This window comes from Nocardia yamanashiensis NBRC 100130 (genome assembly GCF_001613325.1).
Lineage (GTDB): Bacteria > Actinomycetota > Actinomycetes > Mycobacteriales > Mycobacteriaceae > Nocardia > Nocardia yamanashiensis.
The window spans coordinates 57418-158374 of record NZ_BDCD01000026.1 but is presented as its reverse complement, the minus strand read 5'-3'; the positions used below and the strand labels follow the sequence as shown (position 1 = coordinate 158374).

At 67.6% G+C, this 100957-nt stretch carries 96 protein-coding genes, 1 pseudogene and 1 riboswitch (1 of these 98 cut by a window edge); of the genes and pseudogenes, 42 read left to right on the top strand and 55 right to left on the bottom strand.

Translation table 11 applies throughout. The annotated features are described in order from the left end of the window. From NY1_RS43195 to NY1_RS30325, 3 genes and pseudogenes are all read right to left on the bottom strand, one after another. A pseudogene (locus tag NY1_RS43195) lies at positions 1–486 on the bottom strand (hypothetical protein); the annotation flags it as partial. Next, entirely contained in the window at positions 483–3023 is a 2541-nt protein-coding gene (locus tag NY1_RS30330) for a DUF6049 family protein (RefSeq protein ID WP_233434559.1), read from the bottom strand. The gene NY1_RS30330 and the pseudogene NY1_RS43195, both read right to left, overlap by 4 nt. Beyond that, positions 3020–3574: an NUDIX hydrolase gene (locus tag NY1_RS30325; protein WP_067720548.1), complete on the bottom strand. Its 555-nt coding sequence runs from the start codon at positions 3572–3574 to the stop codon at positions 3020–3022. The genes NY1_RS30330 and NY1_RS30325 overlap by 4 nt, the downstream gene beginning before the upstream one ends. 122 nt (positions 3575–3696) lie before the next feature. On the opposite strand from NY1_RS30325, the gene NY1_RS30320 reads away from it, so the two are divergent. Beyond that, positions 3697–5142 carry a CCA tRNA nucleotidyltransferase gene (locus NY1_RS30320; RefSeq protein ID WP_233434558.1) on the top strand — a complete coding sequence of 482 codons (1446 nt, stop codon included), beginning with the start codon at positions 3697–3699 and terminating at the stop codon, positions 5140–5142. A gap of 23 nt (positions 5143–5165) precedes the next feature. Here NY1_RS30320 and NY1_RS30315 read toward each other — a convergent pair whose 3' ends face one another. Both NY1_RS30315 and NY1_RS30310 read right to left on the bottom strand, forming a co-directional pair. Continuing rightward, entirely contained in the window at positions 5166–5993 is an 828-nt protein-coding gene (locus NY1_RS30315; protein WP_067720546.1) for a hypothetical protein, read from the bottom strand. A gap of 87 nt (positions 5994–6080) precedes the next feature. Further along, complete coding sequence (locus tag NY1_RS30310; RefSeq protein WP_218028471.1) at positions 6081–6983, bottom strand: NAD-dependent epimerase/dehydratase family protein; 903 nt, start codon at positions 6981–6983, stop codon at positions 6081–6083. A gap of 152 nt (positions 6984–7135) precedes the next feature. On the opposite strand from NY1_RS30310, the gene NY1_RS30305 reads away from it, so the two are divergent. The 3 genes from NY1_RS30305 (at position 7136) to NY1_RS30295 (ending at position 9712) form a co-directional block, all read left to right on the top strand. Next, on the top strand, positions 7136–7888 hold the full coding sequence (locus NY1_RS30305; protein WP_067720544.1) for a LamB/YcsF family protein: 753 nt from the start codon (positions 7136–7138) through the stop codon (positions 7886–7888). Positions 7889–8120: 232 nt separating this feature from the next. Next, positions 8121–8852, top strand: coding sequence for a 5-oxoprolinase subunit B family protein (locus tag NY1_RS30300; protein ID WP_067720543.1), 732 nt, complete (start codon positions 8121–8123; stop codon positions 8850–8852). Then, the gene (locus tag NY1_RS30295) at positions 8849–9712 is read left to right on the top strand and encodes a 5-oxoprolinase subunit C family protein (protein WP_067720542.1); all 864 of its coding nucleotides are present in this window, start codon (positions 8849–8851) and stop codon (positions 9710–9712) included. The genes NY1_RS30300 and NY1_RS30295 overlap by 4 nt, the downstream gene beginning before the upstream one ends. A gap of 7 nt (positions 9713–9719) precedes the next feature. Here NY1_RS30295 and NY1_RS30290 read toward each other — a convergent pair whose 3' ends face one another. From NY1_RS30290 to NY1_RS30280, 3 genes are all read right to left on the bottom strand, one after another. Then, positions 9720–11357, bottom strand: a complete 1638-nt coding sequence (locus tag NY1_RS30290) for a glycoside hydrolase family 183 protein (protein ID WP_067720541.1) — start codon at positions 11355–11357, stop codon at positions 9720–9722. A gap of 108 nt (positions 11358–11465) precedes the next feature. Then, complete coding sequence (locus NY1_RS30285; RefSeq protein ID WP_084535605.1) at positions 11466–13007, bottom strand: MFS transporter; 1542 nt, start codon at positions 13005–13007, stop codon at positions 11466–11468. Continuing rightward, the gene (locus NY1_RS30280) at positions 12914–13384 is read right to left on the bottom strand and encodes an NUDIX hydrolase (protein WP_067720539.1); all 471 of its coding nucleotides are present in this window, start codon (positions 13382–13384) and stop codon (positions 12914–12916) included. The genes NY1_RS30285 and NY1_RS30280 overlap by 94 nt, the downstream gene beginning before the upstream one ends. Before the next feature lie 258 nt (positions 13385–13642). On the opposite strand from NY1_RS30280, the gene NY1_RS30275 reads away from it, so the two are divergent. Further along, positions 13643–14422 carry a pirin family protein gene (locus NY1_RS30275; protein ID WP_157762558.1) on the top strand — a complete coding sequence of 260 codons (780 nt, stop codon included), beginning with the start codon at positions 13643–13645 and terminating at the stop codon, positions 14420–14422. Positions 14423–14431: 9 nt separating this feature from the next. Further along, positions 14432–14923, top strand: a complete 492-nt coding sequence (locus NY1_RS30270; RefSeq protein ID WP_067720537.1) for a DUF4190 domain-containing protein — start codon at positions 14432–14434, stop codon at positions 14921–14923. A 51-nt stretch (positions 14924–14974) separates the two neighbouring features. On the opposite strand, the gene NY1_RS30265 is transcribed toward NY1_RS30270, so the two are convergent. Beyond that, positions 14975–15448: a hypothetical protein gene (locus NY1_RS30265; protein ID WP_067720570.1), complete on the bottom strand. Its 474-nt coding sequence runs from the start codon at positions 15446–15448 to the stop codon at positions 14975–14977. Positions 15449–15537: 89 nt separating this feature from the next. On the opposite strand from NY1_RS30265, the gene NY1_RS30260 reads away from it, so the two are divergent. From NY1_RS30260 to NY1_RS30245, 4 genes are read left to right on the top strand one after another with little or no spacing between them, the layout of a single operon-like run. Beyond that, the gene (locus NY1_RS30260) at positions 15538–16455 is read left to right on the top strand and encodes a Scr1 family TA system antitoxin-like transcriptional regulator (RefSeq protein ID WP_084535603.1); all 918 of its coding nucleotides are present in this window, start codon (positions 15538–15540) and stop codon (positions 16453–16455) included. Positions 16456–16486: 31 nt separating this feature from the next. Further along, positions 16487–16867, top strand: a complete 381-nt coding sequence (locus NY1_RS30255) for a DUF397 domain-containing protein (RefSeq protein WP_067720536.1) — start codon at positions 16487–16489, stop codon at positions 16865–16867. 47 nt (positions 16868–16914) lie between these two features. Then, on the top strand, positions 16915–18897 hold the full coding sequence (locus NY1_RS30250; protein ID WP_233434557.1) for a M13 family metallopeptidase: 1983 nt from the start codon (positions 16915–16917) through the stop codon (positions 18895–18897). After that, positions 18891–19418 (top strand): AAA family ATPase, encoded by a 528-nt coding sequence (locus NY1_RS30245; RefSeq protein WP_084535618.1) that lies wholly within the window; start codon positions 18891–18893, stop codon positions 19416–19418. The genes NY1_RS30250 and NY1_RS30245 overlap by 7 nt, the downstream gene beginning before the upstream one ends. 8 nt (positions 19419–19426) lie before the next feature. Here the strand turns inward: NY1_RS30245 and NY1_RS30240 are convergent, their stop codons facing one another. The 6 genes from NY1_RS30240 to NY1_RS30215 all read right to left on the bottom strand — a co-directional run bounded on the left by NY1_RS30240 (position 19427) and on the right by NY1_RS30215 (position 26555). Further along, complete coding sequence (locus NY1_RS30240) at positions 19427–20506, bottom strand: ABC transporter ATP-binding protein (RefSeq protein WP_067720534.1); 1080 nt, start codon at positions 20504–20506, stop codon at positions 19427–19429. A 31-nt stretch (positions 20507–20537) separates the two neighbouring features. Then, complete coding sequence (locus NY1_RS30235; RefSeq protein WP_067720533.1) at positions 20538–21869, bottom strand: ABC transporter substrate-binding protein; 1332 nt, start codon at positions 21867–21869, stop codon at positions 20538–20540. A 19-nt stretch (positions 21870–21888) separates the two neighbouring features. Beyond that, on the bottom strand, positions 21889–22746 hold the full coding sequence (locus NY1_RS30230; RefSeq protein ID WP_067720532.1) for a carbohydrate ABC transporter permease: 858 nt from the start codon (positions 22744–22746) through the stop codon (positions 21889–21891). Then, entirely contained in the window at positions 22743–23717 is a 975-nt protein-coding gene (locus tag NY1_RS30225; RefSeq protein WP_439956052.1) for a carbohydrate ABC transporter permease, read from the bottom strand. Before NY1_RS30225 ends, NY1_RS30230 begins: the two co-directional genes overlap by 4 nt. Positions 23718–23972: 255 nt before the next feature. Continuing rightward, the gene (locus tag NY1_RS30220; protein ID WP_084535597.1) at positions 23973–24899 is read right to left on the bottom strand and encodes a L,D-transpeptidase; all 927 of its coding nucleotides are present in this window, start codon (positions 24897–24899) and stop codon (positions 23973–23975) included. Between the two features lie 276 nt (positions 24900–25175). After that, a complete protein-coding gene (locus tag NY1_RS30215; protein ID WP_084535595.1) occupies positions 25176–26555 on the bottom strand; it encodes a cytochrome P450 in 1380 nt (459 codons plus the stop codon). A 97-nt stretch (positions 26556–26652) separates the two neighbouring features. Between NY1_RS30215 and lppU the strand changes: the two genes are divergently transcribed. Continuing rightward, positions 26653–27282, top strand: coding sequence for an LppU family putative lipoprotein (gene lppU, locus NY1_RS30210; protein WP_067720529.1), 630 nt, complete (start codon positions 26653–26655; stop codon positions 27280–27282). Positions 27283–27349: 67 nt separating this feature from the next. On the opposite strand, the gene NY1_RS30205 is transcribed toward lppU, so the two are convergent. Next, entirely contained in the window at positions 27350–28015 is a 666-nt protein-coding gene (locus NY1_RS30205) for a chymotrypsin family serine protease (protein WP_067720528.1), read from the bottom strand. A gap of 529 nt (positions 28016–28544) precedes the next feature. On the opposite strand from NY1_RS30205, the gene NY1_RS30200 reads away from it, so the two are divergent. The 9 genes from NY1_RS30200 (at position 28545) to NY1_RS30160 (ending at position 38041) form a co-directional block, all read left to right on the top strand. After that, a complete protein-coding gene (locus NY1_RS30200; RefSeq protein WP_067720527.1) occupies positions 28545–29363 on the top strand; it encodes an MlaE family ABC transporter permease in 819 nt (272 codons plus the stop codon). Positions 29364–29367: 4 nt separating this feature from the next. Next, complete coding sequence (locus tag NY1_RS30195) at positions 29368–30231, top strand: ABC transporter permease (protein WP_067720526.1); 864 nt, start codon at positions 29368–29370, stop codon at positions 30229–30231. A gap of 12 nt (positions 30232–30243) precedes the next feature. Then, on the top strand, positions 30244–31716 hold the full coding sequence (locus NY1_RS30190; protein ID WP_067720525.1) for an MlaD family protein: 1473 nt from the start codon (positions 30244–30246) through the stop codon (positions 31714–31716). Then, positions 31713–32744: an MCE family protein gene (locus NY1_RS30185; RefSeq protein WP_067720524.1), complete on the top strand. Its 1032-nt coding sequence runs from the start codon at positions 31713–31715 to the stop codon at positions 32742–32744. Before NY1_RS30190 ends, NY1_RS30185 begins: the two co-directional genes overlap by 4 nt. Continuing rightward, positions 32741–33736: an MCE family protein gene (locus tag NY1_RS30180; protein ID WP_067720523.1), complete on the top strand. Its 996-nt coding sequence runs from the start codon at positions 32741–32743 to the stop codon at positions 33734–33736. Before NY1_RS30185 ends, NY1_RS30180 begins: the two co-directional genes overlap by 4 nt. Next, positions 33736–34857 (top strand): MCE family protein, encoded by a 1122-nt coding sequence (locus tag NY1_RS30175; protein WP_067720522.1) that lies wholly within the window; start codon positions 33736–33738, stop codon positions 34855–34857. Before NY1_RS30180 ends, NY1_RS30175 begins: the two co-directional genes overlap by 1 nt. Beyond that, entirely contained in the window at positions 34854–35972 is a 1119-nt protein-coding gene (locus tag NY1_RS30170) for an MCE family protein (protein ID WP_067720521.1), read from the top strand. Before NY1_RS30175 ends, NY1_RS30170 begins: the two co-directional genes overlap by 4 nt. Continuing rightward, positions 35969–37141 (top strand): MlaD family protein, encoded by a 1173-nt coding sequence (locus NY1_RS30165; RefSeq protein WP_067720520.1) that lies wholly within the window; start codon positions 35969–35971, stop codon positions 37139–37141. The genes NY1_RS30170 and NY1_RS30165 overlap by 4 nt, the downstream gene beginning before the upstream one ends. A 75-nt stretch (positions 37142–37216) precedes the next feature. Next, complete coding sequence (locus NY1_RS30160) at positions 37217–38041, top strand: hypothetical protein (RefSeq protein ID WP_067720519.1); 825 nt, start codon at positions 37217–37219, stop codon at positions 38039–38041. 59 nt (positions 38042–38100) lie between these two features. On the opposite strand, the gene NY1_RS30155 is transcribed toward NY1_RS30160, so the two are convergent. From NY1_RS30155 to NY1_RS30130, 6 genes are all read right to left on the bottom strand, one after another. Next, the gene (locus NY1_RS30155) at positions 38101–38727 is read right to left on the bottom strand and encodes a ribonuclease H family protein (RefSeq protein ID WP_067720518.1); all 627 of its coding nucleotides are present in this window, start codon (positions 38725–38727) and stop codon (positions 38101–38103) included. 10 nt (positions 38728–38737) lie between these two features. Further along, on the bottom strand, positions 38738–39238 hold the full coding sequence (locus NY1_RS30150) for an SRPBCC family protein (protein ID WP_067720517.1): 501 nt from the start codon (positions 39236–39238) through the stop codon (positions 38738–38740). A 142-nt stretch (positions 39239–39380) separates the two neighbouring features. Next, the gene (gene lhgD / locus NY1_RS30145; protein WP_067720516.1) at positions 39381–40565 is read right to left on the bottom strand and encodes an L-2-hydroxyglutarate dehydrogenase; all 1185 of its coding nucleotides are present in this window, start codon (positions 40563–40565) and stop codon (positions 39381–39383) included. An 11-nt stretch (positions 40566–40576) separates the two neighbouring features. Then, positions 40577–41248, bottom strand: a complete 672-nt coding sequence (locus NY1_RS30140; protein ID WP_067720515.1) for a hypothetical protein — start codon at positions 41246–41248, stop codon at positions 40577–40579. Between the two features lie 344 nt (positions 41249–41592). Next, positions 41593–42384: a TIGR03084 family metal-binding protein gene (locus NY1_RS30135; RefSeq protein WP_067720566.1), complete on the bottom strand. Its 792-nt coding sequence runs from the start codon at positions 42382–42384 to the stop codon at positions 41593–41595. A gap of 194 nt (positions 42385–42578) precedes the next feature. After that, positions 42579–43934: a DUF445 domain-containing protein gene (locus NY1_RS30130; protein WP_067720514.1), complete on the bottom strand. Its 1356-nt coding sequence runs from the start codon at positions 43932–43934 to the stop codon at positions 42579–42581. Positions 43935–44158: 224 nt separating this feature from the next. On the opposite strand from NY1_RS30130, the gene NY1_RS30125 reads away from it, so the two are divergent. Next, positions 44159–45229, top strand: a complete 1071-nt coding sequence (locus tag NY1_RS30125) for a metallophosphoesterase (RefSeq protein ID WP_067720513.1) — start codon at positions 44159–44161, stop codon at positions 45227–45229. On the opposite strand, the gene NY1_RS30120 is transcribed toward NY1_RS30125, so the two are convergent. Together NY1_RS30120 and NY1_RS30115 are read right to left on the bottom strand one after the other, a co-directional pair. Further along, entirely contained in the window at positions 45226–46227 is a 1002-nt protein-coding gene (locus tag NY1_RS30120; RefSeq protein ID WP_233434556.1) for a zinc-binding dehydrogenase, read from the bottom strand. The two genes, NY1_RS30125 and NY1_RS30120, sit on opposite strands and share 4 nt — an antisense overlap. A gap of 80 nt (positions 46228–46307) precedes the next feature. Further along, a complete protein-coding gene (locus NY1_RS30115) occupies positions 46308–47261 on the bottom strand; it encodes a GlxA family transcriptional regulator (protein ID WP_067720511.1) in 954 nt (317 codons plus the stop codon). 100 nt (positions 47262–47361) lie between these two features. Here NY1_RS30115 and NY1_RS30110 point away from each other — a divergent pair, with 100 nt between their 5' ends. Continuing rightward, positions 47362–48000: an HD domain-containing protein gene (locus tag NY1_RS30110; protein WP_067720510.1), complete on the top strand. Its 639-nt coding sequence runs from the start codon at positions 47362–47364 to the stop codon at positions 47998–48000. Here NY1_RS30110 and NY1_RS30105 read toward each other — a convergent pair. The 6 genes from NY1_RS30105 to NY1_RS30080 all read right to left on the bottom strand — a co-directional run bounded on the left by NY1_RS30105 (position 47967) and on the right by NY1_RS30080 (position 53555). Then, positions 47967–49040 carry a PrsW family intramembrane metalloprotease gene (locus NY1_RS30105; protein ID WP_067720509.1) on the bottom strand — a complete coding sequence of 358 codons (1074 nt, stop codon included), beginning with the start codon at positions 49038–49040 and terminating at the stop codon, positions 47967–47969. The two genes, NY1_RS30110 and NY1_RS30105, sit on opposite strands and share 34 nt — an antisense overlap. After that, complete coding sequence (locus NY1_RS30100; protein ID WP_157762557.1) at positions 49040–49576, bottom strand: hypothetical protein; 537 nt, start codon at positions 49574–49576, stop codon at positions 49040–49042. The genes NY1_RS30105 and NY1_RS30100 overlap by 1 nt, the downstream gene beginning before the upstream one ends. 96 nt (positions 49577–49672) lie before the next feature. Further along, a complete protein-coding gene (locus tag NY1_RS30095; RefSeq protein WP_067720507.1) occupies positions 49673–51007 on the bottom strand; it encodes a lipase family protein in 1335 nt (444 codons plus the stop codon). Positions 51008–51173: 166 nt separating this feature from the next. Then, positions 51174–51746 (bottom strand): TetR/AcrR family transcriptional regulator, encoded by a 573-nt coding sequence (locus NY1_RS30090; RefSeq protein WP_218028469.1) that lies wholly within the window; start codon positions 51744–51746, stop codon positions 51174–51176. Beyond that, a complete protein-coding gene (locus tag NY1_RS30085; RefSeq protein ID WP_067720505.1) occupies positions 51739–52590 on the bottom strand; it encodes an alpha/beta fold hydrolase in 852 nt (283 codons plus the stop codon). The genes NY1_RS30090 and NY1_RS30085 overlap by 8 nt, the downstream gene beginning before the upstream one ends. A 65-nt stretch (positions 52591–52655) precedes the next feature. Continuing rightward, positions 52656–53555, bottom strand: coding sequence for an SDR family oxidoreductase (locus tag NY1_RS30080; protein WP_067720565.1), 900 nt, complete (start codon positions 53553–53555; stop codon positions 52656–52658). Positions 53556–53740: 185 nt separating this feature from the next. On the opposite strand from NY1_RS30080, the gene NY1_RS30075 reads away from it, so the two are divergent. Continuing rightward, complete coding sequence (locus tag NY1_RS30075) at positions 53741–54652, top strand: LysR family transcriptional regulator (RefSeq protein WP_067720504.1); 912 nt, start codon at positions 53741–53743, stop codon at positions 54650–54652. Between the two features lie 332 nt (positions 54653–54984). Here the strand turns inward: NY1_RS30075 and NY1_RS30070 are convergent, their stop codons facing one another. Beyond that, on the bottom strand, positions 54985–55635 hold the full coding sequence (locus NY1_RS30070) for a response regulator (RefSeq protein WP_067720503.1): 651 nt from the start codon (positions 55633–55635) through the stop codon (positions 54985–54987). Then, entirely contained in the window at positions 55632–56780 is a 1149-nt protein-coding gene (locus NY1_RS30065; RefSeq protein ID WP_067720502.1) for a sensor histidine kinase, read from the bottom strand. The genes NY1_RS30070 and NY1_RS30065 overlap by 4 nt, the downstream gene beginning before the upstream one ends. Positions 56781–56928: 148 nt before the next feature. On the opposite strand from NY1_RS30065, the gene NY1_RS30060 reads away from it, so the two are divergent. Together NY1_RS30060 and lon are read left to right on the top strand one after the other, a co-directional pair. Then, complete coding sequence (locus NY1_RS30060; protein WP_067720564.1) at positions 56929–57912, top strand: SDR family NAD(P)-dependent oxidoreductase; 984 nt, start codon at positions 56929–56931, stop codon at positions 57910–57912. A 145-nt stretch (positions 57913–58057) separates the two neighbouring features. Further along, positions 58058–60508: an endopeptidase La gene (gene lon / locus NY1_RS30055; RefSeq protein WP_067720501.1), complete on the top strand. Its 2451-nt coding sequence runs from the start codon at positions 58058–58060 to the stop codon at positions 60506–60508. 73 nt (positions 60509–60581) lie between these two features. Here lon and NY1_RS30050 read toward each other — a convergent pair whose 3' ends face one another. Beyond that, complete coding sequence (locus NY1_RS30050; protein ID WP_157762556.1) at positions 60582–61298, bottom strand: hypothetical protein; 717 nt, start codon at positions 61296–61298, stop codon at positions 60582–60584. Positions 61299–61446: 148 nt separating this feature from the next. Between NY1_RS30050 and NY1_RS30045 the strand changes: the two genes are divergently transcribed. Beyond that, entirely contained in the window at positions 61447–62160 is a 714-nt protein-coding gene (locus NY1_RS30045) for an endonuclease/exonuclease/phosphatase family protein (protein WP_067720499.1), read from the top strand. Here NY1_RS30045 and NY1_RS30040 read toward each other — a convergent pair. Further along, positions 62150–63310 (bottom strand): epoxide hydrolase family protein, encoded by a 1161-nt coding sequence (locus NY1_RS30040; protein WP_067720498.1) that lies wholly within the window; start codon positions 63308–63310, stop codon positions 62150–62152. The two genes, NY1_RS30045 and NY1_RS30040, sit on opposite strands and share 11 nt — an antisense overlap. An 81-nt stretch (positions 63311–63391) precedes the next feature. Beyond that, a complete protein-coding gene (locus tag NY1_RS30035) occupies positions 63392–64384 on the bottom strand; it encodes an acrylyl-CoA reductase family protein (protein ID WP_067720497.1) in 993 nt (330 codons plus the stop codon). Positions 64385–64535: 151 nt separating this feature from the next. On the opposite strand from NY1_RS30035, the gene NY1_RS30030 reads away from it, so the two are divergent. Next, complete coding sequence (locus NY1_RS30030) at positions 64536–65354, top strand: alpha/beta fold hydrolase (protein WP_067720496.1); 819 nt, start codon at positions 64536–64538, stop codon at positions 65352–65354. A gap of 30 nt (positions 65355–65384) precedes the next feature. On the opposite strand, the gene NY1_RS30025 is transcribed toward NY1_RS30030, so the two are convergent. Next, positions 65385–66167 (bottom strand): enoyl-CoA hydratase/isomerase family protein, encoded by a 783-nt coding sequence (locus tag NY1_RS30025; protein ID WP_067720563.1) that lies wholly within the window; start codon positions 66165–66167, stop codon positions 65385–65387. A 29-nt stretch (positions 66168–66196) separates the two neighbouring features. Continuing rightward, positions 66197–67267 carry a DNA polymerase IV gene (locus tag NY1_RS30020; protein ID WP_067720495.1) on the bottom strand — a complete coding sequence of 357 codons (1071 nt, stop codon included), beginning with the start codon at positions 67265–67267 and terminating at the stop codon, positions 66197–66199. A gap of 185 nt (positions 67268–67452) precedes the next feature. Here NY1_RS30020 and NY1_RS30015 point away from each other — a divergent pair, with 185 nt between their 5' ends. Both NY1_RS30015 and NY1_RS30010 read left to right on the top strand, forming a co-directional pair. Beyond that, positions 67453–68031: a TetR/AcrR family transcriptional regulator gene (locus NY1_RS30015; RefSeq protein ID WP_067720494.1), complete on the top strand. Its 579-nt coding sequence runs from the start codon at positions 67453–67455 to the stop codon at positions 68029–68031. After that, positions 68028–68504, top strand: coding sequence for a PaaI family thioesterase (locus NY1_RS30010; protein WP_067720493.1), 477 nt, complete (start codon positions 68028–68030; stop codon positions 68502–68504). The genes NY1_RS30015 and NY1_RS30010 overlap by 4 nt, the downstream gene beginning before the upstream one ends. Here NY1_RS30010 and NY1_RS30005 read toward each other — a convergent pair. The 3 genes from NY1_RS30005 to NY1_RS29995 all read right to left on the bottom strand — a co-directional run bounded on the left by NY1_RS30005 (position 68449) and on the right by NY1_RS29995 (position 72066). Beyond that, on the bottom strand, positions 68449–68919 hold the full coding sequence (locus NY1_RS30005; RefSeq protein ID WP_157762555.1) for a hypothetical protein: 471 nt from the start codon (positions 68917–68919) through the stop codon (positions 68449–68451). The genes NY1_RS30010 and NY1_RS30005 overlap by 56 nt on opposite strands. A 237-nt stretch (positions 68920–69156) precedes the next feature. Beyond that, complete coding sequence (locus tag NY1_RS30000) at positions 69157–70104, bottom strand: class I SAM-dependent methyltransferase (RefSeq protein ID WP_084535591.1); 948 nt, start codon at positions 70102–70104, stop codon at positions 69157–69159. A gap of 81 nt (positions 70105–70185) precedes the next feature. Then, a complete protein-coding gene (locus NY1_RS29995) occupies positions 70186–72066 on the bottom strand; it encodes an ABC transporter ATP-binding protein (RefSeq protein ID WP_174567236.1) in 1881 nt (626 codons plus the stop codon). Between the two features lie 349 nt (positions 72067–72415). Here NY1_RS29995 and NY1_RS29990 point away from each other — a divergent pair, with 349 nt between their 5' ends. Both NY1_RS29990 and NY1_RS29985 read left to right on the top strand, forming a co-directional pair. Then, positions 72416–75193: an FAD-binding and (Fe-S)-binding domain-containing protein gene (locus tag NY1_RS29990; protein WP_067720490.1), complete on the top strand. Its 2778-nt coding sequence runs from the start codon at positions 72416–72418 to the stop codon at positions 75191–75193. An 89-nt stretch (positions 75194–75282) separates the two neighbouring features. After that, positions 75283–76215, top strand: a complete 933-nt coding sequence (locus NY1_RS29985; protein WP_174567235.1) for a DNA-3-methyladenine glycosylase family protein — start codon at positions 75283–75285, stop codon at positions 76213–76215. Positions 76216–76223: 8 nt separating this feature from the next. On the opposite strand, the gene NY1_RS29980 is transcribed toward NY1_RS29985, so the two are convergent. Genes NY1_RS29980 through NY1_RS29970 form a run of 3 tightly spaced genes read right to left on the bottom strand, consistent with a single transcriptional unit; the run spans position 76224 to position 79187 of the window. Continuing rightward, complete coding sequence (locus NY1_RS29980; RefSeq protein WP_067720488.1) at positions 76224–77504, bottom strand: ABC transporter substrate-binding protein; 1281 nt, start codon at positions 77502–77504, stop codon at positions 76224–76226. Beyond that, positions 77501–78331, bottom strand: coding sequence for a carbohydrate ABC transporter permease (locus NY1_RS29975; protein WP_067720487.1), 831 nt, complete (start codon positions 78329–78331; stop codon positions 77501–77503). Before NY1_RS29975 ends, NY1_RS29980 begins: the two co-directional genes overlap by 4 nt. Next, the gene (locus NY1_RS29970) at positions 78321–79187 is read right to left on the bottom strand and encodes a carbohydrate ABC transporter permease (RefSeq protein WP_067720561.1); all 867 of its coding nucleotides are present in this window, start codon (positions 79185–79187) and stop codon (positions 78321–78323) included. The genes NY1_RS29975 and NY1_RS29970 overlap by 11 nt, the downstream gene beginning before the upstream one ends. 100 nt (positions 79188–79287) lie before the next feature. Here NY1_RS29970 and NY1_RS29965 point away from each other — a divergent pair, with 100 nt between their 5' ends. From NY1_RS29965 to NY1_RS29950, 4 genes are read left to right on the top strand one after another with little or no spacing between them, the layout of a single operon-like run. Next, a complete protein-coding gene (locus NY1_RS29965) occupies positions 79288–81171 on the top strand; it encodes an SCO2524 family protein (RefSeq protein WP_067720486.1) in 1884 nt (627 codons plus the stop codon). 4 nt (positions 81172–81175) lie between these two features. Then, positions 81176–82093 carry an SCO2523 family variant P-loop protein gene (locus tag NY1_RS29960; protein ID WP_067720485.1) on the top strand — a complete coding sequence of 306 codons (918 nt, stop codon included), beginning with the start codon at positions 81176–81178 and terminating at the stop codon, positions 82091–82093. 3 nt (positions 82094–82096) lie between these two features. Next, positions 82097–83122 carry an SCO2522 family protein gene (locus NY1_RS29955; protein WP_067720484.1) on the top strand — a complete coding sequence of 342 codons (1026 nt, stop codon included), beginning with the start codon at positions 82097–82099 and terminating at the stop codon, positions 83120–83122. A gap of 12 nt (positions 83123–83134) precedes the next feature. Continuing rightward, positions 83135–84127 (top strand): SCO2521 family protein, encoded by a 993-nt coding sequence (locus tag NY1_RS29950; RefSeq protein WP_067720483.1) that lies wholly within the window; start codon positions 83135–83137, stop codon positions 84125–84127. A gap of 19 nt (positions 84128–84146) precedes the next feature. Here the strand turns inward: NY1_RS29950 and NY1_RS29945 are convergent, their stop codons facing one another. From NY1_RS29945 to NY1_RS29935, 3 genes are all read right to left on the bottom strand, one after another. After that, entirely contained in the window at positions 84147–84959 is an 813-nt protein-coding gene (locus NY1_RS29945) for a hypothetical protein (protein WP_067720482.1), read from the bottom strand. Between the two features lie 44 nt (positions 84960–85003). Then, a complete protein-coding gene (locus NY1_RS29940; RefSeq protein ID WP_169815422.1) occupies positions 85004–85423 on the bottom strand; it encodes a GNAT family N-acetyltransferase in 420 nt (139 codons plus the stop codon). 277 nt (positions 85424–85700) lie between these two features. Next, positions 85701–85904, bottom strand: a complete 204-nt coding sequence (locus tag NY1_RS29935; RefSeq protein WP_233035428.1) for a hypothetical protein — start codon at positions 85902–85904, stop codon at positions 85701–85703. A gap of 358 nt (positions 85905–86262) precedes the next feature. Here NY1_RS29935 and NY1_RS29930 point away from each other — a divergent pair, with 358 nt between their 5' ends. The 3 genes from NY1_RS29930 to NY1_RS29920 all read left to right on the top strand — a co-directional run bounded on the left by NY1_RS29930 (position 86263) and on the right by NY1_RS29920 (position 87594). Beyond that, positions 86263–87156: a helix-turn-helix domain-containing protein gene (locus NY1_RS29930; RefSeq protein ID WP_084535587.1), complete on the top strand. Its 894-nt coding sequence runs from the start codon at positions 86263–86265 to the stop codon at positions 87154–87156. Further along, positions 87153–87338, top strand: coding sequence for a DUF397 domain-containing protein (locus NY1_RS29925; RefSeq protein WP_067720479.1), 186 nt, complete (start codon positions 87153–87155; stop codon positions 87336–87338). Before NY1_RS29930 ends, NY1_RS29925 begins: the two co-directional genes overlap by 4 nt. A 118-nt stretch (positions 87339–87456) precedes the next feature. Then, the gene (locus NY1_RS29920; RefSeq protein WP_233035429.1) at positions 87457–87594 is read left to right on the top strand and encodes a hypothetical protein; all 138 of its coding nucleotides are present in this window, start codon (positions 87457–87459) and stop codon (positions 87592–87594) included. Between the two features lie 93 nt (positions 87595–87687). Here NY1_RS29920 and NY1_RS29915 read toward each other — a convergent pair whose 3' ends face one another. Genes NY1_RS29915 through sdhC form a run of 3 tightly spaced genes read right to left on the bottom strand, consistent with a single transcriptional unit; the run spans position 87688 to position 91238 of the window. Then, positions 87688–88434 carry a succinate dehydrogenase/fumarate reductase iron-sulfur subunit gene (locus tag NY1_RS29915; RefSeq protein ID WP_067720478.1) on the bottom strand — a complete coding sequence of 249 codons (747 nt, stop codon included), beginning with the start codon at positions 88432–88434 and terminating at the stop codon, positions 87688–87690. Positions 88435–88436: 2 nt separating this feature from the next. After that, complete coding sequence (locus tag NY1_RS29910; protein ID WP_067720477.1) at positions 88437–90368, bottom strand: fumarate reductase/succinate dehydrogenase flavoprotein subunit; 1932 nt, start codon at positions 90366–90368, stop codon at positions 88437–88439. Positions 90369–90404: 36 nt separating this feature from the next. Further along, on the bottom strand, positions 90405–91238 hold the full coding sequence (sdhC, locus tag NY1_RS29905; protein ID WP_067720476.1) for a succinate dehydrogenase subunit SdhC: 834 nt from the start codon (positions 91236–91238) through the stop codon (positions 90405–90407). A gap of 367 nt (positions 91239–91605) precedes the next feature. Here sdhC and NY1_RS29900 point away from each other — a divergent pair, with 367 nt between their 5' ends. Then, positions 91606–92787: a thiolase family protein gene (locus NY1_RS29900; RefSeq protein ID WP_157762553.1), complete on the top strand. Its 1182-nt coding sequence runs from the start codon at positions 91606–91608 to the stop codon at positions 92785–92787. Positions 92788–92813: 26 nt separating this feature from the next. On the opposite strand, the gene NY1_RS29895 is transcribed toward NY1_RS29900, so the two are convergent. The 4 genes from NY1_RS29895 to NY1_RS29880 form a co-directional block, all read right to left on the bottom strand. Then, complete coding sequence (locus tag NY1_RS29895; RefSeq protein WP_067720475.1) at positions 92814–93101, bottom strand: Rv0250c family protein; 288 nt, start codon at positions 93099–93101, stop codon at positions 92814–92816. A 232-nt stretch (positions 93102–93333) separates the two neighbouring features. Further along, positions 93334–94302, bottom strand: coding sequence for an alpha/beta fold hydrolase (locus NY1_RS29890; RefSeq protein ID WP_067720474.1), 969 nt, complete (start codon positions 94300–94302; stop codon positions 93334–93336). Positions 94303–94544: 242 nt separating this feature from the next. Beyond that, a complete protein-coding gene (locus NY1_RS29885) occupies positions 94545–96500 on the bottom strand; it encodes an acyl-CoA dehydrogenase family protein (protein WP_067720473.1) in 1956 nt (651 codons plus the stop codon). Positions 96501–96626: 126 nt separating this feature from the next. Next, positions 96627–97811, bottom strand: a complete 1185-nt coding sequence (locus NY1_RS29880) for a DUF8462 domain-containing protein (protein WP_067720472.1) — start codon at positions 97809–97811, stop codon at positions 96627–96629. Between the two features lie 189 nt (positions 97812–98000). Here NY1_RS29880 and NY1_RS29875 point away from each other — a divergent pair, with 189 nt between their 5' ends. From NY1_RS29875 to NY1_RS29865, 3 genes are all read left to right on the top strand, one after another. Continuing rightward, positions 98001–98261: a hypothetical protein gene (locus tag NY1_RS29875; protein WP_067720471.1), complete on the top strand. Its 261-nt coding sequence runs from the start codon at positions 98001–98003 to the stop codon at positions 98259–98261. 209 nt (positions 98262–98470) lie between these two features. After that, positions 98471–98632, top strand: a riboswitch (cyclic di-AMP (ydaO/yuaA leader). A 79-nt stretch (positions 98633–98711) separates the two neighbouring features. Next, on the top strand, positions 98712–99305 hold the full coding sequence (locus NY1_RS29870; RefSeq protein ID WP_084535615.1) for a C40 family peptidase: 594 nt from the start codon (positions 98712–98714) through the stop codon (positions 99303–99305). 3 nt (positions 99306–99308) lie between these two features. Continuing rightward, on the top strand, positions 99309–99704 hold the full coding sequence (locus tag NY1_RS29865) for an RNA-binding S4 domain-containing protein (RefSeq protein WP_067720470.1): 396 nt from the start codon (positions 99309–99311) through the stop codon (positions 99702–99704). A 14-nt stretch (positions 99705–99718) separates the two neighbouring features. Here NY1_RS29865 and NY1_RS29860 read toward each other — a convergent pair whose 3' ends face one another. Further along, positions 99719–100849 (bottom strand): cation:proton antiporter, encoded by a 1131-nt coding sequence (locus NY1_RS29860; protein WP_067720469.1) that lies wholly within the window; start codon positions 100847–100849, stop codon positions 99719–99721. Further along, positions 100846–100957, bottom strand: partial view of a hypothetical protein gene (locus NY1_RS29855; RefSeq protein WP_067720556.1) — the final stretch only. 278 nt of this gene lie beyond the right edge of the window; 112 of the gene's 390 nt are visible here — the last part of the coding sequence; its start codon lies off the right edge, out of view; its stop codon occupies positions 100846–100848. Before NY1_RS29855 ends, NY1_RS29860 begins: the two co-directional genes overlap by 4 nt.

Genomic DNA, 100957 nt, shown 5'->3' with positions numbered 1-100957 from the left:
GCGCGGCGGTACCGGCTGCTGCCCGGTGGGCCGGCGCAGGATCGGCCCGGATTCGGGTTCACGCGCCGGATTCAAACGCGGACCGGACGGTTGACCGGGTTGTTGACGCCCCGGTGCTCCCGGCGGATTTCCGGTCGGCACGTTCCCTCCTCCTGCTCCGGGCCGGCGGCCGGGTTGCCGCGCGCCACGCTCCCACGGTGCCGACGGCGCGCGCCGCGGCGGCGGTCCGTCCGGTCCTTCCCGCCGCCCCGGCACCTCGGGACGGCCACCCACCGAGAACCGCGGCGGCACATTGCCGGGCCCGCCGAAGAGCTCGGGATCGTCGTAATGGCCGGGTGCGTCGTAGTCGTCGGGCCCGTCGTAGCCCGGATCGGCGTCCCCGGACCACCCGGAGCCGCGACCGGAGTCCTCGGGACGACCGGGACGGCCCGGTTGCCCCGGACCTTCCGGTCGGCCGGATGAGCGCGGCCCGCCGTACTCGCTCACCGTGTCTCCTGTCGTTTCAACTCCTGCTTCCGCGCGCGCCGGTACCGGTTGACCCTGCGACGTGTTCCCGGGTCCAGCCCTTCGTCGGCCGGATCGGACTGCCCGCGGAAGCGGTGCCAGAGCCGGCGACCGGCCAGCAGGAGCAGCAGTACGAAGGCGCTCGCGGTAATTATCGCCAACACCTGACCGTAGGCGTTGGACCGCACCGATACCGAAACCTGATTGCCGAGCGGGACCCCGTCGGGGGTGCTCAAGGCAATGGGAATCACCAGGTTCCGGCTGTCGGACACCTCGGTCGGGACCTGGAACGAGCGGGTTCCCTTGGCGGGCAGCACCTGTTCGCCGATATCGGTGATGTTGGTCTCGGCGGGCGCGTCGATCCGGAACTCGACCCGGATGGCGACCGGCAGATCATTGCGCGCCACCAATAGCAAGGGGCTCTGTTCGGAGGCCAGGGTGTACACGCCGCCGGGCGGCAGCACCGTCACCGACCCGAAGAGCTTGTCCAGCGTCCGCCCGGTCTGATCCAGCCGCCGCTGCGCCGAGGTATCGGCCTGCGCGCCGGAGGCCCGCCGATCGGACAGGCTCAGCACCCGGATCAGGTCGTCGCGCAACGGATTCAGGAACGCGCGCGGGCTCAGCTCCTGCTGCGGCACCTCGACCAGCGCGTTCATCATCTCGGTAATGCGTTGCGCCTGTTGCCGCACCGGTTCGACGAAATGCGCCGGCACCGCCTCGCTCGCCGCCTGGGACAGGTAATCGAGTTCGTACGGCTGCGGATCCGGCGCCTGCGCCAGCAGATCGGTGAGCGCGCGGGGCGCCGCGAGATTGGTCCGGAACAGCAATTGCAGCTGCCCCAGCAGCGCCGTCGCCTCCTCTTTGTTGGCGCCCCACTGCTGCGGCGGCATGAGCAGCGCCGAACGCGGCCGTCCCGGTTGCGGATTCAGGGCCGTCCAGGTGATGGCGCCCAGCGCGTCCTGCAGGCGCGCGGCCCGCGAATCGTTGGTCAGGTCGTAGCGCACCTTCTCCGGCGTGAAGGGCGGCGTCGGCGGATGTGAGCCGACCGCGGCGAGCGCGGTGGCCGCCCAGATATCGAAGGTGGCGGCCCTGAGTTCCGGTGCGCCCGGCGCGGTATCGCCGATTCCGGCCAGCCGCACCATATCCGGGCTCACCGGCTCCGGCGTCGCGGCCGCGGGGGCGCCCGGCGTCTTCGTGCTGACCAGATTGGCGCGGCCCTCGCCGGTGGTCACCGCATTGTCGGCCAGCACCGCCGTCGTGTACCCGTGATGGGCCAGCAGCGCCCCGGCCTCGTTGTCGATGCTGCCCGCGTCCGGTATCGCCACCCCGCGTACCGATTTCACCGCCAGCAGCGAATCCACCAGTTCCGCGGGCGCGTTCAGCGCCCGGTCGGCGAGTGTGACATCGCCGGTCGCGGCCAGCGCGCTCGGGTCCACCTGCGCGAACGGCAAGGCCACCACGCACATGCCGGAGGCCAGCGTGCGCAGTCGTTCCAGCCAGGTCTTGGCGGCGTGCGCGCCGGTGCCGGAGCGCGTCGGCCCTTCCGGATCGGACGGACTGGCCAGCACCCGGTAGCCGTCGATCATGGACGACACGGTGATCAGCAGATCCGGATCGACGGCCAGGCAGAGCGCGCTGTTGAGCACCTTGTCGCGCTGGCCCTCGGTCTTGAGCGAGCTCTCCAGCGCCGCCACCAGCTGATCGAGCCGTCCGCCGGAGGCGAGCGAACCGGCCAGGTCGTCGTCGGTGAGCAGCGCCTGCCCGTCCGGCGCACCGGGAATCCCGGCGACCAGGCGCGGCCGGTCGGCCAGCGGCCACAGCATGGTGGTGGCGACCGGCGCGTCGGCGGGCGGGGTAACCGGCGGGGCGGCAGGGGTTTTGGCGTCGGCCGCGGCGGGCACGCCGAGCACCGGCAGCAGGAACCGCGCGTCGTCCAGGCGGGCCTGTCCGCCGTAGGCCGGTTCGCCGTTCACATTGAGCAGCAGCGGGTAGATGCCCGGCGCGGTGATGTCCAAAGCCGAGACGCCGCCGGGCAGTTCGCCGCCGGCCTGCAGAGCGACGGTGAGGCTGAACTGTTTCCGCTGGCCGGGCGTCAATCGTTCGGCCACGTCCTGGAATTCGCCGGTGACGTCGTAGTTGATCTGATCGAGCCGCAGCGTGGAGCGCAGCCCGCTGGGGGTGCCGACCGCCGCGGCGCGCTGGATGCGCACCGCCACATCGTCCACTGGCCGGTCGCCGATATTGGTGATGGTCCCCGACACAACGAAGTACGGATCGCTGGTGGCGGTGATGGCATTGGGCGTCACCGAATCCAGCGACAGCTTCAGGAATTTCGGCGTGCTCGGCGCCCCGGCGCCATTGCTGCCGCTGGGTTGCGCGGACGCGGGCAGCCCGCCGGTCAGCACCGTCAGCAGCACCGCGATCAGCGACAGCACCCAGCGGTGCAGCTTCCGCTGCGTTCGATTCGGTGTAACCGCCGCGGTGTCTCGCCCAGCACGCTCGGACCCCGCACGCGTCATTGTCTGCCGTTCTCCATCCGGTCGATCAGCCGGTTGGCGACCTCGGCCAGCCTGCGCTCGTCGGCGTAGGCGAGCCGGGAATCGAGTTCGCTCAACGGAACCCACGCCACCTTGGTGACTTCCACGTCGGCGTCGGATAATTCCCCGCCGAGCGATCGCATCAGATAATGGTGCACCGTCTTGTGTACCCGCCGGCCCTCGGTCACGAACCAGTAGTCGATGCTGCCCAGTTCGGCGACCACCGTGCCGTGGATCCCGGTCTCCTCCTGGACCTCACGAATGGCGGTCTGCTCGGCGGTCTCGCCCTCTTCGATATGGCCCTTGGGCAGCGACCACAGCAACCGTCCGCGCCGGTCGGTACGCCCGATGAGCGCGGCGCACCGCTGCTCGCTGGGCCCGTCGAGACCGTCCACCACGAGCCCGCCCGCGGAGGTTTCGCGGACCGTGCGCATGCGTGGTTTCGGGGCACCGGCGGGTTTCGCCGCACTACCGGCCGAACCGCGGCGCCGGGGCTGGCGGCGGCGATTGTTCGCGCGATCGGCCGGGGACACCGCGCCAGTCTATAGGGGAGACCCGGCGCTCCCGCTCATCCTCCGCACCGGCCGCCGCAATGGATTTGCCCGCTCGACTAAGCTGCGTATTCGTGGTTTCGCCGAAGTCCGAGGAAGCAAGCGTGGATCGCCGTACCCGATTGCTCGCCGCGGCGGCGATAACTCTGGGACGGCTCTCCGACGTGTTGACCCCATTGGGTGAGCTTTTCGCCGCCCATGGCCATCAGCTGTATCTGGTGGGCGGGAGCGTGCGCGACGCGGTGCTCGGCCGGCTCGGCACCGATCTCGACTTCACCACCGATGCCCGGCCCGAGGTCGTGCAGGAGTTGATGCGCGGCTGGGCCGACAATCTGTGGGACACCGGCGGGCTCGCCTTCGGCACGGTCAGCGCCTCGAAGGACGGCCAGCAGCTGGAGATCACCACCTTCCGCGCCGACGCCTACGACCGGGTCTCCCGCAATCCCGAGGTGACCTTCGGCGACACCCTCGAGGGCGATCTGGTGCGGCGTGACTTCCGGGTCAATGCCATGGCCGTGCGCATCGGTGAGCTGGGCGAACTCGAATTCGTCGATCTGCTGGGCGGTGTCGAGGATCTGCTGGAGGGCGTGCTCGACACGCCCGCCGCGCCGGAGGACTCGTTCCAGGACGATCCGCTGCGCATGCTGCGTGCCGCGCGGTTCGTATCGCAGCTGGGGTTCACCCTCGCGCCGCGCGTGCGGGCAGCCATCACCGCCATGGCCGGCGAGATCGACCGGATCACCGCGGAACGCATTCACACCGAACTCGACAAGCTGATCGGCGGCGAGTACCCGACCGACGGCATCGACATCATGGTGGAGACCGGGCTGGCCGAACGGGTGCTGCCCGAGGTGCCCGCCATGATGCTGGAGATCGACGAGCACCATCAGCACAAGGACGTCTACCAGCATTCGCTGACCGTGCTGCGGCAGGCCATCGACCAGGAAGAGGGCGATCCGGACCTGGTGCTGCGCTGGGCGGCGCTGCTGCACGACATCGGCAAGCCGCCGACCAAGCGCAACGAGCCCGGCGGCGGGGTGAGCTTCCACCATCACGAGGTGGTGGGCGCGAAGATGGTGCGAAAGCGCATGCGCGCCTTGAAGTATCCGAAGCAGTTCACCGAGGATGTGGCGCGGCTGGTGTATCTGCACCTGCGGTTCCACGGCTACGGCAAGGGGCAGTGGACGGATTCGGCGGTGCGGCGCTACGTGACCGACGGCGGCGACCTGCTGCCCCGGCTGCACAAGCTGGTGCGCGCGGATTGCACGACCCGCAACAAGCGGCGGGCGGCGCTGCTGCGTTCCACCTACGACGATCTGGAAGTTCGCATCGAGCGGCTGAAGGAGCAGGAGGATCTGGATCGGGTGCGTCCGGAACTGGACGGTAACGCGATCATGGAATTGCTTGGCCTGCAACCGGGTCCGGAGGTCGGCAAGGCGTGGCGGTTCCTGAAGGAATTGCGCCTGGACCGCGGCCCGATGGAGCCGGAAGAGGCGAAGGCAGAGCTGCTGAGTTGGTGGAACGGGGGTTCGGGGGGCGAAGCCCCCTGAGAGTTACGAGAGTTGTCTCCGCACTAGAAGACGATGAGCGTGGTTCCGGCGACGATGGCCGACCGGATCTGCGCCAGATCGAACGACCCGGTCAATCCCGGTAGGTCGGCCGCGAATTCGATCACGTCGCCCTTGCGCTCGGCGCGACTGATACGGGCTTGATTCGGCAACTGCGTCAACGGAATCGGCTTCAGCATCGTCATCCGCTTGGGCGCCCGCACCTTCCGCCAGTGCGCACTGTGCACCTTGACGACCAGCACATTGTCGACGATCTCGGCCTCGGCGAGCGCCCGGATCCGCCGCTGCCGGTGCTTGGCCAGCACCATCCCGTTCGCCGCCGGCTCCAGCTCCCAGTCCGGCTGCCAGGTATTGATCCAATCCAGCAGCGCGGCAACGGAGATGACGCCGCTCAGCTCGAGCTGCTGACTGCGCAGTTTGGTCGGCACGCCCGGGATCAACCGCACCCCGTGCGCGATCACCGTCAATTCCTGAATCGGATGCGTATTCCAGAACAGTTCGGTGAGCACGGTTTTCGATTGGAAGTGCGCCCCGCGCCTGCGCACCTTCAAGGTGTGCAACGTGGCCCGCAGATCATGTCCCAGGAAGGTCGCGCTGACCTCCTGCCCGCCGAACTGACTGAGAATCCCCTCCGACAGCAGGGTCATGAGCACGTCGGGCATGAGCGCGGTGACAGTCCCGGCCCCGAAATCCGCCACCGGATCCAGCCAGGCGGTGGTGAAGCTGGTCCACTGGTCGACCCAGGTCTGGTCGAACAGCCGTTTGCCCAGGTCCATCCCCAGGTCCACCGCCCGCAGTGGAGACCAGGACTTCGGATCGAAATACGTGGCCATGATTGGTTCGAGCGTAGCGGTCGCAGATGACATCTCCAGGCTTCGCCCTGCGATCCAGGTCACATCCCGGGGACCGGTGCGCTCGGGTCAGGCGGCGGCCAGCGCGCGCAGGCCGTCGGCGCAGGAGGGATATTGCGGTTTCCAACCGAGTTCGGCTTTGGCCGCGGCATTGGCGACGCGCATATTCACCTTGGTCATGGTGTGCAGGTAGGACATGGGCAGCAGCGCCCAGTTCGGCACGGTGATGGGCTTGGGGGTGCGGAAGATATCGGCGACCAGCCGCAGGTGCTCTCCGAAGCCGACCGGTTGGTCATCGACGATGTTGTAAGCCGCACCGGGAGTGCCGTTCTCGACCGCGAGCGCCACCGCCCTCCCCGCGTCGACCAGATTCACCCAGGGCAGCACCCGCCCGTGATCGTTGATCCCCGGCATCCGTTTGCGCAGCATATCGACCACGGCCTCGGTGCCGCCGGGCCCGTAGAACAGCCCGTACCGCAGTGAAATCCCTTCGATACCCGGCGTATTCAGCATGAGGTGCTCCTTGACCCGCATGCCTTCCAGATGCCGGGCCACGGATTCGTCTCCGTCCCGGCCGAATTCGTCCTGTTCGGTGCGCAGGCGCTCGCCGAAGTCCCGATATCCGTATCCGAGCACCATGGATTCGGCGATCATCCGCCGTGCCCCGACCAGCTTGGCGGCTTCCACCAGATTCCCGGTGCCGGTGATCCGCAGATCATCGGTGGCGAACATATCGCGATGCTTCATGGGCGCCTTGTGCAGCGCGGTGGCGGCATGCACCACGGTGTCCACCCGCAATCCTTCGACGGCCCGCAGCAGCTGATCCCGATTCATCAGATCCGCCGTGACGTCGGACCCCGCGCCGCGGCCCAGGGTGATGACGGCATACCCCTGCTGCCGCAGCGCGTGCGTGATGTGGCGGCCCAGGACTCCGCTCGCCCCGGCCAGCAGTACCTGCTTCGTCTCGTTCATGTCCATGGGACAGGTGTTGCCCCGCATCCGTGACACCACGCCCCTGTGAACCAGGTCACGATCCGGCCGCTGAACGGCGCCTGTTGTCGCCGTCCGCCGTCGCGACCACAATCGAACCTGCGACCGGGAACGACCAGCGGCTGGGAGAACATATGCCCGTGGATCTGAACAGCGACCTAGGCGAGGGTTTCGGCGCATACCGGATGGGCGACGACGCGGCCATGCTGGACGTGGTCACCAGCGCCAATATCGCCTGCGGTTTCCACGCCGGCGACCCGTCGATCATGCGCCGCACCTGCGCGCTGGCTGTCGAGCGGGGTGTACGCATCGGCGCCCACGTCGGCTACCGCGACCTCCCCGGCTTCGGCCGCCGCGCCATCGCCATCGCCCCGGCCGACCTCCGCGACGAAACCCTGTATCAACTCGGCAGCCTGGATGCCTTCGCTCGCGCGGCCGGCGACCGCGTCCGCTACGTCAAACCGCACGGCGCTCTCTACCACGCGGCCGCCGCCGACCGCGCCCTCGCCGACGCCGTGGTGACGGCCCTGCGCGAATTCGATTCCACCCTGGCCCTATTGGGCCCCGCCGGCACCGAAATGGAAGTCGCCGCCACCACAGCCGGAACCCCCTTCATCGGTGAGGGTTTCGCCGATCGCGCCTACACTCCCGATGGCCTGCTCGCGCCCCGCGGCTTGCCGGGTTCGGTCCTGAACGCGGATGACGCGGTATCCCAGGCGCTTTCGATCGCCCGCACCGGCAAGGCCGCCACCGTCGACGGCGGCACCGTCGCCGTGCACGCCACCAGCATCTGCGTCCACGGCGACTCCCCAGCCGCGGTGGAAATGGCCCGGCGCATCCGCGCGGCCCTGGACGAGTCGGGCGTCCCGCTGCGCCCGTTCGCCTGATGTCCCGCCCGCGGGTCCGCGCCCGGACGCGAGACGGCGGCCGCACCGGCTGGTTCGCCGCGCTTGCGGATGATCGCATCGTGATTCGATATGCCGTCGAGGTGAGTGCGGGGCCGGTTTCGACGGCCACCCACGGTGGCGCATCGCCGGTCGCTACGGGTCGGCGGGCCGACGACCGGGTGCTGTCGGCTTTTCGACGGTCGCGAGCGGTAGCCGTGGAATCGGTGGTTCGGTGACCGGGGCGGCGCGGAGTTTCCCGGCCGGGGAGATCCGGGCGGCGGGTGATCGTGCGCTGCTGGTGATTCCACCGGCCAGGGAGCTGGTGGCGGAGTTGGTCGCCGCGCTGCGGCAGCGGCCCGAGGGTGTGCTGGATGTGCTTCCCGCGGCCGAAACCGTGCTGGTCACACTGGTTTCGGCGGCCGCGGCGGAGCCGGTGCGACGGCAGTTGGAAGCCCTGCTGGACCGGTCGACGGCGCGGGCACGGGTGCCCGCCGGTGCGTACGGTCCCCGGGATCGGCAACCCCAGCGGATCGACCGGATGGAATCTTCGGTGGGCGGCAATGGTTTCCGCTCCGAGCCGGTGCTGATCCCGGTGCGCTACGACGGAGCGGATCTGGACGCGGTGGCGGACCTGCTCGGGTTGACGCCCGCGGAGGTGATCGCACAGCACACCGGGACGGTATGGCGCTGTGCCTTTGTGGGTTTCGCGCCCGGATTCGGTTACCTGGAATCTCCCGACGGCCGGCTGACGGTGCCACGGCGAGCCCAGTCCCGCACCGCGATCCCGCCGGGCGCGGTGGCGCTCGCGGGCGGCTACTCGGCCGTCTACCCGCGTCGGAGCCCAGGCGGCTGGCAGTTGATCGGCAGCACGGAATCACCCATGTGGGACGCGGAACGGGATCCGCCCGCGCTGGTGCGCGCGGGAACGCGGGTGCGGTTCGTGATCGCCGAGGCGGCGCGATGACGGCGATCAGGATCGAGCGGGTCGGCCCGCTGGCCACGGTGCAGGATCTCGGGCGCCCGGGCTGGTTCGATTCCGGGGTCGGAATGTCCGGTGCGGCAGATCGTTCCGCCTTGCGGCTGGCCAACCGGTTGGTCGGCAATCCGGAGGGCGCGGCCGGTATCGAGGTGCTGCTGGGCGGGCTGGAACTGCTGGCCGAGCGGCATCTCACGGTCGCCCTCACGGGTGCGGCGGTTCCCATCACCCTCGACGGCCGCCCGATGGGGATGGCGAGCGTGCTGCAAGTCGAAGAGGGACAACGGCTTCGGCTGGGCTATGCGACCGCGGGCTTGCGCAGCTACTTCGCCGTGCGTGGCGGCCTCGACCTGCCGCCGGTGCTGGGTTCACGCAGCCGGGACACGCTCTCGGGTATCGGCCCCGAACCGCTGCGCATCGGCGATGTCCTCCCGATCGGCGCGCCACCGCGCGTCCATCCCATCGTGGATGTGGCTCCGGTGCCTCCGCCCCCGGACGGCGAACTGCTCGTGCACGCCGTGCCCGGCCCGCGCGACGACTGGTTCACCGATGCCGCTGCGCTTTTCGCGGGCGAATGGCTGATCTCCTCCGATACCGACCGGATCGGGGCCCGGCTGGACCGGCGTTCGGGACCGCCGCTGGAGCGCCGCGTGCAAGCCGAACTGCCCACCGAGGGTATGGCTCTGGGGTCGGTGCAGGTCCCGCCGAGCGGACAGCCGGTGATCTTCCTGGCCGATCATCCGATCACCGGCGGCTATCCGGTCATCGCGGTGGTGGTGGACGCGGACGTCGATGCGGTGGCGCAAGCCCGGCCGGGTCAGGCGCTGCGGTTCCGCCGCGCCTCGTGACCCGGATTCACTTCAGTGCCACGTGCATCAGATAGACGTTGTAGCTGTTCCAGGCCGACATGGTCAGGTACAGGTCGGTGCTCGTCGACCACGGGTGGATGAAGCCGCCGTACGCGGTCGGATAGTCGTCGGTGTCGATCAGCGGCACCGGGTCGCTCCACGCGCCCTGTGGTTCCGCGGCGGTGCGCAGCACGATGCGGTGCGCCGTCACGTCCAGATACACCATCTGCCAGCGCCGCGAGGCGGCGTCGTAGCGGATCGACAATTCACCGACCGGTCCGGAAACCAAAGGGCTGACCAGTAATTCGCTCGCGCCGTTGGCGGACACCCAGGTCCCGCCGATCCAGTACTGGTAGGCCGATTTGTTCAGCACCTCTTCGGCCCGCACCCGCCCCAGCCCGATCGTCCCGTACCGGCCGTTGGGCGTGCCGAACATGTAGATGTAATCCCCCTGCGGCACCATGGCCGACACCTGGAAGCGCGCCGCGCCGAGGAAGTTGTCCCATTGCGCCCACAGCGATTTGGTCCAGGTGCGGCCGTTGTCGTCGGACCAGGCCAGCCCGCCGCGATTGGTGACCCACGCGCCGGGCAGCCGGCTCCAGGCATTGATCGACATATAACTCAGGTACTGCCGCCCGCCGAGCGTGAACCCGGAGGTGGGAATGGTGGTGACCTCGAAGTTCTCGATCTTGCGGCTGTCCAGGATCTCGGCGGCATGGCAGCGCGAATCCTGCACGAAGCTGTCCAGGGTGAGACCGTCGGCCAGATTCCGGTCGGTGCTGTAGGCGAGGGTGTTGCTGCGCCAGTCCTGGTCTCCGGTGCCCGCCCCGGGCGGTTCCCAGCCCTTGCCGAAGGTGTCGCCGAAGACCACCGCGACCTGTCCGGGGCCGGTCTCGTAGATCAGCCCGAGGTCGGTGCCGTCCACCGACCAGCGCATATCGGTGCGATTCTCGGACCCGTGCCCGGTGAGCTGTCTGACCAGGTCGACCGATTCGACCTGCGGCAGCGGGATCGGCGCGGCGGCCGGACCGGGTTCCCACGGTTGTGGATTCACCGCCGGGCCCGGCTGCGGTTCGGGCGGATCGCCGCCGGGCACGGGGATGGGAACGGTCTCGGTCCTGGGCTCGAGTTCGATCTTCGGGAGTTCGATGTTCGGGAAGATTCCCGGCGGGGTGGTCGTAGTCGCCGGAGGCGGCGCGGCCGTAGCGGTTGATTCATCCGGATTCGCCTCGGGTGCGGTGATTTCCGGCGCGCTCGTCGCCGGTGCGGGCTTGGGACTGTCCCGAATATCCGGGCAGGGATTGTCACACGGATTCGCGGGCAGCGGCGCGGGATCGATCCGCGTATTGTCCGGCCGCGGACCGGGTACGGGGACCGGCACGAAGCTCGGCACCGGGACCGTGATGCGAATGGTCGGATCAGGTTGTGCGGGTGCGGGTTCCGGGGCCGGTTCGAGCGGTTCGCGCAGCAGCGGATCGAAACCGGTTTCCCCGCAACTGTTCACGGGCGGCGGCGCCCAGGGATGCGGCGCGCCCCGCGCCGGGGTCACCGGCAACAGTCCCGCGCACACGGCAAGAGCACCCGAGAGGGCCAGTGCGGCAGGGATTCCGATACGCGCGGGCGGGCCGAGCGGGCGGAATCGCATGCGTCGTGAGCCTCCTCATCGGGCTGAGACCCCCACCGTATCCGTTCCCTCGCGACACGCCCGGCCGTTCACCTCGCTGTCGGCCGGATGTGATCGACCCGAGACCGGCTACCGGCCGGCATGCCGCCGCGAATTGGCCGCGATGGCGGCGATCCCGCAGCCGTAGACGCCCGCCGCCACCAGCACCAGCACGGGTGAGCGCCCGTCCTTCGGAATCCACAGCGCCGTCCCGGCCAGCGCCAGCACGTAGGTGATGTTGAAAACGGTGTCCTGCAGCGCGAACACCTGCCCGCGATGCGCGTCGTCGATATCGATCTGCATGGCCGCGTCCCCGGTCAGCTTGATGGTCTGCCCGCACAAGCCGAGCAGGAAGGCCGCCGCCAGCAAGCACAGTTCCGCCCGCCGCTCCCCCGCCCCCGTGGCGATGGTGATCGGCGTGACCAGCGCCAACTGCACCACGATCGCCGTCACCAGCCCGGCCACCACCGTCCGGGACCGGCCCAGCCGCGGAATCAGGAAGGGCGCCACGGCGGCCGCCACCAGCATCCCGGCGCCGGTCGAGGTGATCGCCGCGCTGAACTTGGCCAGATGCTTCCCCACCGCGGCTCCGTCGCCACGCCGCAATACCAGCACCATCAACAGCGTGTCGGCTCCGAACACCATGCGGTGCGCGCCGATTCCGATCATGGCCGTGGTGACCTCGCGCGACCGCCAAGCCGCCGTCGCCCCCGATTTCAATCCCGCCGCCAGCGCCCGGAGCGTGCTGGGTTCGACGGTCCCGGCATCGGCACTCGCGCCGGGCGCGGTACCGCTGTTCGCGCTCGTGCCCGAGTGGGATGGCGCGGCGGCCACTACGGTGGGCTCGCGTTCGGGGCCGAGTGCGCGCGGCCGGAATCCACTCGTCACGACCGCGCCGATCGCTGATCCGGCGGCACTCACCGCGACCGCGAGCGCGGAGCCGAGATCACCCGCGCCCGCCACGCCGATGATGCCGAACCCCACGCCCGCGCCCAGCACCGCGCACCCGGACGCGACGGTGGCCAGGATCGAGTTCATCGGCACCAACCAGCGCTGGGCCAGCACCTTGGGCAGTGCCGCCGACACGCCCGCACCCACGAAGCGGCTCACCCCGACCACGGCCAGCGCGAACACCAGCAGCAGCCGATTGCCCATCCCGGCGAGCAGCCCCACGGCGGTGACCGCGATGAGCACGGCCCGCACGATATTCGCGACCAGCAGCACCGTCCGCCGGTCCCAGCGGTCGAGCATGGCGCCCGCGTACGGCCCGATGATCGAGTACGGCAGCAGCAGCGCCGCGAAGCCGCCCGCGATGGCGAGCGGATCGGTTTCGCGTTCCGGGTTGAACAGGATCGCGCCCGACAGCGCGGCCTGGAACATGCCGTCGCCGAACTGCCCGGCCAGCCGGATGACGCTCAGCCGCAGCGTGCCCGGGCTCTCCCGCACGACGGTGCGCACCGTCGCGAGCACGGCGCGGGGCGTGCGGCGGGGCGGCGAACCTGGTCCGGATTCCGGGGTGTGGTCGGTGGCGGGTGTGCTCACCGCGCGGGATGCGTGGTGACGAGGGCGAATACGGCCGCGCGCATATCCTCGGCCATGGGCAGATTGTCGAGACTGTCGGCATCGACCCATTGGAATTCGTCGTGTTCACCCGGATCGAGCACGATCTCCCCGTCCAGCGCCTCCACCACGAAGCTGTATTTCCGCACCCGGGATTTGGTCCGGGTGGCGTAGTCGAACCCGCCCAGCACATCGGTGATGCGGGTGATCCGCAGTCCGGTTTCCTCGAAGAGTTCGCGTTCCACGCATTCGGCGAAACTTTCCCCGGATTCCACACCGCCGCCGGGCAGTTCGTACATCCCCCCGTGCCAATCGTCGGCGACACGCCGTACGACCAGCAGTTTCCCATTGCGGAATACTGCCACCCCGACCACGAAGTGGACGATGCCCTCGTCTTCGGCCTGCTGCCGGAGTTCGCGTTCGATGCCCGCGAGTACTTCGGGTCGCATCCCCCTGCTCTCCCTCCGGTTTCACTTGCGGCACATCATGATACGGTCGCCGACCGAATACCGCTGGCGGGGCACTCGCGATAGCGGATGGTCGCCGGGTATTTGCCTGTTCGCCATGCCGATATCGAAGTGCCTGGTCGGCGGCGTGCAGGGCGGTGCTGCTCTCACGATAGAATTTACCGGGAATTCAGCTGAAGGCGCGGATTGTGCCCCTACCCTGGATTCTGATCGGTGCTCGCCGGTGAGAGGAGTACGGCGGTGTCCACCCTCACGACACCACACATCGATGTCCATCGCGCAGGCGATCGTATGAAAACGCGTGTGGCATGGCTGGATTCGAAGCATTCGTTCTCCTTCGGGGAACACTACGATCCCGACAACACCCATCACGGCCTGCTGCTGGTCAACAACGAGGACATAGTCCTGCCCGGCGAGGGTTTCGAAACCCATCCGCATCGGGATATGGAGATAGTCACCTGGGTGCTCAGCGGCAGCCTGGTGCATCAGGATTCGCTCGGCCACAGCGGCGTCATCTATCCGGGCCTGGCCCAGCGGATGAGCGCGGGCGCGGGCATCCTGCATTCGGAGAAGAACGATTCCTGGCGCATCAGCACGGCTCCCGAGCACGAGGAGCCGGTGCATTTCGTGCAGATGTGGGTGGTGCCGGACGAGCCCGGCCTGACGCCCGGCTATCAGCAGCTGGAAATCGACGACGAGCTGGCCGGCGGCGGGCTGGTGACGGTGGCCTCGGGGCTGCCGCGCTATCGCGACCGGACCGCCATCGCCATCAACAGCAGTCATTCGGCGCTGCACGTGGCGCGCATGGCGGGCCCGGCCGAGCCCGTGGAGGTACGCCTACCCGAAGCGCCCTACCTGCATCTTTTCGTGGCGCGCGGTGAGATCGACATGGAGGGCGTGGGCACCCTGTACGAGGGTGACGCGGTGCGCATGGCGCGCAGCGGCGGGCAGCGGGTGACCGCGAACATCCCGTCCGAAATCCTGGTGTGGGAGATGCATGCTCGCCTCGGCGGGCAATAGCATCTGGGCATGGCACAGTACCCACCTCCCGGACAGTACGGCCAGAATCCACCACCGCCCCCGGGCGGTTATCCGCCACCGGGTGGCGGCGGCTATTGGCAGGGTGAGCCGAAGAGCAAGGGTCTCGCGATCGCCGCGCTGGTCCTGGGCATTCTCGGCATCCTGACCTTCTGGACCGTGATCTTCACGATCCTCGGCATCATCTTCGGCCTGCTGGCCATGATCTTCGGTCTGATCGCGCTGTCGAAGGTGCGCGCCGGGACCGGGGACGGCAAGGGGATGGCGCTGAGCGGTCTGATCCTCGGGGCCATCAGCCTGATCGGCGGCATCATCGCGGGCATTCTGGTGTGGTTCGTGTTCTCCGAGACGGGGACCACCGACTACATCAGCTGCATCAATGACGCCAAGGGGAATCAGTCGAAGATCGACCAGTGCGAGCGGGACTTCCAGCAGCGGGTCGAGGACCGGTTCAGCATCACCTTCACCCCCGAACCCACTTAAGGGGGTTTGGGGGCCCAGCCCCCAATTCCCTCTTCCCGGTTGAGAACTGGGTCAGCTTGCCGCCGGGCGGCATTCGCGGGTAGCCGCGAGGACTTCCGCGAGTTCCGGCCGAAAGTCGCCGTCCGGCGGGCAGATCCACGTTCGATAGGCGGCGTGTTCATCCGTAGGCGACGGTAGAACAATCTGGCTACCGGGCAGCGCCACGGCGGCGCAGTCCCGGAACAGATCCGAGAACAGCGTCATGTCCAGATACGAATCGTCGCTGGGCCCGGTCAGGAACGTCCATCGCCCCGAGCGCGGGTGGGCGATGACGGGCCCGCACCGGCGCTGCGCCAGCAACCGATCGCGCACGCGCTTACCCAGTTCAGCGGGCATGGTGACGGCCCCGACGGACCCGACTTCCAACATGATTCGGCCCAATACCGAATCCACCACTCCGTACAGACCGTTTTCCTTGCGGTAGCTACGGCACCGCGCCAACGCCTCCTGGGTGGCGGTGTACGAGGACGGGTCCAGCGCGCTCATGGCGAACCTCCTGCTAATGACCCTAAGGCCCCGCAATCGGTATGACAATAGTCACACGCCGGGGGATTTCCGGAGTAGAGTCCGTCGGCATGGGCGAACCCAACTCTCGGGGACTCGCTGGGGCTTCGCCCCCGAACCCCCAGAAGCACAAGCCCGCGCCGGTCTCTCCGACCGTCGCGCGTTGGGAGCTGGTCCTGAGGCTTCGGGAGCTGCGTGAGCAACGCGGTTTCGATTCGGCCACTTTCGCCAAGCGGGTCGGTTTCACCCCGGCCAACTGGTCGCATGTGGAGAAGGGACGGCGCGTCCTCACCGCCACCACCATCGGCCCGGTGCTGGAGCTGCTGGAGGTGGAGGGCGAGGAGCGCGAGGAACTGCTCGAATTGCTCACCGCGAGCAAGGAACGCGGCTGGTGGACCAAGTCCTCGGCCTTGATCGGCGCGGAATTGCAGCGCTACTACGGCATGGAATTCGGCGCGGAGGCCATTCGCAGCTACGACAGTCTGGTGGTGCCCGGCCTGCTCCAGACCGAGGAGTACGCCAGGGCACTCATCAGCGCCGACGTCATGATCCGGCCCGTCCAGGTCGAGCAATTGGTGGCCGTCCGCATGCGCCGGCAGGAACGCCTGCGCGCGGACGGGGAACGGCTGGAACTGACCGCCGTGGTCGGCGAGGCCACCCTCCTGCAACAGATCGGCGGCCCCAAAGCGCTCCGCCGGCAACTCGAGCATCTGGCCGATTTGATGGACGAACTGGATTCGGTGACGGTGCGGGTGATTCCGTTCAGCGCCTCGCACGGCGCGATTCTGGGCGGCTCGAGTTTCCACCTGCTCGATTTCGCGTCGGAAAATCTCCCGACTTTCGGCTGGGTGGAGAGCGCTGTTTTCGGCGGCGCGGTGGACGATCCGGACCAGGTCCGCGACTTGAGTTTCGCATTCGTGCGCGCGCTCGACCAATCACTCGGCCGGACAGAGTCTTTGGCGATGATCAAACGTTATTCGCAAGGGTAGGAGACACATGTCCGACGGTAAAATACCGCCCATGCTTACCACCGCGAACTACCAGCCGGATTCCACCGGCTGGTTCACATCGACCCGCACCAATAATGGAAATCAGTGCGTCGAGGTCCGTTTCGACGGTGCCGTGGTGCTCATTCGCGACAGCAAGTTCCGGCGCGATCCGGAACGGCGTCACGAACCGGAGCCCGTTATCACCGTCACGGCACCCGAATGGATGTCCTTCCTCGGCGTAGTACTCGGCTGCGGCACGGACCCGGTCGCCCTGACCGCCCGCACCCGCCCCGACGGGCATACCGTGCTGCGCCACGGTGAGACCACTCTCGTATACACCCCTGGAGAATGGGACGCTTTTCTGGCCGGCGCCCGCGATGGCGAGTTCGACCGCATTCCCGTGTTCGCCTGAAGGCGAGCGCCCGCCCCGCGCGGGCGGAAGTGGGCATACTGGGGATCGTGACTTCGCAGCTGAACGCTCCCTCCGGTATCGACCTGTCTTTCCGTAATGACGGTGTGCGAGTGCAGGACGACCTGTTCGCGCACGTCAACGGCAAATGGCTGGACACCTACGAGATACCGGGCGACCGCGCGGTCGACGGCGCCTTCCGCACGCTGTACGACCAGGCGGAGCGGGACGTGCAGGCGATCATCCAGGCGGCCGCCGCCTCCGATGCCGCGCCCGGCAGCGAAGAGCGCAAGATCGGTGACCTGTACAACTCGTTCATGGACACCGCGGCGGTCGCGGCGGCGGGCCTGACCCCGCTGGCCGAGGAACTGGCCGCCGTCGCCGCGGTCGGCAACAGCTCCGATTTCGCCGCGCTCATCGGCCGCCTGCAGCGCACCGGCGTCGGCGGCGCGCTCGCCTTCTACGTCGACACCGACGACAAGAACTCGCAGCGCTACCTGGTGCACGCCACCCAGTCCGGCCTCGGCCTGCCCGACGAGTCGTACTACCACAAGGACGAGTACGCCGAGATCCGCGCGAAGTACCTGGCGCACATCGGCCGCATGTTCGAGCTGGCGGGCCTGGACTACGACCCGCAGCGCGTCTTCGACCTGGAGGCCAAGCTGGCCGGCGGGCATTGGGACGTGGTGCGCCGCCGCGACGCCGAATTGAGCTACAACCTCACCACTTTCGACGCCCTGGCCGCGGAGAACCCGGAATTCGACTGGGATGCCTGGACTTCCGCGCTGGCGGCCGGCCTGGACCGCTCCGGTCGTGAACTGTTCGCCGAACTGGTGGTCCGCCAGCCCGATTACGTCCGAACCTTCGCCCGGCTCTGGGCCTCGGAGTCCATCGAGGATTGGAAGGCCTGGGCGGCCTGGCGCATCGTGAAGGCCCGCGCCCCCTACCTCACCGACGATCTGGTCGAGGCCAACTTCGACTTCTACGGCCGCACCCTCACCGGCGCGCCCGAGAACCGGGAACGCTGGAAGCGCGGCGTCTCGGTGGTTCAGGATCTGCTCGGCGAGGCCGTCGGCAAACTCTATGTGGCCGAGCACTTCCCGCCGGAAGCCAAGGCCCGCATGGTCGAACTGGTGGAGAACCTGCAGGAGGCCTACCGCCGCAATATCGCCGACCTGGAGTGGATGAGCCCCGAGACCCGTCAGGCCGCGCTCGCCAAGCTGGAGAAGTTCACCCCCAAGATCGGTTACCCCGACGAGTGGCGCGACTACTCCGACATCACCATCGATCCCGCCGATCTGGTCGGCAACTACCGCAACGGCTATGCCGCCGAACACGACCGCGACCTGAACAAGCTCGGCGGCCCCGTGGACCGCAACGAATGGTTCATGACCCCGCAGACGGTCAACGCCTACTACAACCCCGGCCTCAACGAAATCGTCTTCCCCGCCGCCATTCTCCAGCCCCCGTTCTTCGATATGAACGCCGACGACGCCGCCAACTACGGCGGTATCGGCGCGGTCATCGGCCACGAGATCGGCCACGGCTTCGACGATCAGGGCTCCAAGTACGACGGCGACGGCAACATGATCGACTGGTGGACCGAGTCCGACCGCACCGAATTCGGCAAGCGCACCAAGGCTTTGATCGACCAGTACAACCAGTTCTCCCCCAAGGACCTGGCCGACGAGCACACCGTCAACGGCGAGTTCACCATCGGCGAGAACATCGGCGATCTCGGCGGCCTCTCCATCGCGCTGGAGGCCTACAAGATCTCCCTCGACGGCAAGGAAGCCCCCGAACTCGACGGTCTCACCGGCCTGCAACGAGTCTTCTTCGGCTGGGCGCAGGTCTGGCGCACCAAGGCCCGCCAGGAGGAAGCCATCCGCCGCCTGGCCGTCGACCCGCACTCCCCGCCCGAATTCCGTTGCAACGGCGTGGTCCGCAACCTCGACGGCTTCCACGAAGCCTTCGCCGTGGAACCCGGCGACGCCCTCTACCTGGATCCGGCCGAGCGGGTGAAGATCTGGTAGCCGGGGCCGTCTATCTGATCACCGGCATTCAGGCGGCCGGGAAATCGACTGTCGCGCAGGCGCTCGCGGAGCGCCTGCCGAAGTCGGCGCACGTGCGGGGCGATGCCTTCCGCCGGTTCGTGGTGAACGGGCGGGAGGACATGCGGCCGGATCCGCCGGAGGCGGCGCTGGAGCAGTTGCGATTGCGCTACCGGCTGGCCGCCGCGACGGCGGATGCCTATGCGGCCGAAGGGTTCACGGCCGTCGTGCAGGACGTGGTGCTCGGGGATTTCCTGCCCTGGTTCACGGAGCGGATCCGGACCCGCCCGCGCTATGTGGTCGTCCTGGCCCCGCGGCCGGACGCCGTCGCGGCGCGGGAGGCGGGGCGCGCGAAGAACGCGTACGGTGCCTACACCGTCGAGGATCTGGACACCGGACTGCGCGAGACCACGCCCCGGATCGGATTGTGGCTGGACTCTTCGGATCTCACGGTCGAGGAGACGGTGGACGCGATTCTCGCGCAGGCGCGGCCGCTGCCCTGAGTGCGAGCTCAGGACAGGCGCTGCTGGGTTTCGGCGTCGAAGAAGAAGATCTCGTCGGTCTTCGGGGTGAGGTAGAGGCGTTCGCCGAGGGTGATGCGCAGGCGGCGGTCCACCCGGGCCACCACCCGGCCGGATTGGCTGGACCACTGGTCGGTGATGCCGTGGGAGTAGAGGAAGGATTCGGCGCCCAGCTCTTCCAGGAGTTCCACTTCGACGGCCAGGGCGTTGGCGGGATCGGTGGTCAGTTCCCAGGATTCGGGGCGGATACCGATCACCACGCGGGAGCCGGAGGTCTGGTGCGGGACGGGGATGCGGAGATCGTTGAGGACCGCCGCGCCGTCTTCGATGGGGGCCGTCAGCAGGTTCATGCCGGGAGAACCGATGAAGCCGGCCACGAAGGTGTTGACCGGGTTGTCGTAGAGCTCGCGGGGCGAGGCGATCTGCTGGAGCTGCCCGTCTTTGAGGACGGCCACCCGGTGGCCCATGGTCATGGCCTCGACCTGGTCGTGCGTGACGTAGACCGTGGTGGTGCCCAGACGCTTCTGCAGGGCGGCGATCTGGGAGCGGGTGCTGACGCGGAGTTTGGCGTCCAGGTTCGACAACGGCTCGTCCATGCAGAAGACCTGCGGACGGCGGACGATGGCGCGGCCCATGGCGACGCGCTGGCGCTGGCCGCCGGAGAGCTTGGCCGGTTTGCGGTCCAGCAGGTCCTCCAGCTCCAGCATGGCGGCGGCTTCCTTGACCCGAACCAGCGTGTCCGACTTGGACATTCCGGCATTGCGGAGCGCGAAGCCCATGTTCTCCGCGACCGTCATATTGGGGTACAGGGCGTAGCTCTGGAAGACCATGGCCACATCGCGGTTGCGGGGAGCCAGGCCGGTGACGTCGAGTCCGCCGATGCGGATGCTCCCGGTGCTGACCGCCTCGAGACCCGCCAGCATGCGCAGACTGGTGGACTTGCCACACCCCGAAGGCCCGACCAGCACCAGGAATTCGCCGTCGGCGATATCGAGGTTCAGGTCGGACACGGCCGGGGCGGGCGCACCCGGATAGGTGAGGGATACGCCCTCGAACTGCACAGTCGCCATGCGGCGGGTCTCCTAGCTCGGTTACCGGGTATTACTTGGGCAGCTTCGGCGCGATCTGCTTGTCGTAGATCGACTGCAGCTGGCTGGTGATATCGCCGAAAGCGGCTGTCACATCGCGGTTCTGGTTGCCGATCTGCTCCATGCCCGCGCCGATGATCTGGTCCGCGCCCGGCAGGAAGACGCGCGCGTAGTCCTGCGACTTGGTGACCGACAGCTGTTCGATGGCGGTCTTGTTGTTCGGGTTCTTGGCCAGGAACTCGATCTCGGTGGGATCCTGCAGCGCCGACTTGCGCACCGGCATGTACCCGGTGGCCTGCGAGAAGTACGCGGTGTTCGCGGCATTGGTGACGAACTCGATGAACTTGAGCGCGTTCTCCTTGCGGGCGTCGGAGATCCCGGACGGAATCGCCAGGCCCGCGCCGCCGGTGGTGGCGCCCGCCCCGTTCGGGTGCGGCAGGAAGGCGGTGCCGAATTCCAGCTTGCCCTCGGCGCTCTTCTTGATGCCCTTGAGATCACCGGTGGAGGCGATGGCCGAGGCCACCACGCCGGTGCCGAAGTCCACCGCCACCTGCGGGCTGATGGTGGCGTACTTCTTGTCGTTGATCATGGCCTTGAGGAAGTTGCCGGCCTCGATCGACTTGGGCTCGTTGAACTTCAGCTTCCACTGATCGGAGTAGCCGCCGCCGAAGGTCCACATCGGGCCCTGGAAGGTCCAGCCCAGGTAGTTCTTGGCGTCGCCCCAGCCGTGCGCGAACTTGCCGCCGCCCACCACGGACTGCAGCTTGGGGCCCCACTCGTCGAATTCCTGCCAGGAGTTCGGGCCGCGGTCGGGCAGCCCGGCCTTGGACCACGCGTCCTTGTTGTAGTAGAAGACCTGCGTCGAGCGCGCGTACGGCAGCGCGTAGTGCTTGCCGTTGAACAGGTAGTCGGCGGCGAGGGAATCGACGTAGTCGTCGAGTTTCACACCGGCGGAACCGAAGTGGGAGTCCAGCGGCTCGATCTTGCCGGTGAGCGCGTAGTTGAACCACCACACGTCCGACAGCACCACGATGTCGGGCAGTTCACCGCCGGACAGCGCCGCGTTGAACTTCTGCGACACCTCCTCGTAGTTCTTGCCCGCGTCGACCAGTTCCACCTTGATATCGGGGTACTTGGCCTGGAAGCGGTTGATCAGCTCCAGTTCCTGATCCTTGGAGGTGCCGGGGTGGTTGGACCAGAAGGTGAGCTTGTTGCCGTCGCCGCCCTGCTTGCTGCCGCCGCCACCGGTGCCCGCGCAGGCGGTCAGCGCCAGCCCGGCCGCGGTGGCGCCGGCCAGCCCCAGGAACCCGCGGCGGGACAGGTTCGGGAATCGTGAATCGGACACGTGAATCTCCTTCTGGGACTTAGCCCTTGACCGCACCGGAGGTGAGGCCCTTGATCATGTGACGCTGCAGGGCCAGGAAGACGATGAGGATCGGCAGCATGGTGAGCAGGGTGCCGGCCATCACCGGCCCCCAGTTGGTGATGCTCGGGTTCTCGGTGTTCTGCAGCAGGGTGAGACCGACGGGCAGCGTGGCCACTTCGGAACTGTCGGCCATCAGGAACGGCCACAGGTATTCGTTCCACTCGTTGACCAGCGTGACGACCGCGAAGGCCACCATGGTCGGCCCGGACATGGGCAGCACCACCCGGGTGAGCAGCCGCCACCAGCCCGCGCCGTCCATGCGCGCCGCCTCGATGACCTCGTTCGGCAGCGACAGGAAGTGATTGCGCATCAGGAAGGTCCCGAAGGCCACCCCGCACAGCGGAACGATGATGCCCACCAGCGTGTTTCGCCAGCCCAGCTGCGAGACCAGCGCGTAGTTGGAGATGACGGTGATCTGATTGGGCACCATGAGCGCCGCGATGATCACCAGGAACAGGATGTTCTTGCCCGGGAACCGCAGGAACACCAGCCCGTACGCGCTGAGCACGCCGAGCACGAACTTCACGCCCGCCACCACGCCGGTGACGATGAGCGAGTTCCGCAGGAAGGTCCAGAACGGCAGCGTGGTGGTGGCTTCCTTGTAGTTCTCCGGATGCCAGCGGTTCGGCCAGTACACCGCGCCCTGCCCGGCCTGCACGTAGATGTCGTCGTGGTCCTTGAAGGAGTTGACGACGATCCAGAACAGCGGCACGCCGACGATGATCAGTACGCACACCATGGCGAGGTAGCCGAAAACGTCCGCCCAGAAAGCGCTGTCGCCGCGCTTGAACTTCATGACCGCTCGGCCCGATCCATGATGCGCACCTGGAGCAGCGTCACGATCAGCAGCACCACGAACATGATGGTGGCGACCGTCGCGCCGTAGCCGGCCCGGAAGTTGACGAAGGATTCGCGATAGACCTGGACCACCATGGTGGTGGTGCCGGTGCCCAGCGGCCCGCCGCGGGTCATCGTGTAGATGATGTCGAAGACCTGAAGCGAGTTGAGCAGCACGGTGATCGACAGGAAGAAGGTGGTGGGCCGCAGCTGCGGCATGAGCACCCGGGTGAAGGTGGTCCACCGGCTCGCGCCGTCGATCTCGGCGGCTTCCATCAGATCCTGGCGGGTGCCCTGCAGGGCGGCCAGGTAGATGACGAAGGTGTAGCCGAGGTTCTTCCACAGGTAGGTGACGGTCACCATGAACATCGCCCAGTGCGGATCCTTGTAGAACTGCGGCACGTTCTCCACGCCGAGCTTGTGCAGCAGGTCCTGCACCAGGCCGACCGTGGGGTCGAAGACGAATTGGAAGGCCACGCCGATGGCCGCGCCGGAGATCACGAACGGCGCGAAGATGGCCGAGCGGACCACATTGCGCCCGAACAGCTTCCGGTCCAGCAGCAGGGCGAGCGCCAGGCCCAGCACCATGCTGCCGACGACGGCGAAGAGCGTGAAGACCAAGGTATTGCGGACGATTTGCCATGAATCGTCGCGCCCCCACCACTCGACGTAGTTGTCGAAACCGACGAAGGTGGACTCGGTGTCGGAGATGTTCCAGTCGAAGAACGACAGCCGGATATTGTCGAGCAGCGGCCGATACACGAAGACCGACAACAGGATCAGATTCGGCAGCACCAGAACGGTGAACAGCGCGTAATCCGGCCAGGGCCGCTTGCGCCAGCCCCTCCCAGGTGGCTGCGGCAGTACTCGTTCGGGGCTCGATCGCACCCGCGCAGCCTGACGGTTGCGAGCGAATAGCCGGTGACGTATGGATGCCAACCCGTTGAACTGTGGGCGCGCAAGCGCCACCTCGTGTTCACCGGGATCACCCGCAGGCGGCGCGGACATGCGCCGAATAGTACGGATGCCCAGTCTCTTTCGAGCCAGAATTCACGTGAACGGGTGGCCAACACGGGACATCGGCCCGCCTGGTCCGAGAACGCAAGCCGCTCCGCCCGAAACGCGAGGACCCCCGCCCGGCAGGGCGAGGGTCCTCGAATATCCGTCTGCTGGAGGGGTTACCCCTTAATTCCAGTCGCCCCAGCCGTCGCTGGTGGACAGGGTGCCGCCCTTGGTGTTCTTCACGATCACCGGGTCACCCTTCTTCACGTTCTCCTGGAACCACTTGGCGTCCGCGGTGGACACGTTCAGGCAGCCGTGCGAGGTGTTCGAAACACCCTGCTGCGCAACGCTCCACGGCGCGGCGTGCACGAAGATGCCGCTGTTGGACATGCGGGTGGCGTACTCGACCTCGAGCTTGTAGCCCTCGGGAGCGGTCACCGGCACGCCGTAGGTGGAGGAATCCATGATCATCTTGCGATTGCGCTCGCTGACGATGTAGGTGCCGTTCGGGGTTTCGTGCCCGGTCTTGCCCATGGAGGTGGGCATGGTCTTGACGACCTCGCCGTTGCGGGTCACCACGATCTCGTGGGTGGTGTCGTCGGCGGTGGCGATGAACTCGTCGCCGACCTCGTAGGCCACATGCGTGCCGCCGGCCTCGACGGTGATCTTGGAACCGGCCGGCCAGAAGTTCTCGGGCCGCCAGCGGACCTGCTTGTCGCCCATCCAGTAGAAGTGGCCGTCCACCTTGTTGGTGGAGGTGATCCGGATGGCCTTCTCGGCCGTCTCGTGATCGCTCACCGGCTCCTTGAAGTTGATGATGACCGGCTGGGCCACGCCGACCACTTCCCCGTCACCGGGGCTGATGTTCGGGGCCGTGAAGTTGGCCGGCGGAATCGGCGACTTGGCGTTCGGATCGGTGGGCAGCGAGCCCGGCGCGGGCTGCGGCATCACGGCGGAGGGCACGCCCGGCACTTCGGGCCCGCCCGGCCATAGCGGTCCGGCTGATGCTGGTGCTGCCAACACGGCTCCGGTCGCCGCGAGGGCGGCAAGGGTGATCAGTCCCGTCTTCCGGTTCCGGCGGGTTAAGCGCACAGCAGTGGTCCTCTCGATCCTCGTTCACACGCAGAGTGCGAGCACGGTTCACTCGCGTAGGTCCCAACCCCGCATCCATTAGTACCCGGCAATGGATGGCACGCCAATCGCGTTCTGCCAGTTATGCATACCGACTCCCTGGTGTGTTACGCGTCACAACACCTGCGGCAGGCTATGCACTGACTGCGAATATGCCGATGGCGTCGGCGATTCCTCTGTACCCCCACATACTCCGAAGCGACCGGAGTGTTTACTTCCTCAAACCCGGTTGTGATCGAAATCACGGACGTCGCATCAGGCTTCGCGTACTTCGAAGCTGATGGCCGCATGCGGACCGGTCGCAATATTGTGCGGCACCGTCATCGGTATCCGTCCCCGTGCGAAACGCGGAGACAATTCCAGCCGCACTGTCTCGAGCACCGTGGCGAGCACGATGCGTAGTTCGTAATCGGCCAGCGCCGCCCCGACGCAGCGCCGGTGCCCGCCGCCGAACGGGACGAATTCGAATGGGCCGTACCGGCGTTCGAGAAACCGCTCCGGCGCGAAGTCCTGCGGTCTGGACCACACCTCGGGGTGGGAGTGCAGCAGCGGCACCGCGATGCCCATGGTGTCCCCCGCCACCAGTGCCGCCCCGCGCAGCTCGAAATCACCGGTGAGCCTGCGCAATACGAGCGGCACCGGCGGGTGCAGGCGCAGCGTCTCCTGGCAGACCGCGTCCAGATAGGGCAGTTTCACCAGTTCGAGCGGATCGAGCCCCGGTCCCGCCGCGGTCAGCTCGTCCCGTAGTCGCGCCAGTGCTTCCGGTTGCCGGTGCAGCCGGTAGAGCGCCCACACCAGCGTGGTCGCCGTGGTCTCGTGCCCGGCCACCAGCAGGGTGCGCAATTGGTCGCGAAGGTCGGAATCGCTTACGGCACTGCCGTCTTCGTAACGCGACTCCAGCAGCAGGCTCAAAATATCCTGTCCGGCAACAGGATTCGCCCGCCGCCGCGCCACTTCCGCGTCGATGAGCCGATCGAACCGCTCCCGCGCGGCGGTGAATCGCTCCCAGCCCGATATTCCGTGCATATTGCGCCGCAGCACCGGAATCAGGAAAAGCGAAGTGCCATAAGAATTCAGGAATTCGGTTGTGGCAATGGTGAATTCGGACCGCCGCGCCGGATCGTCTATTCCGAATACCGCCGCCAGGATCACCCGCATGGTTATCGCCCGCGCCGCGGCCCGCGCATCCACTCGCCGCCCCGATAACCATGCGCGGCCCTGATGATCGTCGTGTAATTCCGCCAGCGCCGCCTCGCGAATTGTCTTGCCGTACGCGCTGATCCGATTCCGGTGAAAGGCCGGCGCCAGCAACGCCCGATCGCTCCGATGCTGCCCGCCCGCCTGGAGAATGAGCGAAGCCGGCCCCACCATCGGCTCGATCGGATTGGGTAGCGGCGGCGTCAGCAGCTCGACCGGCGCCCGCAGCAACTCCCGCGCTCCGGCCGGCGTCCCGGTGAACACCGCCGAGCCCAGTCCGGGGAAACGCACCAGGAACGGATCCCCGTCGCGCCGGCGCCGCCACCGGAAGTACGCGGCCAGGTCGGCGCCCGCCGCGAACGCGTCCAGCACCGGCAGCCGTGGTTCCCGGAGCCGGACCGGTGTGCTCGGATCGGCGGATTCGCTTGCCGTGGTCACCCTCTCCTATACGAATCGAGCCGGGCGCTGGTTCGAGGACGTGTGATATGCATGGCGCAAAGTCAAAGCTACCTGTTTCTCAAATCTTAGGACTGTTGTGTTGCGCCAGCGGATCTCCGCCCGGATCGCCCTCCCCGCGATCTCCGCCGTCGCCCTGCTGCTCGCGGGCTGCGGCGCCACCATTTCCGGAAACCCGCAGGCCGCCCCCGGTGGCCCGCAGCCCACCTCGACCGGCAAGCCGTCCGCGGCGCCGACCGGCGGCGGCAAGCCCTCGGCCAAGCCGAGCGCCAAGCCCTCGAATCCCAACGGCGGCGGGAAGACCGACTTCAAGGCCAATATCGGTGACTGCGTGAAGCTCGGCGGCACCACCGACAACGCCATCATCAGCAAGGAGACCTGCGGCGGCAAGGAAGCCAATTACAAGGTGGTGGCCAAGGCCAAGACCAACGCGCAGTGCCCGGCCGATATCGATCAGGCGTACTACGAGACCACCAATGGCGTCGAGACCGGCGCCATCTGCCTGGACATCGACTGGGTCGTCGGCGACTGCCTGGATCTGGGCGGCGAGGACCCGCACCGGGTCTCCTGCACCGGCGCGAATGCGACGGAAGGCGTGAAAGTGCTGTCGATCCTGAAGAACACCAGCTCGATCGACGACTGCACCAGCGGCGACAAGGGCTACGCCTACGAGACGCGCCAGGTCGTGGTGTGCCTGGCGGCGCTCTGAGCGAGCGGCCCGGAAACGCGGAAGAGGCTGCGATCCAACCGGATCGCAGCCTCTTCCGTCCTCGTCGCTAGATGGGGTAGTACCCCGAGCCGACGCCACCGCGCCCGTTGATATCCGCCATGATGCTGCTCATATTGGTCCCGACCTCGGGACCGAAGCAGGCGACGGCGAGATAGGCGTTCACCATGCCGACCAGCGTGGAGCCGACGACGACCGGTGCGCCCGAATCGCCCTCCACCACACACATCTGGCTCCAGGTCTCGATGTTCGTGCCGAACACGTCGCCCCAGGAGATGCCGCAGGTGTTGCCGGTGGTCCGGCCTTCCTTACAGACGATCATCGGGAATCCCGGCGGACCGCCGACCCCGGTGATGGTCACATTGCCGATGCGGTTGACCGGGATGGTCCGGCTCGCATCGAATTCGATGACCGCGTAGTCCAAGTCGTGATTGGAGTACACGAACCGGCCGATCTGGCCGGATCCACGGGACGCCTCGGCATAGACCTTGGCGCCCGGATCGCCACAGTGCCCGGCGGTGAGACCGACCAGGCGGCCCGCGCCGTCGTGACCGATGGTGGTCACGGTGCACTCGAACATGTCGTCGATGATGATGCCGGAGCCGCCGCCGATGACCGCCGGAGCGTCCGCGCTCGCGATCCCCGCGCTCCCGACCAGCGCGATACTCGAAGCGACGGCGAAAGCGCCGGCCACACCGGCGAGTTTCCTGATCATGATCCTCCAGATGTCGGAAGCTGATCTACCTATCAACTTGCTGGGTACTCATCCTGTCAGTATTCGGTCCCGGCTTCAGCTTGTACTGCCACATGTTGCCCAAGCGTGTTGTTACGCAGGCGAAGGGCGCTTGCTCCGGGTGTCGCGGGGATGTTGCGGTCGATACCGACTTGGATAGGAGATATGGGAACAATGCACATTCGCTATCGATTTCCGATAAATTCATTCCTACAAATTGTTACCGGGTGGGTCTTCACAATCCCGGCGATCTTGAAAAACTAGAACAAGTTCTAGATATCTGCCTGCTTCTTTGGCTCGTAAACCAACCGTGATGTGGCTGTTCACAACGTTTCAGGGAAAGTGATCCGGCTCTATGACCGGAACCACAGAGCGTGATGTGTTTTTCCTAACTCCGTAGTAAGGTGCGTCAAGCAAACAGTCGCCGGAGGCGGGTAACCGGCGTCGAGAGGGGTAGTCAGTGCAGTTGACCAAGAGCCTCGATGGGCAGGGGAGCCCACCGGAGTCACGGATGAATGCGGCCGTCGACTGGGCCAAGGCCTACTGGCAGGACCATCCCAAGCGGTCGCTGGAGACCGGCGGCCGGATGATGTCCATGGGCGTGTCCGCGGTCGCCGAGCTTTTCATCGCGATTTTCCGGAAACGATTCCCCTTCGCCGAGTTCATCCGGCAGTGCGCATTCATGGCGAATGTCGCGGCGGCGCCCACGCTGCTGGTCGCCATTCCCATCGGCGTCATCGTCTCGATTCAGGTCGGCTCGGTCGCCGGACAGGTCGGCGCGACCTCGTTCATCGGCGCGGCCAACGGCCTGGGCATCATTCAACAGGGCGCGCCCCTGGTCACCTCGCTCATGATCGCGGGCGCGGTCGGCTCGGCCATCTGCGCCGATCTCGGCTCCCGCACCATTCGGGAGGAGATCGACGCCATGAAGGTGATGGGCGTCGACCCCATGCGCCGGCTGGTGGCCCCGCGCCTGGGCGCGGCCATGCTGGTGTCGGTACTGCTGTGCGGTTTCGTGGTCTTCGTCGGCTTCCTGACCGGCTACATCTTCAATATCTTCGCCCAGGGCGGAACGCCGGGCTCCTACATCGGCACCTTCGCATCCTTCGCGGTCACGGTGGATCTCTTTGTGGCGCTGCTGAAGTCGCTCATCTTCGGCCTGCTCGCCGCCATCATCGCCTGTGATGCCGGGCTGAACGCCAAGGGCGGTCCGGGCGGTGTGGCCAATGCGGTGAACACCGCGGTCGTGATGTCCGCCGTGATGCTCTTCGGGGTCAACCTGATCATCACGCAGCTGTACAACTCCTTCTTCCCCCCACAGATGGTCTGAAGCCGTGTCAGCAACGTATGTTCCGCCGCTGCTGCGGCCGTTCCAGAAAATCCGGGGCGCCGCCTCCTCGCCGCGCGACTGGCTGGCCCGCATCGGCCATCAGGTCTTCTTCTTCCTGCGCTCGGTCGGCTCCATGCCGATGGCGTTCAAGCACTACCCCAAAGAGGTCTGGCGGCTGCTGCGCGACGTCACCTGGGGCAACGGCAATCTCGTGGTCGGCGGCGGCACCATCGGCGTGGTGCTGATCCTGTCGGCGTTCGGCGGCATGACCGTCGCCATCCAGGGCTACACCTCGCTCAACCTGCTCGGCCTGAGCCCGCTCACCGGCGCCATCTCGGCCTTCGCCACCACCCGTGAACTCGGGCCCATGCTCGCCACCCTGGCCTTCGCGGCCCAGGCCGGCTGCCGCTTCACCGCGCAGCTGGGCGCCATGCGCATCTCCGAGGAGATCGACGCGCTGGAATCGGTTGCCATCCGGCCGCTTCCGTATCTGGTGAGCACCCGCATGATCGCGGCGATGATCGCGATCCTGCCGCTGTACTGCCTGGCGCTGCCGCTGGCCTACATCTCCTGCTCGCTGACCGTGGCGTTGATCGGCGGCACCGCGACAGGCACCTTCCAGCATTACTTCTATCAGTTCCTGATCCCGCACGATGTGCTGTACTCACTGCTGAAGGCGGTCATCTTCGTCGCGATCACCACGTTCATCCAGTGCTACTACGGGTTTTTCGCCTCGGGCGGCCCGGAGGGCGTGGGTGTCGCGGCCGGCCGCGCGATCAAGCTCTGCATCATCGCGGTCGTCTTCGCGGACCTGTTCATGACCTTGGCGATCTGGGGCGTCAACCCCGGCATCCGGATCTCGGGATAGGGGGCGCACACCATGATCATCGATCCGAGCGGGCGTGGCCCGACCATGCGTCAGCTGCTCATGGCGGGTATCGCGGGGCTGACGGTTTTCGCCATCATCCTGGGCTTCCTGATGGCCCGGTACAAGGGCTACTTCATCGAAAAGGTCAATGTCACAGCCAATCTGACGACCACCGGTGACGGCCTGCCCGAGAACGCGGACGTGAAGTTCCGCGGCGTGCTGGTGGGCGCGGTCAAGGATGTGTCGGTGGCCGCCAAGGGCGAGCTGCAGCAGGTGCACATCGAGATGAAGCCGGAGTACAACACCGGCATCCCGGCGAACGTGACGGCGCGCGTGGTGCCGTCCAACCTGTTCGCCGTCACCTCGGTGGAGCTGGTCTACAACGGACCCGACAGCGCGCACCTCGCCGAGGGCTCGCAGATCTCCGAGGACAAGTCCAAAGGCACCATCGCACTGCAGGACACGCTCACCACGGTGCGCAATATCCTCGGCAAGATCGACCCGATCCAGTTCGGCCGGGTGCTGGGCACGCTGTCCTACGCGCTCGACGGCTCCGGCCGCATGCCCGGTTCCAGCGTGGAGCGGGTGGACCGGTGGCTGCAGTCGGTGGACGACGCCATCCCGAATCTCGGTGTCATGCTGAACGATTTCTCCAGCTCCTTCCACGCGCTGAACCAGTCGGCGCCGGAACTCATGGGCGTGCTGGCGGAATCGGTGAAGACCGCGCAGACCATCTCCGATCGGCGGGCCGAGCTGGTGTCGCTGCTCGCGGGCAGCTCCGCCACGGTCGACAAGATCAACGCGCTGTTCGCCCGGAATCCCAACGTGGGCAAGGAAGTCACCACCGGCACCAGTGCGCTGTTCGGCGCGCTGTCCGACGACCCGAGCGCGATTCCGCAGTCGATCGCGAACCTGAACGAATCGGTGCGCAAGCTGACCACCACCTTCCACTGGGGTTCGCAGAAGCAGATGATCTGGAACGTGGGCATCAACCTCACGCCGTTCAAGCCCTACGCGGCCGGCGATTGCCCGCGCTACGGCGAGTTGGCGGCCCCGAGCTGCGCCACCGCGCCGGCGGAATCCAGTGTCGGCACCCTGCCGGAGGCGATGAAGCCGAAGGCGCTGGCCTCGGCGGCCGGACTGCCGACCACCGGGCTGCCGAGCATCCCGGGCCTGCCCAGCATTCCGGGTCTCACCACCGGTGAGTCCACCGCTCCGGGCGCGCAGAATCCGCAGGCGGGCAATCCGTTCGCGGGCACCCCGCTCGCGAATCTGTTCCCGAACCTGGGGGCGCCGCAGCCGGCCGCACCGGCCGGCCCGGATGCCGGGCAGCAGACCGTGCCGCAGGCGGGCGCCATTTCCTACGCGGGCGACGACGCCATCACCGCCCTGCTGGGCCGGCGTCCGACCGCTGGTGAGTACCTGCTGCTGAGCTCGATCCTGAGGGGTGGAACGTTGCAAGTTTCCCAGGGGGCGGCCAAGTGAGCATTCGCAAGCCGCTGATCGGATTCACGATCTTCGCCATCGTGTCCGTCCTGGTGACCGCGGTCATCTGGAACACCTTGGCGCGCACCGTGGACGGCAAGACCAACACCTACTCGGCCACCTTCACCGATGTGCTCGGCCTGCGTGAGGGCGATGACGTCCGCATGGCGGGCGTGCGCGTCGGCAAGGTCGAGAAGATCGAGCTGGACAAGAAGAACCAGGCCCTGGTCACCTTCGTCGTGCAGAACGACCAGACGCTGTACGGCGACACCAAGGCGCTGGTCCGGTACCAGAACCTGATCGGGCAGCGCTATGTCGCGCTGGCCCCGGACAAGAAGGGCGGCAGCCATCTGCCGCTGAAGAACAATGGTTCGATCCCGATCGAGCGCACCGAGCCGTCCTTCGACATCTCCGGTCTGCTCAACGGTTTCCAGCCGCTGTTCCAGGTGCTGCAGCCGGAGCAGGTGAACAGCCTGTCCAACACCTTCGTGCAGGCGCTGCAGGGCGACGGCGTCTCGCTGAGCGCCTTCATCACCCAGTCGGCGCAGCTGGCCAGTGACTTCCAGCGCCGCGATGCCATCCTGTCCGATGTCATCACCAACCTGTCGGGTGTGATGGCCGGTCTGGCCAAGCGCGGCGACGAGCTGGAAACCCTGGTGACCCAGACTCGTTCGCTGATCGGCGGGCTCTACGCCCAGGGTCAGTCGCTGCAGGCATCGACGGTGCAGATCGCCGACGCCACCACCGCGCTGACCAACATGATGGGCCTGATCCAGCCGAAACTGGCGCTGGCGCAGAGCTCCACCACCGATGCGCTGACCCTGCTGATCGCCAATGGCGCCAAGCTGGACCAGGCCGCGGTGGATCTGCCCGCGATTCTCGCGAACGTCGGCAAGTTCACCCAGAACGGCGCGTACGCCAACGCGTACGTCTGCTCGCTCGACGTCTCCCTGTACGGTGTCCTCTTCCCGCGCGGTCTGTTCAACCAGATCGGCGGCAACTCTCACTCGGCGGTGTGCCGTCCATGATCGCGAAACTGAAGTCCCGCATCGCTTCCAACCGTCACCTGTGGCTCGGCGCGCTCGGCCTGCTGGTGATCGTCGGCCTGCTGGTCGCCTCCAGTCTGTACAAGCAGATCGGCATCGGCGAGAAGACCATCAAGGCCGAATTCGTGCAGACCGCCGGCATCAAGACCGGTGACAAGGTGTCGGTGGCCGGCGTCAAGGTCGGCACCGTCTCCGGCGCCGAGCTCGAGGGCGATCACGTGCTGATCTCGCTCTCGGTCGACAACGACCTGAAACTCGGCCCGGACGCCAAGGCGTCGATCAAGATGGCCACGCTGCTCGGCGCGCGCTATGTCGATCTGACCCCGGGCGACGGTTCCGGGCTGAAGGGGAACCGAATCCCCAAGAACAACACCGTCGTTCCGTACAACCTGGCCGATGTGGTGCAGCAGGGCACGCCCAAGTTCGAGGCCCTCGACACCAAGAAGCTGGCGGAATCGCTGAACCTGATCAACCAGCAGTTCGGCGACACCCCGCAGCTCACCTCGCAGGCGCTCGATTCCATCGGCGCGCTGGCCAAGACCATGAACGACCGCAAGGATTCGGTCGATCAGCTGCTCAAGGATCTGGACAAGGTCACCAAGATCCTCGGCGACAACCGGAACTCGGTGCTGCTGGTCATCACCCAGGGCGAGGCCATCGCCAGCCGGGTGATGGAACGCCAGGGCCTGCTGAAGAACCTGCTGGACAATATCGCCACGCTGAGCAAGCAATTGCAGCAGATCGGCGCGGAGAACAATGACCAGTTCGGTCCGACGCTGACCCAGCTCCAGACCATGGCCGAGGGCCTGCAGAAGAACAAGGACAACCTGGATCGGCTGCTGTCGATCATGCCGGTGTCCGTGCGGACGTTCAACAACGCCTTCGGTAACGGCCCCTACGGCGAGGTCGCCCTGCCGTGGCTGTTCCCGGACAACTGGTTGTGCTTCGCGCAGGTGAACGAGGGGTGCCAGTAATGCAGTTGAAAGCATCGATTCTGAAGCGCGCCAACCTCGCTCGCTTGTCCAAGGCGGCGGTGATCGGCGCGGCCACCCTGGCGGTCGGCTCGTGCTCGCTGGTGCCGCTGGGCGTCAAGGACGCGGCCGGGCAGACCCAGCACATCACCGCCGACTTCGAGAACATCGCGGGCATGTTCGAGGGCAACCCGATCACCGTGCTCGGGCTCGAGGTGGGCCGGGTCGACAAGATCGTGCCCAAGGGCACCTACGTCGAGGTCCACATGACCGTGGACAAGGGCGTGAAGCTGCCCCGGAACGTCGAGGCCGCACTGGTTTCGCCGTCCATCGTGACCGACCGGCACATCGAGCTGACCCCGCCCTACACCGGCGGCGACACGTTGCCGGACAAGTCGCACCTGACCACCGAACAGACCCATACGCCGGTCGAGCTGGACACGATGATCAAGACCATCGACGCCTTCTCCGCCGCGCTGTCGCCGCAGGAAGGACAGGAGGGCATCGGCCCGCTGTCCGGCCGGGTGCTGTATCCGATGATGAACGGCAACGGCGCCAAGATGCGCGACACGTTGAACGCGTTGTCCGGTGCGCTGAAGGTCGGCACCGACAACAAGGACGCGGTCTCGACCATCATCATCAAGCTGAACGAGCTCACCACCATGCTGGCCGACAACGACCAGTCGGTGCGCGACTTCAGCAACAAGATGACCCAGATGTCCGGGCTGCTGGCCGATCAGGCCCCGGGCCTGCAGGCCACGCTGGATCAGCTGAATGCGTTCCTGGCCAACACCTCCGGCGCGTTCTCGCAGTACAGCGATCAGCTCAACGGCACCCTCACCGGCCTGACCGCGGTCACCCAGCAGTTGCGCGACAATGCCGCGGGCGTGGTCGAGATCGTCGACGTGGCGCCGCTGCTCATGCAGAACCTCGACCGGTCGGTGAACCGGCAGGGCAACTTCATCCGCCTGCACGGGCTGATCGGCACCTCGCTCTCCGGCGAGATCGTCAGCCTGTTCTGCGAGCGCATCCAGATGAAGGCGGACGGCTGCCGCACCGGAAAGATGGAAGACATGGGCCCCGACTTCGGGCTCACCGCAGCGATGTTGGGGCTGACGCGATGAGCAACCGATCCCTTCGTGACCTCTGGGCGGGGACCCGGGCGCGCCGCGCCGCCATCGCCGTGGCCGCCATCGCGGCGGTCACCGTGACGGCCTCGGGCTGTGGCGTGACGGTGGAGAGCCTGCCGCTGCCCAAGCCCGGCGCGGGCAACGACACCTATACCGTGCACGCGGTCTTCGACAATGCGCTGAATCTGCCGGATCAGGCCAAGGTCAAGATCGGCGGTTCCGACGTCGGCGTGGTCACCAAGATCACGACCAAGGATTTCAAGGCCAATGTGGACCTCGACATCCGCACCGATATCGAACTGCCCGTGGGCAGTACGGCGGAACTACGGCAGGCCACCCCGCTCGGCGACGTATTCGTGGCGGTGTCCAAGCCCAAGACCGAACCCGGCGCGCAGATGCTGAAAAACGGTGACACGCTGACCAATACGTCGGCCGGCGCCACCGTGGAAGAGCTGCTGCTGTCGGTCTCGCTGCTGTTCAACGGCGGCGGCGTCGCGGCGCTGTCCAAGCTGACCTCGGAAATGGACTCCATCGTGGGCGGCAAGGGCGAGACGCTGGCCCATCTGCTCACCGAGATGACCGGCGTCATCGGCAGTCTCAATGCCAACAGCCAGCGCATCGACTCCACGCTGGCCGGATTCTCGGCGCTGTCCAACACCATTCAGGCCAATCACGATCAGCTCGGCCAGGTGGCCGACAGCCTGCCCGGCATGATCGGCGCCATCGCCGAGAACAACCAGGCCATCGGTGAATTGCTGACCAAGGTCTCCACCACCAGTGCGGCCCTGGGCGATTACGCCAACACCACCTCCGATCAGCTGGCCAGCCTGCTCGACAATGTGCACAAGCTGATGAACGCACTGTCCCAGACCGAGAACACCCTGGGTCCCGCGCTCGATGCCCTGCACGAGATCCGTCCCATGGCGGACGCCTCCTTCAAGGGCAACACCCTGGCCGTCGCGGCCACGGCGACCCTGCTCGACATCGGCCTGCTCACCGATCCGGCCAACAGCAAGTTCTACGATCTGCGCGACCTGAACGACTTCGGGGGCAGCCTCATCCAGGTCCTGCAGATCATCTACGGCCGGGTGAACGGGGGCCACCGATGAACTGGGTGAAGAACCACAAGAATCTGGTCTCGAACCTCGCGCTGGGACTCATCCTGGTGGTGGGCGCGACCTACCTGGCCATCAGCGTCATGCGGGTGAATCCGCTGCGCGAAACCTACCGGGTCACGGTCAATCTCGATCGCTCCGGCGGTCTGCAGGCCGGCAACGACGTGACCCTGCGCGGCTACCGCGTCGGCAAGGTCACCGATATCAAGCTGGTGAACAGCGGCGCGGCCATCGCCGCCACCGTCGAGATCGACAAGAAGTACCGCATCCCCACCGACACCGTGATCTCGGTGGGCGCGCTGTCCGGCGCGGGCGAGCAGTACATCGACTTCCGGCCCAATACCGAGAACTCGCCCTACCTGGCCAATGGCTCGGTGGTGCAGTTCGACAAGGACAAGGTGCGCACGCCCACCCCGGTGTGGTCGGTGCTGGACAACTCCAGCGCGCTCATCGCGCAGATCGATCCGGACAAGTTCTCGACCATCCTGACCGAGCTCGACACCGCGCTGTCCGGCGGGCAGGACCAGCTGCGGTCCCTGATCAACGGCATCAGCCTGGCCACCACCGGTCTGGACAATCTGCTGCCGCAGACCACCAACCTGATCAAGAACCTGCAGACCATCACCGGCACCACCGCCCTGGCGCAGCCGGATCTGGGTACGCTGACCCGGAATTCGAGTGTGCTGTTCCAGCAGTTCAACGATGCCAATGCCGAACTCCAGAAGATCCTGGAGCAGGCCCCCGGCCAGATGGAAACCCTCGGCGCGGTGCTCGACAAGACCGCCGACCCGATGACCAGCCTGGTCACCAACTTCGCGGCCATCACCAAGGCCGCGCAGCTGCGGGTCCCGGCGCTGCGGGCGCTGTTCCCGTCGCTGGTGGTCGGCTCCTCCGCGATGGGCGTGCCCGCGCACGACAACGAGTTCTACACCATCGTCGACATCTGGCCGCGTCCGTTCTGCGACTACGCTGTCAAGAAGGTCCGCAACGAGGCCGTCACCGAAGCCACCATGCCGAAGTGGACGACCTACTGCACCAATCCGCCTGCCGACCAGCAGATTCGCGGCTCCGGCAATGCGCCGCGGCCGGACGTTCCGGATAACGGCCAGTACGCTCCGGCCGGGGCCGACCCGAACGAGCGGACCCTGCCGCCCATCAAATGACAGGTCCGGCATACTCGCTGACCGAACCGATACGGTGCGTTCGCAGCGCACCGAGAAAGCGTGGGGATCGATCCAATGTCGGATGACGCCGCCCAGGACAAGACAACCGAAGAGGCCGCCAAGGCCGATGCCGTGCAGCCCGGGGGCCAGGCCGACAGCTCAGGTGACGCCGCGACCGAGAAGATCCCGGCCGCACCCGAGTCGAGCGAGGCGAAGCCGGATCTGAGCAAGAAGAGCGAGCCGGAGACGCCGGCCGCGACGCCGCCGGTTCCGCCCGCCGCGCCGAAGCCGAAGGCGGGCATCCCTTCCGGTGGCGGCGGCAATGGCTCGGCATTGCCGATGATCGCCGCCTTCGCGGCGGGCGTGGTGGTCGTGGCCGCCATCGCCGGCGGCGCGGTGCTGTGGAAGAAGTCCAGCGACCGGGCCGACGAACTCGACGCCCGCGATACCGCCACCGCCGCGGCCTGCGATTTCGGCAAGGCCATCTCCAATTACGACTCCAAGCACCTGGACGACTACTTCAGCAATGTGAAGGCGCTGTCCACCGGGCAGTGGGAGAAGGACTTCGGCACCGCCACCGACTCGCTCAAGGAGCTGATGGTCAGCGTCCAGGTGAAGACCAACCTGGACGAGATCCACTGCGCCTGGGAGTCCGGGGACGAGAACAAGGCCAAGGTGGTGCTGATTCTCAGCCAGACCCGCACCAACTCGGTGAACCCGCAGCCCGATCAGCTGACCGTGCCGGGCATCGCCAGCATGGAGAAGGTGGACGGCAAGTGGAAGGTCTCCGCCTTCGACTCCCCCGCCACCCGCGGGCTGTTCACCGGCGGCAGCGGCTCCCAGGGCACCACCGTGACGCCCTCCGCGCCCGCCACCCCGGCGCCCAAGCCCGGCAACTGAGCACTGCCGCACCAGCTTCCGTGCCCGCTGCCCCGATGGCAGTGGGCACGGTCGTTTGATCAGAAAAGCGTGAGGGCGTCGGCCGCCGGGGCTTTGGCGGCGGCCCGCCGGCGCGGGGTGGCGGGCGCCGAATGGGTGGCGGCGGGCTTCTCCGGCGGGGCGACGACCGGAATGGGTTCGGTCTTCGGTTCCACCGGAAGGGGTTCGGTGACCGGATCGAACGGTTCCAGGGGATTCGGGTCCGAGAGGCTGGGATCGGCGGCGACCCGGCGCGCGGCCTGACCGCAGAGCTGGTCGGCCTGCTCGTTGAAGTAGTTGCCCACGTGCCCGCGCACCCAGCGGAACCGCACCGGCCCGGAGCGCACGTTGATGGCGTGGTCGATGTGCCGGATCAGCTCCAGGTTCTTGACCGCCCCGCCCGAGGAGGTCTTCCAGCCATTGCGTTTCCAGCCGTGAATCCACTCGGAGGCGCATTTGATGGCGTAGAGGGAATCGCTCTCGATGAGCATCGGTTCGGATCCGGGATGAGCGCGGACGGCCTCCAATAGCGCGCGTAGCTCCGCGATCTGATTGGTGCCGCAGGACGCGCCGCCACTGCCGGTGCCACCGGCGTGATTCACCCATGCCCAGCCGATCGCCCCACCCGGGTTACGCAGGCACGATCCGTCGGTGCTCACGATGATCATGCTGGTTACCCTACGCAATCCGGCCGACAAGATCCGTTCCGTGGAATTCCTCTATCTCCCTTCGCAATTGCGACTCGGTCCGCCGCACCGCCGATTGTACGGCCGCGGCCAGCAGCTTCGAGAGCAGCCGGCCGGTGAGCCCCGCCGGCGCCCAGTACTCGGTTTCCGAGGTCAGCACGGCGCGGCCGTAGCCCAGCGGGTCGAAACGCAGGGTGACCACGCAGAGCGGGGAGCACGCAGACGCCGGCTTCCCCTTCCGGCGTCTGCGCAGCGTGTATTCGATGACCGCGTTGCGGCGGTAGTCGGTGATCTCACACTCGACCGTGGGATGCCAGAAGGCCACCCGCAGGGTCGCCGCGAACATCGCGCCCGAACCGTGGTCGGTGTCCCCGACGGGTTCGAACTCGGCGACCGCGAACGCCCAGTCGGGCACGAACTGATGGTTGTCCGTGTATGTGAAGGCGACTTCCACCGGCGCGCCGACGTCACTCGCGTACTTGAAATGGCCCATAGGCTGCTCCCTGTCCCACGGCTGCCATTAAAAGTACTACAGGACTCCTATTTATTGCACGAATAGCCCGAAGTGGGCAATGAGGGGGGCTCGGGGGTGAAACCCCCCGAACCCCCTTTTCAACTGCCGTTCGGCAATTAGGTCAGTCGTCCAAATTAGCGACGATATGGTCGGCTATGGGGAGTGCCGAGGTGGCTGCCGGGGATGGCGCATTCAGAACGTGGACCGATCGCGGGGTGCGCTCGATGAGGAAATCGTGGACCAGAGTTCCGTCTCCCAATACCGCCTGAGCGCGAATGCCCGCTTCCCGCGGCAGTAGATCGGACACGGTGAGTTCGGGACAGTAGCGGCGGCATTCTGCGAGATAGCCACGCTTGAACAGCGAATTCCGCATTTCCTTGAGCCCGGTCCGGACGTTGGCCTTGGCTACCTTGTGGAAACCTGGGAACCCCAGGATCTCTCGGGCGTCGCGGAGGTTCACGCTGCCTTTGCGGTAGCCCTCGCGCGCCAGGCCTAGCACGGCGTTCGGGCCGACGGTCAGCTCGCCATCGATGGTCGGGCTCAAATGCACACCGAGGAACGGCAATTCGGGGTCGGGAATCGGGTAGATGAGCGTGCTGACCAGGTCTCTGCGATGGGAAGGGAGCTGGTAGTACTCGCCCCGGAACGGCACGATCCGGAAGTCGACCTCCAGCCCCGCGATCCGCGCCATCCGATCGGCCTGCAATCCCGCGCACACCACCAGGTTCCGCGCCCGCCACTGCCCCGCCGGTCCGGAAACGATTACCTCGGTATCGGTTTCGGAGATCCCCGTGACCTCGGCCCCGAGCACGATCTCCCCGCCCGCGTCCCGCACCCGCTGCGCCAGCGCCCGGGTCACCTTCCCGTAGTCGATGATTCCGGTGGCCGCCACGAACAACGCCCCCACCCCGGTGATCCGCGGTTCCCGCCGCCGCAGTTCGGCGGCGTCCAGCAGTTCGACCTCGACCCCGTTGGTCACCGACCGCTCGTAGAGCGCCAGCATCCGCGCGTGCTCCGCGGCATCGGTCGCCACCAGCAGTTTTCCGCATTCCCGGAACGGAATATCGTGCGCGGCAGCGAACTTCTTGGTCCATTCCGCCCCGGCCACGCACAACCGCGCCTTGAGACTGCCGGGTTCGTAATAGATCCCCGAATGAATGACCCCGCTGTTGTGACCGGTCTGGTGCGTCCCCGGCTCCGCCGCCTTCTCGACCAGCACCAGACTGGCGCCCGGATGCCGGTCGAGCAGACGGTGAGCGGTGGCCACGCCGACGATGCCGCCGCCGATCACGCAGTAGTCGTACACATCCTGAAGTCTCACACAGCGGTGACGTCGGCGGGCGCGGGATGCCGCGCCACCTGCACCCCGAGCCGTCCGATGCCCGGATCGCTGAGGGTGAGCGTGACTTCGCCGCGCCGGGTGTCGACCTCGGTGCGGAGCTGGGTATTGCCGGACGGATCGGTGACGATGCCCAGCTGTTCGCCCAGCGGCGTGTGCAGCACGTAGTCGGCGAGCGTGGCGAAGAGATTGGTGTCCACGGTCACGCTGACCGAATTGCGCTGCGCCGGAACCACTTGCGCGCCCACATAGGTGTCGCCCAGCCGGACCTGCCCGGTGTAGCCGCTCGCCTGCGGGCTGCTCGCGGCGTGGGTGCTGCCGACGATCGGCAGTTCGCTGCGCACCGTGAGTTCGGGATCGTGGTGACTGACGAAGGCGACGAGCCCGACGTGCTCGCCGCTCGCCACCGGGATGTCGAGTTCGGCCGCGCGGGGCGCGCCGGGTTCGACCCGTGGCGGTTTCGCGGCCGGAGCCGCGGTGATGGCCTTGCCCGGATACTGGTTCCCGGCCATGGCATTGGTGATGTAGGAGCCGGCGGCGACGGTCAGACCGATGCTCGCCATTCCGGCGGTGACGATGGCGCTGTAGCGGAGCACCTGGGCGGTGCGCCGGGCAGACCGGTGCGCCTGCGTCGCGAGTTGATGCGACATATCGGTGCGTTCCTTTCCCTCTCCCCTGGTCCCCCTGCGTCTTTCGACGCCCACGACCCGCACCGTTGAAAGTCGTACGCCCGTCCAGGTTACGGTGGCGTGCGGTAACAGTTGCCGCGATCGAGATCAGGATCACAGGTTCGAGCGCGCGGAATCAAGAGGTTTCCGGCTCGAAAGGATGGGTAATTAGCTTCTAGCGGCGAGCACTAACTCGACTGCCATCGAATCTTCCGGCCAACGGCGTCCGGTCGGCACCAGGCACGGCGCACCCACGTTAGTGCTCGCTCGCTCTGAACCCTGTGGGAATAGGGGAACAAGGCCGAAGGGCCGGGAGTGACGGCAGGTCAGGCGAACTGACCTGCCGTCCGGCCGGTTCCGGGCGGCCCCGCGAAAGCCTGTGCCAGACCGAGCCATTCGGCCGCCTCGTCGCCGGTCACCGTCAGCGCGAGATCCCCGAGATGCCGGCGCTGGGTGACCAGCAGGCAGAAGTCCAAGGCGGGGCCGGAGATTCGCTGCGCGGTGTCCTCGGGTCCCCAGCTCCAGACCGTGCCGTCGGGCGCGGTCAGTTCGATCCGGAAGTCCTCGGCGGGCACGTCCTTGCCGTGCGTCAGGTACGCGAAATTGCGGGTCCGCACGCCGAGATGGGCAATGTTTCGCAACCGGGCAGTCGGTTCGCGCGGCACGCCCAGCGCATCCGCCACATCCTGCCCGTGCGCCCAAGTCTCCATGAGCCGCGCGGTCACCATGGAGGCCGCGCTCATCGGCGGCCCGAACCACGGCAGCTTGGTCCCGGCGGGCACCGCGCGCAGCGCCTCGACCAGCGCGATCCGGTCGCGCCGCCAATCGGCGAGCAGTTCGGCGGCGGGTTTCTTCGCTTCTTCCTCGGCGGCCTCGTCCACGAAGGTGAGCATCTTCGGCAGTGCGGCCTGCACCTGCGCGGCGAATTCCTCGGCATCGGTCGCGGCGATCACGGCCACCCGATCGGTCCAGGTCAGATGCCCGATCTGATGTGCGATGGTCCAGCCCGCGGCCGGGGTGTCCCGATTCCATTCCGCGGCGGGCAGATCCGCGATCAGCCCGTCCAGCTCCTCGCATTCCGCGGTGAAGTCAGCGAGCAAAGCCTCGAGATCCACAATTCCGCCTCTCCGCGACTTCAGCGCGCAGCCGAGAGCCGTAGACCGTTCCGAACGCGTGCCGGCGGTCGGGTGCCGAACCAATTTCGGGCGTTCCCGGTGAGTTACCCCCACCTTGCGAAATCAGCTGTCGCGTCTCGTTCCAAAGCATTGCAGCGCCTCCGGAAAAATGCAAGCACGCGTGCTTGTTTATTGGTTCACCAGCCGAAGAGCACCAGGTGCACCGCGCCGACGGCCAGGCCGAGCAGGGCGCCGTGCAGGTAGAGCAGCCAGGCGTCCTGTTCCACCGACGCGTAGAACATCTCCATGAACTCGCCGGGCGTGAGCTGCTGGAGTTTGCGGGCGGCGAACTCGTCGATCTTCTTCGCCTGCGCCGCCGCGAATTCCGGATCGTCGGCCAGGCTCGGGGCCAGTTGCACCGCCGCGGTGGTCGCCCCGACCTTCAGATTGTCGAACTGGCGCTTGCCGAAGAAGGTCCGCACCACGGTGTGGGTCGGGCCCAGCTGGCGGTGGATCTCGGCGGCGATGAGCCGCTCCAGCAGCTGCCGGGTCTTGTCCCCGTTCGGGCCTTCCAGCAGTTCCCTGGCCAGATTCGGCAGCGTCAGCACCTGGTAGGCGAGGATGTGCGAGAGATCGGCGGCGGCTTCGGGCTGGCGCTTGGCCAGCAGCGCCTGCTTCCACAGGTACTTGTAGCGCGGCTGCGGATCGCCCGGTTCGAACACCATCTTGACGGCGATGACGTTCACGATCACGCCGATGAACGCGGTCACGGTCAGGATGACGAACCAGCCCGGCAGCCAGCCCAGCACCGGAATGTCGTGGTGCACATGCATGTACAGCGCCAGCAGCAGGCCGAACGGCGCGCCCAGCAGGCCGATGCGCACCATGAACTTGAGCTCGGGCGCGGCGATGGTGGTGGTCAGATCCTTGAGGATGTGCGGGTTCTCCCGCAGGTACCGGATGACGAAATCCTTGATGTCGATGAGCTGATCGACATTGTCGCCGAGCTGTTCGAAAGCCTTGCGCGCCAGGACCGGAAGCTCCCGCTCCACCCGCTGGTAGAGCACGGTGCGCACGGCCTGCGGGACCGCGTTCCAGATATCCGGGTTCTCGCGCAGCATGATCTCGTTGACCATGGCCGGGACCTGTTTGCGCCCGACCTCGGCGATGTAGTCGGCGATGCCCTCCAGATCGAGTTCGTGAATGAACTCCTTGGGGCTGCCGATCCGCATGATGGCCCGGTCCACGCAGATGCTGGCCATCTTCTCGGCGCGGGCGGGAATGAAGCCCTGGAAGCCGAAGCGTTTGCCGTCGCCGGAGAACAGCGGCAGCACCTGCACCCGTCTGGGCAGGTAGGGGTAGAGAATGTCCAGCCCGGGAATGCGGACGCCGCGAAAGAAGACCGGCCAGAACAACATCAGTACGCCGGTCCAGTTGGTGAGCCAACCGGCGATGCCGCTGAAGATGGGGAAGCTGATCAGATCGACGACGAGCTTGGACTGGCCGGTCAGCTCTTCCCAATCGAGGAAAAGTCCCGCGCCCAATATCGTCATAGCTGCGTCCCCCTGTGGCCGAGCCCGGTGAGTGAGCCGGTGTTGCTCCAATGAAAATGGACACACCACGTTCTCACCGCGAAGTAACCGTGTCAAAAGGTCCGCTGCCTCGAATAACGCGGCGTGTCGGCTGGGTAGGGTGAACCGGCATTCGCCCTTGTCGTGCGCGGTTCGAACCGAGCGGGAATACTGGTCAATCGACCAGAATGGAACAGGAGATCTGAATGACCGTGGATCGTCGCGGCTTCCTCACCGGAGCCGCCGGAGCAGCAGCCGCCGCCGGCCTGACCACGGTCGCCGCCGCACCGGCCCGCGCCGACGCCCCGCAATCCGCGGGCGTCACCAAAGCGGCCTTCCCCGGGTCCACCGACCTGCGCATTCTCGTCACCGGCGATGCCGGCACCGGCGCGCGGCCGCAATGGCAGGTCGCCGACGCCATGCGCGCCCTGCACGCCCGCGAACCGATCTCCTTCGCCCTCGGGCTCGGCGACAATGTCTACGAACAGGGCCCGTGGGCCGATGACGACGCCCAGTTCAGCGCCAAGTTCGAGGACCCCAATCACGATCTCGACTTCCCCTGGATCATGGTCCAGGGCAATCACGACAACAGCTCGATCCTGCCCGGTGACGGCGGCTGGCTGCTGCGCGGCGATCACGAGGTGAACTATCACCAGCGTTCATCGCGCTGGTTCATGCCGTCCCGCTACTACTCGGTGCGCGTGCCGCACGAGCAGCCCATCGTCGAATTCTTCGTGCTGGACCTGAATCCCATCGCCGCCTACCTGCCGCCGCTGTTCGCCCCCTACTGGGCGGCCGACGGGCAGTTCATGACCGAGCAGGCCGCCTGGCTGGACCGGGCCATCGCCGAATCGCCCGCCAAGTGGAAGATCGCCTGCACCCATCACCCGTACCTGAACAACGGCCCGCACGGGAACGCCGGTGAGTACGAGGGCCTGAACATCGCCCCCATCAACGGCATTCACGTGCAGGATTTCTTCGAACAGCACGTGCTGGGCCGGTGCCAGTTCATCCTGTCCGGGCACGACCACTCGCTGCAGGTGCTGGACCCGAACACGGCGTCCAAGGGCACCCGGCAGCTCATCTCGGGCGCGGCGGCCAAGTCCGTCGGCGGGGACAAGTCCAAGGGCACGCAGAATGCGGCGCTCTACGAGAACTACAACGATCTCGGCTTCATGGTGCTGGACCTGACCCCGTCCGCGGCCGACCTGCGGGTCATGACCGTGGATCTCGCGAACGGGGCGTCCAGTACCGCCTTCCAGCGCCGTTTGGCCTAGGGCTTCAGCACGATCCGGATCGGATTGCCTTCCTTGGTGTCCAGATCGTGCACGGCCTTGGCGGCGTCGGCCAGCGGCACCACCGCGCTGACCGAGCGCGCGAAGTCGATGCGATGCAGCCCTTGCAGTTTCACCAGTTCGGTGACGTGCTCGGGCTGCGAACCGTAATGTCCGCGCACCTGCTGCTGGAAGAAGCTGAACGCGGTGCCGCCGGTAATGGTGATGGGTTTGTCGGTGAGCCCGACCAGCACCAGCCGGCCGCCGGGGCCCATGCAGACCACGGCCTGTTCGCGCACCGCCGCCACGCCCGCGAAGTCGAAGGCGGCGGCCAGACCGGTGCCGGTGGCGGCGAAGATCTTGCGGCGCAGGTCCGGATCGGCCGGATCGAAGGCGAAGTCCGCGCCCAGTTCGAGCGCGCGCTCACGCGCGGCCGGCAGCGGATCGACCGCGACGATCGGGGCCGCGCCGACCATGCGCAGCAGCTGCACGCCGTGCGCGCCCAGCCCGCCGACGCCCCAGACGCCCACCGGCTCGGCGGCTTTCACCTGGGCCGTGGCGGTGATGGCCGCCCACGGCGTGGAGACCGCGTCCGGAATGAAGCACGCCTGTTCGAAGGGCAGATCGTCGGGAATCGGCACCAGGGTGTCGACTCGCGCCAGGGCGTATTCGGCCCAGCCGCCGTCGTAGTCCACGCCGCGCGTGTAGACCGCGGCCCCGCGGGTCTCGCCCGCCTGCAACAGCACCCGGTCGCCGATCCGCGCGGTGGTGACATCCGGTCCGAGCGCGTGCACGGTGCCCGCCACCTCGTGCCCGAGGGTGACCACGTCGCCCTTCAGGAACAGCGGATTGAGCATGCCGTCGATGAGGTGCACATCCGACAGGCACACGCCCGCCGCCTCGACCTTGATCAGCACCTGGTCCGGGCCGGGCTCCGGAATCGGCACGTCGTCCAGTTCCAGTCGGCGGTTCGTTCCCAGATGCAGTCGTGCGGCCAGCATGGTCATCGCTCCTCGGGGGTCGTGCGGCAGTGCTCGTCCCCCGCCACTCTAAGCGGCGCTGAAGCCCGTTATGCCCGTCTTCAGTACCCGGTCGTGGCGAAGCGCTGCCGGTAGGCGGTCGGGGTGGTGTCGAGATGGCGGGCGAAGACGCGCCGCAGTGTCTCGTCGGTGCCCAGCCCGCTGCGCTCGGCCGCCGCCGTCACCGAATAGCCGTCCAGCAGCAGCTGTTTCGCCCGATCGAGCCGCACCAGCTCCACCCAGCGCGCCGGGGTGAGCCCGAACTCGGCCTGGAACAAGCGGGTCAGATGCCGCGTGCTGAGCACGGCCCGATCCGCCAGCGCCCCGAGACCGTGCTCTCCGGCCGGATCGGAAAGCACCGCGGCGGTGAGCTGCCGGAGCACCTCGCTGCGCGCCGGCGGGATGGCCAGCGCCGCCGAGAACTGCGACTGCCCACCCGGCCGCTGCATGTAGACCACCAGTTCCCGGGCGATGTCGCGGGCCACCGCCGCGCCGTGATCGTGCTCGACCACGGCCAGCGTCAGATCGATTCCCGCGGTGATACCCGCCGAGGTCAGATACCGCCCATCCGCGATATGAATGGCATCCGGCTCCACCCGGATCGACGGATACCGCGCCGCCAGCGTGCGCGCGTGCCGCCAGTGCGTGGTGGCCCGCCGCCCGTCCAGCCAGCCCAGCCGCGCGGGCACGAACGCCCCCGTGCAGATCGCCGCCACCCGCCCGGCGGTCTCCGCGAGCGCGGCTGTCGCCGTGAGCAATTCGTCCTCGATCGGCCGTGTGGCCAGCCGTTCGCCACCCGACACGATCACCGTGTCCGCCGGCCCGGCCGCCGCGGCGGCGCGAATTCCGCCCAGCACCAGCCCATCCGCCGTCCGGACCGCACCGCCGCGCGCCGACACCAGCGTCACCTCGTATTCGAATCCCCGCCGCGTCGCCTGGTGCAGCACCTCGGACGGCCCGCTCACATCGAGCAGCGTGCACCCGTCGAACACCACGAACGCCACCCGATGCGTCATGTCCGGATCTGTGGTTTTCTCGTCATTTCAGACATGGCCCGAGCCTACCTCCGGAGACGAAGCTGATTCCAGGCAACGATCACCGGAAAGGTGCGAGACGATGACGGAAAAGATTGCGGGAGTACGGATCCCGGACAGCGACCTGGCGCGCGCGGCCACCGAACTGGTGCGCGAGGTGGCCTCACCCCTGCTGTTCGACCACTCCCGCCGGGTGTATCTGTGGGGCGCGCTGCACGGTGAACGCCAGGGCCTGGATTTCGACCCGGAACTGCTCTACGTCGGCGCCATGTTCCACGACCTGGGCCTGACCGACCGCTACCGCCGCACCGATCAGCGCTTCGAGATCGACGGCGCGGACGAGGCCCGGCGCTTCCTGCACGCCCACGGAATCGACGGCGCGCGTGCGGAATTGGTGTGGACCGGCATCGCCCTGCACACCACCCCGGAGATCCCGCTGCACATGGCCCCCGAGATCGCCCTGGTCACCCGCGGCGTCGAACTGGATGTGCTGGGCCTGGGCTACGCGGACGTGTCCGACGAGCAGCGCGCCGAAGTGGTCGCGGCCCATCCGCGCCCGGATTTCAAGAACAACATCCTGGCCGCCTTCACCGACGGCATCAAGGATCGCCCGGACACCACCTTCGGCAATGTGAAGGCCGATGTCCTCGCCCACTTCGTCCCGGGCTTCGAACGCGGCGATTTCGTTCAGGTCATCCGGAATTCGCCCTGGCCGGAGTGATGCGCGAGCGCGGTCTCGGTATCCCGGCGGGTGCCGACGACCTGCACCCAGTCGACGAGTTCCCGCTGCCGCCGCCGCGTCGTCCCCGCCGGACCGGGGTGGGCTCGGCGGGCGGCGCGGCGGGCGCGGCCCGTGACCAGGGTGTCGAGTTCGCCGGGCGGAGCCAGCTGCGAACGCACCGCCCAGTCGGAAGCCGCACGGAACCAGCGCCTTTCGTCGCGCACCACCACCCGCAGGTAGACGATGGCGAACAGGGTGATGTACACGAGCATCTTCAGCCCGATGCTCCACAACCCGGCCTCCTCCGGTTGCGGTGCGTCCCAGGCGAAATGCAGCGCCGCGCCCAGCAGGTAGAGGCCCAGGAACCACGAGAAGCGCTGTCCGGTCGAACGATCCGAGGCGGCCAGCGCCACCACGATGCCGATGCCCGCCAGCGCGGTGAACATCCAGTGCGAGGTGAGACCGGTGACCAGGCGCAGAATGCCGACCAGCAGCGCCGGACCGGCCGCGCCCTGGGCGGAATTGATCCCGGCATTGGCCGAATAGGTGATGTTCTCCACCACCTGGAAGCCGAGCCCGGTGAACCCGCCGAGCAGCAGTCCGTGCATGGGGCGCTGCAGGATCGGGCGGCTCAGCCACGCCACCGCGAACACGCCCACCCCCTTGATGCCCTCCTCGACGATCGACGCCGAGATCGGGGCCTGCCAGTTCTGCGCGAATCCGTCCCCGGCCACGTTCTGGATGAAGCGCATGTTCTTGTCATTGGCGAACATGGCGATGCCGGTGCCCGCGCCCGCACCCCACACGAAGCCCAGGGCCAGCCATTTGCCGATGACCCGGTGCGCGCGCAGCAGGTCCAGCCGGTGCAGGATGATCGTGACCATCGCGAAAGTGGCGACGGTGAAAGGCAATCCGACCAGGATGCCGCCCCAGGTCACCCGCGCCACCGGCAGCAATTGGATCAGCAGGGCGAACGCGCCCGTGCACACGATGAGGCAATAGACCCAGAACAGCAGCGATTTCGGCTGAATCCAGCTCATCACTCCACCACCCGCAAGGTCTCGATGACATTCTCGAGCGCGGCCCCGGAGCGCTCGCCGGTGAGCATGAGCGAGACGATCAGATTGTGATTGCCCATGATGGCGCACACCCCGACGTACTTCTCACCGCGACAGGTGGGTCCGGCGAAACCGTGCTGATTGCTGATCTCACCGCCGTCGAAGGCCACCGGGAAGGCTTGCAGCCCCAGCACTTTGCGCCGCCATTCGGCCGCTTCGGGGAAATCGGTGACTCCGTTGACCACGGTGATCAGCAGCACCCCGCCGTCGGGGCTGTTCAAGACCGCGGAGGTGGGATCGCCGGTGGGCAGGGACGTCCAGCCGTCCGCCCGGATATCGACGGCGATGGTGTCGGGCTCCTCACCCGCGGCCGTCAGGGTGATCTCGGCGCCGCCGGGGACGATCTCCTCGCGCACCGGCGCCATTCGGGCCAGGGCGGCGGGGATCGCGGTCAGCGCGATGACCGCGCCGAGCACCACCCCCGCCTGTTTCCAGTCGTTCCCGCGACGTAGCTGCACGCACGTGCTCCTCTCCACAGGGAACCCCTGGTGATCGGCCGTGCGGTCCACGTTAGGGCCGGAATCCCCCCAATTCCGGCAGCAACACGGGCGAGATCAGCTACCCGGGAAGCCCGCGGGCAGCGGCGTGAAAGCCGCGAAGAACTTCGGCCCGGGCGCGAGACCGCGCAGCAACGCACTGGTCCAGGCCACCGCGGGCGGCCAGCCGGTCACCGCGTTCACCACGTGCTCGGGCACCGGCACCGTGTAGAAGCGCAGGTCCGCCCCGCGATCCCAGTAGGACTGCACGGTCGGCAGCACCACCTTCACCGGCGGGATCAGCTCGTCCCACATGCCGTGCCACCACAGCACCGGGGTGTCGGGGATGTACTTGCCGAGGCTGTTCTCCTCCAGCACCCGCACGACCTCCGGCGAGGACTCCAGCGACTTGCCCGGCTGGTAGTACTCGCTGATCGGCCGGTATGCGCCGGACAGCGCGATGGTGGCGTAGCAGCGGCTGCCCATGTCCCGCACGATCTGCTGCCCCGCCTCGGTCAGCAGTTCCTCCGGCTTGAACACGTCCGGGTATTCCCGTGCCAGCGAAGCGAATCCGAGCCACATGGTGAAGTTGCTGATCCCGGTCAGGCCCGGCTGTTCTTGCGTGGCGTACCGCGCCTGCTCCAGCAGATTGCCGGGCGCACCGCCGATGGTGGTGCCCAGAATCCGCACGTCGGGCGCGTAGGACTGGCGCAGTTCGGCCGCCCGGATGGAACCGGAGCCGCCGCCGGAATACCCGTAGAGCGCGATGCCCGAATCGGTGAGGCCCAGGGCCGCATCGTTTTTCATGGCGCGCAGGCTGTCGAGGACCATCTTGCCCTCGGCATAGGTATTGAAGGTGTTGAACTTGCCGTCGAAGTCGGGGACGTTGATGGCGAAGCCCTGCATGAGCCAGTACATGCTCAGCGTGGACTCCTTCATGGTCCCGGTCTGCAGGGTGTGCGACGGATTGCAGGCCGAGTCGGTGGAGTCGATGGCCTCCTGGAACGACACCACCGGCCGCGCGCTGCCTTGCCACGGAATACCGGGCACGATCACGGTGGTGGCGGTGACGATCGGATTGTCGTGCACATCATTGGACCGGTACAGCAACTGCTTGGTGTAGACCGGGATCGGCAGCCCGAGCAGGCGCGTCTGCACCTCGCGGCTGCGCACGATCTGCCCCGGCGCGTACGAGGCCAGATCCGCCGGATCGTCGTACCAGGGATCGTTGTCCGGGCTCGGAATCGGCAGCAGGTCGTAGAGCTGCGGTTCGGTGGGCAGCTGCGGCAATTGGTTCTGGTCCGCCGGGAAGGCCGGCGGATAGTCCGGATCCGCCGCCGCCACCCCCGCACTCCCCACGGTCACGCAGGCCGCCAGCGCCAATAGCGCCAGCCGTCCCCGGGACTTGGTCATCACATCCTCCGAATCACCGTTGATCTGGTGCCGCCGGTCACACCGCGGCGGCGGTTTCGTTCCAGCTCACAGGAAAGGCGGACCCGGCACCATTGACAGCGGCCAAAGGGTAGGACGACCCGTTTGTGCACATGCACGAACCGGGCGGTGGGGGCTGCGGTGCTGGTCAGACGCTTTCGGCCCGGTTCAGCCCGCGATCGATGAACCCGATCATCCACTCGAAGCTGGCCGGCGCGTCATCGCTCCACTGGAAGCCGTCGGAGGTCTGCAAGGTGGCGTAGCCGTGGAAGGCGCAGCGCAGCGTCCGCACCGCGTGCACCATCTCGCTCTCGGGAACGCCGTACCCGCGCAGCACCACCTGCATGGATTCCATCACCCGGAAACTGGCTCGGTACAGCGGATCCTCCGGTCCGCCCAGCGGCTCCCCCACCGTCGCGGCATACCGTCCCGGATGCTCGATCACGAAGTCGCGGAAGGCATTCGCGAAGGCCGCCAGGGCCTCCCGTCCGGTCTTGCCGTGCATGGCATCCCGCACCCGCCGGTCCAATTCGACACTGGCCAGCGTGGCGATCTCGTGCCGCAGCGCGGGCAGCCCGTCCACGTGCTTGTACAGCGAGGGCGTGCGCACCCCGACCCGTTCGGCCAGCCCGCCGAGGGTGAGATTGGCGAATCCGACCTCGTCGGCCAAGCGCGCCCCGGCGGCCACCACCTCGGTCTTGCTCAGTCCGGCCCTAGGCAACCGCGTGCTCCTTCAGGAACGGCAGGATCAGCTCGGCGGTCTGCTCGGCATTGCCCGCGTGCGGGTAGTGGCCCGCGTTCTCGATCATCGCCAGGCTGCCCAGCCCGGCCGGCAGTGCGTCGACGATGGCCTGCCCCTCGGCCCGCGGATTCGGGAAGTCCGGCTCCTCGGCGCCCATGATGATCAGCGCGGGCTGGGTGACGTGCGGCAGTTGGGCCTGCGCGTCGGCGGGATCGGTCTTGCCGGTCTTCATGAATTCGGCCAGCCGGCCCGGTTCGCGCAGCTTGGCGTCGAGCTCGCCCATGTACTGCTCGTAGTCGGCGGGCTTGACCGGGTAGGCCACATCCAGGTACTTCCGCCACTGCTTCAGGCTCTTGAAGATCATGGTGCTGAGCAGCGGGACCATGCCGCGCCGGAACCGCGAGACGGTGAGAAGCGCTGCCACGTCGAACTTCTGGACGCGGGTGAACGGGTTGATCTCCACGATGGCGGTGATCAACTCGGGGGCCTTGGCCGCCGCGATGGTGGCCGCGCCGCCCGAGATCGAGTGCCCGACCAGCACCGCCGGCCCGCCCAGCTGCCGGATGACCGCGATCAGATCATCGGCGATATCGGTGCGGCTGATGGCCTCCTGCCCCGTCACCGAAGTCCACCCCATGCTCGATTCGCCATGCCCGCGCACATCGACGCTGACCACCCGGTAACCCGCCGCGGCGAGCAGCGGGGCCAGGTGCCGGTACGCCTGCCGGCGGTCGCCGATGCCGTGCGACAGCACCACCAGCGGGCCCGCGCCGATCTCGTCGTATGCGATCCGGCCGCCTTCGATCTCGACGTACTCGGTCATTGGTCTCTCCTAGCGAGGGAAGCTAACTGCGATAGCCATAAAGCTAATGCAGTTAGCCTAACTCGTCAACCCCTGCCGAAGTAGTGGCCTTTCTCCAGGTCGGCGAGCAGTCCGGGGTGCATCGGCTCCCATCCCAGCCGCTCCCGGGTGAGCGCGTTGGAGGCCGGGCTGTCGAACCCGGTGAACGGCGCGAGCCAGCCGAAATGCGCCGCGGGATCGGCGACGGCGGCGACGGGGAGATTCAGCTGCCCCCCGATCACCTCGGCGATCTCCCGGAACGGGACGGCCGCGTCCGCCACGGCATGCCAGCAGGTTCCGGCCGGAGCCTGCTCCAAGGCCAGCCGGTACAGCCGGGCGGCATCCAGCCGGTGCACCCCTGTCCAGCGGTTCGAGCCGTCCCCGGGATATCCGGAAACCCCTGCCGCACGGGCGATCTCGATGAGCGTCGGCACGAATCCATGATCACCCACATCGTGCACCGACAGCGGCAGCCGTACCACCGCGGCCCGCACCCCACGCTCGGCGAACGCCAGCGCCACGCCCTCCGACGCACCGCGCAGCGCGCCCAGCGGACTGGTGTCGGGTGAGTCGGTCTCGATGACGAAGCGGCCCTTGGGCAGTAGCGCGGCGGCGGAGGTGACCACCAGCGGCCGATCCGATCCGGCCAGTGCGGCGCCCATGACCTCGATGGCCTGCCGGTCCAGCGCGCACGAGGCCACCATGTCGGTGTGCGCCGAGATGTTCTCGAAGGCCAGGTGCACGACGCCGTCGGAGGCGGCGGCCCCGGCGTGCAGGCTGTCCGGATCGCGGAGCGAGCCGGGATGCGGTGCGGCCCCGGCCGCCGTCAATGCCGCGGCGGCGGCTTCGGATCGAACCAGGCCGAGCACCTGATGCCCGGCGCCGAGCAGCTCCTCTACTACCGCCGAGCCGACGAAACCGGTTGCCCCGGTGACGAATACACGCATGAAGAACTCCTGAACGGATGAGGGATGCGCCCGCATCGACAGCCGGGCGCCGGCCTCCACTCTCGATCCGGCGCTCACCCGTCGTCCAAGACCTGTTTCGCACGGCGCAATACGTTCGAGGCATCGCCGCAGGTGAGAGCGCTCGCACCGCATCATCGCCGCCGCTCGTGGACTAGGATGCGGCTATGTCCGATGCCCCGCCGCCGGTGGATCTCGAACTGCGGCTGGTGCGCTATTTCCTCGCCGTCGCCGAGCACCGCCACTTCGGCCGCGCCGCCGCCGAACTGCGTATCGCGCAACCCTCGCTGAGTCGCCAAATCCGAAGTCTGGAAAAGCAATTGGGCGCGCGCCTGCTGGATCGCACCCCGCAGGGCACCCGCCTCACCGCGGCGGGCGAGGTCTTTCGCCCGCGCGCCGAATCCCTGCTGCGCGCCGCCGCCCAGGCCGCCGCCGAAACGCGCGCCGCTGCCCGCCCCAGCCGCATCGTCATCGGCTACACCACGAACATCATCGTCACCCCTGCCGTCCGGGAACTGGCCCGGCTGCATCCCGACGCCGAAATCCACACCCGCCACCTGGATCTGGGCGAGCCGGCCCCCGCCCTCCTGGACCGCCGGGTGGACGCCGTCGTCACCCGCCTGCCGTTCCCCACCGCCGGCCTGCACGTCACCGTCCTCTACGACGAACGCCGGGCCCTCCTCATCCCCCGCGACCACCCATTGGCCACTCGTGCGTCTCTCACCCTCGACGACATCGCCGACGAGCCCCTCACCCGCCTGTCCGACCCCGATTGGAATGCCTTCTGGCGCATCGACCCGCGGCCCGACGGCCGTCGTGCCCCCGACGGTCCCCTGATCGAAACCCTGGAGGACAAGCTGGAACTGATCGCTGCGGGCAAGGCGGCGACCATCGTCCCCGCCACCGCCGCCGTCTTCCGGGCCGACCTCATCACCGTCCCCCTCACCGGGGTCGATCCCAGTCATGTCGTCCTGGCAACTCGTGCCGGCGAGCGCGGCCGGCTGGTTACGGCCTTCGGAAAGTTAGCCGCGGATCTGCTTCCGGGTGGGCGATCGGTGCAGGAACCGCCGGAAACATAGCGACCGTATTGCCCGTCTTTGGAGGAGTGCTGCGCCTGGTTCGCGCGACTGTTCAACGGTGACAAGGTCTAAAAACTCCGTTGTTCACAGCATGTATCCATATTGTGTAACAACGTATTAGGAAGCCTCTGACGCAAACGCTCAGGCGTAATTCGTATTTGAAGTCAGAGCGGGCGAATCACATTGGTAATCAGTTGTTTGTGGAGTGCCGGCGGCTTCGCGTCGCTAGCAGGCGGTCCAAGTTCAGCTCAACCGGACTGGCATCGATCGAAGGCTTGGACGCTTCATGTTCTGTCAGAATCTTTCATAACAACTGCGTCCATGCCGAACCGTCAATCCATGCCCCTGCCGAGCCCCAGCACCGCGAGCCGGACCCGGTTCGATGCCCCGGTCTTGGCCATCAAATTGGTGATGTGGGTCTTCACCGTGGTCACGCCGACGTGCAGGCGCTGCGCGATCTCGGTATTCGACAAGCCCTCGGCCACCAGCCCGAGCACTTCCCGCTCCCGCGCCGTGAGCCCCGATTCCCCGGCGGGAGCGGGCATTTCCGCACCCGCCCGGGCCGTCACGGCGGATCGCACCACCCGGCGCAGCACCTCGGGCGAGAACGGATGGTCACCGGCCGCGGCCCGGCGGATCCCGGCCAGCAGCTCTTCGGGTGAAGCGTCCTTCAGCAGGAACCCGTACGCACCCGCGGCCAGCGCCGGATACAGGTGATCGTCATCGTCGAAGGTGGTCAGCACCACCACCCGGGCGGCGGGCCGAGCCGCGAGAATCCGCTCGGTGGCCCGGATTCCGTCGATCCCGGGCATGCGCAGATCCATCAACACCACATCCGGCCGCAGCCGCGCATCCATGCGCACGGCATCGCCGCCGGTGGCGGCCTCGCCGACGACTTCGAGATCGGCGGCGGTCTGGCAGAGCATGCGCAGCCCGGCCCGGACCAGCTGCTGGTCGTCGACCACGAGCACCCGAATCGTCATGCCGCCACCCGCGATCGGCTGGGCAGCCGCGCGCTGACCAGCCAGCCGCCCGGTGCCGCCCCGGCGGAGAAGTCGCCGTCGAGCAATGCGACCCGCTCGCCCAACCCGATCAAACCCACTCCGTGCGAAGAACTTTCAGGGTCGCCGCCGTGACCGCCGTAATCGGTCAGCTCGAAATCGACGGTGCTGTCCGTCATCCGAATCTCCAGGCGCGCTCGCACGCCGTCGCACGCGTGCTTCACCGTATTGGCCAACCCCTCCTGAGTGAGCCGCAGCAGCGTCAACGCGGTCAGCGCATCGACCTCGCCGACCGCGGCATCCACCTCGGCCTCGATCCCGACCCCCAGCCCGCGCGCCCGCTCCACCGCCGCGCCGATCGCCTCGGCCAAATCCGCAGGCGCGATGAAGGATTCGTCATTGCCGTTCGGATCTCGCAGTATCGTCACCAGCTTCCGCAGATCGGCCAGCGTCTGCCGGCCACTGGCATGAATTTCGTCCAGCACCTGCAGCACCGCACCGGGAGCATCGGGCATCGCATGCCGGGCGATCCCCACCCGCAGTACGGTCGACGACACGTGATGCGCGATGAGATCGTGCAGTTCCCGCGCGATGGCCGTCCGCTCCACCGCCCGCGCCGCCGCGACCTCCGAAGCCCGCCGCTGCGCGATCTCCCGGGCCCAGGCTTCGGCCCGGGCCGCGTTCGCCCGCGCGGTGAACAGCAAATGCCCGATCAGCAAAGGCAATCCGGCCATCACCACCGCCCGGTACCCGGTCGCCGCCGCACTGTCCCCCGGATGCAGCAGATAGGCCCCGGCCAGTGCCGCGGCCCCCAGCCACGGCGCCCGCCCGCTCCGCCGCGCGGCCAGCTCGGTGAGCGCGATGGCCGCCCCGACCTTCGCCACCACCGGACCGGTATGCCCGAATTCGAATCCCAGCAGCAGCACTCCCGTGGCGGCCAGCGAGGTGGCGAGCGGATACCGGATCCCGCCCACGGTCACCACCACCGAGCTCATCGCGATCACCCAGTCGAGCGGATCGCCCGTGCGGGTCAGCAGGATCAGGCATCCGCTCGCGAGCACGGTGAGCACCGCCAACCGCGCCGGGATCGATCGGGCGCTGAGCAGCCATTCGATACCACGGCTCATTTCCGATGACTCGACCACGACTCACATGATGCCCGTCGCGCCCGGTTGCCCGTCTCCTCCCGAGGGAGGAGACGAGTCCACCCGCAGGCCGCGAAATCCAGCCGCCGGTCGGATCCACTGGGTTCGTTCGCTCACGACAGTGAACGTCATGAGCAATGACACGGACAGCCCGTCCACTCCCGAACCGGTTCCGGCCCCCGAACCCGAGTCCGCCAAGGCCCCCAAACCTTCCCGCCGCTCGCTGATCGGCTGGACCGCGGGCGGTCTGGCCGCCGGCGCGGTCGCCGGACTCGCGGGCGGCATCGCACTCGGCGCCGACTCCAACCCGCCCACCCGTCCCACCGGTCTCCGCCGCTTCGAGCGCAAGGTCGTCCTCATCACCGGCGCGACCTCCGGCATCGGCGCGGCCGCGGCCCGCCTCTTCGCCGCCGAAGGCGCCCGCGTGGCCTTCTGTGGCCGCCGCGAAAACCTCGGCCGCGCACTGGAATCCGAGATCCGCGCCGCCGGCGGCGAAGCCACCTACATCCGCGCCGACGTGCAGATCGAATCCGACGTCCGCGATTTCGTGGCCGCCGCCGTCCACCGCTACAACGGCCTCGACGTCGCCTTCAACAACGCCGGCATCACCATCCAGAAGAAACTCCACGAATACACCGCCGAAGACTTCGACCGAGTCCTGAACACCAACCTGCGTGGCGCCTTCCTGGCCATCAAATACCAAGTCCCCCACCTGATCCGAGCCGGTGGCGGCGCCATAGTCGTCACCTCCTCCAGCAACGCCCTCGCCACCGACGCCGGCCGCGCCGCCTACACCGCCAGCAAACGCGCCCTGGTCGGCCTCGTCCAATCCGCCGCCCTCGACTACGCCCCCCACAACATCCGCGTCAACGCCCTCATCCCCGGCACCACCGACACCGAACTCGTCTGGCGCGCCGCCGGCCTCGAATCCATCCCACCCGACGCCCGCCAGGTCTTCCTCAAACAATGGGCCGCCACCAACGTCCCCGGCCTAGGCCGCCTCGCCACCCCCGAAGAAATAGCCGCCTTCGCCCTGACCCTCGCCTCCCCCGAACACCCCTACCTGACCGGAGCCCAACTCGTCATAGACGGCGGCAAAACCGCCCACGCCTGACCCGGAACGGCGTATTTCCGCCGGTAGAGACGTGTTCGCCGGGGGCGAACAAGGTCACGGAATTAGTTCGGGAGGTGGGGAGTTGACTGGGTATCGCTCAACCTGAGTTGAGTAGGAGACGCTCAATGTTGGAAGAGGTAGAGAAGTGACCAACCCTCAGAACCTGCCGGTGCTGTTCCTGACCGATCCGATCGTGCTGCCCGGCATGGTCGTGCCGATCGAGCTCGACGAGTCCAGCCAGGCCGCTATCGATGCCGCCCGTGCGGGCAAGGTCAACCAGGTGTTGGTCGCGCCTCGCCTCGACGAGGGGTACGCGAGTTACGGCGTGGTGGCCACCATCGAACAGGTGGGCCGGATGCGGGGCGGTGCGCCCGCGGCGGTGTTGAAGGCCGAGAGCCGGGCCAAGATCGGGCACGGGGTGACCGGGCCGGGTGCGGCGCTCTGGGTCGAAGCCGAGCCGGTGGAGATTCCGGCCTCAGATGGCCGGACCAAAGAGCTTGCCGCCGAATACAAGAAGCTGGTCGTGTCGGTGCTGCAGCGTCGCGAGGCGTGGCAGGTGATCGACGCGGTCAATCAGATGAACGACCCGTCCGCGCTGGCCGACGCCGCCGGCTGGGCGTCGTACCTGAGCAATGAGCAGAAGCGCGAGATCCTGGACACCCCGGACACCGTGGCGCGGCTGCGCAAGCTGATCGAGTGGACCACCCAGCACATCGCCGAGACCGAGATCACCGAGAAGATCAGTGAGGACGTCCGCGAGGGCATGGAGAAGCAGCAGCGGGAATTCCTGCTGCGCCAGCAGCTCAATGCGATTCGCAAGGAACTGGGCGAAGGCGAGCCCGAGGGCGCGGAGGACTACCGCACCCGGGTCGAGAACGCCGACCTGCCCAAGGATGTGCGCGAAGCCGCCCTGCGCGAGGTCGATCGCCTGGAGCGTTCCAGCGATCAGAGCCCGGAGACCGGCTGGATCCGGACCTGGCTCGACACCGTCCTGGAACTGCCGTGGGGCGTGAAAACCACCGACAGCACCGATGTTTCGGCGGCGCGCGCGGTGCTGGACGCCGACCACCACGGCCTGGACGAGGTCAAGGACCGCATGGTCGAGTACCTGGCCGTCCGTTCCCGCCGGGCCGCCCGCGGCCTGGAGGTGGTGGGCGGACGCGGTTCCGGCGCGGTGCTGGTGCTGGTCGGCCCGCCCGGCGTGGGCAAGACCTCGCTGGGTGAATCGGTCGCCCGGTCCTTGGGCCGCAAGTTCGTTCGCGTCGCCCTGGGCGGCGTGCGCGACGAGGCCGAGATCCGCGGGCACCGGCGCACCTACGTGGGCGCACTGCCCGGCCGCATCGTCCGCGCCATGAAGGAGGCCGGTTCCATGAACCCGGTCGTCCTGCTGGACGAGATCGACAAGGTCGGCTCGGACTTCCGCGGCGATCCCGCGGCGGCCCTGCTGGAGGTCCTGGACCCGGCGCAGAACCACACCTTCCGCGACCACTACCTGGACCTGGATCTGGACCTGTCGGACGTGCTGTTCATCGCGACCGCCAATGTCATGGACACCATCCCCGGCCCGCTGCTGGACCGTATGGAACTGATCACCGTGGACGGCTACACCGAAGCCGACAAGGTGGCCATCGCCCGTGACTTCCTGATCCCGCGCCAGCTGGAGCGCAATGCCCTGACCGCCGAGGAGGTTTCGATCACCGAAGCGGCCCTGCGCGAGATCGCCGCCAACTACACCCGGGAAGCCGGCGTGCGGCAGATGGAACGACTGGTGGCGAAGGCGCTGCGCAAGGCGGCGACCAAGCTGTCCGAGGGCGCGGATCTGGCCGATGCCGAAAGCCGGGTCATCGCCGGGGAGTTCGTGCCCGAAAGCCTGGGCTACGACGCCGAACTGGGTTACGACAAGCAGGCGCTGTCCGAAGCGAAGTCCGGGTCGCTGACCATCGACCTGGACAACCTGAAGGACTACCTGGGCCGTCCGCGCTTCACCCCCGACGGGGTGGAACGCACCGCGGTCCCCGGCGTGGCGACCGGCCTGGCCGTCACCGGCGCGGGTGGCGATGTCCTCTACATCGAGGCCAATGCCGCCGAAGGCGACCGCTCCCTGACCCTCACCGGTCAGCTGGGCGACGTCATGAAGGAGTCCGCGCAGATCGCCCTGACCTACGTCCGCTCCCACCTGGAAGAAATCGGCATCGAGCCGAAGGTCCTCGACCGCAATATCCACATCCACTTCCCGGCCGGCGCGGTCCCCAAGGACGGCCCGTCCGCGGGCGTCACCATGGTCACCGCCCTGGTGTCGCTGGCCCTGGGCCGCCAGGTCCGCTCGGATGTGGGCATGACCGGCGAGGTCACCCTGAACGGGCGCGTCCTCCCGATCGGCGGCGTCAAGCAGAAACTGCTGGCCGCCCAGCGCGCCGGTTTGAAGACCGTCTTCATCCCGGCCCGCAACGAGCCCGACCTGGACGAGGTGCCCGCCGAAGTGCTGGCCGCCCTGGACGTCCGCCCCGTCGCCGACGTGGCCGAAATCCTGGCCTACGCCATCGAACCGGTCATCGAGGATTCCCTCGACCGCCCGGCCTTCGCAGCCACCGCCTGACCCTCCGCACCCGAGTGCCCCCGCGCCTTCCCCGGAAGACGCGGGGGCACTCGGCTGTCCGGAGCCGGGTCCGTCAGAGCTTGCGCACCTTCTCCACCTGCCCGGCCAGCGCCTCGTCGGCGAAGGCGAGCAGCTGCTCCGGGAGCGGGAAAGTGCTGGACATCAGATCACCCGAGACGAACTCGACCACGGTCCGCTGTCCCACCGAAACGAACCGCACCGTAGAGGCTTTGGTGTACGGCATGAATCCGGCCGATCCCGCATCCCGGATGTAGTCCATCTCGATCACCGGGCCCACGCCCGCCACCTCGACGGTGCGCGGAATCTCCAAGGGCGTGACATCCCAGCCCCCGCTGCCGTTCTTGACCTTGATCGTGTTCATCGGGCATGCCTGCATGGTGGCGGCCAGCGCCGCGACGTCGACCGGATGATCGAGCATCAGGATCTGGATGTCCTTGTTCGAAACCAGGTTCATCGCAGCGGAATCCGATCCCTGCGGCACCAGATTGATCACCGTGTTCCGGGTGACGCACTCCGGCCGATCCTGGCCCGTGTAGTACTTGCCGAGCCGGGCCAGCTCGATCGCGCCCGCCACGGTCGCGCGGCTGACCGAAATACCCGGGTATTCGCCGTCCCCGAGCAGGTAGTCCGTGAGCGGCCGGGGTGGGTCAGGCGTCGTGGTCACCGGCGTGGACGTGGCGGTCGTCGCCGTCTTCTCCTCCGCCCCGCACCCCGCCACCGCGACCGCCAAAGCCGCCAGCCCGCCAATGAATATCCGACGCGGTGACATACCCGCCCCCAATCCTTCGAACCGATGCCCGCCGCGCGAGCGACTCAGCCTATCGACCGGGCACCGCTATCGGGCAGCGAATCAACGGTGCATGTTTCACATGAAACGAATCCTGCACGGGGCGTGGATATCTCGTACAGTTCGCTGCGTGATCACTGTCGCCACCTGGAATGTTCTGCATCGGACCCATGCCAATAATTGGGCGAGTGAGGTGGCGGAGCGCTGGCCCAGGGAAGCTGATCGGATCGGTGCGGTGACGGCCGCTATTGTGCAGCGAACGGAGCGGGTGATCGCGCTGCAGGAGGTCAGTGGTGATCAGCTCGCCAGTCTGCGGGATGCGCTTCCGGGGAGGAACTTCCATGTGCTGCGGTATCCGCGGGTTCCGAAACCTCGGCGGCTGGTGCCGTCGCTCGCGGCGGCGGTGGTGGATGGCACGGAATCGCTGGTGCTGTTGGTCGACGGCGATTCGCGGGAAGTGCGCGGCGAGGTGTTCGCCAACGATCCCGGAAATGGTTCGCTCACCGTCGAAGTGGACGGGGTGCTGGTCATCGCCACCCATGTGACCGGTGACGACCGTCGCGATGCGCAGTTCGCCCGGCTGGCGGAACTGGCCGCCGCGGGCGAAAAGGCCGTCATACTGGGGGATTTCAATGCCGATCGCCAAACGGTGGCCGCTGGACTGGGCGACGGATTCACGGTTTCCGAAGTGCCCGAGGCAATTCCGACCCGTCCGCGCACCAAGGGTTCGAAATCGCAGTACATCGATCACGTGGTGGTCCGGGGAATCACGGTGCGCGACAGCTTGGTCGAGGATGTGGCCGGGGTTTCCGACCACAACCTCGTCCGGGCGATCATCGAATGAGGGAACCGAAGAATGCGCGGATATCGCCGGCCAGCAGCTCGGGCACTTCCAGGGCCGGGAAGTGGCCTCCGGAGCGGAATTCCGACCAGTGCACGATGTTGTGGGCCTTCTCCGCGAACGGGCGGATGGCGAAATCGGCGGTGGTGAAGACCGCGACGCCAGTGGGCACGGTGCCCTTCGGCTTGGGCGCGAACATGCTCGGGTCGCTGAACCGCTCGAAGTAGTAGTTGGCGACGCTGCGCGCGGTGTCGGTGAGCCAGTAGATCGCCACGGTGGTCAGCAGCTTGTCCCGGTCGATGGCCTGCTCCGGCAGCTCGTACGCCGCATCGGTCCACTCCTTGTACTTCTCGATGATCCAGGCCAATTGGGCGACCGGGGAATCGGCGAGCAATTGGGCGAGGGTGTTCGGCCGCGACCCGGCCAGGTTCATGTAGGCCGAACCGTTGTCCTGGAACCGCTTCATGGCGCCGAGGCGCTGCCGCTCGGCCTCGGTGAGCGCGGCCATATCCGCCGGGTCGCCGGTCGGGAAGGTGACCAGCGCATTGGCGTGCACGCCGAGCACGTGCTCCGCGTGCTCGCGGCCCAGGCGCGGGGCGATGAACGCGCCGTGATCCCCGCCCTGCACCCCGTACCGGTCGTAACCGAGCCGGGCCATCAGCTCGGCCAGGGCGTCGGCCACTTTGCCGTCGTGCCAGCCGGTTTCGGTGAGCGGACCCGAGAAGCCGTGCCCGGGCAGCGTCGGAATGACCAGGTGGAAGGCGGGCGCATTCGGTTCGCCGTGCGCCGCCGGAGCGGTCAGCGGTCCCGCCAGATCCAGGAAGTCGGCGGCGGTGCCGGGCCAGCCGTGGATCAGCAGCAGCGGGGTGGCATCGGCGCGCTCGGAACGAATGTGCAGGAAATGCAGCCGCTGCCCGTCGATGACGGTGGTGAACTGCGGGAAGGCATTGAGGCGGGATTCGACTGCGCGCCAATCGAACTTCTCGGCCCAATAGGTGGCGAGGTCACGCAGGTACTCGGTGGGCACGCCGCGCTCCCAGCCCGCACCCGGGAGCTGATCGATCCAGCGGGTGCGGGTCAGGCGGTAGCGCAGCTCGTCCAGGTCGGCCTGCGGGATATCGATGCGGAAGGGGCGGATCTCCGTGTTGCTCATGACATTTATGGTTCCGGTAAAGAGGGGACCGCCACATCATGAGAACTCGTTATTCGCGCAGCGTAGAGCGCCTTTACCGGCTCAGAACTCGCCCGCCACACCCAGTACGGTGCGCCCGGAATGGGTGCCGTCCAGGATGGAACGCAGCACCGATTCCGCCTCGGTGATCGGCGCGTAGTTCTCCAGCAGCGCGAGATGCCGCGGCTTCAGGTCCTTGGCCAGCCGGGCCCACAGTTCACGGCGCGCGGCGATCGGGAAATGCGCCGAGTCGATGCCGAGCAGGGACACGCCGCGCAGGATGAACGGCATCACCGTGGTGGGCACGGCCGGTCCGCCGGTGAGCCCCGAAACCGCCACCGCGCCACCGTATTTGATCGCGGACAGAATATGCGCCAGCGACTGGCCGCCCACGCTGTCGACCGCCGCGGCCCACTGCGCCTTGCCGAGCGGGCGCAGCTTCTCCCCCTCGCCGGGCAATCGCCCGATGACCGAGGAAGCGCCGAGCGCGGTGAGCAATTCCGAAGCCCCGAGCTTCCCGGTCGAGGCGACCACTTCGTAGCCCAGCCCCGCCAGAATATCGACGGCCACCGTGCCGACGCCGCCGGTCGCGCCCGTGACCAGCACCGGACCGTCGTCCGGGGTCAGCCCCTGATCGAGCAGCGCCTGCACGCTCATGGCCGCGGTGAACCCGGCGGTGCCGAGCGCCGCCGCCTCGCGCGGGGTGAGCCCGTCCAGCGGCACCACCCATTCGGCCGGCACCCGGGCGTATTCGGCGAACCCGCCGTGATGCGCCACCCCGATGTCGTAGCCATGCGCGACCACCAGCTGGCCCGGCACGAAATCGGCGTCGTCGGAAGCGAAGACCTCACCGGCGATATCGATGCCGGGGATCAGCGGATAGTTGCGGATGACGCCCCCACCCGGGGTGATGCCGAGCCCGTCCTTGTAGTTCGCGCTCGTGAAATGCACCTTGATCGTCACGGTGCCGGGTCCGAGGAAGTCGTCGCCGACCGTCTCCCGGATCAGGCTGATGCCGTTGTCGGTTTCGTGGGCCACCATCGCCTGGAACTCCATTCGTCGAGCATAGGTCGCGCACCCGCCCGGAGGTGGGTCTTCCTGCGTCGATGGGGGTGTGCGCGGGGCTTTACCCGACGGGTAATCGCTTTCGTTCCCGAGCGCTGCGAAGGTTTGTTCCAACAGCGAAACAGCAAGGAGCGCAGCAGCTATGCCGAACTTCCGGACCACCGACGGCACCACCCTCGCCTACCAGGATTACGGCACCGGCGCGCCGATCGTGTTCGTGGCGGGGTGGTCGCTCTACAGCGATATGTGGGAATACCAGTTGCCGTACTTCGTCGAGCGGGGTTACCGCTGCATCCTGGTGGATCGCCGCGGGCACGGGCGTTCGGACTGGTCGCCCGCCGGATACGACATCGACACCCGTGCCGACGATCTGGGGGCGCTCGTCGAGCACCTGGATCTGCGCGAGGTCACGCTGGTCGCGCATTCGGCGGGCGGTGGTGAGGTGGTGCGGTATCTGAGCCGGCACGGGCAGGACCGGGTGTCGCGAATCGCGCTGCTGGCGCCCGCGATTCCGTTCATGTGCCGGACCGCCGACAATCCGGTGGGCGTGCCGATCGAATTCCTGGATGCCTCGAACGCGGAGCTGCGGGCCGATCGCCCGAAGTGGTTCGCCGACCGGCTCGAAGGGTACTTCGCCACCCAGCTGGGCGTGCGGGTCTCGCGGCCGGTCATGGAAGAGGAGATGCGCCGCTGCCTGTCGGCCTCGCCGTATGCCATCGACCTGATGCAGCGGGAACTGTTCACCAGCGATCACCGCGCCGACGTCGCCGCGGTCACGGTGCCGATGCTGTTGCTGCACGGCATTCCCGACGAGTCCATCCCCATCGACGTGTCGAGCCGGCAGGCGGTAAAGCTGGCCCCGCACGCGGTCCTGAAGGAATACCCGGATGCGGGGCACGGCCTGTACATCAGTCATGCGGCGCAGGTGAACGCCGATATTCTGGAATTCGTGAAGGGTTGAAAGGCGCTGGGGGCCAATGGCCCCCAGCCGTCACGCGTACTTCGGTGCGCGCTTCTCCACGAACGCCGCGATGCCTTCCGCCCCGTCGGTGGATTCGGCATTGCGGGTGATGAACGCCGCCTCGGTGGCCAGCTGCTCCTCGAGGGTGTGCTGCGAGGACACCAGCAGCAGCTTCTTCACGGCCGCGTTGGACGCCTTGGGTCCCGCCGCGAACTGCTGCGCCAATTCCTCGACGGCCGCCTCGAGTTCGGCGTCCGGCACCACCCGGTGCAGCAGTCCCCACTCCAGCGCCTCGGCCGCCGGCAGCGTGCGATTGGTGAGCATGAGCTCCTGCGTCTTGCGCACGCCGATGAGTCGCGGCAGGTAGTAGGAAGCGCCGCCGTCCGGGCTCAGCCCGATCTTGGTGTACGCCATGGTGAATGCCGCCGACTCGGCCGCGACCACCAGGTCGCCCGCCACCGCGAGGCTGAACCCGGCGCCCGCGGCGGTCCCGTTCACCGCCACGATCAGCAGCGCGTCCATCCGGGCCAGCGCCGACACCGCGTGGTGCAGGGTGCCCGCCAGCTTCTCGATGAACTTCCCGGCATCGTCGGCGGCCGCCATGGCGCGCACGTCGCCGCCGGCCGAGAAGAACTTCCCCGCCCCGGTCAGCACGACCACCTTGATCGCGGGATCCTCCGAGCAGTACTCCGCCGCCCGCACCAGCTCCTCCGCCAGCGCCTGATCGATCCCGTTGGCTGCCTTGGGCCGGTTCAGCGTGATGCGCGCGATCGGTCCGTCGTGCTCGAACTGGATGTTCTCGTAACTGCTCATCGAGAGGGTGCCTTCCGTCGTGTGCGTGCTCACAGCATCGCAAATTCGACCCGCACCCCGAGCAGGCGGATGGGGCGGTCCAGTTCGAAGGCGTGCAGGACGTCGAGGGCGGTGCGCACGATCTCGTCCACATCGGTGCTGGGCCGCGGGAGTTTCCGCTGCTTGGTGCGGGTGAAGAAGGTCTTGGTGCGGACGGTCACCCCGACCCGCCCGATGGCGCGGCCGTCCGCGAAGGTCTCCTCCGCGACCTGGGTGGCGAGCCGGGTGAGGGCGGCATCGAGATCGGCGCGTTCGGTCAGATCGACCGGAAAGGTCTCTGACCGGCTGTGCCCCACCGGTTCTCGCGGCTCGGCGATATCGGTGTCCCCCGCCCCGTGCCCCAGTACCCACAGGTAGGGCCCGGTATTCGGCCCGAACTCCGCCGCCAGCAGTTCCCGATCGGCGGCGGCCAGCTGGGCGACGGTGTCGATGCCGAGTGCGCTCATCCGTTTCGCGATCCGCGGGCCGATCCCCCACAGCGCACTGGTCGGCCGGTGCGCCATCAGCGCTTCCCAATTGTCCGCCGTGAGCCGGAAGATCCCGGTCCCCTGTTCCGCCGTTTCGGGCCCGTCCCCCTCCCCCGCCTTGCCCACCGCCTTGGCGAACCCGGTGGCCAGCTTGGCCCGGGTCTTGTTGTCCCCGATCCCGATCGAACAGGTCAGCTCCAAACCCTCGATGGCGTCCCGGATCTCGCGCGCGAGTCCTTCCGGATCATCGGTGTCCACCGCGAGAAACGCCTCGTCGAACCCCAGCACCTCGACGCGCTCGGTGAACCCCCGCAGCACCTCCATGATCTCCCCGGAAGCCTCCGCATAGGTGCCCAGATCCTGCGCCAGAAACACCCCCTCCGGACAGATCCGAGCCGCCGTCCGCAACGGCATCCCCGCCCGCACCCCGAACCCCCGCGCCGCATAGGAAGCACAAGAAACCACTTTCCGAGGCTCCCCCGGATCCCCGTTCCCACCCACGATCACCGGCTCCCCCCGCAACTCCGGATGCCGCCGAAACTCGACCGCGGCCTGAAATTGGTCGAGGTCCACGTGCAACACCCAGCGCCCCACCCCTCCGTCATACCGCATGGTCTGCACAAACGCCCGCAAATCCACCACCGCAGTCCCCCGCGCAGGCCCGGGTCGGGCGGGGCAGTCGCTGACGGCTGTTCAGCGGTCCGCAGGACTAAAGGGGTCTGGGGGCTTAGCCCCCTTTTCCTCTTGTGCGGCCTGCAAAACAGAACTAAATTCTGGATATGAAGATTCGAGATCGGTTGCTGCTGGCGGCCGAGCGGCAGTTCGCCGAGCAGGGGGCGCTCGATGCCACGCTCACGCAGATTCGTGATGCCGCGGGCGCGAGCGTGGGCGCGCTGTATCACCATTTCCCGGACAAGGCGGACCTGTACCGGCAGGTGTGGGTGAACGCGCTCGAGGACTATCAGCGGCATTTCTGGGCCGCGGTCGGCGAGAGCACCGGCGCGGAGGAGGGCGTGCGCGCGGGCGTCACCGAACATCTGCGCTGGGTGACCGAGAACCAATATCGCGCAAAGGTTCTCACCTCGGCCCGCCCGCCGGGCGTCCGCGACAGCGACGGCAATCGCGATTTCATGCGCGCGGTGCTGCGCTGGTGGCGGACGCACGCCAATTACGGCGCGGTCCGCGAACTCGACTTCGACCTGCTGTACGCCCTTTGGCTGGGCCCGGCGCAGGTGTACTCCCGGCATTGGCTGGGCGGCGAATTCACCAAAGCGCCCAGCGAGGTGGCCCCGCAATTGGCGGATGCGGCCTGGCAGGCGCTGGGCGTTCCCGAGCACGAACGAAAGGCCGGCAAATGACCCTGGTACTGGACCTCGACCTGGCGCGGAAAGTGCTTGCGGCGCAGCCTTTCAGCCAATTGGTGGGCGCGGAACTCACCGCCTTCGGTGACGGCCGCGCCACCCTGGAGATCCCGATCCGCCCCGAACTGGGCCAGCAATTCGGCCTGGTGCACGGCGGCGTCCTCGCCTACGCCGCCGACAACGCCCTCACCTACGCGGCCGGAACCGTGCTGGGCGCGAACGTGCTCACCGGCGGTTTCACCATCACCTATCTGCGTCCGGCCGGCGGCGTCCGGTTACGCGCCGAAGCCACCGTGGTGGACGCCACCCGGCGCCAAGCCGTCTGCCGCTGCGAGATTTTCGCGGAGGACGCCGACGGCGCGGCGGTGGTGGTCGCGGTGGCGCAGGGCACCACGCGCAGTGTGGAACGCGAACTCAACGGGAACGGCGCAACCACGCCAGCGGCGACCGGAACGCATAACGCGCCTTGACCGTCCCGGTCTCGACCGCGCCTGCCACCCGAATCAGCGGCGCGCCCGGAAACCGCGGCAGTTTCACGCGATTCGACACCGTCCCACCGCTGTCATTGCGCACGCCGTCCATATCGACCCGCCAGCCGCGCGGCACGATCAGCACGATAGCGCCCGCGCCGGCTTCGACCCGCAGCTCGATTTCCCGGCGCGTGCAATGCGCGGTGGTGAAATCGATCACGAGTTTTCCGGAAACCGCTTCGGCGGTAATGTTTTTCGGCACCGTCCAGGATTCTCCGGTGCGCTGCGTACCGCCGTTCACCTGCAGGTGCAGTGGCGGGACGTCGGCCGGCTGTTTACGCCGGGCACCGAACATCCGCTCGAAATCATCGTTGCGGACGGCGGCCGTGTGCCGCTGTTCCTTGGTACGGGTCACCGAAAACTCCTCCCCCGGCGAATGAAACGACATGACTTGGGTTTAGCCCGGGGAAGTCGAATTATGCCGTATAGCAGGATATTTCGGACCGCCAGATCGGCCCCTGCGGCCACAACACGGTGACGGTTGGAGCACGGCCAGATTACGGGGGTGTTCAACTCTCGAAACTCTCCGGGGCCGCGCCCCCGAACCTCCCGGAGCCGAGCTCCAACCGATCGCTGGTGGACCGGCGGTGGATCAGCGGCGGCCGATGAAAACGGTTGTGGCGCCGAGCATGTAGATATCGTCGCGGTGGCCGAGGAAAGTGGGGGCGGCGGGGTCGAGGAGGGCGTCGAGGGTGGTCTTGTCGGTGTCGTCGAGGTCCACGGCGCGTTCGCGGAGGAAACCGAGCCAGGCGATGACGCTTTCCCGGACGTCATCGGTGGGCGGGGCCGGGTGGTCGGTGAGGACGCTGAACGAGGTGACGTCGGTGAGGCCGGCGCGGGACAGGGCCGTGTTCCAGCCGTAGGGCATGGGTACGCTGCCTTCGATATCGGCGCGCATCTGGGCGAAACCGGCGTCGCGGGCGGCGAGCAGGCGATCCTGCAGGCCGGGGCGGCCGAGCCCGAGTTCCCAAGGCAGGCAACGGATCGGCAGGCCGCCTTCGGCGAGCGCGAGCCAGCCGCCGGGGCGCACCACGCCCGCCAGGCCGGTGGTGCCGGCCTGCTGGTCGGGGAGGTGATGGACCATGCGGGAGGCCCAGACCAGGTCCGCGGCGGGCAACTGCTCGGCCAGATCGGCGGCCGCGGCATCGGCCTGGATGGTTTCGATGGTGACGCTGTCGCTGCCGTCCAGGGCGCGCTCGGCGGCTTCCTTTGCCACGTCCAGCAATTCGGGGGTGGCGTCCACGATGACCAGCCGGCCGCCGCCCCGCGCCGCCAGTTCCTTGGCGAACGCGGCGCTCTGACCACCGGCTCCGGCCCCGGCGTCCATGACGGTGGGGCGGTCCCCGCCGTCGTTGGGCAGCGCGATCAGGCGGCGGGCGATCTCCGCATTGGTGACCGCCGCCATGGCGTCGTCGCGGCGGAGGTTGTCCAGCAGCTGAGTCCAGTCGATCCCGTCGTGGGTATGACCCCCGTGCCCGTGGGAGTGCCCGTGCGAGTGTGCGTGCGAATGCTGTCCCTGCTCATGCGTGTGTGCTCCCATGCCCACGACGCTAGCGAGGGAACCGCGAAACCCGACACTTCTTTTGCCGGTTCGGCAAATATCGTGCCGGGTGTGCGGGCCTCAGGCCGCGGCGGGCTCGCTGTCGTCGGCGAACTGGGTCCGGTACAGCTCGGCGTACCGCCCACCGGCCGCCAGCAACTGGGTGTGATTGCCGCGCTCGACAATGCGCCCCTGCTCCAGCACCACGATCTGGTCCGCATTGCGAATGGTGGACAACCGGTGCGCGATGACCAGTGCGGTGCGCCCGTCCAAGGCTTCGGCCAGGGCTTCCTGCACCGCGGCCTCGGAAGTGGAGTCCAGCGAGGCGGTCGCCTCGTCGAGAATGACCACGCGCGGCTGCTTGAGCAGCAATCGGGCGATGGTGAGCCGTTGCCGCTCTCCGCCGGAGAGCCGGTATCCGCGTTCGCCGACCACGGTGTCCAGTCCGTCGGGCAGGCTGCTGATCAGGTCGTAGAGCCGGGCTCGCCGCAGTGCGTCCCAGATCTCGTCCTCGGTCGCCTCCGGCCGCGCCAGCAGCAGGTTGGCCCGGATGGTCTCGTGGAACAGATGCCCGTCCTGGGTGACCAGGCCGACCGTGGCCTGGATCGACTTGCCGGTCAGCTCACGCACATCCGCGCCGCCCAGCCGCACCGCGCCGCCGTCCACGTCGTAGAGCCGCGAAACCAATTGCGCGATGGTGGATTTACCGGCGCCCGAGGAGCCGACCAGCGCCACCATCTGCCCGGGTTCGGCGCGCAGCGAAATACCGTGCAGCACTTCCTCGCCGCCGCGGGTGTCCAGGGTCGCCACATCCTCGAGCGAGGCCAGCGACACCTTGTCGGCGGACGGGTACCCGAAGCGCACCGCGTCCAGCTCGACCGCGATCGGACCCTCCGGCACTTCGCGGGCGTCCGGCGCGTCCTCGATGAGTGGCCGCAGATCCAGGATCTCGAAGACCCGCTCGAAGCTCACCAGCGCCGACATGATGTCCACGCGGGCGCTGGCCAGTGCGGTCAGCGGCGAGTACAGGCGGGTGAGCAGCAGTGAAAGCGCCACCACCGCACCGGGTTCCAGCTTGCCCTGCAGCGCGAAGTAGCCGCCGAGCCCGTAGACCAGCGCCAAGGCCAGCGCCGACACCAGGGTGAGCGCGGTGACGAACACGGTCTGCAGCATGGCGGTGCGCACCCCGATATCGCGCACCCGCCCGGCCCGCGCCGCGAACTCCACCGACTCCTGTTGTGGCCGCCCGAACAGCTTCACCAGGGTCGCGCCCGGTGCTGAGAACCGTTCGGTCATCTGGGTACTCATGGAGGCGTTGAGTCCCGCGGCTTCCCGCTGAATGGTGGCCAGCCGCTCGCCCATGCGCCGCGCGGGCACCACGAACACCGGGAGCAGCACCAGCGCCAGCAGCGTGATCTGCCAGGACAGCCGCAGCATGACGGCGAGGGTGAGGACCAGCGTCACCACATTGGTGACCACCCCGGACAGGGTGGAACTGAACGCCCGCTGCGCCCCGATAACGTCATTGTTGAGCCGGCTCACCAGTGCGCCGGTCCGGGTGCGCGTGAAGAAGGCGACCGGCATCCGCTGCACGTGATCGAACACCGCGGTCCGCAGGTCGAAGATCAAACCCTCGCCGATGCGCGCCGACAGCCACCGGATGACCAGCCCGAGCCCCGCGTCCAGCACCGCCACCAGGGCGATCACCGCCGCGAGCACGACCACGGTGCGCACCGGGCCGCCGCCCACAATGGCATCGACCACCTGTCCGGCCAGTACCGGCGTGGCCACCGCCAGCAGGGCCGACACGATGCTGAACACCAGGAAGGCCGCCAACCGCCGATGATGCGCGTGCGCGAAAGCCAGAATCCGCTTAGCGGTGGCCAGGCGCAGCGGTCGCCGCTCGGTAGGCGCGTTCATCTGCCGATACAGCTGATTCCACGCCACGGATTCCATACTCATCCCGCACTCCTCACCGGTCAGGGTCCAGTGAACCCCAGGCCACCGACACTAAGACCTCAACCAAGGTTCAGATCAAGGGATTCCTCAACTCTCGAAACTCGCGGCCATACCTCCCAACGGCCGGGGCTCCGCCCCCGAACCCCCTCGGGAGGGGGAGAGCAACTCTCGGGACTCTCAGGGGCTTCGCCCCCGAACCCCCACCCCAGGTACCCGGATCCGGTGTTCGCACAGAGCGAACTGCCGCGAGGTACCCCCGGCCCCGGGGGTGGGGGTCCTTCAGAGCGGACCGCCGCGCGCACGTCCCCGGTGCCCCAGGTGCGGGAGGGGGTGCTGCTTCTAGGCTGGCGGGGTGACTGGATCGCTGGGGCGAGCGTTGGGGGCGCGGCTGGTTGGTGAGGTGGATGCGTCGGAGCGGCGGCGGGCCGAGTATTCGTCCGATGCTTCCAACTATCGGGTGTTGCCGGCGGCGGTGGTGTTTCCGCGGGGGGATGACGATGTGGCGGCGGTGGTGGAGTTCGCGCGGGGGGAAGGGCTTTCGGTTACGGCGCGGGGTGCGGGGACGTCGGTGGCGGGCAATGCGATCGGGGCGGGGTTGGTGGTGGACTTCGGGCGGTATTTGAACGAGGTTCTGGAGGTTGATGGGGAGCGGCGGGTTGCCCGGGTGCGGCCGGGGGTGGTGCTGGGGGAGTTGCAGCGGGCGGCGGGGGAGTACGGGCTGCGGTTCGGGCCGGATCCTTCGACTCAGAATCGGTGCACGCTCGGGGGGATGATCGGGAACAATGCCTGCGGGCCGCATGCGGTGGCGTGGGGGAGGACCTCCGATACTGTGCGTGAGCTGCGGATACTTGATGGGGCGGGGGTCGAGCGGCGGTTGGGTTCGGAACTTTCCGAGGTTCCGGGGCTGCCTGAATTCACGCTGTCGAACCTCGCGCTCATCCGGACCGAGCTGGGGCGGTTCGAGCGGCAGGCATCCGGGTACAGCCTGGAACACCTACTGCCGGAACGGGGTTCGTCGCTCGCGCGGGCGTTCGTGGGTACCGAGGGGACGTGCGGGCTGCTGCTGGAAGCGACGGTGGACCTGGTTCCGCTGCCCGCCGCGACGGTATTGGTGGTGCTCGGCTATCCCGATATGCCCACTGCCGCCGACGATATCGCCGCGGTGATGGCGGTAGGCCCGATCGCCGTGGAGGGGATGGATGCCCGCCTGGTCGATGTGGTGCGGACCCATCGGGGCGGGGTACCGGAGCTGCCCCGCGGCGGGGGATGGCTGCTGATCGAAATCGAAGGCGAGACAGCGGAACACGCGCGGGGTATCGCCCGGAAGCTGTGCGGCTCCGCCCACGCACTGGATTCGCGGATCGTCACCGACGCCGCGGAAGCCAAGGCGCTCTGGGGTATTCGCGCCGACGGTGCGGGCCTGGCAGGGCGGACGCCGGACGGTCATCCGGCCTGGCCAGGGTGGGAGGATGCCGCGGTCCCACCCGAGCGCCTGGGCGACTACCTGCGGGAATTCGCCGAGCTCACCCGTGAGCACGGCGTGGACGGCCTGCTCTACGGACATTTCGGCGACGGCTGTATCCATGTGCGCCTAGATCTTCCGATAGCCGATGCGCCGCAACGCTTCCGAGCGTTCCTGGAGGACGCCGCCCGGCAGGTGGTGCGCTTCGGCGGTTCGCTGTCCGGTGAGCACGGCGACGGCCGGGCGCGTTCGGAACTGCTGCGGTTCATGTACTCCGACCAGGCATTGGCTGCCTTCGCCGGGTTCAAGGCCCTGTTCGATCCGGACGACGTGCTGAACCCGGGCGTACTGGTCCACCCCCGCCCGATCGACACCGACCTCCGGCTCGCGGGCTTGCCCCCGCTGCCGCTCGCGGACGGCTTCAGCTTCCCGGCGGATCATGATCTGGCCGCCGCCGTGCACCGCTGCGTCGGAATCGGCAAGTGCCGCGCCGACAATCGCGCGTCCGGCGGTTTCATGTGCCCGTCCTACCTGGCCACCGCCGACGAGAAGGACAGCACTCGCGGCCGCGCGCGCGTCCTGCAGGAGGTGGTGCGCGGCGCACTCGACTGGCGTTCGGACGCCGTCGCCGAATCCTTGGACCTGTGCCTGTCCTGTAAAGCCTGTGGCTCCGACTGCCCGGCGGGCGTGGATATGGCGACCTACAAATCGGAGACCCTGCACCGCCGTTACCGGGGCAGATTGCGCCCGCGCGACCACTACTCCCTCGGCCGCCTCCCGCAATGGCTGGCCGCCGCGACCCGCTTCCCGCGCGTATTCAACGGCCTGACCGCCCTCGCCGGTCCACGCCGGCTCGGCCTGCGCGCCGCCGGCATCGATCCGCGCCGTCCGGTACCGGCCTTGGCGCGCAAGAGTTTCCGCCGCCAGTGGCGCGCATCCGCACGTTCTGTCCCCCCGGCGACCCCCTCGCCCCCGGTCATGCTGTGGACCGACACCTTCACCGATGCCTTCGATCCACAGATCGCTTGGGCGGCAGCCGAATTGCTCGAATCGCTCGGACATCGGGTGCGGATCCCGGAACGCCGGGTGTGCTGCGGCCTGACCTGGATCAGCACCGGCCAATTGGACGCCGCGCGCCAACGCCTGCGCGCCACCCTGGACGCCCTCGAATCGCATGTGCGCGCGGGCGGCGTCATCGTCGGCCTCGAACCCTCGTGCACCGCGACCCTGCGCGCGGACCTGCCGCGCCTGCTCCCGGACGACCCACGCGCCGCCGCCGTCGCCGCAGCGGTCCGCACCCTCGCGGAATTCCTCGAATCGGACCCGTCCTGGCAGCCCCCGGACCGTTCCGGGGCCACCGTCCTGGTCCAGCCGCACTGCCACCAGCACGCCGAATTCGGTTTCGCCGCGGACCGCAGAATTCTGGCGTCCACCGGCGCGACAGTGCGCGAAATCGCCGGATGCTGCGGACTCGCCGGCAATTTCGGCATGCAATCCGGCCACTACGACATATCGGTCGCGGTGGCCGGGAACGGCCTGCTGCCGGCGGTACGGGACGCGACCCCGGACACGATCCTGCTGGCGGACGGTTTCTCCTGCCGCACCCAGGCCGAGCAGCTGGCGGACCGCACCGCCCGGCACCTCGCGCAATTCCTGCGCGGCGATTGATTCGCGCACCATCGCTACTCGCCTGCCCAACCCGGCAGCGGCGCTCCGGCAGGCGCTGCAGGCGCGGAGCGGCGGATTAGCATGTGCGGGTGACTTCCGCGCCGACCGCCACCGCCTGCACCCGTACGGTGCGGTCCGAGCGCCCCATCGACCTGGCCGCCACCGTCTCGCCCTTGCGGCGTGGACTGGGGGATCCGTGTCACAAGGAGACCCCGGACGGCGCGCACTGGCATGCCTCCCGCATGCCGAGCGGGCCCGTCACCTACCGGCTGCGGCAGGCCGATCGGCATACGGTCGAGGCGCGGGCCTGGGGTCCGGGCGCGGCGGAGTTTCTCGAGCGCCTGCCCGTCATGCTCTGCCTGGACGAGGACCTGGACGACTTCGCCCCGGACCATCCCAAGATCGTGGAGGCGCATCGCCGGAATCCGGGTCTGCGCATGTTGCGCACCGGTCTGGTGTGGGAAGCGGTGGTCCCGGCCATTCTGGAACAGAAGGTGCACACCCGCACCGCGCACGCCTCCTGGCGAAAACTGGTGTGGCGCTACGGCTCTCCCGCGCCCGGTCCCGCCCCGGACGGTCTGCGCCTGATGCCGGACGCCGAGACCTGGCGGCACATCCCGTCCTGGGTGTATCACCGCGCCAATGTGGAACCGCAGCGCTCGAAAACCATTGTGCTGGCGGCTCGTATCGCCCCCAAGCTGGAGGAAGCCGCCGCCCTGAGTCACGCGGACGCCGCCGCTCGGCTGCGCACGGTGCCCGGCATCGGCGTCTGGACGGCCGCCGAGATCGCCCAGCGCGCCTTCGGCGACCCGGACGCGCTCTCGGTCGGCGATTTCCACCTCGCCGCCACGGTCGGCTGGACCCTGCTGGGCCGGCCCATCGACGATGCCGCCATGGTCGAATACCTGGAACCCCTGCGCCCGCACCGCTATCGAGCGGTCCGCCTGCTCGGGCTGGCGGGTTTCGCGCGCAAACCCAAGTTCGGCCCGCGCACCCCGTTCACCGATCACAGCCGCATCTGATCAGCCGGTCACCGCTCGTCCAGCACGTCGTTGCCCGCCCGCTGCGCGCGTTCCAGTCCCGCCGCCACCGGTATCCGGCCCAGGAACATCTCGTCGAACACCGGCATGATCGCCTCGAGCGCCGCCGGGAACCCCGGCCCGCCGCCCGCGGATATCTGCCGCCCGCGCAGCACCTCGAAGAACGGTGAGACGTCTACGCCCTGCCGCGCCCAATAGTCGCGGTAGACCTGCTGTTCCGGCACCACCGCCGGAATACTCGCCCCGTCCAGCCCCAGATACCGGTTCCCGGCCGCGCTGCCCAGCCAGCCCAGCACCCGCCGCACCGCGTCCGGGTGCGCCGAGGCCGCGTTCCCCGCGACCCCGATGGAATTGTTCGCGCTGACCCGGCCCGCCGGACCCGCGGGAATCATGGCCACGCCCCAGCGGAATCCGGCGTGCTGCCGGATGGTGGCCAGATTGAAGGTGCCGGATTGGAACAGCGGCAGCCGCCCTTGCAGGAAGGCGTTCTTCGCGAAATCGCTGCTGCCGTTGGTATCCGCCGCCGACGGCGACAATCCGGCCGCGATCAATCCCACCAGATAGCCGAACGCCGCCTGTCCCTGCGGGCTCGCGAAGGCGAACCGCCCGTCTTCCTGCACCTGCCCGCCGGCGGACCCGACGTATGGCAGCAGCAGTGACTGAAAGTCGTTGGCCGCGTTGTACGGCCACGGCGCGACGCCCGTCAACCTGCGCAGCAGCGGGCGGAAGGTGTCGACCGACTCGTCCGTATCCCAGCGGGCCGCGCCGAGCTGTTCCGCACTCACCCCGGCGGCGTCGAGCAGGTCCCGATTGAAGTAGATCGCGCTCCCGCCGTCCACGAACTGCGGTACCGCCCAGAGCTTTCCGTTCCTGGTGAACTGCCCGACCGCGAACGGATCCCAGTCCCGCGCCGCCTCCGCACCCAATGCCGCGCGCACATCCACCAGGTGCCCGCCGTCCGCGAAGTCCTCGTACAGATTGGTCCAGAACAGATCGTCGGCGATCCCGCCCGCCACATCCAGCCGCAGCTTCTGCGCGTAGGACCCCCACGGCACCACCGAGATCCGCACCTCGACATCCGGATTCGCCCGCTCGAACTCATCCAGCGCAGACCGGTACGCGGCCACGAAACTCTGATCCCAGATCCGCAGCCGCACCACCGTCCGCCCCGACCCGTCCCCCTCCCGCCCCAGCCACAGCGCCGCCGCCACCAGCAGCGCGATCACCATCGCGATCCCGACCAGCACCCGAGTCGATTCCTTGACCCTCATTTGAGTCCCGTCCACGCGATCGACCGCAGCACCTGCCGCTGGAACACCACGAACAACACCACGAGCGGCGCGATGGCCAGCGTCGTGGCCGCCATGATCAACGTCCACTGCGCGTTGTACCGCGTCTGCATGTTCGCCGTGGCCACCGTGAGCACCTGCCACTTGTCCCCGCTGGCGGCGACCAGCGGCCACATGAAGTTGTTCCACTGCGCCACCACGGTGATCACCGTCAGCGTCGCCAGAATCGGCCGGCTCATCGGCACCACCACGTGCACCAGGATGTCGGCCGTATTCGCCCCGTCCATTCGCGCCGCGTCGATCAGTTCGCCCGGAATCGCCCGGAAGTACTGCCGCAGCAGGAAAACCGCGTACGGCGACCCGAACACGAACGGCAGCACCAGCGCCCAGAACGTATTCAGCCACCCCAGCTTCGCGAACATCAGATACAGCGGAATCAACGTCACCGCCCCCGGCACCATCATGGTCCCCAGGTACACCCAGAACAGCGCGTCCCGTCCCGGAAACTCGGTGCGCGCGAACGCATAAGCCGCCAGCACCGACGTCAGCAGCTGCCCGCCGGTGATGCACACCGTCATCAGCGCCGTCACCACAACGGCCCGCCCCAGCCCCTGATCGAGGACCGTCCGGAAATTCTCCAGCGTGACGGGATCCGGTGCCGCCGAGGCGGATTCGCTCGCGAACTGCCGAGGCGTCTTCAAGGCCGTGAACACCCCCAGCACCAGCGGCGCGACCGTCACCAGCGCCCCCGCCACCAGCACGGCGTATGCGGCCCCCGCCCGCAGCGCGCCCCGCACCTCAGTACTCATAACTCGTCCGATCCCGGAAGTACCGGTGCTGCGCCACCGTGATCACGAACATCACCGCGAACACCACCACCGCCATGACCGCCGCCCGCCCCGGCTGCGCCGCCTCGAACGCCTCCGAATACATCCGCATCCCAACCACATCCGTCCGGTGATCCGGCCCGCCCCGAGTCAGCGCATACACGCTGTCGAACGTCTGAAACACACTCGAGACCCCGGTGACCAGCACGAAGAACATGGTCGGCCGCAACAGCGGCAAGATCAGGAACCGGATGCGCCTTACCCCCGTGGCCCCGTCCAGCGCCCCGGCATCCAGGAGCTCCCCGGGTATCGCCCGAATCCCCGCGACGAAGAACAAAGCGACATACCCGACATTCATCCACGCCGTCGTCACCGCCACCGCGGGCAATGCCAGCGCCGGCTCGCTCAACCACTCGATCCGCGTCCCCAGCAACCCGTTCAAGGCCCCGTCGGTCGGCACGAACAGCCATTGCCACAGCACCCCCACCGCCACCGGCGCGCACATCCACGGCAGCGCGTAAACCACCCGCAGCACCGTCCCGCCCCGCGCCCGCCGCGCCAGCAGGGCCGCGATGCCGAACCCCAGCGCGGTCTGTGCCGGTACCACCAAGGCGGTGAGCGCCAGCGTCACCAGGATCGAGTGCCCGAATTGCCGGTCTGTCAGGACTGCCCGCCAGTTGCCGGCGCCCGTGAAAGTAATGGGGCCCAACAGATTCCAACTGTGTACGCTCAACCACAGCACCACCGCGACCGGCGCGAGCAGGAAGCAGCAGACACCGATCAGGCTCGGTAGTAACAGCAGGTAGCTGACCGCGTGTCGGCGAACCGTCCGATCCATGGTTTGCGACGCTACCTGCATACCGCGTGCGGCTCGGTGACGCATGATAGTTTGTGCCGCGTCCAGCGGGGCGGCCACCATACGGCAGGGGACAGCGTCGATGCGGATTCAGCCACGGCAGCAGATTCTCGGAATATGGCGCTCGCTGTTGAACGCCTGCTATCTCGACGGCACCTGGACCTGGGGCGGGCGGGACGGCTCCAATTCCATCAGTGACGCCGAACAGCTGCTGTGCCTGCTGTATCCCGCCACGGTCATCGACGGCTTCGGGCTGCATCAGCCCGACGAGATCGCCGACGACATCAAGGTGGTGCTCGCCCCCATGGGCGCCGGCGCGCGGATCGGGGCGAATCTGGTCGGGGTGCTGGAGCAGTACATCGAGCGGTACACCAGGGTCGAGAAACTCGACGGCGAGCCGGAGACCAGGGAGGTCCCGGTCTTCTCCGCGGGCAGTTACCTGTCGGCGATGGGCGCGGACGGTCCGACCGAACGGCAGCTCGACCTGGATGTCGTCGACTCCTACTCGATGTCCCTGACCCTGTGCCTGGCCGCGCTGAAATTCCTGCGCGGATTCCAGCCCTTCGTGCTGTCGCAGGCCCGGCCCGAGGCGCGGGCGCTGGCGAAGCGAATAGACGTGCTGGACAAGCGAATCAACGACCGGCTCACCGCCGCCATGGTCGGCCTGGTGCGCAGCTTCGTGGTCAATACCGTGCGGCCCGAGGACCCCGACGGGCAAGCCATGCTCACCATGCTGAATCAGACCGGCGCGTCGAGCGAGACGGTGGTGGAGTCGGTGGCCCGCCGCCTGGAACGCGTGCGCATCCGGCTGCGCAACGACCTGACGCTGAGCCAGACCCCGGGCGTGGATCTCTACGACGAAGAGCTGCTGTTCGAATGCGGCTGGAGCTGGAGCCTGGTGCGGGAGGCCGCGGCCATCGACTTCGTGGACATGCCGATCGCCGCGGAACCGGGCTATGCCGTCGCCCGGCCGTACCTGCACTTCACGGTCGTCGCGCTGGACGGCATCAACGACCTCACCTCGGTGCGCACCCGCGAACTCGACCTGCTCGACGCGCAGCAGCGCCGCCTGGCCGAAGCCTTGCAGCTGCGCTGGGATCTGGCCCAGCGCTATTGGGCGGCGGTGGCGCGTTTCGGCACCGGCCGCTGGCCGCTGGAGGACATTCCGTGGCGGACCTCCGACGGCGAGGAGTCGGACTACTTCAGTCTCATCGTGTCCGCCGTGCTCATGCAGGACCTGCTCAATCGCGAAGCCAGCGACGACGATTTGACCAGGGCCGCACCGATTTTCGACGAACTGGCCCGCCGCGGCCGGATCATCCGCCGCCTGACCGAGGACGATCCGGCGCGCCACCTGCACACCCCGGGCGTTTCCCTGCGCCTGCACGGCAGCGGCGACGCCAATGGCGGCGGACCCCTGCTCACCTGGACGGTGTCCGATTACGCCACCGTGCTGTTGAAGCGCACCCTGCAGGCCGCGCGGCTGTCGGGCACCATGGAGACCCGCGATCGCCTGATGGCCCTGGCCCAGGCGACCATGGACCATCTGGACCGCCGCGCCTTCCGGGAAGGCCGGGTGACCGGCCTCTGGGACGATCCGGCCCGCATCTTCGGCGGCGCGGAAAACGATGCGCCCTCTTGGTATCTCACCGAACGCGTGGTGGAGTGCCTGGTGACCGCCGCGCAGATGTACGAGGATCCGCCGCTGCGCCCGCCCGGCCTGGTGGTCCGGGCCATGGAATTGCTCACCGAGGCCGAGCACCTGCTCAACCACGAGCTGCTGGAGTTGAGCGAGAAGGACGCCTCACCGCACCGGGTGGCGCTCACCCGCGCCGAGCGGCGGTTGCAGCGGGCCCGGCGGATCATCGACGAACGTCCCGGCACCGCACTGAGTCTCGCGTCCGAGGCTTTGCTGGAATTGGACGAACTGGACTTCGCCCGGCTCGACGCGACCAGGAGTATGTGACGACATGCTGGTGTTCTCCGCCTCCGACAAGGGTGGCACCGGACGCTCGGTGACCAGCTGCAATATGGCGTACTGGCTGAGCATGACCGGCAGCAAGGTGGCCTACCTGGACTTCGATTTCGGATCGCCCACCGCCGGTGGCACTTTCGAGATCGGCAAGGTGGATCGCGGCATCGCCGGCGGTGTCGGGCTGCACGAATTCCTGCTCGGCGAGACCGGTGAGGCCAAGCGCCTGAGCGTGCGCTCGGAAACCGATCGGGAGGAGCTGGCCGAGTCCCGCCACCCGTCCGGCCGCCTGGTGCTGTTCCCCGGCGACCGCAACGGCAGCGAGTTCACCGCGGTCGATCCGGACATGCTGGACCGCTGCACCACGCTGCTGACCAAATGCGAATCCGAATTCGACGTCACCTTCGTGGATTTGAGCTCGGGCCGCTCCATCGCCCTGGTACTGGCCATGCACGCGACCCGGCAGGAACCCCTGCGCGAGACGACGGCCCGCTGGCTGGTGTTCCACCGCTGGACCCGCCAGCACCTGATCGCCGCCAGCGGCCTGGTCTTCGGCGAGCAGGGCGTATTGTCCACCGGTATCGAGTGCGGCCACGACCCCGATGATCTGAAGAACTCGATACGCTACGTGCGCACCGCCGTGCCGGAATTGAACGAACCGATCGGCCTGCGTGCCGCGCAAGCCACCTGGCTGCAGAAGCAGAACAATCGATTGATCCGCTCCGCCAACAAGTTCGGCCTCGGCGATTCGGTCGTGCTGGGCCAGACGCCGATGGAACCGATCCTGCAGTGCCGCGAACAGGTGATCCTGGATGCCGACGTCTCCTCCGGGATAGCCAACGCGGAGACCGTCACAGCTTTCAGACAACTCGCCGACCGGCTGGTTACGGATGCGTTCTGGGAAGGGCTGGGGTGATCGGTGAGTCCCACGACCGACTACAGCGAGGCGGGTGAACGCCACCGCACCGCCGGACAGGGGTTGTCGCATCTCTCGGTGGAGGTCGGCCACTTCTACATGGACGATCTGACCAACGGCCCGGAGCGGATCGAGGCCCAGTTGCGTCAGGTCGCGCCGCTGCTGGATGCCTTCCGGGCGGCCGCGCGCGCCGAATTCGGCCCGGCCGCGCGGATCAGCACCTGCTTCCTGATCGACGACTACTTCGAACAGTTCAAGGATCGATCCCCCGGGGAGCCGTCGACCGCGCCCACGGTGATCCTGCCGAAACTGCTGCACGCCGCGGACGAATGCGGGGTGCAGATCGACTACCTGGTCCGGGAGGCCGGCTGTGCCGAGGTGCCCGCGTTCGTGGACGGCGAACCGTCCGGTCCGCCGCTGCGGCTGGCCGAGATGATGGCCGCGCGCATCGTGCCCGAACCCGGCCGGGGCGGCAACGGCCGCCGCCCGGCCGCCGTGGACAACGGCTGGCTGTGCAACGGCCGCCGGTCCTCCGAATTCGATCGCGGCCACGCCATGCGCCTGCAGCCGTGGCGGCCGCCCGAGGAGTTCGGCGCGCGCAATCATTCGATCTTCCTCGACGTGCAGCTGTGGAACGACGACGCCGAGACCGGGACCAGGCGCTGGTCCTGCCCGTTCCTGGCCTCGATCTGGCAGTTGCTGCGGCTCGGGATGATCCGGCACGAAGGGGAGGTGGTCGCGGCCCCGATGCCGTGGACCGAGCCCTGGCCCGACGAGTGGTCGAAACTGCCGTCGGTCATCCAGCTCCGGGCGGACGCCAAAGCCTTCGCCGCGTATCGGGCACTGTCGGTGCTGCCGCACAACTATCTCGGCATCGAGCATTCGGTGCGGGTGATCCTCAATCATCTGCAACTCGACGACGAGGTGCAGGCGCAGCTGACGGAACGCGGTGGGCGCGAGCCCGTTCCGGTGACCGTCCCGCTCGAGGTGCGCAAACGGCTGCGGCACGTCTTCCTCGAGGAAGACTGAGATGAGCGCCGGATGACCGAGGCACTGGCGTTGCTGGGCGAAATCCGCACCAACCTGCTGCCGAACGCGGACGCGCTGTCAGAGGCGGAGGTTTCGCGACTGCTGCCGCAGTTCCCGGGGCAGCGCATAGCGATCCGGGAACGTCCGCTGGCGCGCGCGACCTCACCCGGCCGGGCCATCGGCGTCGATTGCGATCTGGCCAATCACCGCGGCGCGGAGAGCCGGGCGGTGGGAACGGTCGATGCGCACGCCGTGGTGATCGGCGGCCGGGTGGCGCAGAGTTCGGCGCGCGTGCGGGTGGTGCGCGCGCTGGTCAAGGAGCGGCGGCCGTGGTCGCACTATCTCACCCGGGTGGGGACGCTGGAACTCATCCACAACAAACTCGGAAACGATGCCGCGACCGCCCTCGCCTTGGCGGAGGGCCACCTCGAGCTGCCCGGTGACGAGACCACCCTCGATCTCGGATCGATCTGTGAGCTGCTGCTGAACCAGGTGCTGACCGACCCCCGCCTGGAACGCCGGCAACCTCCGCTGCGCACCGCGGCCACCTGCCTGCGCTGGGTCGCCCGCGTGGTGCCGCCGGCGGGGGAGGAGCCGCCCGATCGGATCCACCTGAACTTCCGGCTCGAGCAGGACGGGCTGCGCAAGGTTCGCATCGAGGTGCCCACGGCCGCGGATCTGGCGGGCGTGCAGCACTTCTGCGAGGACCTGGCGGTGCACGACTGGCTGCTGACCACCTTCGGCGCCGCGCTGGGAGACGTGGCCCGCACCGGGCCCAACGAGGATCCGGTGGGCAAGCTCGCGCCCCTGCTGGAATCCCTGGCCCACCTGTGGATGCCCGGTGCGCATTCCCCGCGGCGCTTCCGGCGGTTCTGGGACGGGCTGGAAGCGGATCCCGGTTTCACGGCGCAGTGGACCGCCCAGGTCGGGCAGATGCGCGATCGGATGACCGCGGCGACGCTGGCGGCGCTGCGCAGCTCCAAGATCAGCACGGCGCGTTGGTGATTCGGCGACCACCGATGATTCAGAGCCGGAACCAGCGGCGCACCAGCAGGGCGAAGAACACCGACATGGTGACCGAACCCAGATAGGACTCGGTCACCATGAGGGTCCGCCCGCCCGTCCGCAGATGTTCGGTGTCGCCGGGGCCCAGCGGGTTCAGGTAGTTGACCAGCACCTGGTAGAAGTCGGTGTAGAAGGATTTGTCCGAGACCAGCGATACGGCGGCGGTGAACACCGCCAATTGCAGCGCGATCCAGAACAGCATCCGGAACGGCCGATATCCGTAGCCGCACACCAGATCCGGGAACAGCCCGCCCCAGCGCCGCCACAGCGCGGGCTGCGCCAGCCGGCGGGCGCGCGCCCGGGCCAGCCCGCAACGGTCCTCGGCATCGGTGTCCTCGTCGGCGCGGAACAGGCCCTGGGCCCGCTGAAACGCCAGGGCGGCATGTCCCGGCAGGCCGGCGTCGATCAACGGCCGGCCCAGCCGCTCGTAAGTGGCGGCGAGTTCGTGATTCTGGGTGCGGCTCAAGCGCAGTGGGCCGCGGAACTCGACCTCGGCCGCGATCAGCGCGGCCAGCAGGACCTTCAGTTCCGGCGCGTGGTCGGGTTCGGGCGGACGCAGGGCGAGGCCGTAGAGGTGGCTGAAGACCAGGCTGTCGCCTTCGCGCCGGATGCCCGGCGGATCGTAGGTGGCGAGCACGGCTTCGACGCGCCGGGCGAGGTCGTCCAGCAGTGGCTGCTCGGTGTGGTTGTGGCGCAGCCGGTTCGGTTGATCGAGGAAGGTCACGACGGGCTTGGTGTGTTCCGCGGCGTGCCGTTTGACGCGAGTACTCATGTCCGCCACGAATGGCGAGGACGGCTCCCCCTTTTCGAGCATGATCAATGATATAGCTTGTGCACCAGCACATCTCGAGGCTCGGCCAAACCGAAATAGCCTTGTTCGTGATGGTCCAGCTCGAATCCGACCGTCTGGTAGAGGTGATACGCGGTCCGGTTGTTCGGCTTCACGGTGACGAAGACCTGATCGGCCCGCACCGCCCGGCAGTGATCCAGGGCGGATTCCAGCAGTGCTCTGCCGTATCCGCGACCGCAGTAGCGTCTGGCGACGGCGAAGCCCATGAAGCAGGCGCGTTCGGTCCGATCGAGTGCGGTCAGGACGTAACCGCAGACCTCGCCCTCGAATTCGGCGACAGTCCAATCCGGACCGTGTAGTTCGAACAGCTGCCGCAGCACGAAGAATTCGTAGGCCAGGTCGAACTGCTCCTGCTCGATGGTGTGAATGGCGTGCAGATCTGTCACCAGTCCAGACCGGAACATCGGCATTCGAAATTCTCCGATGGCTGACAACGGTGTCCCCTTCACCGGCGCGAGTGCGTTGCCATCCAGGGTAGATGGCGGACCGGTCGGTGGGGTGCGGTTCGGCCGTCCGTCGTCTGTGGAACGGACGGCCGAACCGCGCTGCCTCACGCGGAAGGGACCACGGCCGAACCTGGAGGTTGGGTTCGGACGCTCGAAAGTACCGTGGGGCAGCGGTCTGGGCGGTCGGGGGCCTTCCCCGGGTCGTCTCCGGCCGCTTCTATGGCAGGGCGCGCTCGTCGAGCACGCATCGTCCTTCCTCCACCAGCGTCGCCCGGGCGCGGCGTCGGACCTTGCAGGTGTCGACGGTGCAATCGAGGTGCAATTGCATTGCGGCGTGGGCTTGTTCGACGCTCATGATGCCGGGGTCTGTGCGACAGCGCAGCAACTCGGCCACATGCATGTTCAAGGAGGTCAATTGCACGGTTCGACCTCCGCTTCGAACGGCTGGCAGGGGGTGACGACTTCGGCCATTACTCCTCGTTCCTAACGGTTCCTGAAGTGCCCGGAGCATTCAGGAAAGGAAAGGGGGCCTAGCAACACCGCTCCGGGCACATATCTAGCACACCACGAGCAGCCCTCCGGCGCAGGATTTTCGAAGATGAGAACGCAAAGTTGCGCGAATCGCCAGCACCGAATCCGCCTGGGGGAGGAAGATTCTCCATAGTGGACGAAGCCTTTGCCCGCCGATGATGTGTGTCCGGACGGGGAGCCGGTGCGAGGCAGCCTGACTCACGCGAACCGGTGACCCGTGCGCGCACGCTACGAGAACGGAGCGCGCTGTGTCAGAGAGTTCCGCCAGTGTGTCCTCGACCCTGCCCCGACGCCAGCTCGGACGCTATTTGCGGGACTGGCGGATTCAGGCGGGGCTGACTATCGCCGAGGCCGCGAAACTCATGGAATGGGGCGCCAGCACGCTACAGCGGCTGGAGAAGGGCAATGCCGATCGCATCCGCACCATCGACATCCAGGAGCTGTGCCGGATCTACGGGATCCCGGACGAAATCGCCGACGGGCTCAAGGGTTTGGCGCAGCAGGCGGCCGTCAAGAGCTGGTGGCACTCCTACGGCGACCTCATTCCGGAGAACTTCGACGTCTACGTGGGCTTGGAAGCATCCGCGCAGCAGTTGTCCTGCTACCAAAGCGAACTCGTGCCCGGGCTGCTGCAGACCCCCGACTACGCGCGGGCGCTGAACAAGCTGGGCTATCCCGGCGACGGTGCGGCCGAACTGGATCGGCGGGTGCAGCTGCGGATCCAGCGGCAGGCGTTGATCACCCGCCGCATGCACCCCGCCGCGGTCGCCATCGTGTTGCACGAATCGGTATTGCGCCGCCTGGTGGGAAGTGCAAGGGTGATGGCTGCGCAGGTGCGGCATCTGGCGGAGTTGAGTACCCGGCCCAATGTCGTGTTGCGCGTCCTCCCCTTCACTGCCGGTGTCCCCCTGGGACTTTCGACCGGCCCGTTCGTGATTCTGGAGTTCGGGGTCGACGGCAAGGGGCAACCGGTGGAGCCGCCCGTGGTCTACGTGGAGGGCTTCACCGGCGATCTGTATCTCGAAAGACAGGGCGACGTACAGCGGTATCGCCAGGCTTCGGAGTCGCTGGAACGCTGCGCGCTGGACGTCCAGGACAGCAGGAACCTGCTGCGGCAGGTGGCGAAGGAGTATTCGGCATGAGTGTGGATCTGGTCGGCGCTCGCTGGTTCAAGAGCAGCCGGAGCGGAGCCGGCAAGGAATGCGTGGAGGTGGCGTTCCTGGCCGATGCGGTAGGGGTGCGGGACAGTAAGAATCCGGGCGGTCCCGCACTGGTGTTCCCTAATTCGGCTTGGGAGTCGTTCCTGCGGAAGATCACGACTTGACAGCTGTTTCGCAACGAAAACATGTTTGCCCGGGCTAAGCATGGGTACACATATTTTCGTGGACCGAGGACTGAGGAATTCCCGTCCCCGGTACCGCCGAATAGGTCCGGATGATTGGGTGGAACGGCTGATCGTCGGGATGCTGTTCGCGGTATCGGCGGCGGGTGTATACGTACTCACCGGAGCATTGATGCCGGCGTTGGCGATCGGCGTACTGGTCGCCGTCGTGGCGATCGGTGTTGTCGCGATGCTATAGCTGCATCACAGCAAGAGGGGGTTCTTGGGGGATACCCCCAAGAACCCCCTTTTCTGTGCCCGGAAGGGCAGTGACGCGCCCGGGGCCTCTCGCTCAGCGTCGGAACAGCTTGTTCCCCAGCCAGACCAGGGGATCGTACTGACGATCCACCACTCGCTCCTTGAGCGGAATCAAGGCATTGTCAGTGATCTTGATGTGCTCGGGGCAAACCTCGGTACAACATTTGGTGATATTGCAGTACCCGAGTCCCGCATCCTCTTGCGCGAGTTCCCGCCGATCCGCCACATCCAGCGGATGCATTTCCAGTTCGGCTATGCGCATAAGGTATCGCGGCCCCGAGAACGCCTGCTTGTTCTCGTCATGGTCACGCACCACGTGACAGGTGTTCTGGCACAGGAAGCATTCGATGCACTTACGAAACTCCTGCGACCGTTCGACATCGGCCTGCTGCATCCGGTATTCACCGGGCTTCAAATCCACCGGCGGCGTGAACGACGGTACTTCCCGCGCCTTCTGATAGTTGAACGACACATCCGTGACCAGGTCCCGGATGACGGGGAAGGTGCGCATCGGCGTCACCGTCACCACCTCGTCCGGCGCGAACGTGGACATCCGCGTCATGCACAGCAGCCCCGGCCGCCCGTTCACCTCCGCCGAGCACGATCCGCACTTGCCGGCCTTGCAGTTCCACCGCACCGCCAGATCCGGCGCCTGCGTGGCCTGCAGGCGATGGATGATGTCGAGCACCACCTCGCCCTCGTTCACCTGCACGGTGAAGTCCTCCAGCCCGCCGCCCTCGGTATCGCCGCGCCAGACCTTGAATTTCGCGTCATAACCCATGGCTATTCGGCCTTCCCCTCGGTGCCGGCCCGCAACGGTGCGAGATCGGCAGGGCTGTAGTACTTTTCGAGCTCGCTGATTTCGAACAGGCCCAGCAGATCCGATCGCATGGGCACCTGGTCCTCGGGCGTGACCGTCACCGACGGCACGGTGAAGCCGACCTCGTCCGGATCCACCCGGCACACCAGCAGCTTGTTGCGCCACGCCGGATCCATGCCCGGATGGTCGTCGCGGGTGTGCCCGCCGCGACTCTCGGTGCGCAGCAGGGCCGCCTGCGCCACGCATTCGCTGATCACCAGCATGTTCCGCAGATCCAGCGCCAGATGCCAGCCCGGATTGAACTGCCGGTGCCCTTCGACCAGCACCCGGTCGTAGCGGTCGCGCAGCTCCGACAGCTTCTCGATGGCCTGCTTCAGCTCGCCTTCCTTGCGGATGATGCCGACCAGATCGTTCATCGTCTGCTGCAGATCCATGTGCAGGGTGTACGGGTTCTCCGACGCCCCGTCCTCGGTCGGATTGAACGGCGCCACCGCGGCTTTCGCGGCATTGGCGATATCGGTGTCGGAGATCTTGGGCCGGCCCGGCAGCTGCTCCACATAGGTGGCCGCGCCGAGCCCGGCACGCCGGCCGAACACCAGCAGATCCGACAGCGAGTTGCCGCCCAGCCGGTTGGACCCGTGCATACCGCCGGAACACTCACCGGCCGCGAACAATCCGGGCACCGTCGCCGCCCCGGTGTCCGGGTCCACCTCGATGCCGCCCATGACGTAATGGCAGGTCGGACCGACCTCCATGGGTTCCTTCGTAATGTCCACGTCCGCCAGCTCTTTGAACTGATGGTGCATGGACGGCAGCCGCTTCACGATCTCCGCGGCGGGCAGGCGCGAGGCGATATCCAGGTACACGCCACCGTGTTCGGTGCCGCGCCCCGCCTTCACCTCTTCGTTGATGGCCCGCGCCACTTCGTCACGTGGCAGCAGATCCGGTGTGCGCCGCGCGGAGTCGTTGTCCTTGAGCCACTGATCGGCTTCTTCCTCGGACTCCGCGTACTGCCCCTTGAACACCGCGGGGATGTAATCGAACATGAAGCGCTTGCCCTCGGAGTTCTTGAGCACTCCGCCGTCGCCGCGCACGCCCTCGGTGACCAGGATGCCCTTCACCGACGGCGGCCAGACCATGCCGGTCGGATGGAACTGCAGGAATTCCATATTGATCAGCGTCGCGCCCGCCCGCATGGCCAGCGCGTGCCCGTCCCCGGTGTACTCCCAGGAGTTCGAGGTGGTCTTGTAGGACTTGCCGATACCGCCGGTGGCCAGCACCACGGCCGGGGTCTCGAACAGGATGAACCGGCCCGACTCCCGCCAGTACCCGAACGCGCCGGAGATCTTGTCCCCGTCCTTCAGCAGTTCGGTGATGGTGCATTCGGCGAACACCTTGATGCGCGCCTCGTAGTCACCGGTGGCGGCGAAATCCTCCTGCTGCAGCGACACGATCTTCTGCTGCATGGTGCGGATGATCTCGAGCCCGGTGCGGTCGCCGACGTGCGCCAGCCGCGGGTAGGTGTGCCCGCCGAAGTTGCGCTGGCTGATCCGCCCGTCCTTGGTCCGATCGAACAGCGCCCCATAGGTTTCCAGCTCCCATACCCGGTCGGGAGCCTCCTGCGCGTGCAGTTCCGCCATGCGCCAGTTGTTGAGGAACTTGCCACCGCGCATGGTGTCCTTGAAATGGGTCTGCCAGTTGTCCTTCTCGTTGGCATTGCCCATGGCGGCCGCGCAGCCGCCCTCCGCCATGACGGTGTGCGCCTTGCCGAACAGCGACTTGCACACCACCGCCACCGACAGGCCGTGTTCGCGGGCTTCGATGACCGCACGCAGGCCGGCGCCACCGGCACCGATCACGACGACGTCGTACTTGTGCCGTTCGACTTCAGGCATGGACCGAATACTCCTGACAGAGATGGGTTTTGAGGATCAGCCGATGAGCCGGGGATCGGAGATGGTGCCGCTCGCGACCAGCATCACGTAGAAGTCGGTCAGGATGAGCGTGCCCAGCGTGGTCCAGGCCAGCTGCATGTGGCGGGTGTTGAGCTTGGACACCACGGTCCAGAAGCGGTATCGCACCGGATGCTGCGAGAAGTGCTTGAGCCGCCCGCCCGCGATGTGCCGGCAGGAATGGCAGGACAGCGTGTAGGCCCACAGCAGCAGCGCGTTGACGGTGATGATGATCGTGCCGAGCCCGATGCCGAAGCCGCCGTCCTTGGCGTGGAAGGAAATCGCGGCGTCGTAGGTATTGATGACCGCGATAATCACTGCCACATAGAAGAAATAGCGGTGCGCGTTCTGGATGATGAGCGGAAGCCGCGTCTCGCCGGTGTATTTCGCGTGCGGTTCGGCTACCGCGCAGGCCGGCGGCGAGAACCACACCGACCGGTAGTAGGCCTTGCGGTAGTAGTAGCAGGTGAGCCGGAACAGCAGCAGGAACGGCAGCACCAGGAAGCCCAGCGGAATCCACATGGGCAGGCTGGGGATGGGCGTCCCGAGATGGCTCGACCCCGCCACGCACGAATCGCTCAGGCAGGGGGAGTAGAAGGGGGTCAGGTAGTGGTAGTCCTGGACCCAATACGCCGCGCGCGCAAAGGATCTGATGGTCGCGTAGACCACGAAGGTGCCGAGGCCCAGCACGGTCACCAGCGGCGGCAGCCACCACCGGTCGGTGCGTAGCGTGCGCGCGGCGATGGCCGCGCGGCCCTTGCTGAATACCCCGGTTGTGCTCGATTCGGGAGCCTTGATCGGTGCGGCGCTCACTACTGTTTGCCTCGCTGCCCTACCCCGTGGAACGTCATCGTTACCTCCGGCATCGAATGTGATGGTCAGCACCCTACGACAGGACAGCTATCACTCGAGCTGACTACAGCTATTTCGTGATCCCGTGATTTGCGCCACATTTCCGGCGCGCGACGGCGAGTCGTTCGATTGGTGAACAAACGGCAATCTCACGAACCAGGAACGTTCGCAGTGAGATTCGGATAGCGAGCCAGAGAAAACCGGACGAACGGCTCGAAAATCCGTTCGCGCGTCGTCACACAGCAGCAACAACCCTGTGGTGCTCTGAGTTCGAAGCTGATGAACCCCGTCCCGGGGTAGCCGGTGCTGAGCGTGAAGGGAGCCGGTGATGAGGAGAGCCGCGATAGTGATGCCGATGCGGACACCCGTCGGCCTGCCGGGGGGAGCACTCGCGGCGGTCTCGCCGCAACGCCTGATCTCGACGGTGCTCACCGCCGTGGTCGGTCGTTCCGGGGTGGATCCGAATCGGATCGAACACCTCGTCTCCGCGGTGCCCAGCGCCGAAGCCGTGCGCCCGGCCGCGCAACTCGCCGGATTGTCGCCCGTGGTGGGCGAATTCGCGGTCGACGCCGGTCCGGGCAGCGGGCTGCGCGCCCTGATCACCGCCGCCATGATGGTGCAGACCGGGTCCGCCGACGTGGTGATCGCGGTCGGCGCCGAATACTTCGGCGGGCCCGGGGGACCCGACGACTCGGTGTTGAAGACGGCCGAGGATCTGGCCTACCACTACAACATCACCCGCGCCGAGGCCGACGACTACGCCGCCGACAGTCACCGCCGGGCCGCGCGCGGCCGCCGGCAGGGTCTGTTCGGGGCCGAGACCGCGCCGGTCGTGGTGTGCGCGAATCCCGACGACGCGAATTCCGATGTGGTGCAACTCGTCGACCGCGACGAGGGCCTGCGCGACGACGTGTCCGCCCGCGCCCTCGGCGGGCTGATGCCGCTGCTACCCGGTGGCATCACCACCGAAGCCAATTGCAGCGCCCGCACCCTCGCCGCCTCCGCCTGCCTGGTGGTGGCCGAGGACCGGCTGGTCGATCTGGAATTGGAACCGCTCGGCTATCTGGTGGGCTGGGCCACCGCCACCCCCGAACCGGGCGCGCTGGTCCCGGCGGCCACGCCCGCGGTGGCGAAAGCGTTGTGGCGGACCGGATTCGACCTGTCCGAGGTGGATCTGCTGGAGGTCGACGAGAGCACCGCGGCTGAGGTGCTGGCCCTGACCCATTCCCTCGGCTTCGCCGATCCGGCGGGGGAGCGGCTCAATGTGCACGGCGGCGCGATCGCGCTCGGCGATCCGGGCGGTGCGGCGGGTCTGCGCATGGTCACCACGCTGCTGCACGAATTGGCGCGGCGGGACGGGGGATTGGGGCTGGCGGTGAGTTCGGCCGGGCCCGGGCAGGCGTCGGCGCTGGTCTTCGAATCCCCGAACGTGGAGCCGATCGTGCCGACGCCGCGCGGGGCCCGGTTCCACGGGAGCCGGACGCGCCGATCCGGCCGCCATCGCGCGTGAGGCGATAGCGGCCGGGGGATCGCCGGTTACTTGGTGCGGGGACGGGAGTGGAAGCCGAGGCCCTCGTCCTGGGCGCCCATCCAGGCGGCCTCGTCGGACTTGGAGTCCGGGACGTAGATGGTCTCCTGCTTCGACCCCGGGGACACCGGTGGTGGGGTCTGCTCGAACTCATCCGTGTCGATGGCGAGCCGTTCCAGATCGTTCTCCAGCCGGCGCACCGTGCTCGCGTCGCCGTAGTGGGAGCGCAATGCGGTGACGCACTGCCGGAGCTGGCCGACCGCGTAGCGGAGTTCCGCAATCTCGCTGCGTGTCATCGAAACCTCCTCGAGCCGTGTGACAGACCACACATCGTGATCTACAACACAGTACGCGAAGAATCCGGATCCGTCGCGCCACGCCGGTAAATTAGCAGGTCAGGGGCTCGCCCGCGCGCGGCTTCGGTGCCCGTCAGGGGCAGGGAAGGGGGAGATTGGGGGCAAGCCCCCAAACCCCCGAAAGGGATGAAAGGTGCCGCGCTGACATGCGCCCGGCCCCGCGGCCCGAAGGTCAACCGGCGATGGCGAATTCGGAGCCGGGGTCGTGGCCCGCGAGTTTCGCCTGCGCGCGGTCCACGAGGGTGACGATCGACCCGGCGACTTCTTCGGCGCGTTCGAGGATGACGCTGTGGCCGGCGCCGTCGAGGCGGACCAGTTCGGCGTCGTCGAGTTGGGAGGCGAGGACGACCGAGTGGGCGAAGGGGATGACTATGTCGGCGGAGCCGTGCAGGACCAGGGCGGGGATGGCGCCGAGGCGGTGCAGGTTCTCGGTTTCGTCGAAGCGGATGAGGGAGTCGAGGAAGCTCGACATGGTCAGCAGGGAGGTCTCGTTGAGCATGGTGGTGGCCACGGCGATCATGCGCGGGCTGACCTTGCGGGTGCCGAGCGCGGCCTCGCGCATGATGGGTTCGAAGAAGCGGCGGGTGAAGTGCTTGGAGGCCTGCATGGCCCGGGGCGCGCGGCGCATGGCGAAGTGCAGGGAGTTCACGGCGGGGCCGTTCAGCAGGCGGCCCAGGCCCACCCGGGTGACGCTGTTGGCCGCGCCGGCGATCAGGCCCACGCCGATGACGCGGGAGCCGATGGTCTCGGGGAACAGGCGGGCGTAGGCCAGGATCGTCATGGCGCCCATCGAATGCCCCACCAGCACAACCGGACCGGTCGGCGCCACCGCCCGGAGTACGGCGTCCAGGTCCAGCGCCAGCTGCTCGATGGTGTAGGTGGCCGGATCCGCCGCCCCCGAATCCCCGTGTCCCCGATGGTCGTAGAACACCAGGTGGTTGGCATCGCCCCAATGCCGGTGCAGATGCTCGCGCAGCAGCTCCCAGGATTCGGTGCGCAGGCAGTGCCCGTGCGCGAACACCACCGTCAGCGGCGCGCCGGGGGTACCGAACTCGCGCACGGCGATCGGCGTGCCGTCGTCTGCGGACACGGTGTGGTGATGGCCGTCGTGATCGGCCGCGGGACGCGTGAGCGTGGACATGACGTGCTCCTGAAGAGTTCGCCTTTTGCCCGGTTGTCGATGGGGATTGCCGTCGCGTTAACCGCTCACACCCGGTGTTATTGACAAGTTGTCCAACTGACGCCGTCGATCTATGCAGCCCGATCGGAGGATCTACCAGAGTCTCGGCGGATTGCTAGAACCCCGTAGAAAACAATGACGATCCGCCCATCATCAGAGTTCTCTACAGGTTTCTAGCAATCTCACTAGATTTCTCTAGATTCTTAGGTCGACGCGGATGCCCGGGTCGAGGGCAGGAACGGCCGCAGCACGTTCTCCTCCGTCGACGGCCCCGGCTCCCATTCCGCGATCCACGGCCCGGTGCCCTCGCTCGGATCCAGCGCCCCGCCTTCCAGCCACTTGTACCGGCCGTCCAGCACCCCGCGCGTCAGATCCACATCCGCGTCGTCGGTATTGGCCCACAGCGCCCCGAACAGCCGCTCCACCCGCAACCGCGCCTGCCGGCAGAACACGTCCGCCAGCTCCTCGGCCGCGATGCCGTCGGGATCGCCCGCCACACGCAGGGATTGGGCCCGCACGCAGGCCGCCGCCATCGCGAACAGCTCCGCGCCGATATCCACGATCCGGCCCAGGAAGCCCTGCTTGTACTCCAGCCGCGCCTGCCACCGCGCCATGCCGTACATGAGCGCGCGAGCCTGCTTGCGCGACATCCGCTCCACGAACCGCATATGCCTTGCCAGCGGCCCGAATTCGCTGAAACTCACCGGCGCGCTGCCCGAACCCACGGTCAGCTGCGGGAACCACTTGGCGTAGAAGCCGCTCGCGCCGACCGCCGCCTTGGCCTTGTCCTTCAGCTCCGCCTTGCGATCCACCAGCGCGCCCGCCGCGGCCATGTGCGCGTCGGCCATCTCGCGGGCGATGAGCAGGCGCATGATCTCGCTGGAGCCCTCGAAGATCCGGTTGATCCGCAGATCGCGCACCAATTGCTCGGCGCCCACGGCCCGTTCGCCGCGCGCCGCCAGCGAGGCGGCCGTCTCGTACCCGCGCCCGCCGCGGATCTGCACCAGCTCGTCGGCGATGGTGCAGGCCATCTCCGAAGCCCACAGCTTGGCCAGCGCGGCCTCGATGCGAATGTCGTTGCGGTTCTCGTCGCACATGGTGGCGGACAGATCCAGCACCGATTCCAGCGCGAAGGTGCTCGCCGCGATGAAGGAGATCTTGGCGCCGACCGCCCCGTGCTCGCCGACCGGCCGGCCCCACTGCACCCGGGTGCCGCTCCATTCGCGGGCGATCTTCAACGACCACTTGGCGGCGGCCGTGCACATGGCCGGAATCGCCAGTCGCCCCGCGTTCAACGTGGTGAGCGCGATCTTCAGGCCGTCCCCTTCGCGGCCCACCAGATTCGCCTTCGGAACCCGCACATCGTGCATGCGGGTGACGCCGTTCTCGATGCCGCGCAGGCCCATGAAGGAATTGCGCCGCTCCACGGTGATGCCGGGACTGTCGGCTTCCACGATGAAGGCGGAGATGCCGCCGCGATGCCCCTCGCTCTTGGGCACCCGCGCCATCACCACCAGCAGTTCGGCCACCACGCCGTTGGTGGTCCACAGCTTCACGCCGTTGAGCTCGTAGGCTTCGCCGTCGGCGGTCGGCACGGCGGTCGAGGCCATGCGCGCCGGATCCGAACCCACATCCGGTTCGGTGAGCAGGAACGCGCTCACCGCGCCCTTGGCGCAGCGCGGCAGGAATTCCTGCTTCTGCTCGGCCGTGCCCGCCAGCTTCAGCGGTTCGGGCACGCCGATGGACTGGTGCGCCGACAGCAGCACGCCCAGGCTGGCGTGCGCGGAGCCGACCAGCATCAGCGCCCGGTTGTAGCCGACCTGCGAGAGTCCCACGCCGCCATAGGATTCCGGGATCTTCAGGCCGAAGCAGCCGAGTTCCGCCAGCCCTTTGACGTACTCGTCGGGAATGCGCCCCTCGGCTTCGATGCGCTGCCCGTCGATGGTCTCGCAGAAGGACGCCAGCCGCTTCAGGTACGCCTCGGTCTTGGCCGCGTCCGCCGCGCTGGGTTGCGGGAACGGATGTATCAGGTCCAGCCGGAAGCGTCCCAGGAACATTTCCTTCGCGAAAGAGGGCTTGTTCCAGGTGGTTTCGCGAGATTCCTCGACCAGTGCCCGGGCCTGCTCTTCGGTGGCGTCGACTTTCGATGTGGTCGCCATGCTGTGCTCCTCGAGGTGATGCCAATCACATTCGAGTGTAGGAGCCTTTGTTACCCACCGGTAGACGTCAGCAAAGATCAAAAAGGCTTGTCGCGCAATGATCTTGGTGGTGCAGCGAACATTCCGCTATTGCACGCCGCGTAGATAACGCCCGAAATGCGGCACCGTGAAACCGATGGTGCCGCGCTCCGCCGAATAGATGAGCCCCTTCTTGATCAGGCCGTCGCGGGCCGGGGACAGCGAGGCCGGTTTGCGATTGAGCTCCTTGGCCACGGTGGCGGTGGCGACCGGTCCGTCGTCACCGGACAGATCGGCCATGGCGCGCATGTACTCCCGCTCCGCCGGGGTCGCCCGCTCGTAGCGGGAACCGAAGAAACCGACCGCTAGTTCTTCCTCGGCGTGCGGCGCGGCCACCTCCACGTCCTCGGCCGAGATCGGGCTCTGCGCCGCCACGTCCCAGGTCGCCTTGCCGTACGCCTGCACGAAATACGGGTAGCCGTCGGCCTTCTCGTACAGCGCCGCCAGCGCGGCGTCGCTGTACTTCACGTTCTCCCGCTCGGCCGGGGCGATCAGCGCCTGATCCGCCGCGCCCCGGTCCAGCCGGTCGATGCGGTGATAGGAGAACAGGCGCTCGGAGTAGCTGCGCGAGGCCGACAGCACCGCGGGCAGATGCGGCAGGCCCGCGCCCACCACGATCAAAGGCGCGGCGTCCTGGCTCAATTCGTGGCACGCGCCGCAGATCGCCGAGATATCCGCCGGGCCCAGATCCTGCATCTCGTCGATGAAGATCGCGATGCCCACCCCGATATCGCGGGCCAGCTGCGCGGCCTCCATGAGCAGCTCGACCAGATCGATCTCGATATCGCCGGAATCGGCGCGGCCGGTCACCGCCGGGACGTCGATGCCGGGATTCCAGCGCTCCCGCATGCCCTTGTCCGCGGTGGAACGCAGCGCGAAAGCCTTGAGAATGCCGAGGAAATCGTCCACCTGCTCCGGATTGCGATGCGCCACCGCGATCGAGCGCACCGCCATGTGCAGGGCCGAGGAGAGCGGGCGGCGCAGTTCCTGATCCGGGCGCGCCTCCAATTTCCCGGTGCCCCAACCGGCCGCGCGGGCCGCCGAGCGAAGCTGGTTGAGCAGCACCGTCTTTCCGACGCCACGCAATCCGGTGAGCATGACGCTGCGCTCCGGACGTCCGCGGGCCACCCGCTCCAGCACGATGTCGAAGGCGTCGAGCTGGCGATCGCGGCCCGCCAATTCGGGCGGGCGCTGGCCGGCGCCGGGGGCGTACGGGTTGCGGACGGGGTCCATGCGGCCCAACCGTAGCGCGCGAATCCCGGCCGCGTCGGGCGATGATTCCGGATTATCCGGCCGTATAGCGCTGGTCGTAGAGGTAGTTATCGATCGGCATACCCGCGCGCCGGCGTTCGCACCCCTTGCGTCCCTTGCGGTCTCTACCCTTATGTCGGGTTCGCGAACGATCCAGTCCAGGAGGGGTACATGTCGGAGGAAACGCCGCAAATGCCGCACACCGTCGCGGAGGTGGTGGAATCCTGGGACGTGCCCGCGCAGGCCCCCGTGGCCACCCTGATCCGGAAGAACATTCTGGTGGCCATCGAACGCGGTTACGACGATCCGCAACTGGTGGCCGATCTCGCGGTGGGACCGCTGGTGATGGCGCTGGGCAAGCTCGAGGTCGAGCTGGCCGACGCCCGGCGGCGCATCGCGGAATTGGAGCGCGCGGTGTCCGATCGGGGGTGATCGGCGCTGTTCCCGAACGCTTCTATAACGGCGATGTCGATCAGGTATATCGAGCCGTGATCCGGCGTCCCGAACCTGATTTCGCTTGGCGACCGGGGAATTTGAGCTACGACACAACACGCCCGCGCGTTGGGGTGGACAACACACTCGGGTCGTCGTAATCTTCTCGTGACTTAGCGGAGTCTGTTGCTTCATCGGAGAGGCAGCCCGCGACGTTACCGCCTAATCGAGAGCGATCCACCACATCGCGATCGAACCGGGGACCCAGTCTCGTTTGGGGTGAATCTCCCACGGCCGCAAGCCGAAGGAGTAGGGCCTACTTCCTGGCCCGAACCCGTCAGCTAACTCGGTCGGCGGCAGGCTCAGGAAGAAATGGAGAACGGCTCGGTGGGTAAGCACAGCTTGCAGCGGGAATCTCGGCTACCGAATTCCGTGAAGGGTGCCATCGTCATGGGTGCGATGGCCGCGACGACGACCGGCGCCTTCCCGGCGATCACCGCCACGGCGGCCACCGTGGATGTACCCGGGCTCGGCAGCTTCGAAGTGCCGGACGAATTCGCCCCGCAGGTCACCCAGTTCAACCAGGCGGTCAAGGACGCGGCCACCGCGCTCCAGGTCCCGCAGGGCGGCACCGTCGGTGCGGCCCCCGGTAAGGACTTCCAGCTGCCCAACGTCTTCGGCGGCCAGCAGCAGAACCACTCGGTCGGCAATATCGCGCTGGACGCGGCCGCCACCAAGGTCGGCGCCCAGTACTCCTGGGGTGCGTCGGGTCCCTACAGCTTCGACTGCTCCGGCCTCGTGCAGTGGGCGTACAAGCAGGCCGGAATCGACCTGCCGCGCACCAGCTTCGAGCAGTCCCACGTCGGCGCCCCCGTCGCCTTCGAGAACCTGCAGCCCGGTGACATCGTGATCACCAACGGCGGCGGCCACGTCGGCATCTACGCCGGCGGCGGCAAGCTGCTCAACGCGGTGCAGTCCGGTACCCCGGTCTCCTACACCAACCTCAACTCCGACCAGGTGGTCACCGCGCGCCGTATCGTGTAGCGCGTGCCCCCTGCTCCCACCAGCCAACCGGTCCAGGCCCGAGTCGATTCTTGGGTGTGGGCCGTTCGGCTTTTCAAGACCCGCTCCGCCGCCGCGACCGCGTGCCGCGCCGGGCATGTGCGAGTCAACGGGGTGGTGGTGAAACCGGCGCACGCGTTGAAACCCGGTGACGAGATCCGGGTCCGGGTCAATGGCGTGGAGCGCATCGTGATCGTGGAGCGGTTGATCACCAAGCGGGTCGGCGCGCCCGTCGCGGCGCAATGCATGATCGACAAGTCCCCGCCCCCGCCCGATCCCCAGCTGGTCGCCGCCCTGCCGCGCCGCGACCGGGGTTCGGGGCGGCCCACCAAACGCGAACGGCGCGAGACGGATCGGCTGCTGGGCAGGACGGCCGAATAGCGCCCGCCCGGGGACTATGCGGGGGACTTGGCGGCCGCGCGGCGCGAACCGATCGCCGCCGCGGCGATCGTGATCAGTGCGCCGAGCATCAGGGCCGCCGGTTCGCCCGGCTTCAGGACGTGCATCTGGGTGCCGACCGTGACCGCCGCGACCGGGACGCCGATCTGCGCGGAGGCCAACGCGCCCAGCGGAACCGGCTGCCGGAGCAATCGCATCGCGATGTGCGCGAGCACCGCCGCCGCACCGAGTGCCAGGCCCAGCAGGATCAGCGACGGGTGCTCGCCGAACTCGCGCAGGTTCAGGCGCGCGCCCAGCCAGATGAAGAACAGCGGCGCGAGGAACCCGTCGCTGATCGCGAACAGCTGCTTCGCCACCCGCCGGGGTTCGCCGATGCCCGCCACCGTGAGACCCATGGCGAAACCCGCCAGCATGATCGACACGTGGCCCCGGGTGGCGATCGCGCACAGCAGGAACAGCAGCGCCAGGCTGACCCGCAATTCCATGGCGAACTGCCGGTCCTCGGAGATCCTGTGCAGTCGCCGGCGCAGGCCGGACCGCTCCAGATAGCGCAGCAGGAAGAAGATGCCGACCGCCGCCGCCGACACCGCCAGCGCGCCCAGCGCCGCCCGGCCCGCGTGCGCGGTATCGATGACCAGCGGCAGCGCCACCACCGCGGCGGCATCGGCGATGGCGACCTGAGCGGTCAACTCCAGCACCGGTTTTCCGCTCAGCCCCTGCGAATCGATGATGGGCAGCACGATGGCCGCCGACGAGGAGGCGATGAGCACCGCGTACAGCAGGCCGTGCCCGGTATCGAACCAGGCCGCCACCGCGACCCCGAGCCCCACGGCGGCGACACCGACCAGGACGGCCCGCAGCGCGCCGATGCCCAGCGCCGAGCGGATGGCCGCGTCGCGGATCGGGACGTGCGTGCCCGCCACGAACATGACCACCGCGAAACCGACGTCGGCGAGGAAGGTGAAGGTCGGGTCCTCGGGGTGCAGGACGCCGAAACCGGTGGTGCCGAACGCGATCCCGGCGATCAGCTCACCCAGGATCACCGGCAGGTGCCAGGACGGCCGCCACGCCAGCAGCGGGCCCGCCAGCCCCAGCACGGTCACCAGGGCGAGAATCTCGAAATTCACGGCATCGACGCGATTTTCACCGGAATCTGGATGTTCTCGTCCGCATAGTGGATGGCGCACACCCGGTGGTAGCCGTCCGCGATCACCGCCGGGACGCCCTTACGGAAA

What these genes read in the sequence shown, in the direction of transcription:
- NY1_RS30330 (WP_233434559.1), bottom strand. Translation starts at nt 3,023, where the DNA reads ATGACGCGTGCGGGGTCCGAGCGTGCTGGGCGAGACACCGCGGCGGTT.
- NY1_RS30315 (WP_067720546.1), bottom strand. Translation starts at nt 5,993, where the DNA reads ATGGCCACGTATTTCGATCCGAAGTCCTGGTCTCCACTGCGGGCGGTG.
- NY1_RS30310 (WP_218028471.1), bottom strand. Translation starts at nt 6,983, where the DNA reads ATGAACGAGACGAAGCAGGTACTGCTGGCCGGGGCGAGCGGAGTCCTG.
- NY1_RS30305 (WP_067720544.1), top strand. Translation starts at nt 7,136, where the DNA reads ATGCCCGTGGATCTGAACAGCGACCTAGGCGAGGGTTTCGGCGCATAC.
- NY1_RS30295 (WP_067720542.1), top strand. Translation starts at nt 8,849, where the DNA reads ATGACGGCGATCAGGATCGAGCGGGTCGGCCCGCTGGCCACGGTGCAG.
- NY1_RS30290 (WP_067720541.1), bottom strand. Translation starts at nt 11,357, where the DNA reads ATGCGATTCCGCCCGCTCGGCCCGCCCGCGCGTATCGGAATCCCTGCC.
- NY1_RS30285 (WP_084535605.1), bottom strand. Translation starts at nt 13,007, where the DNA reads ATGGGTCGATGCCGACAGTCTCGACAATCTGCCCATGGCCGAGGATAT.
- NY1_RS30280 (WP_067720539.1), bottom strand. Translation starts at nt 13,384, where the DNA reads ATGCGACCCGAAGTACTCGCGGGCATCGAACGCGAACTCCGGCAGCAG.
- NY1_RS30270 (WP_067720537.1), top strand. Translation starts at nt 14,432, where the DNA reads ATGGCACAGTACCCACCTCCCGGACAGTACGGCCAGAATCCACCACCG.
- NY1_RS30265 (WP_067720570.1), bottom strand. Translation starts at nt 15,448, where the DNA reads ATGAGCGCGCTGGACCCGTCCTCGTACACCGCCACCCAGGAGGCGTTG.
- NY1_RS30260 (WP_084535603.1), top strand. Translation starts at nt 15,538, where the DNA reads ATGGGCGAACCCAACTCTCGGGGACTCGCTGGGGCTTCGCCCCCGAAC.
- NY1_RS30255 (WP_067720536.1), top strand. Translation starts at nt 16,487, where the DNA reads ATGCTTACCACCGCGAACTACCAGCCGGATTCCACCGGCTGGTTCACA.
- NY1_RS30240 (WP_067720534.1), bottom strand. Translation starts at nt 20,506, where the DNA reads ATGGCGACTGTGCAGTTCGAGGGCGTATCCCTCACCTATCCGGGTGCG.
- NY1_RS30230 (WP_067720532.1), bottom strand. Translation starts at nt 22,746, where the DNA reads ATGAAGTTCAAGCGCGGCGACAGCGCTTTCTGGGCGGACGTTTTCGGC.
- NY1_RS30205 (WP_067720528.1), bottom strand. Translation starts at nt 28,015, where the DNA reads ATGATCAGGAAACTCGCCGGTGTGGCCGGCGCTTTCGCCGTCGCTTCG.
- NY1_RS30200 (WP_067720527.1), top strand. Translation starts at nt 28,545, where the DNA reads ATGAATGCGGCCGTCGACTGGGCCAAGGCCTACTGGCAGGACCATCCC.
- NY1_RS30190 (WP_067720525.1), top strand. Translation starts at nt 30,244, where the DNA reads ATGATCATCGATCCGAGCGGGCGTGGCCCGACCATGCGTCAGCTGCTC.
- NY1_RS30180 (WP_067720523.1), top strand. Translation starts at nt 32,741, where the DNA reads ATGATCGCGAAACTGAAGTCCCGCATCGCTTCCAACCGTCACCTGTGG.
- NY1_RS30175 (WP_067720522.1), top strand. Translation starts at nt 33,736, where the DNA reads ATGCAGTTGAAAGCATCGATTCTGAAGCGCGCCAACCTCGCTCGCTTG.
- NY1_RS30170 (WP_067720521.1), top strand. Translation starts at nt 34,854, where the DNA reads ATGAGCAACCGATCCCTTCGTGACCTCTGGGCGGGGACCCGGGCGCGC.
- NY1_RS30165 (WP_067720520.1), top strand. Translation starts at nt 35,969, where the DNA reads ATGAACTGGGTGAAGAACCACAAGAATCTGGTCTCGAACCTCGCGCTG.
- NY1_RS30160 (WP_067720519.1), top strand. Translation starts at nt 37,217, where the DNA reads ATGTCGGATGACGCCGCCCAGGACAAGACAACCGAAGAGGCCGCCAAG.
- NY1_RS30155 (WP_067720518.1), bottom strand. Translation starts at nt 38,727, where the DNA reads ATGATCATCGTGAGCACCGACGGATCGTGCCTGCGTAACCCGGGTGGG.
- NY1_RS30150 (WP_067720517.1), bottom strand. Translation starts at nt 39,238, where the DNA reads ATGGGCCATTTCAAGTACGCGAGTGACGTCGGCGCGCCGGTGGAAGTC.
- NY1_RS30140 (WP_067720515.1), bottom strand. Translation starts at nt 41,248, where the DNA reads ATGTCGCATCAACTCGCGACGCAGGCGCACCGGTCTGCCCGGCGCACC.
- NY1_RS30130 (WP_067720514.1), bottom strand. Translation starts at nt 43,934, where the DNA reads ATGACGATATTGGGCGCGGGACTTTTCCTCGATTGGGAAGAGCTGACC.
- NY1_RS30125 (WP_067720513.1), top strand. Translation starts at nt 44,159, where the DNA reads ATGACCGTGGATCGTCGCGGCTTCCTCACCGGAGCCGCCGGAGCAGCA.
- NY1_RS30120 (WP_233434556.1), bottom strand. Translation starts at nt 46,227, where the DNA reads ATGCTGGCCGCACGACTGCATCTGGGAACGAACCGCCGACTGGAACTG.
- NY1_RS30115 (WP_067720511.1), bottom strand. Translation starts at nt 47,261, where the DNA reads ATGACGCATCGGGTGGCGTTCGTGGTGTTCGACGGGTGCACGCTGCTC.
- NY1_RS30110 (WP_067720510.1), top strand. Translation starts at nt 47,362, where the DNA reads ATGACGGAAAAGATTGCGGGAGTACGGATCCCGGACAGCGACCTGGCG.
- NY1_RS30105 (WP_067720509.1), bottom strand. Translation starts at nt 49,040, where the DNA reads ATGAGCTGGATTCAGCCGAAATCGCTGCTGTTCTGGGTCTATTGCCTC.
- NY1_RS30095 (WP_067720507.1), bottom strand. Translation starts at nt 51,007, where the DNA reads ATGACCAAGTCCCGGGGACGGCTGGCGCTATTGGCGCTGGCGGCCTGC.
- NY1_RS30085 (WP_067720505.1), bottom strand. Translation starts at nt 52,590, where the DNA reads ATGACCGAGTACGTCGAGATCGAAGGCGGCCGGATCGCATACGACGAG.
- NY1_RS30080 (WP_067720565.1), bottom strand. Translation starts at nt 53,555, where the DNA reads ATGCGTGTATTCGTCACCGGGGCAACCGGTTTCGTCGGCTCGGCGGTA.
- NY1_RS30075 (WP_067720504.1), top strand. Translation starts at nt 53,741, where the DNA reads ATGTCCGATGCCCCGCCGCCGGTGGATCTCGAACTGCGGCTGGTGCGC.
- NY1_RS30070 (WP_067720503.1), bottom strand. Translation starts at nt 55,635, where the DNA reads ATGACGATTCGGGTGCTCGTGGTCGACGACCAGCAGCTGGTCCGGGCC.
- NY1_RS30065 (WP_067720502.1), bottom strand. Translation starts at nt 56,780, where the DNA reads ATGAGCCGTGGTATCGAATGGCTGCTCAGCGCCCGATCGATCCCGGCG.
- NY1_RS30060 (WP_067720564.1), top strand. Translation starts at nt 56,929, where the DNA reads ATGAGCAATGACACGGACAGCCCGTCCACTCCCGAACCGGTTCCGGCC.
- NY1_RS30050 (WP_157762556.1), bottom strand. Translation starts at nt 61,298, where the DNA reads ATGTCACCGCGTCGGATATTCATTGGCGGGCTGGCGGCTTTGGCGGTC.
- NY1_RS30040 (WP_067720498.1), bottom strand. Translation starts at nt 63,310, where the DNA reads ATGAGCAACACGGAGATCCGCCCCTTCCGCATCGATATCCCGCAGGCC.
- NY1_RS30035 (WP_067720497.1), bottom strand. Translation starts at nt 64,384, where the DNA reads ATGGAGTTCCAGGCGATGGTGGCCCACGAAACCGACAACGGCATCAGC.
- NY1_RS30030 (WP_067720496.1), top strand. Translation starts at nt 64,536, where the DNA reads ATGCCGAACTTCCGGACCACCGACGGCACCACCCTCGCCTACCAGGAT.
- NY1_RS30025 (WP_067720563.1), bottom strand. Translation starts at nt 66,167, where the DNA reads ATGAGCAGTTACGAGAACATCCAGTTCGAGCACGACGGACCGATCGCG.
- NY1_RS30015 (WP_067720494.1), top strand. Translation starts at nt 67,453, where the DNA reads ATGAAGATTCGAGATCGGTTGCTGCTGGCGGCCGAGCGGCAGTTCGCC.
- NY1_RS30010 (WP_067720493.1), top strand. Translation starts at nt 68,028, where the DNA reads ATGACCCTGGTACTGGACCTCGACCTGGCGCGGAAAGTGCTTGCGGCG.
- NY1_RS30000 (WP_084535591.1), bottom strand. Translation starts at nt 70,104, where the DNA reads ATGGGAGCACACACGCATGAGCAGGGACAGCATTCGCACGCACACTCG.
- NY1_RS29995 (WP_174567236.1), bottom strand. Translation starts at nt 72,066, where the DNA reads ATGAGTATGGAATCCGTGGCGTGGAATCAGCTGTATCGGCAGATGAAC.
- NY1_RS29980 (WP_067720488.1), bottom strand. Translation starts at nt 77,504, where the DNA reads ATGAGGGTCAAGGAATCGACTCGGGTGCTGGTCGGGATCGCGATGGTG.
- NY1_RS29975 (WP_067720487.1), bottom strand. Translation starts at nt 78,331, where the DNA reads ATGAGTACTGAGGTGCGGGGCGCGCTGCGGGCGGGGGCCGCATACGCC.
- NY1_RS29970 (WP_067720561.1), bottom strand. Translation starts at nt 79,187, where the DNA reads ATGGATCGGACGGTTCGCCGACACGCGGTCAGCTACCTGCTGTTACTA.
- NY1_RS29965 (WP_067720486.1), top strand. Translation starts at nt 79,288, where the DNA reads ATGCGGATTCAGCCACGGCAGCAGATTCTCGGAATATGGCGCTCGCTG.
- NY1_RS29960 (WP_067720485.1), top strand. Translation starts at nt 81,176, where the DNA reads ATGCTGGTGTTCTCCGCCTCCGACAAGGGTGGCACCGGACGCTCGGTG.
- NY1_RS29950 (WP_067720483.1), top strand. Translation starts at nt 83,135, where the DNA reads ATGACCGAGGCACTGGCGTTGCTGGGCGAAATCCGCACCAACCTGCTG.
- NY1_RS29945 (WP_067720482.1), bottom strand. Translation starts at nt 84,959, where the DNA reads ATGAGTACTCGCGTCAAACGGCACGCCGCGGAACACACCAAGCCCGTC.
- NY1_RS29925 (WP_067720479.1), top strand. Translation starts at nt 87,153, where the DNA reads ATGAGTGTGGATCTGGTCGGCGCTCGCTGGTTCAAGAGCAGCCGGAGC.
- NY1_RS29915 (WP_067720478.1), bottom strand. Translation starts at nt 88,434, where the DNA reads ATGGGTTATGACGCGAAATTCAAGGTCTGGCGCGGCGATACCGAGGGC.
- NY1_RS29910 (WP_067720477.1), bottom strand. Translation starts at nt 90,368, where the DNA reads ATGCCTGAAGTCGAACGGCACAAGTACGACGTCGTCGTGATCGGTGCC.
- NY1_RS29900 (WP_157762553.1), top strand. Translation starts at nt 91,606, where the DNA reads ATGAGGAGAGCCGCGATAGTGATGCCGATGCGGACACCCGTCGGCCTG.
- NY1_RS29895 (WP_067720475.1), bottom strand. Translation starts at nt 93,101, where the DNA reads ATGACACGCAGCGAGATTGCGGAACTCCGCTACGCGGTCGGCCAGCTC.
- NY1_RS29890 (WP_067720474.1), bottom strand. Translation starts at nt 94,302, where the DNA reads ATGTCCACGCTCACGCGTCCCGCGGCCGATCACGACGGCCATCACCAC.
- NY1_RS29885 (WP_067720473.1), bottom strand. Translation starts at nt 96,500, where the DNA reads ATGGCGACCACATCGAAAGTCGACGCCACCGAAGAGCAGGCCCGGGCA.
- NY1_RS29880 (WP_067720472.1), bottom strand. Translation starts at nt 97,811, where the DNA reads ATGGACCCCGTCCGCAACCCGTACGCCCCCGGCGCCGGCCAGCGCCCG.
- NY1_RS29875 (WP_067720471.1), top strand. Translation starts at nt 98,001, where the DNA reads ATGTCGGAGGAAACGCCGCAAATGCCGCACACCGTCGCGGAGGTGGTG.
- NY1_RS29870 (WP_084535615.1), top strand. Translation starts at nt 98,712, where the DNA reads ATGGGTGCGATGGCCGCGACGACGACCGGCGCCTTCCCGGCGATCACC.